The organism is Mesorhizobium sp. WSM4816 (assembly GCF_055811535.1).
Window position 1 is genome coordinate 1 of sequence record NZ_JBVVQR010000014.1, and the last position, 113,163, is coordinate 113,163.

Consider the following 113,163-nt stretch of genomic DNA (forward strand, 5'->3'; position numbering starts at 1 on the left):
GTGGGCATCATCGGTCGGATGAACTCAAGCCGGCCGACGCCGGTACTTACAATTTTACGCACCGATTCGATTCTAGGCTCATCCGATTTGATGGCTAGGAGAACGGACCATGACCATTTTACTAAATTAGCGATGACGCATGCAGCGGCATATAGTTCGCGTGGCCGGCGACCCAAACGCCCCCGCTGGCCCGGCGGCCCGATCGTCGCCCCCCAGGTGGCTGTCGGGCCGTCCCTTACTCGGGCGAGAGATACATCTCCGCCTCCTTAGCGGCAGCCACGAAAGCCTTTCGGATCACGTGAGGGTCAATCGGATTGCCCTCCAGTGCTGACAGGCAGAGGGTCCACGCCTTGTGCCAGCGAGGTCCTCTCCGGGTCCACGTCTTGAGCTGCTCAAGGGCTGCCCTCGCATTATTGCAGCCATGCCTGGCACCTGCCGTTTCAGTCTTCACGAACACCGGAGGGACGAACCAAAGGGTCGCCATGATATCTCCTACTCAGGCGAGAGATATACGCTCGCCTCCTTGGCCGCCGCCTCAAAGGCTTCACGGCCCTCTTGGGGCGACACTACGTCAACGCTTGATTGGACCGCTTTCGTCCATCTTGGCCCCTTTGTGTCCCACGCCACAGTTCCTCGGGCGGCTCGCTCGACGGCTGACCCCATGGCGAATGACCGGACGGTCGCCTTCACTTAGACAGGGGGAGAAAACCAGAGAAGATGAGGGGCAAATTAGGGGGTGCTCAGATGTTGGTAGAGGGCGAGGATAACTGGCGCCGTAGATTGGACGGCGACTACTCGCCTGCATCGGAAGTCCCGCCGCACCTTTCGGCACGGGCCTATCAGGTGCGGCCCCAAGGAGTCGGTAAACCGCAATTTAGTATGCGCTTAATTAGTTCCGATTTTAACGAATCGTTGACCGCGCTGTCCCAAAATAGGACGGCGCGGTCACCCCAAGGGCTGCGCAGGCGGCTCCGGCAATTCGCCACCCCGCGCTACTGTCGGAGCCGCTATCAGACTCGCCAAAATACCAGCAATGGTTGAATCAACTGTTACCGCACGTGCTTTCCAGTGCGTGTTCCCAGTCGTTAGACTTTGATGGAACGGGGCCTCGCCTCGTCCGGCCCTCCTGCCTTCATGGAAACTCGAGGCGCTATAGAAAATACCTGCCAGCGAGGGCGTACCATGCCAAGCCCAACATTGAGAGCACATACAGAACCAGGAACGGCACCACGGACGGAACCACAGACGGATGGCTGTCGAGGGCGGCGTCAGCTTCTTCCCATTCCTCAACCAGATTGCGATCCCGCCTGGCCTTCTTGACCGCCAAACCGTCCGGCCCAATTTTACCGTCGGTCTCTCTCGAAATTCTTTTCTTGATATCGGCTAGGATCACTGGATCCTCGGGCAGGTTGCCCGGAAACCACTCAGGAAGTTTGTCGCCATCGTTCTTGTCATGGCGCCAACAATGTTCTCTGCCTCACTTATGTTCCAAGCTTCTAATGTAAATTTTGACCAAGACCCGACCCCAACGGCGCGGGAAGGGAAAGGGCGGCTGTCGGGGAGCGACACAATCAACCGTCAACCAGCCACCCAGACAAGCAGTGCGACGCCGATGGCGTAAGGAACCAGAACAACTGCCACCGCGACCCAAAAAGCCTGGATCTGCCAAAACGGCCATTTCGCTGAGAAGTTGCTTCATGCCCGCGAAACGCGCACTTGCGCCCCTGGTGTTCCGTGCGAGTAATAAAGTCCGCGCCTCTGGCGGAGAGCGCGGGCCCCGATCGGTGCATCTCCGATCTGCAGCAATCTTGAGAGGGAACCAAGACCATACTGCACGTCCCGAACTTCCGGCCATATGTTCCCCTTGCAGGCTCACCAGTTCGCCAATTCCGGATTTCACTTCGCTGAGAGGCGCGGCTTGAGCCGCAAGAGCTGCGGTCGCTGATCTCAGCTCGGGTCATGCGGCCTTCCGCTTCTGCGCTTCCCGCGGCCAGTGCTTGGCAGCCGCTGGCGTAATTAGGCGCCACGGACTCCCTCGTGCTTAGCTTCTTGATCAGCCGCCGCTGCTTCCAATTCAAGCCGCGCCAAATGGGCTTTGATCTCCTCAGGCTCGGCGTGCTCCAGCCCGACGACATTGTTCCTCGTTTCCTTCAATGCAACGATGATCTCGTCGAGCTTCGCATGGATGGCAGCGGTGTCGCGGGAACCCTGGATCAGTACGACCCCGGTAATCACTATCGCAGCTACAGAAAGCGCATAGGTGATTACGTTTGTGAGCCCGAAAGGAACCATCGCAGTGCAGGCTATCATCGCGGCGAGCAGCACATAGAAGCCGGGCGGACGGGACAGAAAGTCGGCGATCACAAAGAGAAATCGGTTCATGCGAATCCCCAATAAGCCACATAATCCCGATTGGGGCGGCATTTCGGGTGCCGTCAAGGCGCCCTGCTGATGGCCATGTTCGTCGTCACGCCATCCTGATCTGCGGCGGGCCAGATTCTGCCTGTTGCCTGCAGAGCTTGGAACCACGGCAGACGCGCGGCGTTTGGCGTTCTCACAGGAGAGAAGCCATGCCCGACAACGATGAGGAATTCAAAAGCAAGTTTTGGGATTCGATCCGTTCCGACATGACGGCAATGATCGGCGTCCCGGGCGTCCACCCTCGACCGATGACAGCGCAGTTCGATGGTGACCGCAACGTTATATACTGCTTCACAGCGAAGGACACCGACTTGGCCGAGGCCGTTGCATCTGCAAAGGAAGCAACACTGGTCTACACCGCCAAAGGACACGACCTGTTCGCCACCGTCGAAGGCACACTGAGGATCGACGATGATCGGGCAGTCATCGACCGATTGTGGAATCGCTTCGTCGCCGCTTGGTTCGAAGGAGGCAAGGAAGATCCAAAACTCTGCTTACTCAGGTTCGATCCTGCGGACGCCGAAATCTGGAAAGATGCATCCAGCATCGTCGCCGGGGTGAAACTTTTCCTTGGGATGGGCGACCCGAAAGCGGACTACAGGGACAGCGTGGCACAGGTTCGCATGAAGTAACCGGGCCTCTAGAACGGGACCTAGGCGAGGAGTGCGCGGCGTTCCTTTTCACTGCCGACCGTGAGCAGCCATTCATGCAGCGCACCATTCGGCAACAGCTTTCACGTGTCTGCGGACAGGGAGTGGTCCGAGGGAGGAGTGAGGATAGTGGTCGAAGTGCCAAACGTCGCTTCCGCACGGTAGCGAGTGGCTGCACCTACACGTTTTAAACCGTCGGGCTCCAACAGGATGATCTTTCTCGGGTAGCTTAGGCGCCCTGTCCGGAGAAAGGCTTGTCGCTCATCCTCGCAGGATGGCAAGGAGCGCCGGGCCACTCGCTGGCAACGATGCCTATCACGACTGACTTAGACGTATCCTGTTTTCAGTGTGGGTAGATAGACTCCCAGTGAGCGGCGCAATCTCTTCCTCTCCCCAGTTGTTGGCTTTAGTGGCTATGATGGGCAGCATCGGCAGATTCGATTCCTCTGCGGATGACCGTCCCTCTTTGAGCGCCGTAATCTCGTCATCGCGTCATTCGATGCGGCTTTCCAGATTGGCGATGCGCTCGGTCAAAAAGTAGCGCCCGACAAGGAGCCTCCTCCTGCAAAAAGGACGGCGAACGTAGCAAAAGCTATTGGGTTGGCCAGCACCAGCGCCGAGTTGATTTGTAGAAAATCGAATAGGTCCTGCATCCTTCACATCCTTTCAGTTCCTCGGCAGCTTATGAATCTCCAGCCGAACCGGCCCTCCCCGCTCGCAACTCGTGCAGAAAAGTGCCCTTTCGACCGTGCTGAAGAGCGCGTCCCTGCCGTAGCGCCTGATGAGGGCCGGCGCCTTGACCTCCGCATGGTGCGAGCAGTTTCTGCACCAGGCGCGTAATGTGTGCCATCCGCGGAGATCACCCAGCGATACGTCCAGCCCGGCATGTATACTGCCCTCAACGATGGTCTGCGGCAACACTGTCGGCTCGCCGGGGGTGATGATCTTTTCCACCACATGCCGGCTGTTGTAGTGGATCAGGAGCATGCCGGGTCGACGCCGGATGGCGGTTTGCCAGGCCGCTTGGCTGACAAATGAGTCCGGCGATCGACAGATGGTCTCGACAAGCGCTTTCTCCTCGCGGTCCCAAACCTCGATCCGGAAATTGTCCTCCGCTGTTGTTGCCATGGCTAGGGTCGCGCCTTATGCCAGCCACGAGAAAAGCCACTCGAGACCGCTGCCCGCGACAAGGCAAGCTCGCGCTCGAGTTCAGCATTCCGGACAAGCACGTTCAGCAGGGCAATCACGGAATCGCCTCCTGCCGCAGCTATGGCCTGCTGGGCAACCAGTTCCAATTCAGAAATAGCTTTCCCGGCTGGCGCGTTTTGGCGCTTTCCCATAGCCCATCCTGCTCTGATGCATCTGAATAAGGAACATATTCCTCGTCAGTCAAGGCGGTCAAGCGTGGCATAATGCTGCGAGAGCTGTGGGGCGATGTTTAACGCCAGGATCGAAAGAAGCAGCAAAACAGCTGCTCGATCTCAACCTGGATGGCCAACTGCAGTTCTATCGGGTGAGTCGGGACGTAAACGCGACCGTCAAAGACCAGAAATCGAACCACAGCCAGCACATGATCGATCCGATAGCACTGCTATGAGCGAAGAACTGATCCGCGTCCCCGTTGCCCGTCACGCGCCCTGGCATTCAACACCATCGGTGCGAGCATACCGGCTGCGGCAAGAATGCAGGATGGGGATTTGCCAGGCCGAGGCAGACGCCGCACTGGTTCTGTTTCGAACACCGCGGCGAAGGGAGCGGTATCTTTGACGAGGAAAGCAACCGCGATGTATCCTGTGAGATGACTTCAAATCCACTCGTTTCCAAACTTGAGTACGGTACCACGCTGAGCGATGAGGACCGCGCGCGGCTGGAAAAGCTTTGCGAGCACACGGTAGAGGTTTCGGCGCGCAAATCTATCATCGAAGAGGGAGATAAGCCCGACAATGTGCATCTCGTTATGGAAGGTCTGGGCTGCCGCTACACGCTGCTGGAGAACGGCAATCGTTCTATAACGGCGTTGCTGCTTCCGGGAGACTTCTGCAACCTGCATGTCGCTATCCTTGGTCAGATGGATCACGGCATCGCAACGTTGGCGTCGTCTCGCATTGTGAAAATTCCCCGGGCAACGATCGAAGACTTGATCAACAACCCGCGGATCGTGCGAGCTCTATGGTGGTCGACTCTGGTTGACGAGGGAACGATGCGCGCATGGCTGGTCGGCTCGGGCCGCAGGCAGGCCAATCGCCAGATGGCGCATCTTTTTTGCGAATTGCTGGCACGCCTGGAGGCGGTCGGCCTTGCCGACGAAGGAAAATTCGACTTTCCCGTCACGCAGGAGGATCGCGGGGATATACTTGGAGCTTCAACTGTGCACGTGAACAAAACGCTCAAGGCACTGCGGGAGAATGGGCTTGTCCTTTTCGATGGCAAGCGTGTGACGATACCCGATCCGACCAGACTGGCCGAGTTTGCCGAATTCGACCCCTTATATCTACATCTGAGAAAACGCCACACCCAAGAGACCGTCGCGCCTTCGGCGTACTTAGCGGATCGTGCGTGAATCCCACGACTTGAGATGCCCGCGGTCATAGCACCTAGCAAGGTCGAGACGCAGCTCGCGATCGCGCGCGCAATGATCCAGGCCGGCCGGCCGTTTTAGGTGCGTGATAGTCGACTGCAGGGAAAGCCTAGATCACGGCGCAAGAGACGCGCTTCTCTCAGGATCGAGGCACGATCAAGCCCGATCAGCGATGCAATGTCTACGTGCGGCGGATCAGCCTTCTTCGCCGAGCTCCTGAAAGCCCTTTTGAATGGCTTCGATCAGCATCGCTGTCGAGTAGGGTTTCTGAACCCACCCGAGTGGTCTTGCCGCTTCGGCCCGAAGCTTTACGTCGCGGTCAGCGTGCGCGGTCGCAAAGACGCATCGTATACCGTAATCCCGGTATAGTTCCAACGCCGTATCTATTCCGTCCAGCTTGCCAAGCAAGCGGATATCCATCAGGGCAATCGCAGGCCGAGCCGAACGCGCAATTGTGATGGCCTCCTCGGCTGTGCTGGCTATCCCAGCCAGCACGAACCCGGCGTCGCTGAGGCCTGCCTCGACGTCAAGCGCAATCAGGTAGTCGTCTTCGACGATCATTATAGATGGCTTGCCGGAAAATCTCGCTTCTGAACCGATCTCATCTTCTCTGGAGAAGACCAACCGAGGTCTGAAAGTCCCGCTGGAATCCCCCGTTCGGCTCGTCTCAAATATTGCCGTTCTTGACTTCAATGCCGTTCTCCCCCGGGGCCTGAGAAAAAATCACCACGCAACGAGACGGATCTCGTGCCACTTCCAACGTTCCACGAATCTGTCGCGCCAAACCCTGAACGAGCCGCAAGCCCGACGAGGAATGACGCACGGCACCCAGATCGAAACCTGGACCTTCATCCTCGACCGTCAACACCTGCTTTCGACCATTCTGCCTAATGCCAACCCGAATGGTCGCGCTTGCCTTGGCCGTTGATCCATGTTTGACCGCGTTGATCAAAAGCTCATTGACGATAAGGGCAAGCGGCATCGCGATATCGTTCGGCAATTGGATGGGATCGGCGTTGCAAACTAATTGAATGTTCGCTGGAAACATGAGCTTCGCGGTTTCGCAGATCGCCTTGAGGAACAGCGGTGCGCTGAAATTGGAGGCGTCTGGCGTGTCATACAGTACGCGTTGGGCCGCAGCCATGGTTGCGACCCGTTTGCTTGCCTCCTCCAGCGTCTTGCGGGCTTCGGAATTTTGGCTCTCTCTCGCCGCCACCGAAAGCAAGGACCTCAACATCATCATGTTGTTTTTAACGCGATGGTTGAGTTCGTTGAGCAGGACTCGCTGTTGTGTTTCGGCTTGCTTGCGCTCGCTTACGTCGACAAGCATGTTAATGCCGCCAATGATTTTGCCAGCGGCATCACGCATCGGCGTCGGATAAGGAATGAACGGAATCCGGGTGCCGTCCGGCCGCTCGGCGATCGCCTCAACTCCCCGAACCGGTCGCCCTTCGCGAAGGGAAACAGCCATTGGGCACTGGTCGTGAGGAAGCGGCGTTCCATCAGGCCAATAAAGCTTCCAAGTGACGCACCATTGATCACTGCCGATCACCGGTGTGCGGCCCGCGAGGTGCACCGCGGCTTCATTGAAATATGTGATCTTGCCGTGCTGATCGGTTGTATAGATTGCAGCGGGGATGGCGGCGAGCAAATCCTGAAGGTGGCGTTGACTGTCGCGCACCTTTGCTTCGGCGATTTTTTGCTCAGTTATATCCCGAGCAATTTTGGAAGCACCCACGATACTGCCCGTTGCATCTCGCACCGGCGATATTGTGAGAGAAATATCCACCAGGGACCCGTCCTTGCGGCGCCGGATCGTTTCAAAATGATCGACAAGCTCACCGTTGCGTATGCGACCCAGAATTAAGGGTTCCTCCGCCCGTCGGTCCTGGGGGATGATTATTGTAATGGGCTTGCCTACTACCTCGGAGGCTGAATAGCCGAACAGGCGCTCAGCACCCTGATTCCACGTTAATATGATTCCATTTAAATCCTTGCTGACGATCGCGTCATGGGAAGACTCCACGATCGCCGCCAGCCTTTGAGCGGCATTTTCGCCCTTTATGCGCTCAATGCCGAAACCGAGCTGACGAGCGATGGTTCGGGCCACTTCAATCTGCTCTTCCGAATAATTCTGCGGCTGATCGAAGTAGGCCATGAACTTGCCGAGGAGTCTTCCACCTTCCATAATCGGAACGAAGCAGACCGCGCCTATACCTTCAGCCCGGATTGCCTGTTTTAACTGTTCCGGAAAATCCGCTTTCTCTGCATCGCCGACACAGATGGGCTGCGGATTTTGGCTCTCCGTTGACCAAGGCGAGTGTCCTTCTACCGCTACGCGATAAGTATCCGATAGGCCGCGCCAGGCCTCAAACCTCATGTGTCCGTTGCTATCTAACAGCAGTATCGAAGCACGCTGGCATTGAAGCGCGCGTTGGATTGCATCGAGCGCCGGCTCATACATGTCCTCTCGCGTGCGTGCATGCTGCAGCATTTCGGTGAATTGATGTATCGCGGCCTGTTGCTCGGCCCGTTTGGCAAGCGCTGCCTCAATCCGCTTGCGCTCGCTGATATCGTGCTGCACCCGTACGGCATAGCGAAACTGCCCGTTGCCGTCGTGAACGCTTGAGGAATTCACAACAGCCCAAACAATTGACCCATTCTTGCAGACAAACCGCTTTTCCATCGTGTAGCTGTCAATTTCGCCAGCCACTTGCCGTCGATACTTCTCGCGATCTGCTTCAACGTCGGCGGGAAAGGTGCGATCGAAAATGGATCGTCCAATCAGCTCTTCCGGTGTGTAGCCCAATAGTTTGCATAGATGGGAATTTACCCGCAACAACTGGCCTTCGGCGTCTGCTTCCACCATTCCTGTGCCAGCGTTCTCATAAGTGATGGCAAGTCGCTGCTCCTGTTCGCGCATCAGCTCTTGCGCCTTGACCTTTTCGGTCACATCGATGGTGATACAACGCGTATTGAGGAAGCGGTCGCCTGCTGCGCGAACGTTGGATGTTATTTCTACCCAGCGGATCGAACCATTTTTGGCGCGCAGCCGTGCGCGGTAGTGTTGAATTTGCTCCCGCCGGGCAAAGCGGTTCAATATGTCTTCGATCGCTTCCGAATCTGCATGAAATTCGCGAATGTTGCGGCCTACATATTCCTCGGCCCTATATCCTAAAGTTTCCAGCTCTGCACGATTGGCGCGCAGAATGGTCCCGTCTTTCCCCACCAAGTGGAGTGCGAGTGCGGCATTCTCGAAGAAATCTTCGAACTCATTGGTGAGGAAGGGATCATCCGAAGCCTGGAATTCGCAGCCCCTCTCGTCCAAGAGCGATCCTGCTTCACCAAGATCATCAGGAAAAAACCCCTGTTTCATGTATTGCCTTACTCCCAAGCGATCAGGAATGTTCGGAGCCAAGAAAAGTTCCCAGAAACTCGGCCTTCGAGTAGTCCCAGGCTGTTGCGAAATGTACAGCTTATCTAGACTCGGGAGCACGACGCCCGAGCAACTCCGGAGAGATTGCGCCTGCGGCAATCGGCCTCCTTATGTTGAGGTGTCCGTCGGCATTGAGGAGCGTGTTTCTTTCGCCGCCGCCCCTCGCGGTCTGCAGGCCGGCGCGCTGGCAAGCAGCTGGCCTCCACCATCGAAGATGACACCGTGGAGGCCATCGCCTGCCGCCTCAATTCCGGAGAGGCAAGCAGGCACCGGATGATCGAGGTCGGCACTGGATTATCGACGGGCTGGCGGAATGCGCCGCGTATCGGCAGACTCTCAGGGGAAATCGTGCGTGGAAGTGATACCACTTAATAACGAACTCAGCCCCGCCAACGACAGTTGGCGGGGCTTCTCGATTAAATTCGGTTGTTGTTCAGGGCGCGGTCACGCTCGATTTCATCGGCAGTATAGTCCTGGGCGGCGGCGTCAAACCCGGTCCAACCGGCCGCCTCATAGTCCCTGCGGCGTTCGGCTAAGTCGACCGATCTGGATTGATTGAGGATTTGCTCGGCGCTCGGCACAAGCTCGTCCGCAACTTTGGCCGTAACCAAAGTCCCGCCACGGCGGACGCCCTCTGCGTAAACATGGGCATCGCTTTCGGGCACGCCGGAATCCGTGAGTGCTCCGATGATCCCTCCGGCAGCACCGCCGACCGCAGCGCCAGCAAGTGCCCCCGCGGCTGTGGCAGCAAGCCATCCCGCCGCGACCACCGGTCCGACGCCTGGAATGGCCATGATGCCCAGCCCTGTCAACAATCCGCCGGTGCCACCTACCACTGCTCCGACTCCCGCGCCACTGGCGGCATCCTCACCGGCCTCGGAGCGATCGTCATCGTACCAATCGTTAGAATTGCTTGCCACGATGCTGATATCGGCAGCCGGGACTCCCGTTGCTTCCAATTCACCGACGGCTTTGGAGGCGTCGTCGTAGTTGTCGAACAGTCCAGTTACTGTTTTCATCTCGGTCTCTCCCTTGAAATGTTCAGTTGCTGCCGGCAATGACGTTGCCTTGGAAGTCGAGCGCCACTGCGGTGTTTTTCCCATCCTTGCTCGCCTGACCGCGCCAGATGCCATGGTCATCCTTGGTGAGCTTGGATACGTTCGAATAACCTGCATCCTGGATGCGACTCTTGGCCTGGTCCTCGGTAAAGCTATTGGCGCCGGGAATAGGAGCGGCGGCATTGGGCGTGTCCGTCGGTTTGACAGCCGGCGTTGTTGAACTCGTTGCCGAGGAAGGGTCGGTGCCGATTGTTGTGGCGATCTTTTCGATCATTTCCTTGTGCATTTTGAGCGTCGGCAGTGTCTCCTGGGCGAACGCTTTAAGCGGAGCGTTGTCGCCGTCTTTCGCATATTCCTCGAACAAGGAAACCGCGTCGGCATGAGCGCTACGCTGCATCTCGACGTAAGACTGATCGAGCGGTGCGTTGCCGTCCTGAAGTTTCTGCAAATCGGTCCGATGGGGGGCGTCCAGATCGGCGGGGATCTGCAGCTTCTGCTCGCCTGCAATCGACTCTAGCTTGGCGTTAGCCGCACCGTGGTCGTCGATCATCTTTTGTGCGAAGTCCTTGACGTTTTGAGCACTTACCTTGTCTTGGGCGACCTTGCTTGAATCAACCTCGAACATCCCGCCGACAGCGGCCTTGGTGACGAAATCCTGCGCTTTTTCCGCCGTGAAGGCGGGCGTTGCGAATGCGATAGCAGTAGCGGTGGCCAAGCAGGCCAAGTAACTCGTTTTCATGAAATCTGTCCTTTTAAGCACGGCTGTGCGATCGCGGACTAACTACGGCACACGGGCTTTGTTCCGACGAAAAAGCGATATAGCGGGAAAGATTGGATCAAGGTGATCGGCATGCCTGCCTGAAAAGCTAGCGCATCTGCAGCGCCTGCTAGGTTTTCTCGCCGTTCCGGGTTGTCTTCGCTTTTGATGCCGGCGCCGCAGGAAGAGCAGCCTTCAGTCGCTGCTCCCGGAGCCGAGCTGTCTTTGCGTCTCGTGCCGTGCGCTCGACCTCGATCAATTCCCGCGCAGCATCTGACGTGCGCTCCTTTCTGTCTTGTTTTTCTTTATCGGTGAAGGTTTGCCTTTCCCGCATTGTTGTCCTCTTCTGACGGAACGGCGCGGTGTTGCCGCCCCGAACGATTGTCGCCCTTATCGTGTTCCATCCGGACGACAAAAAAGCCGCCGCACTTTTCAGCACGGCGGGCTGTGCTCCCAGTCGCTTAGATCATTCGATGACTTTGACGATCTTGCGTGTGCCCGGGTCAACGACAACTGTCCGGCTGTCGACGACAACGGTGCGTTGGTGTTGGGGACTTCATGAAGTTCGACAGTCTCGGGCAGGGTTGAGCCGAGATTGAGCTCCACTCCAGGGATTTTGACTGATGCGAGCGGCTGCTGTTTCACGTATTCCCTAATGACCGTCTCCTGTTCAGGCGCGATGACAACGTCCTGAGCGATAGCGGTGCCGATACCTGCCAGCAGCAGAAATCCCGCGGCGAAAGTGGAAAGATGCATTCTCATAAGTGCCTCCCTGCCGGCAGTTCATTGCGATGGCCAAAACTGCTTTCCACCAGCCGATAACCCTGTCGAGGAATGCAAGGGCAAGATTGCACGCCGGCTCCGCCGGTCGACCAGGTCCGGCGACTGAAGCATCAGCCGAACACCCCAACTACGAAGGTGATCGCAGATTCGTGGAGAAGGTTGGATTTCAGGTCCTCTCCCTCCGCCATTTGCCGTTGATTTATCTAAGTGGGGTAGCTTACGCGATCAGGCTTGACGCTCTGCCCTGCCGCGCGATGCTGAGTACGGCTTGGGGGATCATTTGCTTACCCGCGGTGGGGGGAACATGACTCCTGAGTTCTTTGGGAGCTGGCTGCTCCAAGTAGCCGTGATGCTTTGCGTCGTTGCGGGATTGGCAATGACCATCGTTGCGGTTCGCACTGGATGAAGCTCCATTGGTTTCGTGATGATCGGCTTTGCCAAGGCGAGGCCGATACGAGTACATGCTGTCATCGATGGTCGAGAAGATCCTGACCACGTATCTGCGGGAAAAGGGCTACCTGCCGAAAGGCGCAGCAGAATAGCTATGCTCGTCACCGTCAGCCGGGAGGAGTGTAGAGCGGCTCTCTGCATCGATGAACCAAGCACTGGCCATCGAGCGTCGGCACGAACCCTACCGCTGGGATTTCCGACCAGTCGCACGCATTGCTGTACCGGCGGACGTAGAGGGCATAGGTGTTCGGGCCGGTGGTCAGCACCGCCGAGCCATGGCTCTGGATTAGCGCCTGCGTCTGTTGGCAGGTCATGGCGCGGGTGTCCGGCCTGGCCTGGGCGAGGGTTGTGAAGGCAAGCGTGACCGCTGCCGAGGTCAACGCAATCCGGCGAATGGACATGACGAGACTCCCATGATGAGCCATTTGGTAGACAAACTCGCATGTCGCAGGGCAGCTGTGCAATGGCGGCCTCCAAATCGGAATTTCCGGACTGGAGCAAACCGCCCGCCCCGTGCGAATTGACGGCGTGCCGCTGGAACTCGCAACCAAGGTTTCGATTGCATCAGCTTTAATTCTCAGCCAAGTGGAGCACGCCCCCGAAGGCTCGCCAGGCCCAGCGACCTCCTCCGCAACCAAAGCCGCAGGGCCGCCCCGCTCCGCCAGTCCGGCTAGAGCTTCCCTTTGAACCGATCTCCATTCAAGGGGCTGGGCAGCCACATCACAGGCGAACGAATCCTATAAGCGGCAGATGATCGGAGGCGACCCGCGAAAGCGGCGTGTCATGGGCTTCGACGGATGAGATCATTCCGTGTCGATTTGCCATGATCCGGTCGAGCGACAGCAGCGGCAGACTCGATGGAAAGGTGGGGACCGCCGGTGGCGCGGGACCGAAAGTCGTGTGCAGCGTATTCAGCGCGGAACGGTTTCCGAGTCGCCATTCGTTCAAATCGCCGAGCAGCAGTGTTGGTTTTTCGTCCGGTCTGTTCATGATTTCGAGCACGACACGGGCCTGTTCGGAGCGCGATCGGCGCAGCAAGCCGAGATGGGCTGCAATAATGCGCAGAGTTCGTTTCTCGTCCAGATCGATTTCGGCAACCAGGGCTCCGCGCGGCTCCAACCCCGGGAGCTTTATCTGATGGACATTGCGAACTATGCCCCGTTTGAAAAGCAGAACGTTGCCGTGCCAGCCGTGTCCTTTGCCGTTTCCGGACACCGGCACCGGCACCAGGCCTGTTTCCAATTCGAGACGCAGCAGATCCAGAAGGCCGGCACGATCTCCAAAGCGATTGTCCGCTTCCTGCAACGCAATGACATCCGGGCCGATTTCCCGGATGACGCGAACGATTCGTTCGGGATCGAACTTTCTGTCGACGCCCACGCATTTGTGAACGTTGTAAGATGCGACCAGAGTCCCCGCAGGGCGTGTCCCTTCGGACGGCGCAGCCTTCGCCTTCTGCTTCTTTCTGTCGCGAATGGATTTGAGCACACTTGCAGGAAAGCTCTGTCCAGTTCTTTGCATGAGTCTGCTGCTCGTCCTCACTACCTTCAAGACTTAGCTTTGTCTCACTCAAACAGGATCTGCAATCGCTGCTTCCTGCCCTGACGAGATGCGGCGCTCGAAAGGAGCGATGGCTGCGTCGCCCGAATTGCCGCGGGCAGAACGAGAAAGCCTCTAAAGGTAGGGCGATCCCAGCCACAACACTCGGTCGAACAGGCGAACGATGAATGGCCGGGCTCTCAAGGTTTCGATCGTTACAGACGTGGCGGAGGCGATTGCCGATCCGATCCGCGCTTCAATCTCCGCGGCAAAGCCTGCATCAAGAACCTCTACATCAATCTCAAAATTCAGCCGCAGGGACCGGGCGTCAAGATTGGAGGATCCTATAAAAGCCCAAACTCCATCGACCGACAGCAGCTTCGAATGATCGAACGAGCCCTGCGTGCGCCATACGCGGCAATAGTGCTTCAGGACCTGATCGAATTGCGCCGTCATCGCCCGGTCGATAAGGAAAAGATTGTTCATCGCCGGTACCACGATGTCGATCTCGACGCCTCGCCTGGCTGCGGTCGTCAGCGCGCTGATCAGTTCCCGATCCGGCAGGAAGTAGGGCGACATGATGCGGATCGATTTGCGGGCGACGGAAAATGCCCCGATCAGCAAGTTGTGGTTCGTTTCGATGCTGGCATCCGGCCCGGATGCAACCGCCCGCGCCAGCATCGGTTGACCGGGAGCCGCGGGAAGCGTGGCCACTTGCCAGGTGTCGCCTTTCAGGAACTCGCCGCTCACGAAGCGCCAATCTTCGGCGGCAACCGAAAAAAGGTCGGCCACGACCGGCCCGGTGACCTGAAAATGCGTGTCCCTCGCGCTGGAGGAGCCGGCGAACTCGGCTGAGAATCCCTTTCGGATGTTCATCCCTCCGGTGAACGCAATCGTGCCGTCGACGACCAGGATCTTCCGGTGCGTTCTGAGGTTGGCGTAGGGAAGACGCAGGCCCATGACAATGTTGCCGTTGAAGAGGTCTGCTGTGATTCCTGCCTCTCGCAGGCGCCCAAGAATGCTGGGGACGGAGTAACGCGCCCCGACGGCATCGATCAGCACGCGAACGCTGACACCCCGCTGGACGGCTCCGGCGAGAGATTCCACGAAAAGTCGCCCGACATCGTCATTGTCGAAGATGTAGGTCTCGAGCAGGATAGCGCGTTGAGCACCATCAATCGCTCGGCACATTGCGGCATAGGCCTCGTCACCTGTCTCCAATATCGCAATCGCGTTTCCCGAGGTCAGGGCACGCCGGGCCACCCTGTCGCCCAATGTCTTCAGGCCGGTGAAGCGTTGGCCGTACCGCTCGGCAATCAATTCCTCGGCAGCAAAGTTGCGCTCATGTTTTGCGGAAGCCGCCTCGCTGGAAGGGGGCCGCATGGCGCTGATCGTGGCACGACGGATGCGGTTTATGCCGGCAACGGCGTAGATGATCGCGCCGAGGAATGGCGACAGGAACATCACGCCGACCCAACCTGTGGCGGCGCGGACGTCTTCCTTCGTCATTATGGCGTGGACGATGCCGATGGCCGCCATCAGCACCGAAATGATCGCGAGGATCTGGGGCCAATGAGTCATCAAGGTCTGCAACATCGCCAAGACTATCCAGCGAGCTGTTGCAGAACGCAATGCAGCTCATTGCCGGCGTTGATACTCGACAGATCCAAAAGCGAAGAGCGCTGTCTCCTATGGTGGTAATCTTGCACGATCCTCAAATCGGTGAGGACACCCCATGAGCCTGGCTCGTAAACGCCCCCAACTCGGGAGTCGGCTTCTTCGAATTATTTGGTCTTCAGCCATGTGTTCGACAGTCCGCTCCTGTAGCGGCTGTCGGCACGCTTCGAGATGATTCCCTTGAGCCCGATCTTCTCGACGGTGCGGAAGAGCGCCAGCGCACTGCCCTCGAAGTGTTCACTGTATTGGATCTTGCCGAGGCCAGGCTCAACCAGTTGCCATAGCGCCTGCTTGCGCTGCAGCAGCGGCAAGGAGACTAGATCGCGGCCGTCGAGATGGAGCATATTGAAAGTGACGAACACCAGCCGGCTCGGCTCGTTCCAGATCGCGGCTTCCAGCGCAGGGCAATCGGAAGCGCCCTGCTTGCCGGGAACAATGACTTCGCCGTCGAGAATGGCAGTCCGGCATGGCAGATCGACGGCTAGTGCGATGGGCCAGTAGTGCGTGGTCCAGTCGCGGCCGTTCTTGCTGTATAGACGCACACCGGCATTATCGATGATGATCTGGGTTCGATAGCCGTCGAGATTGGCCTCGTGGACCCAGCCCTCATCTTCAGGCGGCCGCTCGATCCGAGTCGGGATCTGCGGCGGAAGAAACCTCAGCCGGCCGCCAACGACCTTGGCACGCTTACTCAATGACGCCACCTTTGACCGCGCAGCGGCGGCTATCGGCACAGGCAGCACGACATCTCCCCAACATGATGCCTGCCACCTGTGCCGAGCCCCCGCCAAGCCGCCGAGCCCCCGCCAAGCATTGCAAGCATCTACGCACGAGCCCGATCTGTCGTTGGCTTTGCATCCTAATACTTATCCCGGCGTACATATCTTGCTCGGCGCGGCGCTCTTGCACCGTTCCCGACCGGCTAATTGCTGTCCGGGATCGCCGCCAGCCTACGCAGCCCTTTGCTGGTGAGATAATCCGGGCTAGAGCGGTTCGTCATTTCAAGGAACCGCAGAACCGCTCTATCTCTTTGTTTCTTGACTTGGCAAGCATACGACTCGCGGTCTCAACAAGTGTCTTATGCTGCGTAGTTGCAATGTATGCTCCGCTGTGATGCGCGGCGACATCGATGAACAGTCGGTTGATAAATCGGGGATCGGCTATAATTGATGGCGCGGTGAACGCGACACGAAAATATTCTGGTACATGAGGCGGCTGATCTTCCCCGCCCTGTTTTAAGCCCGCCCCACTTCAACCATCCCCGATCTTGTACTCAGCTTCCGAGCGCTTTGAGCCAATGTTCAAAGGAAGAGGCCCCCTCGTGTCCGGCATGCGAAACAGAGTGGGCGGGGCGCGGTAACACCACGGAGCTTCGGACTTCGCGGGGGCTGTAGCCGAATTCCTTGCTAAAAGCTCGGCTGAAATTAGCCGCTGAACTAAACCCGACGGCTTCGGCAATATTAACAATGCGCCGGCTGTCCGCCGGATCGCTAAGCGCAACATGGGCTGCCAGAAGTCGGCGGTTTTGTATGTAGTGGAGAACACCACCGCTCGGTTCGAACAACTGATAAAGACGAGTACGCGAGACGCCGAGCGCCCGGCACACTGAATCCGGCGTCAGATGAGCCGCATCCAGATTGTTGTGGACGTATCGACGGGCTCGCTCCATCAGCGCGACACTCACCAATTGTTCGGTGGCCGCGGCATGTTCCGCCGGGGGCGACAGGCAGGCAATGATCATGCTGCGTGTTGCGTGCACGATGCGGGGCAGATCGTCAGCCGTGAGACTGCGCAGTCTTGCTTCGATGTTCTTGAGGTAGTCGAGCAAAAGGTTGGCAAAGTTGCCGGACAGAATTGAATTATTCGTTGCGTCCAGGGTTGCCGCCGCATCGGCGAACAAATCACGCGGCAAATAGAGAAAGAGACTTTCGGATTCCGTTGCCCTCCCCCGAAACGGGTAGCCAAGCGATCTAATCTCCAGTTTGCCCGGCTGGTTTTCCGCAACGCGGCGATCGACCTCCGTCCACGACCGGCCAGTATGCGGCAAAGCGATATACCAGTGATCGATTGAGCTGGACCGAAGCTTCGCAGCAGAACGCATATAACTATGTGCCGGTGCGCGCTGTTGAACGATCAGCATGCCGCCGAGGTTCCAGGCCGTGTGGTCGGCGGGAAAGCCATCGTCGAGCGATTTGTCATCCGGCAACTTGATCTCGACAAGCGGAGCCATATGCGTCTGCCAGGCGACGAATTGATCTTCTGGCGCCAGTTCGAGCGTCGAAAAGGGCAAAGGTTCGAGCGCCGGCGCAAGTGACGGGGCAGCCTCATTGTCAGGTTGAGCTTCGCGCGGCCAACGACGTCGATCGCGCTCAATCGCCTGTCTCGCAAGCGCCTTGTCCTGCCTCTTAGCGTCCATCGCGTAGTGCTGTATCCGATTCCGGTATGCCCATCGCAACCGCAATCATGTGGTGTATCACAGGCATCTGGCAATAGCAGCGGAACGCGAGTCCACAGAGAGCCATCACGCTTGGTTACAGCAAGAAAATGCATTCCGAGATAAGTTTCTGGATGCGACGATAACGACACTCTTCAACGTGGTGCGTATAGAGTCTGGCACGGTGAAAGCGTAGTTGAGGAGGCAACGAAATGAACGCAAACCTCAAAACAGAAGCTCGTCGCAAGAGAATTCTTGATGGATATTTTAATAACGAACCTTTGAAAGTTATTGCAGCCAAGGTCGAATGCTCACTGGCGAGTTTGAAAATCACCGCCAGTAAACTCAGTTGCGCACGAACTCCGAAAGAGGCGGCGGAATTTCGGCGAGGATTTCATGTCCCAGAACAAAAACTGCGAGACTACCGCCAATTTATGATTGCTGGACACTATAGAGCGCGCGAGTGCGCGCTGATTTTGGGACTATTGAAAGATCAATTATCGGTCAGCGAGTAAACTTATTCCAATCACGCCTCAGCGGTTCATCGGCAAAAAAAGTCCGCCGCAAAGGCAACAGGCCCTGAAAGGTTCGCACGGATGCTGCGTCGGCGTTTCAATCGCACCTGCCTCAGCCCTCATGATCTGGCTATTTGCGAACGCGTGTTCGATCAGGTTTGCGCAGATGAACACATGGACTCTTCAAGCCGGGATGCCGAGGCCTTAGCGGTGGCGATTGTCGCAATCTTCCGAAACATTACTACCAAGGAGCGCGAACTGCTGGATGAATTGAGGTCTCTTCGTCTCTCAAAGGGCGCAGAGAAGGCGCACTAGCTTGGCGGCTTTCCCTGACGAATTGTTCGCGTTAGCACAGCCGGATTCGCATCTGCATTGCCCCATTGAGTCCCGCCAGAGTGTAGCCACAGCGCTTGCGAAGGAGATGGAAATGGGTTTAGCCCAAGACTTGTCTGATGTTGCGCTCACATTCGATTGTCCGGATTGCTGGCATCCGGCGGTAAGGAAGGGCTCTGCGCTAAGAACGATCGCGCACTTCAGATGCGACGGGTGCAACGCCAAGGTACGGATCACCTATCCGCAGAAGCTGACGATCTTCGAAAAGTACAGGTCATTAGCCGCCCAAGGGGCATTGCGATAAGACGATCCGGAAACGCGTCGCCAATGGCGGTGACGCGGACCAGATGCAAAAGGTCGATGCCCTGGTGGGTCTCGCTAAAGAAATGGCCCACCGGCAACTGGCCGGGTTAGAAAGCCCGGCAGATAAAGCGTGGTTGTGGTCGTGGAGGTCTCGCCCGAAGTTCCGCTCGTCGTCTGGGCAAAGGAAAGGCCGGCGGAAGGCGCCAACACGGCCGAGGTCAGAACGTTCGTTTCGTATTCCTTTCTCCTGTCTTAAGCGCACGACGCGCTCACAAACCAGCATGCAGACTGAAGGAATGTTCCACTGATGGGGCTCACCCTCGGAATCGTTCCGCGTGCCAGTGGATCTTGCCGTCAGGCCGGCGTGATCGTGAGATCCTCGCTTACTCGAACATGATCCGAGAGGTTCCTCTTTCTGCGATCGACATTCTCCGAGCTTCTTGGATCCGCTCGGCTTGTTGTTTGGTATAGCGACCCATCGGCCAGGTCTTTTCATGGCCGCGGCGAACCCGACAGTACCAGTGGCCGCTGTCAGAGAAGATCTCAACCGAGGTCGGTGCATCGTTGGCCGCCGCCTTGGCGACTTCGCTGATGAATTTCACGACCTTTGAATGGTGCCGGGCGGGTGCAACCGTGCGCAAACCACTGGTGACGCTAAGTTCCTGCTGCACTGGGGACATGGTCGAAGTCCTGTCGGTCATTTGCTTGCGCTCCCTCCCACCGGCGCTGCGCAGCATTCAGCGCAGAGCTGGGTGGATAATCTCGAAGCCTATTGCTCTGACTAGCTATCTAGCAAACGAAATTGATTGACATTTAAACGCAATCTTTATGCTATATGTTTTATGGACATTGAACTCGCCCGGACTTTCATCGAGATCGTTTCGACAGGGAGTTTCATTCGGGCATCGGAGCGCTTGAATGTCGCCCAGACGACCGTAAGCGCACGGATTCGCAACCTCGAGCAGCAATTGGGCCGCGCGCTTTTTGTTCGCCACAAAGGCGGAGCTTCTCTCACCCCGGCCGGTGAGCAATTTCTGCGCCACGCCCCGATGTTCGTCCAACTATGGCAACGCACCCTTCACCAGGTTGCCGTGCCCCCGGGACGTCGAGCTGTTCTGACGGTCGGCAGCGAAGTCAGCCTAGCGCAACCTCTTCTGCTCGATTGGGTCCGATGGATGCGCGGGTCGCTTCAGGACATTGCACTTCGAGTACACGTCGATGTGCCGAAGGATTTGATCAATCAGGTCGCGTCAGGAATGGTCGACTTGGCTATCATGTACGCGCCCCCCCACAGACCGGGTTTGAAGATCGATCTGCTTCTGGAGGAAAAACTCGTCCTCGTGACGACCAATTCCGAAGCGCGCCTCCTGGACGAATCCGATTATGTTTATATGGATTGGGGGCCGGATTTTGAACTTCACCACGGGATGAATTTCCCGAGTGCTGCGCCGGATCTTTCTTTCGATCTCGGTCCGCTCGCACTGAGCTATGTTCTTGCGACTGGCGGCTCCGGATATTTCAGGATGAGTTCTGTGCGGCCTCACATGGAGGCCGGCCGGCTGCACCTTGTGCCTGAAATGCCGCAGTTCTCCTATCCGGTTTACGCGGTGCAATCCGCAAGTGCGGACGAGAGCGTGGTAGGTCCTGCCCTGGCAGGATTGCATTCCGTCGCGAGCGCCGACATCAAATTGTAGGAGTTGTTGGGCGTCTAAAGGTCCGCTTGGATTGACGGGAACAGAAGGTCGACCGTTGTTCCAATCCCTCGCTCACTCTTTATCCGGATCCGACCACCAACCATTTGCGCCAATGCCTGCACTTGCAACATCCCTATCCCGGTGCCCTTCTCACCCTTCGTCGTGAAGAAAGGATCGAACACCTTTCGCAAGACTTCCGGAGCCATGCCGCAACCACCGTCCTTGACGCGAACGCATGCGTAGGTTTCGGGCCCGGGCAGGTCAGGCGTCGGGGCCGTCTGCACCAATCGCTCAGTGGTGACGCGGATCTCCCCGCCACTTGGCATCGCATCTCGTGCGTTCATTACGAGATTAAGCACTGCAGAGTCGAACAGCGCCGGGTCGATCAAGCAGTTCGGGATATCGGAACCAAGCTCCAGCTTGACGCGGACATCGGGGCCTGCGCCATATCTCAGGAAAGGCTCAAAAGACCTGAGGAATTCATTCAAATTGCCAGCGTGGATTTCGAGTTCCTGATGTTTTGCGAAGGCCAGTACCAGTGACGTCAGTTCGATACCTCGATCGATTCCCTGCCGCGCTGCAGCAATGTAGGTCCTCACGCTTTCGGGCTCCTCGGCTCTTATTTCGGCAAGCCTCAGGCCGGATCCGATGACTGCCAGGAGGTTTCTGAAATCATGGGCAATACCGCCAGTCATCTCGCCTAAGGCGGCAAGCCGATGTGTGGCACGCTCACGTTGTTGGGCTGCGGCCCGAGCACCGAGAGGCATATCTACCTGACGCTCGTCGCGCTTCGCTCGTGTTTCATTATCGTATGGAAACGCGCTGCCGGTCATGATGGTCGCCCCTATCAATCATTGACGACAAACAGGAAACTCGGGCTCCCATTCGCATCGTCGTTTGGGTTCTCCTGTTGCTGGTGTCATGCATCCTGCACGCATGCCTAGGCGCGCCGCACTATCCCTTTCGTCATGATGTCTTCGACCATCGGAAAGGCCTTGACGGCCTCTTCCGGTAGGTCTCCCTTCGCTCCGGTTAGCTCCGTCCAGTCATGCGCCTCGGGCTTGCCGACGACGATACGACCGACCATTCCAGCATGCTCATGCGGAATGCAGTAATAGTCATAGACCCCCTGCTCGGTGAAAGTAACCGAAAAGCTTTCGTTGGGCAGTAGATAGTCAGAATCCCAAGATTTTGCCGCTTTGGGCATGCGGAGCGGCCGCTCGAAGTTTGTGGGATTGTATGCCGTCGTCGTGTGCGAATTGCCGGGATTGAGATTGGTCCAGCGGATCGTCTGTCCTGGTTTGATCAGAATGCCTATCGGGTCGAACCAGACGTGTGAACCGTCGTCGCGCCCTTGCATCTTGACTTCGATCATCTCGCCACCCAACACGGCCAGAGAAGAGAGGGAAAGGGCGGCGGCGAGCCCGCCGCCAGCGCCCAGTATCTCACGACGCGTCAGTGTCATTTGGCGACCTGTGCCTCGTCAGCCGCCGAAACATGCCACAGCACGACATGGACATGCGGCTCTTCTACCCCCGGATGGCCGGCATTGTAGTAGACGTCCACATGGTCGACATTGCCGCCGGGTGAAGCGAGGTCGTCAAAACGCTTGTCCGGATTGAGGTCTTTGATCGGCAGCATGTAAATCGTGCTGACAAGCTCGCCATCGTGGTCATAGGCAAGGAATGGTCCGGCAGGCAATGTCGTCGGATCGACGAAAAGTTGGCCCATGCCCGGCAGGAAGTCGGGCAGTTTCACAAGCTTGCTGACCTGTTCGTAAGGAGCGGCTGGCGGAGCTTTGGTGACCTCATTCGCCGCCATGGCGCAAAGCGAACTGCCCACTGTCAAGGCAACTGCGAGGACGAGTTTTTTCATCACGGCATCTCCTGGTTGAAATAAAAATTGCGACGGCTGAAGATCTGGAAGTCCGTCTAAAAATTCGATTTTCACTTTCTGACACAACATGTTCGCGCCCAGCTAGCAAGCAGGAGACTGTTCTGTTCGTCAAACGAAAATAACTGGCATTTAAAAGCATTATTTCTGCTAGTCAGGCCCGTACCTGTTTTGCTTGATTTCAAAAAATCTTCCACTACCTCTGAATTGCTATGAATATTTTCAGCCTCAATTTCCGGCGGGAGCCTAAACGCCTCAAAACGGGCCATCAGCCCGGACGCGAGAGAGTTCGCGTCCGGGACAGCCAGCCTCATCTCCACTCCTCAGTCCACTGAGAATTCTGTCCTGCTTGACCAGTGCGGCTGAACGCTCATTTGCGATCGCGTCTGGATCGACACGGAGGTTGACCCTGATGATCTCCCCCATCCTGTCAGAAGAAGACATTTCGCTTGATCTTGTGACGAAGGGAAAGCAATCAGCCTTGTCAAAAATTGCGATCAGGATTGCTCGGAGAAATGGGCTTGACGAGCAGATGGTTATCCGTGGTCTTTTCGACCGTGAGTGTCTCGGCTCGACGGGCACCGGTCGTGGCGTCGCCATCCCCCACGCTCTGCTCGGTATGATCTCTTCGCCTGCCGCGTCTTTGACACGTTTGGCTCAGCCTATCGATTTCGACGGCCCGGACGACGATCCCGTCGACCTCATTTACACTATACTTTGGCCGGCCTCTGCCACGTCCGCCTTCCCCCCTGCCCTTTCCCAAATATGCCGGCTGCTTCGGGCATCTCAGGTTCGGGCGCGACTCCGACAGGCACGGACATCCGATGAGGCGTTGGCGATTCTCGAAGCTAAGCCGGTTCCGGCAATTTCCACCAATTTGCATACTTGCTGCTTCGAGCCTGGCGTTCTGGTGTCCAGGCACCTGAGCAATGCCTAGTCAGATGGCCCTGCTCGACCAGCGCCTTCAGTTGGTCCTTGATCGTGTTGCGGCTCGCGCCGCTGACCCTCGCGGTCTCGACCACCGTAGCCCGGCCATGTTCACTCGCCAGTTCGAGGATCGGGACCGATGACTCCGGCAGCGCAGCGAGCATGACCTGCTCGCGCTCCATCTTCTTCTCGAGGTGCTGTTTTTGGCGCTGCAAGGCCCGCAGGTAGAACTCCAGCCATGGGTTCCAGTCCGGCGCATCCACCGCGCGCAGCAGCAGCAGCGTCGTCAGGTGATGCCGCCATGGCCGTTTGTCCACCTGTTTCCATCCAATTGTCGTTCTGCGCAACGCCCCTAACAGAGGATGGCCGGAAGGGCCGTAGCGTAATCCAAGCGCACCTCCGCGCACATCGCTGGCAAGCATCGCAGAGCGCGGAATCGCCAGATATACAGTAAGCGTTTGTTAGCCTTGCGCTTTGTGAGTTGTGGCCTTTCTGTTCCAAACTCCGTTTCTAACCTCCACAAACGATGAAGCTCGGCCATCGTGCCGCGCTGCTCAGTCTCCTTTGACACGCGCGGTGAACGGCGAGCGACCGCACCCCTAAAGTTTGGAAAGACTGCTCCAGAACAAAGACTGCTCCAGATTGGTATCGAGTTCGTGGCGTCGCCCGCGCATGCGGGTTGCGCCGACGTATCTTGCACGGCAAGCTGCCTCGAAGCACTCCAGCGATCGCACGTGGCCGCTCCAATGAGGCTATTCTGGATCTTCAGGTTCTGGCGTTCCTTCTCAGCCGCTGGCCTGCTGATCGGAACACTCTTCTTTGCGGCCTCGCTCACCCCTTCCCTGCTTCCACGCACCTTTGTAACGCAAGGCGTTCTATCCGGATGCTCTTTCGCGGCCGGATATGGGCTTGGCGTGTTCGGGCGCTGGCTGGCCGACTACCTGGAGTTGCCCAAGCCCACCGGTCGCATCTTGCGGGCCATCAAACTCGTCGCTGCGGCCACCTGCATCCTGGTTGCCGTGGCGTTTCTCTGGCAGGCTTCGGAATGGCAAAATTCGATCCGGCAGCTCATGAGGCTCGAGCCGGTAGACACTGCGCACCCCCTGAAGGTCGGTCTGATCGCGTTGCTGACCTTCGTGCTCTTGATCCTCTTGGCGCGATTGTTTCAGGCACGTTCCTGTTCATCTCGCGAATGCTTGGCCGGATCGTGCCGAAACGCGTGTCATACGTGATCGGCATTGCCGCTGCGGCTGCGTTATTCTGGACGGTGGTCAACGGCGTTTTCTTCAGGTTTGCGCTCCATGCCGCGGATTCGTCCTTCCAGGCATTCGATGAGCTGATCGAGCCCGAGACCCAACAGCCGGCCGACCCCAGCAAGACCGGAAGCGATACCTCGCTGATCGAGTGGGATGAGCTAGAAAGGGCGGGACGGGAGTTCATCGCGACCGGACCGACGAGCAAGGGTTTAGGCTCGTTCCTGGGGATGGACGCGCGTGAGCCGATCTGCGTCTATGTCGGATTGCGGTCTGCGGAGACAGCCGAGGATCGCGCAAAGCTCGCCCTCGAGGAGCTCAAGCGCGTCGGCGGATTCGATCGCTCGGTGCTGATCGTGGTGATGCCGACAGGCACCGGTTGGATAGACCCTGCTGCAATGGACACCGTCGAATATCTCCACGGCGGCGACGTCGCGAGCGTCGCCATGCAGTATTCGTATCTCACAAGCTGGCTGTCCCTCCTGGTCGAGCCCGGCTATGGCGCCGAGGCAGCTCGCGCCCTGTTTGCGGAAGTCTATGCGCATTGGACCACGCTTCCCAAGGAAAGGCGCCCCAGGCTCTATTTGCATGGGCTGAGCCTTGGCGCCTTGAGCTCCGAGCAATCCGCCGAGTTGTTCGAAGTGATCGGCGACCCGTATCAGGGGGCACTTTGGAGCGGTTCGCCATTTCCGAGCAGGATCTGGCGTTCCGTCACCGACGACCGCGAGCGAGGATCGCCAGCCTGGCTGCCACGCTTCAGGGACGGGTCGTATGTGCGGTTCACGAGCCAGGAGAACGGCCTGGCGATCCCGGACGCACATTGGGGACCGATGCGGATCGTCTATCTTCAATATGCGAGCGACCCGGTGACGTTCTTCGACTACCGGTCCCTGTACCGACAGCCGGAATGGATGGCGGGGCCGCGCGGTTCCGACGTGTCTCCCGAGCTCAAATGGTATCCGGTCGTGACGCTTCTCCAACTCACCGTCGACATGGCGATGGCCACAACGGCCCCGATGGGGCACGGGCATGTGTATGCGCCGGAGCATTACATCGATGCCTGGATCGAAGTAACTGACGTTGGGGGATGGACCGCGGAGCAGATCGACCGGCTGAAGCTGGAATTTTCGCGACGGCGGTGAAGGGGCGCGGCTGGCGAAGGCCAGGCGCCTGGGCGTATGCCGTTCACGACCATCCCAGGCGTTCGAAGGCGGTGAAGCCTCACGGCACGGCAGCGAAAAACAAGAACACTGCGAAGATGACCAGGTGTACGATGCCCTGAAGCACCGTGGTCCGGCCGGTACCCAACGTGATCACGCTGACGATCAGCGTCAGCGTCAGCAGGACCTGGTCCTTCTCGTGCAGACCGAGCTCTAGCGGCTGGCCAAGCACTATCGAAACGAGCGCAACTGCGGGAATGGTCGGCCGATTGCCGCCAGTATCGACCCCAACGCCAGGTTCAGACTGGTCTGCAGTCGGTTGGCCCGGGCCGCTCTAAGCGCTGCCAGTAGTTCCGGAAGCAGCACCACCGCCGCAATTACGATCCCCACCACGGCTTTTGGCACCCCGAGCCGGGCGATTCCCGCCTCCACCGTTGGCGTCAGGGCTTTCGCAAGCGCCACGACCGCAACGAGGCAGACGAGCAGCAATCCTGCGCTGTGGCTGCCGTCCGGTTGGAGGGCGGCGACGCGTGCGCCTCCTCATCGCCCGCCTCAGCCGGCAGAAAGTAGTCGCGGTGCCGCACGGTCTGGACGAAGACGAATGAACCATAGAGAACCAGCGAGACCATGCCCACGAAGACAAGCTGCGACGTGCTGAACATCGGACCGACTGAGGTCGCGACGACGTTTGGCACAACCAGCGTCAGTGTGGTGAGCGCGGCCAGGACGGCCAAGGCGGCGCTCGCTCCCTGGAGCTGAAATCCCTGTTCGTGATGGCGCACGCCGCCCCACAGCAGGCACAGGCCGACGATGCCGTTCATCACGATCATGACAGCGGCGAACACCGTGTCGCGCGCCAGCCCCGCTTTTTCGACCGGAGCAGAGATCATCACCGAGACGATTAGTGCCACTTCGATAACCGTGACGGCAACGGCCAGCACAAGCGTGCCGAAGGGCTCGCCGGTGCGGTGCGCGACGATCTCAGCGTGGTATACGGCTGCAAAAACGGTGGCGATCAGGACCGCTCCCGCCACGGCAGCAATGAAGCCCCCGGTGCCTGCAAAGAATGTCGTCAACAGGATAGCCCAGGCCACTGCTGGCCAAGTCCATGCCCACCAGGGAGTTTGTGCTGCAGCCATGCCGACAAGACCTCATCGTTCTGCAGGTGAGGCTAGCACACTCCAGGGTCTCTGGAGACAAACTTCCGACCGCTTGCAGCTTCTGAGCCCAGACGGCTCGCTTACGTTGGGCCAGCTGTTGTAATCTGTTCGTCATCAGTGGCGTGCCCCATGTAAATGAGCGCGCCCCGGGGGATCAGATGATCGATTTCGATGCTCAGCAGGTGCTGCACGTGCGCCCGTTTCTATCGGTCACCGCAGGCGTCGTTGTGCTCTTCGCCGGCAAGGCGCTCAACCAGCGTTCCGCGGTCCTGCGCAAGTACAACATCCCGGAACCGGTGGCCGGAGGCCTTCTTTTCTCCGTTGCGATCGGGCTGGTCTATCTCTTCTCCGGCATCAAGGTCGATTTCGACTTGACGGCGCGCGATATCCTGCTCGTCTACTTCTTCACCGTGATCGGCCTCAACGCCAATGTCGGCGATCTCGCAAGGGGCGGCAGGCCGCTGGCGATGCTGCTGGCGGTCACCGTGGCTTTCATGCTGGTGGCGAACGTGGTCGGCATTGGCGCAGCCGGCATCCTTGGGCTGGACCCGTCTGTCGGGCTGCTTGCCGCCAGCATTTCGATGACCGGAGGGCACGGCACCGCGATCGCCTGGGCGCCTGTCATCGCCGAGACGCGCGGCGTCGCCAACGCCATGGAAATCGGCATCGTCTGCGCGACGATGGGGCTCGTCCTGGCGAGCCTCGCCGGCGGGCCCGTCGCCCGCTACCTTATCCAGCGCAATCGGCTCGAGGCGCAGCCGGAACCGTCGTATGACGTGGGCGTGAGCGCGGACGCCGAGCTTCCTGAGATCGACTACTTCTCTTTCCTGCACGCGATCCTGGCCATCCATGTCGCCGGCATCATCGGCATCATCGGCCACTCGTGGCTCGAGAGCGTCGGGGTGAAGCTGCCACTCTTCCTGCCCTGCCTTGCCGCCGGGATCGTGCTCTCGAACCTCGTGCCCCGCGTGCTGCCGGACGGCGTCTGGCCGAGCCGGACAGCGGCGCTGGCGCTGATCGCCGAGGTGTCGCTCGGCGTGTTCCTCGCGATGTCGCTGATGAGCATGAAGCTGTGGACGCTGACCGACCTTGCCGGTCCGCTCTCGGTGCTGCTCGCGCTGCAGCTGGTCCTGGCGGTGCTGTTTGCGGTCTATATCTGCTTCCCAGCGCTCGGGCGGAATTACGACGCGGCGGTGGCGACGGCCGGCTTCATCGGCTTCGGCCTCGGCGCGACGCCGACCGCAATGGCCAATATGACCGCCGTGACCCAGCGTCACGGGCCTTCGCACGTGGCGTTCCTCGTCGTGCCGCTGGTCGGCGCGTTCTTCATCGACATCGCCAACGCCATTGTGATCAAGCTGTTCCTCGCGGCGCTTTGATAGCCCGCGAGGCAGCGATACCGATGATCCAGGCCAGCAGGGTGACCTGTCCGCTGGCAATGTCGTAGCCGGCCGGCACGACCTTCAGCTTGCCCTCCTTGACCGCCTCGGCGATGATGAGAGGCTTGGCTGAGCCGGGCGCCCGGGTTGCTGCTCAGCCTTTCTCAGTGCCCGGAGAGGACAAGCGTCTGTACCGGAAGGAGCAGCGCCTGAATTCGAAGGATGACGGCGTGCACGACCCCGACCGTGTCTATGACGTGGAAAAACAGCCATTTCGAGGTGCTCAGTCCTTCTTCGGACAGCCGGTCGTGATTGTTGGTATACGCATTGGCAATACAGCTGCTTCCCGGCGGAACGCCTTCGAACCCACCCTGGAAAAGCGGTTCCAGAAAGACGGTGATCGTCCCGGGCCTGATCACTTGCTGAGCGTCGATCAGTTGATCCGACGCGCGCACTTGGCCGGTTGCGATAAGACCCTGCACCTCGGTCACAACCATCGGGATGATGGTCATCGGCATGGAGATGCAGGTGGCCTCGGCAACCATGCCTACCTTCATGACCTGCGCCTCCAACTGGCCGAAGCCCGCCACAAGCGCCCGCCTGCCTGCCTCCGCGGGAACCAGCACTCCCGCGGGCCGCAAGATAGGATTGACTATATCTCCCTTGCGCAGCGTGAACTGCTCAAGCGTTCCGTCCACTCCCGCATAGACGACCGTCTTGTCCAGTTCGACCTGCGCCTGGGCAAGTGCAGCCTCGGCGCTGGCCTTCTGCGCCGGCAGTACCGAAGCGATCTGGGCTTCGACGGACTGCTTGCTAGCCAGGACGGCAGACACCGCGGCTAGGCGACCATCGACGATATTCTGAAGTTTCTCGATCTCCCGTTGCGCAACCGTACCGGAGTTTCGCCTCTGAAGTTCGGTTCTGGTCGCGAGTTCGTCCACGGCCTGCTGATAGGCGCTCCGCGCTTCCTGGATCCGGGCATCGGCCGTCACCAACTCGGTCTTCGCCAACACCAGCGCCGCATCTATCTCCGACACACGCAGCCGCGCAGTTTCAAGCGCGGCTTTCTGGGTCGAACTGTCGAGCTTAAAGAGCCGCTGTCCTGATTTCACCTTTTCCCCGAGACCCACATAGACCTCTTCAACGCGGCCGGAGCCTTCGGGAAGAATGGGCACCGTGCGAAAGAAAGAAACGGCGCTGGATGTCGATGGATGGTAATAAAGGATCAGCGTCAGGAGTACGATGGTGAGTCCCAGGCAGGCGGTTATGCCATAACGGAGTTCATACCACACCGAATAGAGCGTGATCTCACGTCCGATCCTCTTTCCCTGGACAAAACGCCGGACGAGAAAATCGGGCAGGATCGTCACGACTGAGCATAGCAGTAACTCGATCATGGCCGGCGCTCCTCGTTTGCTGGAACAGGGTGTTGGTCATCGGGCGGCGTGGATGGAGCCTCGAACTCCACAACCCGCACCTGGGATAATGGCGCGTCGTTCACCGACAGCGGCGATCCCGCAGCAATTGCTTCCGGCGCAGATGCTGCAGGTGCGGGCGCCTGGCGCCTGTCGGCGGCCATCCTGGCAAGCGATTCAGCCATGGTGGACAACGGCGTCCAGAAGTCGGGAATGGGAACGATCGCAAGCAGCAATGCCGCAACCCAGAACACATTGATGTGAGTGAACAGCGCGAGCAACGCCAGAACCGCCACCAACTGAAACTGGACCTGGCTGGCCCCATGCGCGATGCGCTCAGGCAGCGAATGGAGCCAGAAATACAGGCTGCCAAGCATCATGAGCAGCACGATGATGAATATTACCGTTCCGGTGAAGAGAACATCGGTCTCTCCCGGAGCCACAATAAACCCCGGCAGATGATGGGGTGCTAGGGGATGCATCGCTTCGGACATTGCCATCACTCCAAAATATCAGGCGCTGCCTGATGATCGCCGCTTCCTGTTCGCCACCCTGTGCGGTCTGGGCGGCTTTCTGCTGGGCGCCGCCCGACGACGGACTGGTGGCCGGGCTTGGCCATGAATGAGAAGCTCAGTTCCATACGACCTCTTCTGCCACAGCGCAGGGTTTTGCCGATCGACTCGAAAATAACCCGGCTTTTGATCCATTTCTCTCAGTCGGCCACGACTTGCCACGTATCGTTCGGATTGAAGCGTTCGATGTATGTCACGATGGCGTCCGTTGCTGGCCCGAGATCGGTCTCGTAGACGACGCCGTGCTGGTTGACGGCGAAGGTTTTTGCGCCTGTCTCGCCATATTTGGCCGGCCAGGCGATAAGGCCAAAGCCGGCGATCATGTTGCCGTTTATGACGTAGTCGTAGGCGCCGCCGGCGATCTGGTCGCCCTGGCCGGTCAGGATCTTGTATTTGTAGCCGAAATAGCCTTCGCCCTTGGCCGCGTCCTCGAGCTCGGCCTGATCGATATTGCCGCCAGCCGGGCTCTCGCCGTTGATGTCGTCTGTCGGCCAGTAGAGTCCGTCGGTCGCGCCTTCCGAGCTGATCAGCTTCTGCGCGAACTCCTCCACGCCATCCTCGTCGCGGTCCCGCGACGCATAGTCCTCTTGCGCATCGACATAGGCGCGCATCGTCTCGATCGCGGTGAGCTCGTTTTCGCCGACATACCGGTTCACGATCTCTTCGAGCCCGGCATAGGTGTCGAAAGCCCACTTGCCGTCCTCGCCCTTGACGAGCGGAAACGGCAGCGGCCACAGCTTGTCGCCGATCTGCAGCGTGCGGCGGTCACCCTCGCCATCGAGGACAAGCTGCTTGGCCACACCCTCCTTGATCGCCGCCAGCGTCTCCTCCGCGTTCTCGTCAGCTTTCAGCTTTTCCGCATCGAGGCCGAGAAGGGTCGCAACCGAACCGTTGCCGGCGTCTTTCAGGGCCTGCTTGAATGCATCGACCGCTGCCTCGGGCGTATCGAAGACGGGCGGGTCGGCGGCGGCCGCAAAGGCGGTGATCTCCGGCGCGTCCGGCGCATCCTGTGCAGATGCTGGCTGCGAGACAGCGAAGCCCACTGCAAGCGCCACGGAGCAGACAGAGCCGAGAAGGATCGTATGCAAAAGTCCCGTGTGACGGGTGGTGCTGAACATCTGTATCATGATCCGGTCCTCCCGTTCCGTTAACGCCGGCGTCCGCCGCCGCCGCGCTTGATCTGCTTGTGGCCGCCACCACGGCTGCCGCCACCCATCGATTGGTGGCCGCGGTTGGAGCTGACCTTGGTCACCTTTCCGCGATCGACGTTGCCAAGCCCCGAAGGCTTCTTCGGCCGATTGTCGACCCTTGCCGCCGGTTTCGGCTTGCCGGCCGGGCGGTTGACCTTTGCCGGTTTGGCGGTTGGGCGGTTGGCGGTCGGGCGGTCGGCGACGGCGGGCCTGGCTTCTGGGCGTTTGACGTTCGGCCTGTTGCCCGGCCTGTTTGCCGCCTGACCGCCCTGGCCCTTCAGCCCGTCGAGCGTGCTCTTGCGGATGTCTCTCGTTGCAGCCGTCTTGCCCGGCGCCCTATTGGCGAGCTTGTCGTTCTTCTTGATGTCGCGGGCGCGGTCGCGGATTGCGTTGTCGCCGTTCTTTTCGATCCGGTTCTTGATATTGTTCCGGTCGAACTTGGTGAACTGGTCGCGGTCGATCTTGATCTTGTTGCGGTCGATGTTCTTCCAGTCGACGTCGTTCAAGTTGATCTTGCCGCTGAAGTCGCGGTTGTTGAAGCAATTGTTGCAATCGATGTTGATGTCGTTGCCGTTCCAGCGGCCGCCCCATACGCCCCAGTCGTTCCAGTCGACGGCGGCGGCCCAGATGGCGCCGGTCACCGCCCCGGCGAAAAAGGTCGCTCCCGGATACCAGTAATAGGGGTAAGGGTCGGGATAATAGCGGATCGGTTCCCACACGTAACCCGGCTCATAAAACATCTGCGGCGGATATTGCGGGACGTAGATCACTTCGGAGCTCGCCGACTTGATGACAAAATTGTCGTTCTCCTTGACCACCTGGATCTTGTCGTCGGTCTTGATCACGCCCTTGGCGACTGCCTCGTCGCGCAGCTGCTGGATGGCAACCAGCACGTCCTTCTGCTGGTAGGCAATGGCGTCGCCGAGCGTCTGCGTCCATTCGAGGTCGTCGCTCATCATCTTGACGATGCCCGGGTAATTGAGCAGCGAAACCACGGAGCCGTCCCAACTCTCCTTCGGCTTCAGGCCCTTGTCCTTCTCGTACCGCTCGAGAAAGCGCGCCGCCTCGACGATCTCCAGCGGATAAAGCGCTGCCGCGGTGATCACCGCGATCAGTTCGTCCGGATAGAGCGCAATCCGCGCAACCAGGACCTCCATCTCGTCGGCGCTCAGCGGCTCCGGCGAAGTCGTCGCATCACCCGAAGCGGCAGCCGCCGCGACCTGTTCTTGTGCAAGGACAGGATGCGCCGAGCCAAGCCCGGCAAGCAGCAGCGCCAGCGCCGCAGCGCCGACCTTCAACATGTCATTGCCCGTCATGCTTCGATCCTCCCTGCTTGTCGTCGTCCCGGCAGGCCTTTGCGCCGGGCGGCTTTTTTTGGAAATGGGAACGTCACCACGCCGCGGAATCCCAGATGACAGGCAGGATGGTGCGCGAAATCATGTTCCAGTCGTCGTTAAGCGAGACGGGGATAACCGGCTGGATGTTGAGCACGGCCTTCTCGCCGTCATTCGGTCCGAAGCCTTCGTCGTAGTTGAACTGGAGAGGAACACTGATCAGCGAGGCGATCGGATTGGAAAGCTTCTTGGCAAGATCCTGGCTGTCGTCCTGGGCCAGAGCGTCCGCGAAAGGCAACCCCAAGAGAGCAACGACAGTGGCAAGAAAGGCCTTCAACTCATCTCCTCCTGGCCGGCAGAAAGGCTTTGAGGGCCGGCGCCAACGAGGACGCCTGTCCGCAGGCTGAAACGATGCGCCAATAGGCCCTGCTGCACCAGCGACTCTATGTAATTTACGTCGAACGCGAGCAGCCAAATGCGGGCGCCCGCACAATTGGCGATGAGCGGAAAACTGCACCTCGCCGGTGCCTACTCTGGATCCAATGGTCGACATATCGCGCCGAGACTGCGTGCAATGCAGCGGAAACCCAAATGGCACGTCGACGTATCGATCGGCTGCGCCATTCGGGCGGCCGGGCGGTAGCGCCGGCAATAGTTGGGCGCGCAAAGATGCGAGCCGCCTTTCATCACCTTGCGCGGGATTCTGATCTGCGGCTGCCGTGGATCGAGGCTGTCGTCCCGTTTGGCACCGCGGGGGTTGTCAACCGTGCAGCACGGGCTGTCGATCTTGCCGTGTTCCTGGTACCAGTCCGTGGTCCACTGCCAGACATTGCCAGCCATGTCGTAGAGGCCGTAGCCGTTGGCGGCAAAGGAGGCGACGGGTGACGTCCCCTCGTAGCCGTCCTCGCAGAGATTCTGCCATGGGAACTCGCCTTGCCAGGTATTGGCCATGTGTCGGCCATCGGGCGCCATTTCATCGCCCCAGACAAATTCGGCCGCGTCGAGCCCGCCCCGCGCCGCGAATTCCCACTCAGCCTCGGTGGGCAATTCCTTGCCCGCCCACGATGCGTAGGCTTCGGCGTCCTCAAAGTTCACATGCACGACCGGATGGTCGGCCAGCCGCTTGATCGAACTCGCCGGCCCGCGCGGATGGCGCCAATTGGCGCCGCGCACGTAGACCCACCAATTGTAGTGGTCGCGAAGGTCGACACGCTGTTTGGCCTTGCTGAACACCACGGACGATGGCGCCAGCATGTCCGGCTTCGCTCCGGGATAATCATCGGGATTTACGGGACGTTCGGCCGAGGTGACGTAACCAGTTGCGTCGACGAAGCGAGCGAACTCGCGGTTGGTGACGGTGCAGACGTCCATCCAGAAGCCGCCCACTGCCACCCTATGCGCCGGCGCCTCTTCGGGATAGTGCTTGTCCGATCCCATGAGGAATGTACCGCCGGGAATCCACACCATGTTCAGGATTGGCTCTTCGACCTGTGTAGATTGAGCCTGGCGTTCCACAACTTGGCGCATCGTCTTGCTCCGAATCCTTACTTCTCGAAGGCGAACACCCGATTCCAATCCTTCTTCATATCGACAACCGTCCAACCAGAATCGGCTGCGGCGTCGAGACCCTTGTCGAGATGGCCGATGTGCGACTCGCGGTCGTAGGCCCATTCCCGCTCACCGTCGGTGTGGTGCACATAAAGGCAAAAGTGCGGGCCAGGTCCCGAGCATGTCCATTGCAGCATCTGCAGGTCGCCGTCCGAATTGCCGAACGCCGCGATGGGCCGGCGACCGATGTGCTGGTGGATGCCGACAGGCTTGCCCGCCTTGTCGTCAATGAAGTTGATTTCCGGCAACTTCATGAGCAGTGGCACCCCGTCGCGCATCTCAAAACTGGTCTTGCCACTGCTGCCAACGATCTGCTCGGGTGGAATGCCGTAAACGTTTTCGCTGAAGACCCGCATGAAATCGATCCCGCCGCCTGATACGATGAAAGTCTTGAAGCCGTTGGCCCGCAGATAGCTCAACACCTCCAGCATCGGCTGGTAGGCCATCTCCGTGTAAAGCCGGCCGGTCTTCGGATGCTTGGCGCTGGCAACCCAATCGCGGACGATCTGATCGAATTCCTCCGTCGTCATGCCGGAATGCGTGGCCATGACGATCTGCATGATGGCTGGCTCACCGCCAGCAAGTGCTGCTTTCAGGTCGCCCCTCAGCAAAGAGGCAAACGGCTCCTTCTCCTTCCACTCCGGATGTTGCGGGGCGAGCGCTTTGATCCGATCGAGCGCGAATAGGAGTTGGAAGTAGAGCGGCTGTTCGCCCCACAGCGTCCCGTCATTGTCGAAAACAGCGACGCGCTCTGCTTCGGGCACGAAGTCCGCCGCGCCTTCAGCGGTCACGCGGTCGACGAACGCCACGATGGCCTGCTTGGACTGGACGTCATTCCAGGATGGTAGCTGATCGGTGCCTTGCGCAGTGGCAGAGGCAGTGGCCCCCACCAACAGGAGGATTGACACCAGGTAGCGCTTCGCTGCGCAAGCAAGATTGGTCATGGCTTGATGTCTCCTGTAGGTCAGCGCCCATCAGGAGCGCCATCATCAAAAAGCGATCACCGGTAAGGGTGATCGCTCGGGTTGGTTGGGCCTGACTCTCTGGCGGTAGCTGCCAGACCGGCTGACTGAGGTCCGTCGCGGTGTTCGAACAGCAGCGTCCAAAGCCTGCTTTCCCCAAGCGCAACGTTGAGTTCCCTGGACGCCAAATAGGGGATCAATATCAGCAGCATGATCAGGCTTGTCGCCAGCGTCTGAGGCAGCTTGGCGCCTCCGAACTCAGCGAGCGAGGCGGCGACCGATCGCCCATGAATCAAACCGACGACGATTTCCTCGAGGACCGAGAGGACAAGAAGCAGGATCAGGTATAACAGGGCCTTGAAGGCTATGACGTAGACCATCCTGCTTCGACGCCGGTCGCCCAATCGGATCATCTGCCCGAGCATTATGAACTTCGCCAGGATCAGTGCCTTGATGGCCGCCAGGCCTGATGGCAGATAGCTGATGCCCTCCTCGCCAAGGATCGCTGCCTTGTAGAGAATGAGCGCACCAAAGCAGACGAATAGATACAAGGACAGGAGCGCGTACTCGCGCAATTCGTTCTTTGCCCGCTGAGCAATGGTCTCGGTCGAGGGATTGTTGTTCGCGACTGCCATTGACCTGCTTCCGAGTTGGCTTGGAGGCCGCGCCTGCCGATAGTGCGAGCGCGGCCTGTTCAGAGCGAAGACTCAGTGTCTGCCACCCTCCTGCAGTTTCGCCAGGACCTGGTCGAGCGCGAAGCTGCCGGGGCTCTGCCGCGGCGGGAACTCGACATAGGTCTGCAGGTGTTTGGCGACATAAGCCTGCGCCGGCACGAGCGCGAAGGCGTGCTCGACACGCCATCTGTCATATTCCCCGGCGTCCGTCTGCGCCCGTTCGAACGGGTCACCCTTGATGTCGAAGAGCTTCGGGAACCGCAGCGGAATCAGCGGATTCTCCCAGACGGCAAGCCCCTCCTCACGCTGCTCGAGGAAGACCATCTTCCAGCGTTCGTAACGCAAGGCGGCGAGATTGCCGTCATCGGTCCAGTAGAAGTATTCGTGGCGCTTGCCTTCGCCTTCGCCAGCCAGCACATCGCGTTGGTTGTAGCCATCCAGATAGACCTTGAAGCTCTTGCCAGCGGCTTCGTATCCGCTCAACAGCTTGGCCGTCACGTCTGGCTCGCCTGCGGCGGCGACGAGCGTTGGCACGAAGTCTTCATGTGACGTTATGTGATTGATTTCGGTTCCGGGCTTGATGACGCCGGGCCAGCGCATCATGCACGGCACGCGGTAGCCACCTTCCCAGTTTGTGTTCTTCTCGCCTTTGAAAGGCGTGGTGCCGCCGTCCGGCCACGAGAAAACCTCCGCACCGTTGTCGGTCGTCCAAAGGACGATGGTGTTGTCGGCGATGCCGAGGTCATCGAGCTTGCCCAGAAGCTGGCCAACCATGCCGTCCATCTCCACCATGGCGTCCGCATAGATGCCCAAGCCGGTTTTGCCCTTCGAGGCCTCCTTGAGAAACGTATAGATGTGGGTCCGGGTCGAATTGAACCAGCAGAAGAACGGCTTCCCGTCGGCGTTCGAGCGGTCGATGAAGTTGAGCGCGCTGCCGAGGAACTCTTCGTCTACGGTTTCCATGCGCTTCTTCGTCAGCGGACCGGTGTCCTCGATCTCCTGTTTACCCACCCGCCCGAACCGCGGATCCTCGGTAGGATCGTCGGTTGCACTGGCCTTGCATTTCATCACGCCGCGTGGACCGAACTTGGCCTTGAACTCGGGGTTCTTCGGGTAGTCGGGATGCTCAGGCTCGTCCTCGGCATTGAGGTGATAGAGATTGCCGAAAAACTCATCGAAGCCGTGAACGGTGGGCAGATGCTCGTTGCGGTCGCCGAGATGGTTCTTGCCGAATTGCCCGGTAACATAGCCCTGCGGCTTGAGCAGTTCCGCAAGTGTCGGGTCCTTCTCCGACAGCCCTTCCTTGGCACCTGGCAGGCCTACCTTCAGCAGGCCGGTGCGGAAGCAGGATTGGCCGGTAATGAATGCGGCGCGCCCGGCTGTGCAGGACTGCTGGGCGTAGTGGTCGGTGAAGATCGCGCCCTCTTTGGCGATCCGATCGATGTTCGGCGTGCGATAGCCCATCATGCCCCGGTTGTAGGCGCTGAGGTTCCAATAACCGACGTCATCGCCGAAAATGACGAGGATGTTGGGTTTTGCGCCGGCTGCTTGAGCTTTCGCGCTCGTGGCTATTCCGGATGCGACAGCCGAAATGGCGAGCACAGATCCTCCGGTCAGCAAAATGTCGCGCCGGTTCGGTTGTCGGTCTGGATTCGCCTGCTTGTCACTCATCTGACGTCCTCCTTTGACTGTACCGCTTTTTCCAGGATGACCCGAGTTTTCGGTTCCCTGGCATGCTCCGCGTTCTGTCGACGAGACGAAACTGGTGGCAGGACGCTTCAGACATGCCCCCGACAAAATCGCCCTTCGTGAGGTTCGCCTATTGCCGCTCGGGGCGGAAGGTAATTAACGGTAACCTACGGACGGAATCCGCTCGGTTGCATCGAAAGCGGGCTATCCAGGATACGGTCTAGCTCGACGGGACAAATGACAGTAGGGAGATCCAATTCCCGGCGCCGATATACCGCGCAATGGCCTTGGGTCGGATCGGGAAGACATTGCGGGTTCTTTGAGGACCGCTGCCACAAGCGTGTCAATCCTCGGCCATCGGCGGATACAGCTTCACCAAGCAACAGTCCGACTGCGTAACTTACATACTGATACTGGCACCATCAAAAAGACTATGCGCATTCTAGCGCATAAGGGATGGCGCTATGGCAGCAAACGGCAACACACCTGGCAGGGAGCAGTGATATTCGGCGGCAAGCGACGCCTACGGTATGCCGAATTTGCGATCCGCAAATGAGGCATTCCGCGACAGTAGGGTGTGGACGGTCGACACCGACTTCTCCTTCAGTGAAGCGACGGGCGCAGCCTGGGTGGATGCCATGGCCGGTCTTCGTGGAAACTATTCGGTCAGGCCCGAGGTCGACCGGTGGGACTCGTCGGCGCCGGCGAAGCCGACATCGACTGGGATGTCGCCGGGGCGGTCGGCTATCGTTTCAACGATCGCATCTCATCGGTCATCGGGTACCGGGCACTGGGCGGCGACTACAGCAACGACGGCGGTTTCCTCGATGTCGTGCAGCAAGGTCCGATTCTGGGACTCGTGGTCCGGTTTTAGCGGCACAAAGAGTTCGATGGATTTTGATTGCGCCCTTAGCTTGCAGCCACTCTGCCCGGAGACGTAGCATGCAGCCAGAGCAGTTGCCCATAAAAGGGCGAGGAGCCAATATGTGCAGCGGCGGCATTCAAAACTCGAGGCGCTCATGAATTACAAGCTACGGCTCGGGTTCTTGCCAGTTGTCGTGGTGCTCTTGCTAGCGCTCTTGCAAGGAACTTCGCTAGCTCAACAGCCCTCCCCCGACCTTCCGCCCGAAAAGGCAAAGCAGTTCCTCGAGCTTTTGTCCGATCCGCAACTAAAGGCATGGCTCGAGGGAAAGATTCCAGCGGCCACGGACGAGCCCGGCCTGTCCATTTCCGAGGACATCTTGAGCGTGGAGACGGGTATTCGTGCCCGTATCGGTGCGCTCGGCGCCGCGATCCCGCGCCTGCCGGAAGAATTTTCGCGAGCCGCCGAAATTGTCTCGCATGACGTGAACTCCGGCAGGCCAGGGCTGGTCATGGGCATCCTGGCGGTCCTGATCGCGGTCGGTTTCGGAGCCGAGTGGGCAGTCCGACGAGCGCTCGCCAGGACGATGAGCGCGGTTGCTCAGGAAGACGCCGGACAAGCGGTCCTCTTCGAGACTGTCGCCCTGCTGACTTTTGCTCTCGCCAGCGCCGGTTCGTTCTTGGCACTCGGATGGCCACCCTTGCTCCGCAGGATCATTCTGACCCTGCTTCTTGCGTTCATCGCGTTCCGTATCGTTCGGGCGGCAGCCCGATTGCTGTTTGCGTTCGGCGGTGCGACAAGCGCCCCCTCGGACAAGCCGACTCGGCTTTTCGAAAGTGAGGCTTCGACCCATTTCTGGCGGTGGCGTGTCAGCCTTGTGGCCGGGTTCCTGTTGTTCGGCTGGGCGATCGCCAGCCTCATGCCTGGCTTGGGCTTCTCTCAAGAGTCTGCGGAGCTCGCCGCCTTCCTGTTCGGGCTTGGCGTTCTGGCGACCGCAATCAAGGTCGTCTGGCAACGGCCCGACGGGCGAGGCTCTCTGGTCAAGCAATGGTTTCTCACCTTGTCCCTGATCGTGCTCTGGATGGCTTGGGTCGCCGGCCTGCTCGGCGTCCTGTGGCTTGGGATTTTCGCCCTGGTGCTGCCGACAGCCTTGCGCGGCGTCGGCGCCGCGGCACAGGCCTTCGCCGGCAGGTCGAAGCGCAGCGGCGCGATGGGCGTCGCACTCAACGTGCTCATTGTCAGGGGCGCCAGGGCGGTGGTCATTGCCGCGGCAGTCGCATGGCTTGCCTATATCTGGCGGATCAGGGCCGCGAGCCTCGCCGGCAGCGAAAGCGCCGGCTTCCTGATAACCGGGCTGCTCCACGGCATCATCATTCTGCTGATCGCCGACCTGCTCTGGCAACTGTTGAAGGCCTTGATCGAATATCGCATGAACCTCGCGCAGGCGGATGGGAGCAGCGCCGACCAGCTGGCCCGCAGCGGCCGGCTGCGCACGCTGTTGCCGATATTCCGCAACGCCCTTGCCGTGTTCATAGCCGCGGTCACCGTGCTAACGATCCTCGCTGGGCTCGGCGTGAAGATACTCCCGCTGATTGCCGGCGCCGGCATCTTCGGCATCGCCATCGGCTTCGGCTCGCAGACCCTGGTCAAGGACGTGCTGAGCGGCGTGTTCTACATGATGGACGACGCCTTCCGGGTCGGTGAATACATCCAGAGCGGCAGCTACAAAGGCACGGTCGAATCCTTCAGCCTGCGGTCGGTGCGTCTGCGGCATCATCGCGGCCCCATCTATACCGTCCCGTTCGGTGAACTCGGGGCGGTCCAGAACATGAGCAGGGATTGGGTGATGGACAAGATCACGATCGGCGTGACCTATGATTCCGACGTGGACCTGGCGCGCAAGCTGATCAAGAAGATAGGCCAGGAGCTGGCGGCAGACCCGGAATTTGCGGCTGACACGATCGAGCCGCTCAAGATGCAAGGCATCGACAATTTCGGGGACTACGCGATCGTTCTCAGGATGAAGCTGATGACAAAGCCCGGGACCCAATTCGGCATCAAGCGGCGCGCCTTCATGATGATCAAGAAGGCGTTCGAGGAGAACGGTATCAAGATCGCGGTTCCCACCGTTCACGTCGAGGGTGGCGGGGAGACTGCGGCCGCTGCTCATCAGGCAAACCAGATCCTGAAAAAGAGCAAGGCCCCCTTGGAGGCGGTGAGCGACACGCCATAGAGCTGCGCGGTCCTGTCCACGTCATCCGAACTCGGCCTGACCTTTCTGAGAAAGGCATGAAGCGGGGCGAGCATCCACCCACGGGTCAGAGCCTTCCTGCGGATCGGATCGCTGCTCGGATTTCATTGTACCCGTGTGGTCGCTCCACGCCCGCTATATGAACATTGAATCAAAGCGCTCAATGCTCCAGAACGCTGCGATCGTCCCGATGACATAGGCTGAGGCGACAACCGCCTGCCGCGGCAATTCATAAACGCGCTGGACTAGATGAATGGCGACCAGCACGACGGCAATAAATATCAGCTGGCCAAGTTCGACGCCGACGTTGAATGAGAAGAGCGCCAGCGGGACCATGGGATCCGCGCCTCATGGCCAACCGTATCCACTTGTCACGGGACGAGTTCGATCTCGCCCGGCTTCCAGGTCTTGTCGAACCACGGCTGCAGCGGACCATAGAGGCGAAGAAGAACGTTCCAGCCCTTGCCGGGGACTGTCTGGATCCAGTTGGCCTCATTGCCTTCCGGCGCCGTCGGGCCGAACCAGACATCGACCGAGGAGTCCGCGTTGATCACAATGTCTTTCTTGTCGCTGCCGATGCTAGGGAATTGCTGGTCCGTCTGCAGCATCGAACGGGTCTGATTGTCATACAAGACGAACGACCAGAAATTCTTTGCCGGAATGTTTGGCGGCAGATGCACCTTATAGGTCCTGCCGCCATCGAACGGCCTGCCGTCCTTGTCGGTCGTGGCGCCTGCGTACTGCGAACCGATGCCGACGCGCTTTATCGCCATGGCCGGCGTGATGCCCGTCGCATAGTAGTGGAACAGGACACGGGCATCCAGATAGCGAACGCCGGGCTGCAGAAGGAACTCGTAGCTGCCGCCGACAAAGCCGGTGAACCAGGCACTGTCCGGATAGTAGTAGGCATCCTTCATACGAGTCTTGAAGGTAATGGTGCGCGCCGTCGCGTTGCCGACGGCTACGGCTTCGGTGAGGATCTTTTTCATCCGCTCGTCTGGCGCGAAGGGTTTGCCTTTTACGATGCCGATGGCGGCGAGCTGTCCCAGCACTTCCGGGTGATAGGTCTCATTCGGCTCGTACTGGACGATGTTGTTCACTTCCTCGTAGAAATGGAAATCATTGGCATGGATGGTGTTGTACTCCTTGCCAGACGTATTGATGATTTTCATTGGCAGCGGATTGCCGACGTCCGAAAGAGGATACACCTTGGCGAATTTCCTGGTGTTTTCGACCGCAGTTGCGGTGCTGCCATTTTCGAGGAAGCCACGCCAGAAGAACAGGTTTCCGTAGGTCGACGTCCGCAATACGAAATAACCTTCGGGGACCTCGCCCTCATAGCCTGGCGGCAAGAGCAGGTATTTTCCACCCTTGCCCTTGTCCGGACCGGCATTGCCGACATCGCCAACATATTGGAACCAGTGATTGTCGATCATGCCCAGGATATTGGGCGGCGTCTCGATGACCAGTGGACCGGCCTTGGTGTCCAGCCACATCAGATTGTAGATGCTTTCGGTGTTGCCGGTCAGGTACAACGAATGCGAGTCCATGAGGTTTTCGAAGATCAGAATGGTCTGATTGTTGTCGGCGCCCTGCTTTGCTAGCCCGACTCGCAGGGCTTCAACCGATGCGCCGGGCATGGCGTTGAGGAAGGCGTCGACGCCGCGCATGAAGTCGAGGTTGTCGTAAAGCTTCTCCGAAGTGGCGTCATCCGGGAAGCCGTCGAAAAAGTTCAGCTCGCCAAGCCTGGTGTCCAAACTCTCCGGCGTGATGATCGAATCCGGTATCGGCGTCGTCATCTTCATCTGGGCGCTTCGGCGGAAGCGGTGCTCATGCCGATCAGTACCGCCGCGGCGGTGGCGCAAAGCAGTCTCGTCGTGCGTGCAGCGGTCGCAGCAGAGCCGGCCAATTTCAGGTAGTGTTTCATGGCTTTTCATCCTTCACAGTGGTTCAGGCCGCGGGGCGGCCGGTCTTCTCATTTTTTTCGGGAACAGAAGCGTCCGGTCCATCAACCGACGGATCGGGAACCGACGCGCTGCGCTGAAAATGCTTTTCTTGCCTTTTGGCCGATACTCGCTGGCATTGCGCCACGTTATTCAAAGCAACTTAGGCTCGGCATTCGTGCCGTGCCAGCCGCAGTATGTAAATTACGTGGACCAACCCGTAATTGACGAAAAACGAGGCGGCGGCGGGTCGAAAACCTCAACACGCGAGGGTACGGTGATCCGGGCGGATGCCTCCGCAGAAGGAAGTTCAATCCCCTGCGCGGAAAGACTGTCGTGCCCAAGTCCACCGGATCGCGGACGGCATACCGGTGGGCCTCGTTCCCAAGGCCAGCGCTGGAGCACGCGTTTGCTTTGGATGGTCGGGCGATTTCCTAACTATGCGACTGCCTGGGGCTTGCGGCTCGATCGCGGACTTGATCCGACTCGGCGCGAATGAAATGAGCGCCAGAACAATGAGCCAGACCGGCAACACAACAATCAGGCAGGTCGTTTTGAGGAAGGAGCTTGTCGCATGTTTGAGCCTTCCTGTCTTGGCAGGCGGCGCACGATCCGCCTGCCCCAACACCAGCCAAGCAAATCCGGCGTTTCCTTTAGCCGGCCGGATTGTACCAGATCGGCGAGGTGTACGCGCGCTCCTGCATCTCCATCGTCGCTTCCGGCGGCATTTTTACGCCGAAATATTTGGCGTCGTAAGCCGTCCAGCGCGGCGTCGGGATTTCCAGCACGCGGCCGTAATAGAACGCCCGCTGTGCCGGATCGAACTCGGGATCAACCCAGACGGCGACCAGTTCCGGCGCACCTATCGTGTTGGTCCAGGTGGCATTGGCGACATCGACAGTGTTCCCGACCGAAGGCACCTTGCCGTCAGCGCCCGGCTTGCGATCGCCCGACCACGCAACGTCGTAGACCTTCTCCTGCACTTCGCCGGCCGCATCGAGCCATCCCTTGACGATTTGGTAGCGATCGAGGTTTGCGCCGATCGGATCCTTCAGAGCGGCAACCAGGAAGGTCGGTGCCTTGCCTTCCGGCGCGGCTGTGAGATCGCCGCCCATCGGCACGCCCTTGGTATAGCCGGCCAGCGCCGGGCTACGGGTATCGGCATCCGCGGCGACGAAATCGAAACCGGCAAAGAAGCGGACTGCCATGCGCGGACCCGTTGTTGCATAGGTCTCTCTGCGTTCCATCGCGTCGAAAATGGCATGACGCGTATTCTCGGTCGCCCACACCGCGGCATAGCCGGACGATGTCTGCTCCCAGCCCATTATCGTAGCCTTCTCGGTCTTGATGAACGGGTGCATGGCCCGCTCGGCGCTCGGCTCGCTGCTCGAGGTCTTGCCGAAGAAATTGTCCTCCTCGACCGCGGCTAGCCCAGTATGCGCATCGGTCGAGCCGATCATGCCGAACTTGTATGGATTGATGCCGAGTTCTTTCTCCAGCTTGAGCCCATTCTTAAGCGCTGAGCGTGCATATTCGAACTCCAGCATGTCGGGCGTCTTGACAACCGTCAGGTCGAGGTTGCCTTTGTCCCACCGCTCGAAGTTGGCGAATTCGTCATTTGGCGACAGGAAGGGGTGCGTTTCGCCGTCGCCTTTGATCTGGGTGGCTTCGTAAAGCCGCTCCCATCTGGCGCGGGTCTCGGCATATTCGCGGTCGATGGCCTTGTTAACGCCCGGTTCCACCATCGGGAACATGATGCCGTTCGAGAGGTTGCCGTTGTGCGCGATCGCCAGCACGTCACCGCCGGTCTTTTCCTCATAGGCCGACATCCATTTCCACAGGTCGCGCGGATTGTCGCTACCGGGAGGAAGAACCGTATATGGGACGACTTGTCCGGCGCGGTCGCCATTGTCGCGGAACAGGACGTTGCGATGCAGATTGTTGCCGCCCGTGTTTGATGTCCACTCGTAGCCAATGACCGCCGTGAAGCGTCCCGGCTCGTTCGCTTCCTCTGCCGCGTCGATGGTTTCCTGCCATGCCGAGCGATAGGGGGCAGAGTCGGGGGAATAGAGGATCGGGCCCTTGAACTTGCCGGCGCCAAAGGAGGTGATGATATCGATCGCAGCTTCGGCGCCTTTGCCCGACTGGACCATATCGTACCATTTGCGGCCGAGCGGATCGGCTAGAAGCGCTGGCTTGCCTGCAAGCAGATCCGGGAAAAAGCCCATATTATCGGAATGGTCGGTCACGACGAGAAAATCGAGCGGCCGCGACAGTTTCACCAATTGCCCAGACGAAGCCATCACCTCCTGGCCCTTGCCGAGCCGATAGGCCTCGCGTGGTCCCAGGCGCGCGCCGAAAGCGCCGGCATCCATCGAGAACGAGGTGTGAGTATGCGTGTCGCCAAACAGCGGCCGCGTCGGGAAATTTCGGCCGGCCGCCGGCGAATAGGGCTTTTTGGCGGGAAAGACCTTCTCTGCCGCTTCCTTGTCCAGGGTGCCGGAATCCTGCGCTGCAGCGGGGAGCGCGCCTGTCATGCTTGCAACTCCAAGAGCGGCGACTGAAACAAAGTGCAAAAGTCCGAGTGTTCTCATCATAGTCCTCCTCCACCTGTTTGGTGCATGCCCAAGCCAATTATTCCCTGGAAAACTGGTCATCGGAGACCACCGGACCGCGTGAACACGGCCTTGGAACTCCCGCCTTCACCAGCGCTTGAAAGGTACACAGCGATCGCGAAACGCGATGCTCCGTCCAGGCCAACGCCCGCATTCAGAATTTCACGCAGCCGGGGGGCGAAGCGAACCACTTTCCAATCGGACAGGTCATTTGCGACATTCCCGGCAAGCTCGGGGTGATGCGCGAGCAGGCGACCGTAAGCTTCGACGATCGCGGATCGCAGTTCGACTGCCCCGCCCGTCCCCTGTACCGACAATGCTCTCACGATTTCGAGCAGCTCAGCATGACTTCGGCCCGGCTCGACAAAGTATTCTTCCGCGAGCCGCGTCACCCCGTCCGCGCCGGTCATCTCGATGAGCGCAGTGGCATAGGCACCGAGGTTGATCGTCAGCCCGTACTCCGCCGCGGTCTTCAGTTTTCCGCGAACGAAGGCGATGTCGTCCGGGCGGTCCGACATGCCGAGCATGAGGATGTAGAGCCCATGCCATTCGACATGAAACAAGTCGTTGACAATTCGATAGATGTCGTCACGCGCAACACTTGTTTTGAGATCGCGCAGCGTTGCGTAGGGCGCGCGCGCGACCTCGAGGAAGGCCAGTTCGGCGAGCCTGCGATCTTCGTGCCGGAGGTAAGTGGCGAAGAACACCGCGCGTTCGGCCGGCGTCTTCGAGCTCTTGTCCCATTGCGCCACCTGGCGCATTACACTTTGATACTCGCGCCCCGCCAGGCCAAGCGCCCTCCAGGCCCCGCCGGGACCGTTCTGGACAAGAATGACCTGGAGAGCCGGATACAGCTGGAGGGCGCGGGCCGTCGTCGAATCGAGGAACAGAGGGATGGCGCTGCCGTCGTAGCGTCCCTTGAAGGTTTCCAGCACTACGTAGGAGAAAGGTCTTGCCGGATTCTCGCGCGCGAAGACCGCCGTGCCGCTCGCGACAACCTGGTCGGCATTCGTCACCTTGGGATAGGGCATACAGAGCACACAAGCATGCGCCGGCGTGGTGGTCAGCAGGAACGCCCACATCAGCGATGCCAGTGCTGCGCTAGTCAGCCCGGTTCGCCAATCCCTGCGCGAGGTGTTCATATGCCGCCCTTCCCGACAATCTCAAAAGGTCGCCACACGTTCGATCACCCAGAACATTGCAATCGTGCCGATAGCGTATGGCGGTACGAGACCCACCCAGGCCGGCAGCGATCGCCTGCGGACCCGGATCAGTGCGACCAGCGCAAGTACGGCTCCGACAAAAAGAAGCTGTCCGACTTCCACTCCGAGGTTGAAGAACAGTAGCGCAACGGGAATCTGTCCCGCCGGCAGTCCAATCTCGCTAAGGGCGCCGGCAAAACCGAAGCCATGGAGAAGCCCGAAAGCAAATGCTACCAGCCAGGGTGCTCGAGCGGCTAGACTTCTGCGCCCCTGCCGTACGTGGACGATCTCGACCGCGACGAACGCGATCGACAACGCAATCACCGCCTCGACCGGCGGCGAGGGTACGTTAACAAAGCCGAGCGTCGCCAGCGCGAGCGTGATGCTGTGCGCAACGGTAAAGGCGGTGACCGTCTTGACGAGCCGCCACGAGCCCTCGGTTATGATGAGCAGGGCAAGCACGAAAAGCAGATGATCGAAGCCTGACAGAATGTGCTCGACGCCAAGTTTGAAATAAGTGGCTGCCGTAAACCAGCGGCTTGGCGTTGCAGGAATCGTCGCTTCCGGGGCGCCGGGCGTCAGCCGCTCGATCCACACGTCGCCGCTGGCGAACTCGACGCGCACCAGCGCATCGGTCATCGTGTTTTGCAGGCCGTCAATCGATACCACCTGGCCTTCCAACGGCTCGACCGCGTGCATCTGCCAGGTCTGCACCATTGCGTCGCCGGTCGGGCGCGAGACGACCGGCGTGAGGTTCTCGACCTTGCCCGAGAACGCTGCCGACAGTGCCAGACGCGCGTCACCCTGCATCGGTGTCTTGAACAGCACGCTGAACTCGTTCGGCGCCTCTTCCTGAACGCTGAGGTAGGCTGGGCGAACCTCATGCGCCGAGGCAACCTCCGGAAACAGCATGGCGATGGCCGCTGCCAGCACGACCAGCCGAACGCACTCCGTCGCGGCGCGGGCACCTCGGACGAGTGCAGGCCATTTGGTCGGCGGGTTCATTGCGTGGCCACTTTAGGTGCGGGCTCGGGCCCCAATACCGCTTTCGTGGTGTCGTCCAGCTCGATGCCATACTTGTTGCGCAGCGCGATCAGATAATCACGGCTGACCTCGGTCTGCTTCGCAGAGCGCCACTCAGAAAGGACCGCATTCCTGACCGTCTCGAAGGGCTTCAGCGCGGTCGCTGTATGCTGCGTGACGAGCACCAGATGAAAGCCATAGCCGGATTTCATCGGCCCCTGCCATCCGCCGGCTTCGAGTGCAAACACCGCGCGCGCAAAATCGGCACCGAACATCCCGGACAGCGCCAACTCGTCGATATCGGCAAAGCTGTCGCCGAACAGCAGCCGGTCACCCGCGGTCGAACCGTCCTCTGTATTCGCTGACAGCGCACCCAGCGCGGCGGTCGCGTCCGCAGCGGCATCCTTGCGATGCTCCGGGTTGAAGTAGACCTGCCTGAACGAGCGTTTTCCGGGCGTCTCGAATTGTGCAGAGTTGGCGGCATGGAACTGCCGCAGTTCCGCTTCGGTCGGCTCGGCAAGCTGGGCCGTGTCCTCGACAAGGAATTTCAGCTTTTGCGCCAGGCGGCGGCGGATTATGGTGTCGTCCTGCTCAAGGCCCATCTCCTGCGCTTCGCGCGCCATCACTTTCTCATTCAGCAGATCGTCGACAAGACCCTTGAGCTCATCGGCGGTTGGCTCACGCAGCCATTGGCTCGACCAGGTCTGCTTGAGCCAGCGCACGTCGCCTTCACCGATCCGGATCGGCTCGGCGGCTGTGGCTTCGATACGCCTGTCGTTGAGCCAGGAATAGCCGCCAAACAGGATCGCACCGATGACAGCAAAATGCAGCAGAGGCTCCCTGAGCAATATCATACGCTTTCCTGCGCGCCCTGCTGTCGCATACATGGTTCGGTCCAAGACGACAGCATCTCGCATCAGAGCCATTCGAGTGTGATACTTCGAAGACTACTTCTTTCGCTCCTGCATGGATGGTAGGCCCCCAAGATCCGGGGCGGAATGTAATTTACGTGGGCAAGCACGTAACAGGGCAACAACAAAGCCGCTGCTGAGCGTGTGAGGAGTCGTGCCAAAATTACGGTGAGCATCGATTGCGAGCCGATCACGTCGCACGACGATGCTCTCGCTCGGCGAATTCATCAAAACATCCGGCACCAAAGGGACCGTGGAGAAGATTTCGATACGATCAGTGACACTGTGCAATTCGAGCGGTTCGTAGCACAGTTTTGCCGAGCCACTTTGGGCCGGAGACGAACCTCGAAATTACTCCGCGCAGGCCAACCGAGGGGCTACCTCTTGCAATCTTTTGTGGCGGAGCCAACGCATTTCTTGCCAGCACCCGATTTCTGGCTGGCCTGGGAACCCGTCAAGGCGCCGATGTGATTGCCCAAATTTTCTCTGCTGTTTTGATCGACCGCTGCAACGGGTGCGGCAATCACCAACCCTGCCGCGCTGCCCGCCGCTGCCGCCACACCGGTCGTTGCGTGAATGATCGTGTCGCCGAGGCCTATCCTGTTGTCGGTCAACGTCTGGCCGCCGGCCATACGCGCCCCAATCAGTTGCACGACCTGCGGTGACGAGGCGAACTTGCCGTGATGCAAAGGATCTCCGGATTTGACCTTCGTCAGATCGATGACGGTTATGTTGTTGCTGGCGAGATCTTCCTTGTATGGGGTTTGTTCCGGATCAATCGATCCTAGCCGGGGGATATCGCCCCAGACCCGTCGCGAAACTTTGAGCGCGCGATCGTCCTGCGAGACAAAGAGGGTGAACTGCGGGTGCTGTTTGCCCATGTCGGCAATCTGAGTGCGAAACACATCGACATCGACGTCTGGCGCGGCCAGCATGACGTTCTTGAACTTTTTCGGAAGGCCGCCATTGCGGATGGCCATCTGGCGCAAGCCTTCCAGCGCAAGCCAGTTGCCCATCGAATGGGCGAGGATCGAAACTTCCTTTATCTGGGGATCGCGTGCAAGGTATTGGAACAGCAGTTCAAGCGCATTTCGCGTGTAGTTGGTGCTTTCACGATCGTAGCCATACGCCAGCGCACTGCCTCGGGAGGGCCAGGTGACCAGGATCGGGACGCTCTGCGTGTCGGTGTCCTTCGCGATCTGCGCAAAGCGATAGACCGCGTCTTCAAAGCGATTGTTGAATCCGTGAATAAAGACGAGGACACTGTGATCCGGGCTCTTCCTGACCGAGGCGCTAAGCCACCCCTTCGCTGTCTCGAGCGTCAATTCCTGGGCCTGCACGACGGCGAAATCAGTCGCCGGGTTTGACGGCAGCTTCTTGGGCCATGCAACCTCTCCAACCTTGCGGACGGATGGCGGAGGGATCGACACCGTAATTTCGGCGAACGAGGGGGCCAGTCCGCGCTCGCCCGTATACATTTGTGCCGGATTGGAGGACCGACTGCGTGTCGTTGCGACCAGCATCTCCACCTTGCTGGAGGACGGCGAGGTATCGGCCACGGGCAGCAGCACATTCGTCGGACGGGACGCGCACCCCCACAGCAGGCCAACCAACGCCGATGCCAACAAGACGTTGCTGATACGCCTGACTTTGGACGGGCTCACGAAACAGTTCCCCAAACTCTTCTCCCGTTCGAAGCCGTCCCAGGCTCAGATATAATCAGAACCGGAACCTGGCGCCGATGATTGGTCCCTGCATTGCTATGTCAAACACAAATCGGTCGTCGTCGTAGTCTACGGCAAGGTAGCGATAGCCCGCTTCCAGCGTGACCCAATCACTGTACCGGTATTGAAGCGTGCCCTGCACTTGCCAATCGAGGTCGGCGCCAAGGCCGAAGCCACCGACATCCGCCTCGCCATGGAGTCCGAATCCGTTGCCGAGAGCAACATCGCCGGCCACGCCAATAATGGGGTCGACCCAGGTCTTGCTGCCGCTGGCCTCCCTTACGGCGAGAGGGCCAGTAACGGTCAGATCAGCATCGAGGTGCCAGAGCCGCCCGCCGGCCAGAACGTCCAAGGTCGCGGTGCCATTGTCGAAGACCCGATAGGAGCCGCCGAAGGTCCACACCACGGTGTCCATGTTCGCTTCGGCCGAGAAAAGAGCCAACGGGCCGGGCGACGTGCCATCGGCCTCGAGTCCCAGGTAGATGAAGTCGGTGAACAGTGCGTAGCGGCCATTGCGCGCCTCACCGGCAAGCATGACCGGCGGGGGAGACCAATCGATGTGGTCAAAGATCTGGCCGAAATCGACGTCGATATCTACCGGCGACAGGCCCCTGACGCCGATTCTACCCTTCATGCCTGCCATCCAGAAATAGGGTTTTGCGGCGAAGGTCCAGGCCGGCACGGCTTCAGCAGGCACGGGGGCGGCTTCAGGAAGTTGCGTCGCAGCGTCCGCAGCGATCGCCGGCACCGCAAACAGCGCTGCCGCTGTTCCCGCCGAAGCCAACACGAGAGCTCGGATGATTCCCATATCGAAGTCCCCTCCAGTTCCATCCTTTACTTCATGTCCGACGCGATCGTCTTGCACCCGCAGTGACAACATATCTCTATTCGCGCCGCTCAGCTAATGGATATCGGTTTCCGATCGTCTTTCATGTCGACAGGGGTTCATTTATTGCTGTCACGGACGGACAGTGCCGGGCCTACTTCGGGAACAGCAGTCCCGTGCGCAATCGAGCCCGTCGGGTCCGCTATCGGGGCTTACCGTGACGACAAGCAGGGCCGGGAGCACGGCTGCTATAATTTGTGGAGGTCGATTGCCAGACAGAAATTCCAAGCCAGCCTCCGCTTAATTCTGGCGTGGCGGCCAAGGAATGACGTGCGGTTTCCGGGCGGAATCCGCGCGCAGCACAGCTCCGACCTCCCCAACCAACCGATCCACCAGTTCCTGCCATTCGGCTCGTCTGGACTCGCGCAATGCCGGCGGCACCTTGTCGATCCTCAAGAGTGCCAGCTCCGCTTCTGCAAGTTCCTCGCACATATCCTGAAAGCCCTCACTTCGGCCCATTAGCCGATGGATCGCCAATTCAAATTGCGGGAACCGACGCACCGCCGCCGAGACCGCTCTTTGTCTATCAGCCGGTTCGTCGTCCATCCTCATGGCGCAAATTCGTGTTTTCCTTGGACCACCGTAACCTATCGCATGGAGGCGGCCGCGGAATGTAAGTTACGTGGGCGACCGGGTAATTTCTGAACATCCATAGCGGTCGGCACCAAGCTTAAAATCGCAAATTCAAATTGCGCTGCCGGCGAGGCCGCCTAACTCTTTGATCCGTTGTCATCCGCCGGTGCATTGCGCGAACCGTCGCCGTCGTCCCAGCGTTATCCGTTCAGACTACTGGGAGTATTGCAAGAACAGGCTCGCGGTTATAAATTATGCAGCGAGGGTAACCGCAGAAAAATGAAATATAACTGGGAGTGGTCACCCCCAAGAGCGTCAGGTGAGGGAACCAAGGTGATCCGGGCGGAACCAGCCATAGGGAGGGAGCATGGGCTCGCCCCAGAGGATTGTCGTGCCCAGCTTGCCCTGATCCTCAACAGCGCGGACTTCGATGCAACCGGTCGCGAGCGCCGCTTCCTCAGCCATGTGGTGGAGGAGACGCTGGCGGGTCGCGGTGATCGTATCAAGGCCTATTCGATCGCAGTCGAAGTGTTCGGCCGTGACATGTCCTTCGACCCGCAGACGGATCCGATTGTCCGGATCGAGGCTGGCCACCTCCGGCGCGGGCTCGAACGATACTACCTGACTGCCGGACACGACGATCCTGTTCTCATCACGATCCCGAAAGGCGGTTACGTTCCAACGTTCTCGGTGCGATTGCCCCTCGAGACCATTGAGCCGGACTTGCCTGTCGACCGAGCAGAGAAAGTCTCGCCCCCTGCTCGATGGATGAAGGCATCATGGCTGACGGTGGCTCTTGCGGCAATCGTCGCGGCATTGGCTGTTCTGGCATTGGGATTGGCGAGGAGCGACGTTCGCCCGACTTCGCCTGAGATCCCGCGACTGCTGGTCGAGACGTTTGACGACCTTTCAGGAACGGAAGCCTCCAGGGCGATTGCGAGCGGATTGAGGCAGGAAGTCGTCAGCCAGCTTTCCAAGTTCAAGGATATCGTGGTCGTGGAGTCGGCCACAAAGGGGGAAGATCCATCGGTCTCGCCGGCACGATTTGTCCTGGCCGGAAGCGTGAACCTGTCGACCGATGCCTTCCGGCTTCGGGTCCGGCTGCTCAACCGGGCGGACAACTCGGTTCTGTGGGCAGAAAGCTATGATGGCGGGCTGAAGGTGGCGCAGCTTGTGGAAGTCCAGACGGACATCGCGCGTAATGTGTCATCGAGCCTGGCCCAGGCATATGGCGTCATCTTTCAGGCAGACGCCAATCTCCACGTCGTCAATCCGCCCGACGATTGGGCCGCCTACTCTTGCACGCTTTCTTTCTACGCATATCGGGTCGGTGTCGATGCAGAAAGCCGGTCATCGGTACGCGGGTGCCTTGAGAAGGCAGTGGATCGCTTTCCGACCTACGCCACCGCCTGGGGTCTTCTCTCGCTAATCTACATAGATGACTACCGATTCGAGTTTTCAGCCGACCCCGAAGAGTCCGCCGCTGCGCTCGATCGCGCCTTGGCGGCGGCAAGGCGATCTGTGGGGCTTGATCCTGTCAACATCCGGGGACGCCAGGCCGAAATGGTTGCGCTTTATTTCCACAAGGAGATCAATGCCGCATTGAAAGTGGGCAAGCAGACTTTAACCATCAACCCGAACGACACCGAGTTTATGGGTGAATATGGAGAGCGCCTGGCGGTTTCTGGAAATTGGCATGACGGTTGCCAGTTGATAGCGGAGGCGCGTCAGAAGAACCCGGGATCAGGCTACTATGACGTGGATCTGGCTCTTTGCTCGTATTTCAGCGGGGATTATACGCAGGCAGCCATGTGGATCAACAAATCGCCATTTCCGTCGAATCCGATCTATCATCTGCTTGCCGCTGCCGTTTTCGGCGAGGGAGGATACAAAATCGCGGCTGATCGCGAGGTCGCGTGGCTGAACAAAAATCAACCTGATTTGGTGAAGAACATGCGCCAGGTGGTTTCGGCGCGGTTGGCCCGTTCGCAAGATGTCGAGTTTTTCCTCGGCTCGCTAAGGAAAGCGGGCCTTGGCATCGCAGACGACTAAGAAGTCAGCGGCGCCCGCCCCTCACCTGCCCGGCGGCGAAGCCGGCATCAAAAACATCGAGATCTGGATGGACGAAAGGGTTCGTTCGAATGATGCTATTGCGTTGTCTTGGGCGCAGGTTTTGCTCAGCCAGCACAGCGCCTCCTCTTAAGCACGCTGGCGGTCTTGGCCCGGCGGCCTGCTGACAGTCCCCCAATAGAGCTGCCGGGCCACTCGAACTTGCTCAATGGAAGGCGCGGACTTCCAGGATTAGAACCAACAAGCACATCAGAGGCATCATCTTTGGCGAGATCGTGCAGCACCTGCGGCTGAAGGGTGTTGGCCGAAAACGCAAAAAAGCCCCGCCGCTCAAGCGGCGGGGCCCCCATTCGCCCCCCATCGATGCCCATGCAATTGCGGTGCCAGACGTGTTGACCCATTGCGGCGCACCTTTTGATGCCGGGACAGCCTGTTCGCAGTTGAGAGGGGCTGTATCGAGCGGGTCGATGGCGTATCGACTTTTTTTGCCGCAAACGGTTTCGCGCCGGAACGCTTGCTCTTCTGGATGGTTGGTTGGGACAGGAGATGCAGGTGTGGCCAAGAAGCTGTCAATCGCCGAAACGTTGCGACGAACCTCTGACCAACTGAAGAGGATCCGGAAACACGTCGCCAATGGCGGTCATGTGGACCGGATGCAAGAGGTCGACGCCCTGGTGGGCCTCGCCAAAGAAGTGGCCGACCGGCAGCTGGCCGGGTATGAAAGCCCGGCGGATGAAAACGATGGCTCTGTGCAAGACAATGACGATGCAAAAGACTGAGCGTTGTCGACCAGCTCCTGACATTCCGCGATAACGGAATTACTTGATTTGCCAAGATCGATACTATCCAGCGGTGGCGGACCCCCCAATCCGCCTGGCCGGCGCCGTCAAGCGTTCTTACCCCACGCCCCCCAAGCGGCGCCGGCCGCTCGGCTGCGCACCCTCGTGTCAGGCCCAGTGTCAGGCCCGAGGGCATGCTTTCGCGCAACATGCATTGGACCAGCAGACGCGCGGGTTTGACGGGTTTTTTCTGCAACTTGCGGCGATCTGTACACGCGCCACGCAATCGGGAGATTCCCATCGCTCTCGGCGGCCTTTAATACTCGATCTGCGATATCGCAGCGGATAATGGGATCGTCCGCTATATGATCCATTGGATTCTGTGGATTCTGTTTGAAAAACATCTCCGGCCCCGCGCTTGGCGCTGAGAATGCTCAACGGATACCGCTTTGAACAGTCGTCAAATGACGACCACAGACGAATTTATACGTCATACCACGAAGGCCACTTTGGCGTAATCGCAAGGAGCCGAGACGCGGATCCTGCCGTTGGTCTGTGCAACAGAAGCTTGCAGCCGGGAACAACCACTCGACGGTTCGCGTTTGTGCAAAGGCCCGCTTCTTTTGCACGGGCAGCGAGCCTTGAAGGTTCGCAATGCCGCACCGGCGTTTCAATCGCACCCGCCTCAGCCCTCACGATCTGGCTATTTGTGAACGCGTGTACGATCAGGTTTGCGCAGATGAACACATCGACCCTTTGAGCCGGGATGCCGAAGCCTTGGCGGTGATGATTGTCGCAATCTTCCGAAACATTACGACCAGTGAGCGCGAACTGCTGGAGGAGGTCAGGTCGCTTCGTCGTCCAAAGGGCGCAGAACAGGCGCGCTAGCTTGGCGGCTTTCCCTGACGAATCGTTCTTGTCCCGCTTTGGCACAGCCGGATTGGCATCGTAATTGCCTTTTGAGTCTCGCCAGAGTGTAGCCACAGCGCTTGCGAAGGAGATGGAAATGGGTTTGGCCGAAGACCTGTCTGATGTTGCCCTCACATTCGCTTGTCCGGATTGCTCGCATCCGGCGGTAAGGAAGGGCTCTGCGCTGAAAACGATCGCCCACTTCAAATGCGGCGGGTGCAACGCCAAGGTGCGGATCACTTATCCGCAGAAACTGGCGATCTTCGAAAAGCACAAGCTATTGACTGCGCATGGGGCATGGCAATAACTCAACGCTGCTTATGCGGTTAAGAGCCAGGTTCGACTTCCCTGTGATTCCAAAGGGTTTTGGCGAATTGATGAATTGATTTGGAAGATGATAGGATCCCCGATCGCCCGGAAACAACTTGGCCGAGCATGGCTGCGCCATGAACTTATTTGACGGAGGCCGAACGCCATGGTTGAACCGCAGCTCCCATCGCCTGCAAGGGCCTCCGATCGTATTCAACTCCAGGTGGTTTGAATTTGACCACGGCAATTGAGGACATTTTTCGGCCGCTTGCATTAACCGCGCGGTTGCTTGTCCAGTGCTGGCCGCAGCTATTGCTTGTCGGCTGCCTGGGCATGATCGCTCGTGGTCTGCTGCTTCAGGGCGCCGTGACGATCGGCCTGCAATTCCCGCTGGGCGGAATGGTCATGCTGTCGCTGGTGGTCCTCGCCAAGCTGACGGTGCTGGTCATGATGTTCGTGGTGCTCCGGCCGCATATGCCGGCGGTGGCGGCACTGAGGCAAAAAGCCAAAAAGACAGTGGACGAAATGAAACGGGAGCCGGTCCTGGCGATTACCGCCGCTGCGATCCTGCCTTTCTTCGCCTATTACGCCGCCTGGGGTTTTCTTGGCGATACGGTTCGCGAATATTCGCGCATGGCGCTCGCCCAGGCCGAGTTCGGCAAGAGCGTCGACATCTTCGCCATTCTTCAGTCAAGCGGCGTGGCGCTGTCGATCGTCATATGCTGGCTGGTGCGTTTTGCCGCCAAGCGACTGGATGCGGGCGCGTCTCACCCCTACTGGCGGCTGCTGATCGTGGCGACGGACGCAACCTGGGTCTTCATCGGCCTTTATGCGCTCGGCGTATGGAAGGACCAGTTCATCCGCTGGCTTGGCGCAGGCGCCGCTTTGCAACAACTCAGCCTCGATTTGCTTGCGCCGATAACTCAGGCGGCCGCGGCCGGCCAGTTCGTTCCCGTGGAGTTCCGGCCGCTTCCCTTCGGCGAGCAGCTTCAGAATCTGTTCTTTTTCGCGTTGCTGCCGATTGTCTGGCTGGTGATGGCAGCGATCATCAACGGCTATGAGCTTTCCGCGCCGGCCGCTTCCGGTCCTGCGCCATCCCAAGCGACCTCCTGGCAGAAGTGGCTGAAGGATTTCGCGTCTCACTTCGTTGGCGGTTACCGCAGCCGCTATTCGCCGGTCTGGACCTGCGTCAAGCTGACGCTCAGTGCCGGCCTGGCCACGCTTGTCACCTTCGTCATTGCCTATCAGGCCATCTCCTGGGCCGGCGCCTGGACATGGTATGGACTGACGAGGCTGATCGGAGCGCACGATCTCGCGACCTGGCAGATCTTCGCCGATGCCATCAGCCTGTTCATCGGCAGCCCAAGCGAACTCGACGGCGGAATCCTGCTCGACGCGGTCCGGGTCGCGCTGCTTGCAGCCGTGCTCGAGACCGCGGTCGCCATGGCTGGCGCAGACAAGGGCGTCAGGTCCGCGGCTCGCCGACGCTGAGATAACTCGGCAGCGCCGAGTAGAGGGCGATCGACAGCCTGAGGCCGCTCGCCGCAGGTGGGATCGAAAAACTGGCAGCCATCCGTGCCGGTTTGCCGGGCTCCGTCGCCGCGAATGCCATGCCGCCGCACTGGGACCGTTGCTCGGCCTCCGGATACTGCTTCCTGACCACCGGATCGGCAAACAGGGTTGGCCGCCATTCGCGACCGCTCCCATCGGAAAGCCGCACCTCGCAAGGTATCGAGCCGAGCGCTTTCGGGTCGGCAGCGAGAGCTTCGAATTCGGCAAGCACGACGGCGCTTCCCGCGCTGCCTGCCAGTCTGGTGAAGCGTGTCACGGTCCAGCTGGCGCCGGCATAGTCGATCGGCTGTCCCAGGCTCGCAGATAGCGGCTGGCGCAGATGTTGAGAACGCCAGTCCTTGATGCTTCCCCACGTCTGCACGGCCAACGCGGCAGGCAGTGCGACCACCAGCGCCATCGTGCTCAGCCAGTAGCCTCGCCGCGTTGACCTCACCTTTGCGGGAGAACTGTCCATGGCGGCCTTTCTTCGTTGCGGCGTAAGGTGATCGCCGGCTCGATGTCCTTGCCGGAAATAGTCGTGGCGATGCGGATCTCGTCGTCGAGCGGCAGCAATTTTGTAGGTGCGACCACGACGGTCCCGCCGGCGACAGCATCCTCCGGCACTTCGAACACCAGAAGGACCCGGCGTGGCAGCCCGGGCTGGTAGACATCGCCCGGCATCATTTCGATCGTCGCCCACAAGCGGTCGGTCAGGACATAACGGATGCCGCTGCGGCTCAGCCACTCGCCCGACGTGAGACCCAGGGACTTGAATTTCGCTTCGGCCTCGCATTAGACCACAACCCATACGCCGGAACTCGTGTAGGTCTTTGACTTGCCGTAGGTCTCGACGTTGAGAACACGCGCCACCCTGGCGCTGTCCAGCGAAAGCGCGAAGGCGCGGGCCTCCACACGCTTGTTCATGCCGCCCGAAGCGACTATCGGCGATGTAATGTCGCTGTACAGCGGACGCGTATGCTGCATGCCGTAGAGCACGGCGGCAGCCAACAGCAGCGCCAGCGCCGAACGCAACATGCGTATCATGGCGCCTTCTCTACCGGCAGATCGACCGTCGCAACGGGATCACGTTCGAACCACCCGCTTGCACCGTAGACATTGTCGCGCAACTTGTAGATCTGGCCGGTGACGGTGATCGTCACCTTGTCGGGCACGGGCACACCGGCCGGCCACTCCCAGGCCATGGTCAGGCGTTCCGGCATGTTGGGATTGAAATATCCCGCCAGGTACTTGTCACGCTTGAGATAAACCGTTGGCATCGGCAGCTTTTGCGCCGGCGCGCTGAGCGTGACGACGCGATGGAGCACGTTGTTGGGAGTGGCGGAACGGTTCACCACATCCATATCCACCATCACAAGCTGCACGGGCCGCGATGGCGGAACGGCTGTCGGCGGAACGGTTCCGACACGTGCCGTTCGCAAGGTCACAAACCAGCGACCGGCATCGATTTGCTGGCCCGCCTGCACAACCGGCGTCCTTGGTGGGTGGGCAGCTTCGTAGAGCGTCATTGAAAACGAGATTGCCGATGCGGCCAGCCCGCCCAGGCCTGCAATCAGAAAAGCATACAGCCGTTGCCGTATTGTCGTTCGTGTCGGTTCCGTCATGCGCCGTGCGGTATGCGATGGTCCTCGGGCCAGCCTTATACGATGCGAAAATGATTTGTTACAACAGCAGTGGCAGGCATCTTCAAAGGGGTTCAGCGCAGGCCACCAGCCGCGCAATCGGATCGTGGCCCGCCCGGCCAGTGTTCAATCTCCGCGGCTGACGCCAAGAGCGGCATTAAGTCCGATGGGCTCGCCTAAACCATTCGGCCCCACACCATTCGAAAGAGGCGCCGGGCTCGGCTCGGCGCCTCACCTTCTTCACTTGTCCGACCACACGGCCAGCTCATAACCGTCCAGATCGGAGAAGTGGAAGCGGCGGCCGCCCGGGAAGGAATAGGCGGGCTTGACGACCTTTCCGCCGGCTTCCTCGACATGGCGCTGGGTCTCGTCGAGCTTGTCGGCATAAAGGATCACCAGCGGCCCGCCTGCCGCCCTGCTCTGGCCACCGAGAGCGAAGCCGCCGGTCAGCCGCCCGTCGTTGAACTCACAATAGCTCGGCCCATAATCCTTGAAGGACCAGCCGAAGGCCTTGCCGTAGAAGCCACGCGAACGCGCGATGTCGCCGACGGAAAACTCGACATAATCGATGCGCTTGTCGTTGCTGGATCTGGCCATGGTCTTCTCCTTTCGTGCATTTGGATGCTCAGCGTTCGAGCATTGCCTTCAGTGTGTTGAGGTCGCGCTGCACGGCCTCGGCGTCGGCAGCGAATATCTCCTGCGTCATGTCCGGCGTCCTCAACAGCACGAACATGACCTCCGCGCCGGTCCCGTTAGGAACCACGCGCACCGCATTGCGGGTTTCCCTGTCTTCGCCAAAGGCGATGTCTTCGCCAAAGACGATGTCCTCGGCAAAGACGATGTGATCGAGGACGCCGAATTCGTTCGGCCGGGAGAAGCGGATGCGGATGGGCCGGCCGTCGGGGGTCTCCGCGGTCCATTCCTCGCCCGATTTTTCGAAGCGCCTGCCGAGGCCCGCCGCCCAGCGCTGGAAATTCTCAGGGATGGAGGCGAAGTCATAGACTTCGCGCCAGTCCCGGTCGATGGACACGGTAATGTTGCGAGATTGGTAGATCGTCATGTCTGCCTCCTTTCAACGAAGGCAGATTAGGCGGCGTTGGCTGTGGCGTATTGAACGAAACGGCCAGCTCAGCCAGCGAGCTGTCGCAGAACCGTCGCCGGCGAGAACCCCGACAGGCGCCGCACCTCGCGCGTCAGATGCGCCTGGTCGCAATAACCCGCCTCGAACGCAAGATCGGCCAGGCGCGGCTCGGTGGACTGCCGCGCCAGGTTCAGGAACCGCTGGAAGCGGAGAATGCGGTCGAGCGTCTTCGGACCATAGCCGAAAGCTTCCTGGCAGCGGCGGCGAAGCGTTCGCGGGCTGACATCGAGCCGGTCGAGGATCACCGCCATGCCCGGACCGGCGGATTCGGTTTTCAGTGCGTTGAAGGTAAATCCCATGTCCGCGGGCGGCGGCTCGACATTTTGCGCAAGCCTGCAGAGTGCCGCCTGCATCGCCCGCATCCGCTCGACCGTCGAGGACGCATCGCCAATTTTTTGGGCGATTTCGCGCGCCAGCGCTCCCCAGAAATGGCTGAGCGCCACCCGGCCGCCGACGATTTCCGACATCGGCAGGCCGAGCCAGCGGCTTGCCGCACCCGGTCGGAAGCGGGCGCCGATCACCGTGGAGCCTGAAGTCAGCCTAGAGAGGGCAACCGCCACGTCGGGGCCGGCCACGACCAGTTCGCCGTCGATCCAGGTGATGTCGACGCAGCCGTCGGGGACCACGGCCGACAGGCTCCCCGCGTTCGGTCGCAATGCCGCGTCCGGTCGCAATGTATTTGACCAGGCACACTGGAAATGCCCTGCGAGCGCGGCGGCAGGATCGAACTCGCGGTATTCCCCGATTGCCCCGGAAAGGATTGGCGCTCCGGAAAGGAAGGGTGTGTTGTCGTCAGACGTCACGAGCCTCTCCTGTTGAGGAACATTTTCAAGGCACCGTACTCTTCGGTACCCGAAATCTATTGCGGTGGCGGCGCGCTTCAACCCTGCCCTCTGCGCGTCAACCCTGGATTGTGTCCTACGCTGTGGGCGCGGGCTCTGCTGCGTCCAGACGAGCGGGGCGTCGTTCGATTGGCGGATTTTCCCGGCTGCTGGCGATTTCGACCGCGACTGGCAGTTTGCCGTCCATCGAGCCTTGACGCGCGGGAACCATACAAGTTAGGCGTTCGGCGGACGATTGGCGACCAAGCAAGGAAATTCCTGCCGATGGAAATTTTTACCGCCGCCGGCCTCGCGGCCCTGCTCCAGGTCATTGCCATCGACCTTGTGCTTGCCGGCGACAATGCCATCGTCATCGGCCTTGCTGCGGCAGGCCTGCCGACGGATCAGCGCAAGAAGGCGATTCTCGTCGGCATTCTGGCGGCCACCCTGCTTCGCATCTTCTTTGCCCTGATCACCCAGTGGCTTCTCACCATCGGCCCCATTCTCCTCATCGCCGGCGGCCTGCTGCTGCTTTGGGTGTGCTGGAAGATGTGGCGCGAATTGCGTGTCAGCCACGAGCAGGAGCATGACGCAACGGAAGCGTTGTCGAATGTCGATTACGACAAAAGCGGGACGATTAGCGGCAAGGGACCGCGCAAGACTTTTGCTCAGGCAGCCTGGCAGATCGTCATTGCCGACGTTTCGATGTCTCTCGACAACGTCCTTGCCGTCGCCGGCGCGGCGATGGACCACCCCACGGTCCTGATCATCGGTTTGGCGCTGTCGATCGCACTGATGGGCTTCGCCGCTTCGTTCGTCGCACGCCTCCTGCATAAGTACCGCTGGATCGCCTATATCGGCCTGGTGATCATTTTCTACGTTGCGGTTAAGATGTTTCTGGATGGTGCTGTGCAGCAGTGGCCCGAACAGTTTGCGTTCCTGGCGCCCTGGTTCGGGCCGGGCGGTCATTGAAATCTTGGCACTGCGGGTCCGCCCGAGGCGCCAAGCCGTTCCCGGTTTGCCCATTCCTCGGTTTGCCTGATTGAGGAACTATGCTATTGCGCCGTGCAAATTGAGCTTCTGCGAAAGTTCAAAAGATCAACACGCATCGAGACTTCCGGGCCGGGCCTAAGGGTTTCCGGCCCGCGTCCATTGGAAACCGCAAATGTCCGCCCCTCGCGTCAGTTTCGTCAGCCTTGGATGCCCGAAAGCCCTCGTGGACTCGGAGCGCATCATCACCCGCCTGCGCGCGGAGGGCTATGAGATCGCGCGCAAGCATGACGGCGCCGATCTGGTCGTCGTCAACACCTGCGGCTTTCTCGATTCGGCTCGCGATGAATCGCTCAACGCCATCGGCTCCGCCCTTTCGGAGAACGGCAGGGTCATCGTCACCGGCTGTCTCGGCGCCGAACCGGACGTCATCCGCGAAAAACATCCCAACGTTCTCGCCATCACCGGTCCGCAGGCCTACGAGAGCGTGATGGCTGCGGTGCATGAAGCCGCGCCCCCGAGCCACGATCCCTATGTCGACCTTTTGCCGCCGCAAGGCGTCAAGCTCACGCCGCGCCACTATGCCTATCTCAAGATTTCGGAGGGCTGCAACAACCGCTGCACCTTCTGCATCATCCCGGCGCTGCGCGGCGATCTCGTCTCGCGGCCGGCGGCCGACGTGCTGCGCGAGGCCGAGAAACTGGCCAAGGCCGGCGTCAAGGAAATCCTGGTCATCTCGCAGGACACCAGCGCCTACGGCATCGACATCAAATACCAGACCAGCATGTTCGGCGATCGCGAAGTGCGGGCCAAATTCCTCGATCTGTCGGAGGAACTCGGCAAGCTCGGCGTCTGGGTACGCATGCACTATGTCTACCCCTACCCGCATGTCGCCGATGTTATCCCGCTGATGGCCGAAGGAAAGATCCTTCCCTATCTGGACATCCCGTTCCAGCACGCCTCGCCGCGAGTGCTGAAGAACATGCGCCGGCCCGCCCATGGCGAAAAGACGCTCGACCGTATTCGCGGCTGGCGCGAAATCTGTCCGGATCTGGCGATCCGCTCCACCTTCATCGTCGGCTTCCCCGGCGAGACGGACGACGATTTCGAGATGCTGCTCGACTGGCTGGACGAAGCCAGGATCGACCGCGCCGGCTGCTTCAAATACGAGCCGGTCAGGGGCGCCCGCTCCAACGACCTCGGCCTCGAACAGGTTCCGCAGGAAATCAAGGAGGCGCGCTGGCACCGTTTCATGCAGTGTCAGCAGAAGATCTCGGCGACGCAGCTCGCCAGGAAGGTCGGCAAGCGTCTGCCAGTGCTGATCGACGAGGCGCATGGCACCTCGGCGAAGGGCCGCACTAAATACGACGCACCCGAAATCGACGGCTCGGTGCATATCCAGTCGCGGCGTCCGTTGCGCGCCGGCGATGTCGTCACCGTCAAGATCGACCGTGCCGACGCTTACGATCTTTACGGCTCAGCGGTCTGACCGCATCTCGCACTACGGCGCCGCGTCCTTTCGGGCGGCAAAGGACGACGCCGCATAACACCTGATTTTGCGCATGGCCCTTCCGGAAATCGATCCCGATTTCGGGCTCTTGCTAAACGAAAGGGCGCCGCGCGGCGCCCTTCCTGTCAAGATTTTGGCCCAGCTTGCGCTTACTGCGGCAGCTTGTCGTCGACGCCCTTGACGTAGAAGTTCATGCCGAGCAGCGTCGGGTCGTCGGCGACTTCGCCTTCCTTCAGCCACGGCGTGCCATCCTGCTTGGCAATCGGCCCGGTGAACGGGTTCCATCCTTCGACGATCTTCTTCTCGGTGGCTTCCGCCATCGCCTTCACGTCGTCGGGCATGTTGGTGTAAGGGGCCATTTTAACGGCGCCGTCCTTGATGCCCAGCCAGACATTGCCGGGTTTCCAGGTGCCGTCGAGCGCGGCCTTCACCCGGCCGATATAATACGGCCCCCAATCGTCGACGATCGAGGTCAACTGCGCCTTGGGGGCGAACTTGATCATGTCCGAAGACTGGCCGAAGCCCTGCAGTCCGCGCTCTTCGGCGACTTGCAGGGCAGCGGTCGAGTCGGTGTGCTGGACGATGATGTCGGCGCCCTGGTCGAACAGAGCCTTGGCGGCATCGGCTTCCTTGCCCGGATCGAACCATGAATTGATCCAGACGATCTTCGCCTTGAAATCCGGCTTGATCGACTGGGCGCCGAGCATGAAGGAATTGATACCCATCACCACCTCGGGAATCGGGAACGAAACGATGTAGCCGGCGACGCCCGACTTCGATTGCTTGGCGGCGATCTGGCCGAGGATGTAGCGGCCTTCGTAGAAACGTGCGTTGTAGATGCCGAGGTTTTCTGATGTCTTGTAGCCGGTCGCGTGTTCGAACATCACGTCGGGGAATTTTTTGGCGACCTTTACTTCGGGGTCCATGAAGCCGAAGGACGTGCCGAAAATGATCTTGCATCCTTCGCGCGCCAGGCGCTCGAAGGCACGATCGGCATCGGGACCCTCGGAGACGTTCTCCAGATAAGCGGTTTCGATCTTGTCGCCGAGCGCCTTCTCCACGTCCAGGCGGCCCTGGTCATGCTGGTACGAATAGCCGAAATCGCCAATAGGTCCGGTATAGACCCAACAGGCTTTCAGCTTTTCCTGCGCTTCGGCGGTCGCCGCCAGCGACAATGCCGCCGCCGCGGTCATCAGCGCAATAAGTAGTTTTTTCATCGTGTTACCTCTCTGAGTTAAGCCTTGGAGCTTCCCGTTTGTCTTTTTATCGTCAGCGATCCGGAACGAATGGCTGCCCCAAGGAAGCCGGTGTGTTCGTCATCGTCAAACGCTTGTTGCGCGAGATTAGAACGAGAACCACGATGGTTGCCAGATAGGGCAACGAAGAAAGCAGTTGCGAGGGAACCGGAATGCCAAAAGCCTGTGCATGAAGCTGGCCGATCCAGACCGCGCCGAAGATATAGGCGCCCGCCAGCACCCGCCATGGCCGCCATGATGCGAACACGACCAGCGCCAGCGCGATCCAGCCGCGTCCGGCGGTCATGTTCTCCACCCATTGCGGCGTATAGACCAGCGACAGGTGCCCTCCGGCAAGGCCCGCACAGGCGCCGCCGAAGACCACCGCCAGATAGCGGTAGCGGATGACCTCGATGCCAAGCGCATGGGCCGATGTGTGGCTGTCGCCGATCGAGCGCAGCGTCAGCCCGGTGCGGGTCTTGAACAGGAACCACATGACGGCGGCGGTCAATGCAATCGAGATGTAGAAGATCGGGTCCTGGCCGAACAACAACCTGCCGATGACGGGCATCGCCGTCAGGCCGGGAATGTCGAGGTTTGGCAGCCTCGCGCCGGGCTGGCCGACAAAGCTGGTGCCCATCATGCCGGAAAGCCCCAGGCCGAGCAGTGTCAGCGACAGGCCGGTCGCCACCTGGTTGGTGGCCAGCGACAAGGTCATGACGGCGAACAGCAGTGAAAACACCGCACCCAGGGCGATCGCCGCCAACAACCCGATCCATGGCGATCCGGTGAGATAGCCGGCGCCGAAACCGCCGACCGCCCCCATGATCATCATGCCTTCGACGCCGAGATTGAGCACGCCGGAACGTTCGACCACCAGCTCGCCAATCGCCGCGATCAGCAAAGGCGTCGCCGCGGTTGCGATGGTCAAAAGAATGTTGACGGTGATGTCCATCAGCGGGCCTCCTCCAGCTTCGGCGTGGCTTCAAGCGTCGGCGCAGCCAGGCCGATCAGACGAATGCGGTAGTGAATGAGCGTGTCGCAGCCGAGCACGAAGAACAGGAGCATGCCCTGGAACACGCGCGCCACCTTGTCGGAGATGCCGAGCGCGCTTTGCACCGCCTCGCCGCCAAGATAGGTCAGCGCCAGCACCAGGCCCGCCGCGACAATGCCTAATGGATTGAGCCGGCCGAGGAACGCCACGATGATGGCGGCAAAGCCGTAGCCGGGCGAAATCACCGGCTGCAGCTGGCCGATGGCGCCGGAGACTTCGGAGATGCCGGCAAGTCCAGCCAGTGCCCCCGACAGCATGAAGGCGAAGAACACCATCCGGTTGATGCCGAAGCCGGCGAAGCGCCCTGCCCTGGGGCTTGAGCCGAGCACGCGGACCTCAAAGCCTTTCAGCATGCGGCTCATCAGGATCCAGACCAGCACCGCCGCGACCAGCGCGAACACGAAACCCCAATTGGCACGGCCGGAGGCCGGCATCAGTTCCGGCAATATCGCCGAGTCGTTGAACTGTATCGTCTGCGGGAAATTGAAACCCTTCGGATCGCGCCACGGCCCGCGCACCAGCCAGTCGAGGAACAGCTGCGCGACATAGACCAGCATCAGGCTGGTCAGGATCTCGTTGGTGTTGAAGCGCGCCTTGAGCAGGGCGGGAATGGCGGCGTAGGCGGCACCGCCGACCATGCCGAACAGCAGCATCAGCGGCAGCACCAGAGGCCCTTCAAACTGTGGAAACAGCACCGGAACGCTCGAGCCGACGATGCCGCCCAGGATGAACTGGCCTTCCGCGCCGATGTTCCAGATGTTGGCTCTGTAGCAAACCGACAGGCCTACCCCGATCAGGATGAGCGGTGCCGCCTTGATCGCCAGCTCATGCAGCTGCCAGACCTGACTGACAGGCTCGAGGAAGTAGATCTGGAACGCCTTCAAGGGATTGACGCCAAGCAGCGCGAACAGGATGGCGCCGGCAATGATCGTCAGCACGAATGCAATGAAGGGCGACAGCGCCGAGAACAGCATCGAGCGCTGCGGCCGTTTGACGAGTTCGAGGCGCATCATGACGTCTCCAGAGCGTGTTCGGCGTGGCCCGGCTCGGCCCCGCCCATCAGCAGTCCGATCTTTTCGAATGTGGCCTCGGCGATCGGCAATGGCTTCGACAATTCACCATTGTGCATCACCGCGATCGCGTCGGATATCTCGAACAATTCGTCGAGATCCTGGCTGATGACCAGCACTGCCGAGCCGCTGCGCGCCAATTCGATCAGCGTCTGCCTGATATGGGCGGCCGCACCGGCGTCGACGCCCCAGGTCGGCTGATTGACGACCATGACGCTTGGTCTGCGGTCGAGTTCGCGGCCGACGATGAATTTCTGCAGATTGCCGCCTGAAAGCGCTGCCGCCTCCGGGTCCGCAGCGCTCTTGCGCACATCCATCGCCTTGATGATGCGTTGGGCAGCGGCATAGATCGCATCGCTTTTGACCATTCCGCCGGCGCCGACAAACACCTTGCCGTCCGTGGCATGGCGCGACAGCAGCAGGTTTTCCGAAAGCTTCATACGCGGTGCTGCACCGTGGCCGAGCCGCTCTTCCGGCACGAAGGCAGCGCCCATCAGCCGCCTGCCGGTGATGCTGAGGCCGCCGGCGTCCTTGCCGCGGATGCGTACCGAGGCGGCATCCTGCTGCGGCACCTCGCCGGAAACGGATTCGAAGAACTCGCCCTGGCCGTTGCCGGCGACGCCTGCAATGCCGATCACTTCGCCGGCGCGTACGGTCAGGTTGATGTTTCTGAGCGGGATCGAGAACGGCGTTGCCGGCTTGCGGCTGAGCGCGCGGATTTCAAGCAGCGGCTGCGCGGTCTCGATACCCTGGGCCGGCGCGCGCACCACGGCCTGCACGTCGTTGCCGACCATCATGCGGGCCAGCGATGCCGCGGTCTCCTTGCGCGGATTGCAATGGCCAACCACCTTGCCGTGGCGCAGCACGGTGGCGCGGTCGCAGATACGCTTGACCTCTTCCAGCCGGTGCGAAATGTAGAGGATGGACTTTCCTTCCGAGCGCAGCCGTTCGAGCGTCTCGAACAGCTTGTCGGCTTCCTGCGGCGTCAGCACCGAGGTCGGCTCGTCGAGGATGATGAGTTGTGGCGTCTGCAGCAGACAGCGGATGATCTCGATACGCTGGCGCTCACCGACCGAGAGGTCGCCGACCAGCGATTGCGGATCGAGCGGCAGGCCGTAGCTATAGGAAAGCGCCCTCGCCTTCGCGGCAATCGTGCTGATCGGCGAACCGTCGTCCAGCGACAGCGCGATGTTCTCGGCCGCCGTCAGTGCCTCGAACAGCGAAAAATGCTGGAACACCATGCCGATGCCAAGCTTCTTCGCAAAGCCGGGATTGGTGATCTTGACCGCCTGGCAGTTCCAGAAAATCTCGCCCGAATTGGGCTCCAGCGTTCCGAACAGCATTTTGACGAGCGTCGACTTGCCGGCGCCGTTCTCGCCGAGCAACGCATGGATTTCGCCTTTTGCGACGGTGAGATCGATATCGTCGCACGCTGTCAGTGTGCCGAACGTCTTGGTAAGGCCACGAACCTCAAGCAGGTTGGCGTCGTCCTGATTTGCACTCACGGTGCCTCCCATCTGGTTTGCCAGATATGTTCTGTGTTCCCGCAGGCATGGTATGCGCGGCCTGCTGTCGTCGCAAAGCGGCACCCGTCTTGAAAGAGCTTCAAGAATTTCAGCGGAAACCTAACGCATCGGCCCGAAAATCGAAATCGATTTTCGGAAAGCACGATGCGTGGGTTCAAAATGTCAGAGCGTGCTTTTGTGCGTCCAAGTGGACGCACGTCGCTCAAAGCGATGGCAAGGCTCAGGGGACAAGAATGGTTGTCCCGGTCGTCCTGCGGCCTTCGAGGTCGGAATGCGCCCTGCCGGCATCCTGGAGCGCGTAACGCTGATTGATCTTGATCTTGACCGCGCCGCTGAGCACGATTTCGAACAGCGCGGCGGCGGACGCCTCCAGGTCTTCGCGCCTGGCGTTGTAGACGAACAGCGTCGGACGGGTTGCGAACAGCGAACCTTTCTGCGCCAGCAATGACATGCTGAACGGCGGGACCGGTCCCGACGATTGACCGAAGCTGGCGAACATGCCGAGCGGCCTCAGGCAGTCGAGCGAGGCCGGAAAGGTGTCGTTGCCGACCGAATCATAGACGACGTCGCACTTCTTGCCGCCGGTGATGGCGAGGACGCCGGCGACGAAGTCCTGCTCGCGGTAGTTGATGACGTGGTCGAAGCCATGCGCCCTGGCGAGCTCGATCTTGTCGGCGGAGCTGGCGGTGCCGATCACGGTTGCGCCAAGATGCTTGGCCCATTGGCCGAGGATCAGCCCGACACCGCCGGCCGCCGCGTGAAACAGGATCGTGTCGCCCGCCTTCACCTTGAAGGTACGGCGCAGCAGATATTCCGCCGTCATCCCTTTCAGCATCATGGCGGCCGCCTGTTCGTCGCTGATACCGTCCGGCACCTTGACGACGCGATCGGCCGCGATCACGCGCTGCTCGGCATAGGCGCCAGTCGTCACGGCGTAGGCGACGCGATCGCCCGGCTTCAGCCAGTCGATATCCGCGCCCACTTCCACGACCACCCCGGCCGCCTCGCTGCCGGGTATCAGCGGGAAACCGCCTGGCGGCGGGTAAAGGCCGGAGCGATGATAGACGTCGATGAAATTGAGGCCGATCGCCGTGTGCCTGACCAGTATTTGCCCCGAGCCGGGTTGGCCCGGATCGGCGTCCTCATAGGTCAGGACCTCCGGACCGCCATGGGCGTGGATGCGTATTGCTTTGGACATTGATGAGGCTCTCTTGGGACCAGACTCTATGGGATCAGGTTTTCTTGGCGCCGAGCGTTGGAAAGAGCTGCATGATACCGCCGATGCATGCGAGGTAAAGTCCGGTGACCGTGATGCCGATCTTGGTGAAGACACTCACCTGCTCGCCCAGGACGCCGATCTGGTCGTAGAAGGCGGCAAGAGCTGCCTGCGCCAGCGCCAGCGCTCCGAAAGCGCACCATAGCAGCGTCATGCCAAGGTTGATCGGCCGCAGCCGCGCCACCCGCACCGGGTGGATGAAATTGATCGGCACAAAGGTCAGGATGCCGGCCACCACGACCACGGCGAAGGAAACCCATTGTCCCGGCTCGATGACGAACAGCGTGAACACCACCATGTTCCAGACCACGGGAAAACCCTTGAAGAAATTTTCCTTGGTCTTCATCCCGGTGTCGGCATAATAGATCGCGCTCGACACGACGATGATCGCCGCCGACAGGAACGACAGGCCCTCACCCATGAAGCCGCGCTGGTAAAGCGCGAAGGCCGGTATCAGCACATAGGTGACGTAATCGATGATGTTGTCGAGGAGTTCGCCCGACCACGTCGGCAGGATTTCCTTGACCTCGAGCTTCCTGGCGATCGGCCCGTCGATGCCGTCGACGAACAGCGCCAGCCCCAGCCACCAGAACATCGCCGTCCAGCGCTGCTCGCTCGCCGCAACCAGCGACAGGAACGCCAGGAACGAGCCCGATGCGGTCAGCAGATGAACCGAAAATGCGCGCGCCTGCGGCCATGTGACTTTCTTCTTCGGCCTCGGAATCTTGTCGGCGATTTTCCTGGCCGTGATTTTTCCGGCCGTGATTTTTCTGGCCGTTGTTTTTTTGCTCACGGGCCCCGCCAGTCCAGCTTGCAGATTTCGGCCGAGCGGCCGGCAAAATTCCAGTTGCGACCGAAGGCCCGCATCTTGCTCTTGTCGGACCTGGCGACGATGATTTCCGGTGCGATCCAGTACTCCGAATTGCTGATCACCGTATCCTTGTCGCGGTCCTTGCCGGAAATCGGCGTCACCGCTCCATCGATGATCTTCGGGATCTGGAAGATCCGCGTCCTGTCGCGCGTCTCATAAGTGATCGGCGCCTGCTCGACGCCGAGGAACTTTCCGACCAGGATGGAGAGCAGCGAGGTGGTCCCGCCAGCCTTGCCGGTAAAAATCCTGGTCAGCGCCTTTACCGCGTAGACTGAGGCGCGCTTGTCGATGAACAGTCCGGCGGTCCAGTTGCCGCGGCTCATGTAGCCGGGGATTTCCATGACCAGCCCAAGATTGAGGCCGGACAGCTCGACCTCGCCGAAATGGCCGGCATCGATGCGGAACCCCGCCCAGGTCTGGCAATAGCCCTCGGTCGGCGGATGACTGCCGAGAGACAGCACGCAAGGACAAAAAACCGTGCAATTGCAGGAGAGCACCAACTCTCCTTTCATTGCCCAGCCTTGATCCGCCATAGAATTCTCTCCCTATGCCGAGACTACTAGCAGGGCGGTTGCCCAGACAAGCAGTATCGCACCGGCGATCCGGGTTGGCAGCCTGCCCGCCGTCTGTTTTTCGATCAAGGTGAACAGGCCGATCAACGCCAACCAGAACACGTTCATGACACCGACGGCGAACATCACCAGCATCAGCGCCCAGCAGCAGCCGAGGCACCAGACACCCTGCTCGATGCCGAGCCGAAAAATGCGGCCGGGCCTCGCGCTCCAGTTCGAAAACAGGATCGAGAACGGGCTTTTGCATTTTGTCAGGCAGGCTTCCTTCAGGCCGCTGAACTGATAGAGGCCAGCAACCAGAAGCGCAGCCGCTCCTGTCGCTCCGACCACCGGATCGAGCATCTGCACAGATGAAGCGAGGGCGTGAACGATGAGCGTCAGTGCCGCAAACATTGCCGACGCAGCCAACCACACGCTGAGGTAACCGGCGACCAGGATCAGCGGATGGACGACCGCTTCGCCTTTGATCCGCGCGGTATCGGCAATCTCGCAATAGGTGCGGATCATCGGCGCCGCCGAAGGCAGCATGGTGGCGACCGCCATCAGGAACCACATGACGATGAGCACTCCGGCCTGCGCGCCGACGCCCCTGTCGAGCGGCGCAGGTGCAAGACAAAGGCTGAAGAAGCGCTCGAGAAAATCCGGCAGCGGCAGCCCCGGCAGGTACCTGAGCATCGTGTCGCCGGGTGCATCGATGCCCGGAACCCGGCTTTCGGCGCCACGTATGGCCATGGCGCCAAGCAGCAGCCATGCCAGGACGACGGCTGCGCCCAAAACGATGTTCACCGCCAGTCGAGGATTGCGCGAGACGCTCGCCGCGGCGCGGCCGAAACGGTCGAGATGACTGAAACCATGGTCTTCGGCGGTCATGGCAATCGAATGGGCTGAATCGCCGCGTTGATCAAGCCGCATGATCTGATCTATATGCTCATCAGGTCTGACCGACCGCCTCGCATCGCAACCGGGAAGCCGAATTGGACCGTCGGGAAACAGCACGGATACTGGTTGCCGGCAGTGGCCCGGCAGGGCTGATTGCAGCGCTTGGTTTCGCAGACGCCGGCTTTCCCGTGACGCTCGTCGGTCCCGAGACAAATGGCCAGGACGGCCGCACGACGGCCTTGATGAACCCGGCCCTGAAGATCCTCGAACGGTTGGGCGTGCTCGATGCGGTGAGGTCCCAGGCCGCACCGCTGAAGGTGATGCGCATCGTCGATGCAACCAGCCGGCTGATCCGCAGCCCGGTGGTCATTTTCCGCGCCAGCGAAATCGGCGAGGAGCAGTTCGGACTGAATTTACCCAACAGTGCGCTCAACCCCGCACTTGCCCGTGTTGTTGCCGCCCATTCCGGCATCGAATGGCGAAAAGCGATGGTAGAGACCTGGCGCCTCGAGGGCGACCATGCGCATGCGATGCTGTCTGACGGCAGCGAGATCACGGCATCGCTGGCCGTCGCTGCCGATGGCCGTTTGTCGCCGGCCCGCGAGGCTGCCGGCATCTCGACGTCGGCGCGGTCCTATCCGCAGGCGGCATTGGTTCTCAATTTCGGCCACCGCAGCGACCACGCGTTCACTTCGACCGAGTTCCACACCGAGACCGGCCCGTTCACCCAGGTTCCCCTGCCCGGCAATCGGTCGAGCCTTGTCTGGGTGGTAGAGCCGGAAACGGCGAAGGAACTCGCCGCACTGGACGACGCGGCGCTTTCGATGCGGGTCGAACAGCGGATGCAATCGATGCTGGGCCGGGTTTCCGTCGAACCCGGGCGGCAGGTCTACCAGCTTTCCGGCGTGACGCCGCGGTGCTTCGCGCGCAACCGGGTGGCACTTGTCAGCGAAGCCGCCCATGTGTTTCCGCCGATCGGCGCGCAAGGTCTCAACCTTGGTATCAGGGATATCGATGATCTGGTTGGAATTGCTTGCAAAAACAGGGATGATCCGGGCGCCGTCAAGGCCCTCGCAGCCTATGATTTCAAGCGCCGGCCCGACATCCTGGCGCGCAGCAATGCGGTCAACCTGCTCAACAAATCGCTGCTCTCGCAGATGCTGCCGGCACAGATGGCGCGCAGTGCTGGCCTTGGCGTGCTCGGCGGATTCGCGCCGCTCCGCGCCTTTTTCATGCGCGAGGGGCTGCGGCCCGGCAGTGGTTTTGCAGCGCTCGCCGGCGGCTTAAGGAAACAGATCCGGCGCTAGCACAGGGCGGGCTGGCCCGTAGCTTGGCGGGGCGTCAAGCGTTCGGCATTGAAATCATGCGGCGTCTGCGTCAAATAGGTCAGGTATCAGCCATAAGTCGGGCTCGATTTTTTGAAGCGTAACGCGTAAATTCAAGGTCTTAGGGAGTCTTTGCGCATTCCAGGGACGCGGCACTCTAGGACTTAGTGGTGAGTACCATGATGAAAACAGCCAAATTTTCGATCGGACAGGTGGTCCGCCACCGGCTGTTTCCGTTCCGCGGCATCATTTTCGATGTCGACCCGCAATTCGCCAACACCGACGAATGGTACGAGGCGATCCCGGTGGATGTGCGGCCGCGCAAGGACCAGCCCTTCTACCACTTGCTCGCCGAGAATTCGGAAACGGAATACATCGCCTATGTGTCTGAGCAGAACCTGCTCGAGGACCGGTCTGGCGAACCGGTGCGGCATCCGGAGATCGGCGAGATGTTCGACAAGAGGCCGGACGGACGCTACGAGCCGAGACGCCAGTCAAGACATTGACCTGACGAAAATCGCGGGGACTTGACGAAAATCGCGGGGACCTGACGCGATTGCGGGCCTCGTGGGATCAAGAAATGGCCGGACGGAACAAAAAGGCGGGGCATGACCCCGCTTTTTGTTGGCTTGAGAAATTGTCTTGTTTGCTCAGGAATCAGTTGGCGGTCTTCGCCTTGTCCTGTTCTTCCTTGAGCTTCTTGGCGAAGTCCTGGTTGTTCTTGGCAACGAAATCCTGAAGCTTCTTCTGCCGATCCTCGATGTCCGACTGCTGCAGCGGCGGCCCGTCGAAGGCGCCGCTGAAGCCGGTCAGAGCGACCTTGATCGGGTTCGGCTGGTTCTGGAAATTGACTGAGGTCAGCGTCAGGTTCGAACCCTTCTTGAAGGAACTGATGAGCTGATCGGTCAGCGGCACTTCCGCCACGCAGCGGTCGGGGAAGCAGATCACATAGTCGAGCTTCTGCGCCTTCGCGGTGTCGATCTGGAGGCCAATGCCGGGAGGAATCAGGCGACCGCTCGGAACCGTCACCTGGAACACCTTGCGGTTTACCTTGCCCTTCAATTCGATCAGGCTGACGCCGGTGACGAGCTGGCCGTTGCCGGCAGTGGTGATGTTCTGGACATTGCAGATGTCGACGTCTTCCTGCTTGGTGCAGGCTTTGAACCAGCCCTGCGGAATCTGCTGTTGCTGCTGCGCGAGAGCAGCGGGAAGCTGTGCGCCCAAAAAGCCGACCACGCCAGCGGCCATGACCGACAGGCGGTACGCGTTGCTGTTCAGGCTCGTCATATCGTGCACTTCCTCTCAAATGATCCCGGGACCGGCTTCTTCGCGCCGTGTGGTCCAGCTAACTGTTGCCGAAATGAGGCAACAGAATGACTTCGAACGGCGTGTTACACTGCAAGCGGTGCCGAATCCAGCCTGATGTCAGCAATTCTTGAGCTCGCGATTGACCGGGAGGCGGTCGGCTCATGTTAGGGTGCGCTCCGAATCATCAAGCCGACCCGGTAAGGAGACGGTCATGGGCCGCGTTCTTGTTTGGCTGATCGCCGCGATTATCACCCTTTCGCCCCAGCCGGCCTTGTCGGAGCCGAAACACGCGATCGCCATGCAGGGCGAGCCGGCGCTGCCGGCCGACTATGCGCATTTCAACTACGTCAATCCCGATGCGCCGAAGGGCGACAGCATCACCTATTGCGTCGTTGGCAGCTTCGACAATCTCAACCCTTTCATCCTGAAAAGCCTGCGCACGACGGCACGCGGCATGATCGACAGGATTTTCGGCAATCTCGTCTTCGAGCCGTTGATGCAGCGCAATGACGATGAGGCCTTCAGTCTTTACGGCCTGCTTGCCGACACTGCCGACATGGATCCGGAGCGCAAGAGCATCGAATTCCACCTCGATCCGAGGGCCAAATGGTCTGATGGCCAACCGGTGACTGCGGAAGACGTGCTGTTCACCTACGACGTCTTTACCGAGAAAGGCCGGCCACCCTACAGCGCCCGCATGAGCATGGTCGCCAAACTGGAAAAGACCGGCGACCGCAGCGTGCGCTTTACATTCAACGACAAGGCTAATCGCGAGACTCCGTTGGTTATCGCGATGACGCCGATCGTGCCGAAGCACGCTTTCGACAAGGCGACCTTCGACAGGACCACCCTGAAACCGGTGATCGGCAGCGGCCCTTACACCGTGGCGCACGTGGCGCCTGGCCAGCGCATCGTGTTCAAGCGCAACCCGAATTATTGGGGCAAGGACATCCCCGCCAAGCGCGGTTTCGACAATTACGACCAGATCACCATCGAATATTTTCTCAACGCCAACGCCAAGCTGGAAGCTTTCAAGAAAGGCATCTGCGCTATCGCTGACGACAGCGATCCGGTCAAGCGCGAGCGCGATCTCGACTTCCCGGCCTTCCACAAGGGCGACGTGATCGCCGAAAATTTCGACACCGGCATCCCGCCAGTGGTGACTGGGTTCCTGTTCAACACGCGGCTGCAGAAGTTCTCCAATCCGGTGGTTCGACGCGCACTCGGCATGCTCTACGACTTCGAATGGGCCAACAAGAACCTGTTTGGCGGCAAGTACATGCGCACCATGAGCTATTGGCAGAATTCCGAGCTGTCGGCACTCGGCCATCCGGCCGACGACAGGGAAAAGGCGCTCCTGGCACCCTACCCGGGTCGTGTGCCGGCCGATGTCATGGACGGCACCTGGCGGCCACCTGTCACCGACGGCTCGGGCCAGGACCGCAGGGTGCTGAAAGCTGCCTTCGACATATTCAAGGGCGCGGGCTATGCCCTGCAGGATGGAGTGATGCTCGATCCCGAGGGGAAACCCTTCGGCTTCGAGATCCTGACCGCCTCCCAGAACGAAGAGCGCCTTGCCGCCATCTACCAGCGCACGCTTGCGAAGATCGGCATCGATGTCACCATCCGCAGCCTTGACGGCGACCAGATCCAGTCACGCAAGCAACGTTTCAATTTCGAGGTGCTGATCGGCGCCAGCGGCTTCGAGAACTCGCTGTCGCCGGGCATCGAGCAGTTCGGGCGCTGGGGATCAGCTGCCGCCAATGCCGAAGGGTCGTTCAACCTTGCCGGCGTCGCCGATCCGGCGATAGATGCAGCACTCGAGGCGATGGTCGACGCCCGCAGCCGCGAAGATTATGTTGCCGCCGTCCGGGTCCTCGACAGGTTGTTGATCTCCGGCCACTACATGGTTCCGATGCAGCACAACACGCAGCAATGGCTCGCCTACTGGAGCTATCTGGAACATCCGCGAAAGACCCCCATATCCGGTTATCGACTGCCAACATGGTGGCGCAAGCCGAAGTGACCTCTTCGGAACAGGAGATCAAGATGAGCGACGAGAAGTCGATTACCGTCGATGTGGTCTCCGACGTCGTCTGCCCCTGGTGCTTCATCGGCCAGAAGCGGCTCGACAAGGCGATCGCCGCGGCAAACGAGGTCGAGGTGCATACTCGCTGGCGGCCGTTCCAGCTCGACCCAACCATCCCGCCCGAAGGCAAGGATCGCCGCGAATACATGATGGCCAAATTCGGCAGTGACGAACGCGTCAGCGAGATCCACGCCCGCATCGAGCCATTGGGGGAGGCCGAGGGCATCAACTTCGCCTTCGCCGCCATCAAGGTTGCGCCCAACACGCTGGACGCGCACCGCCTCATCCGTTGGGCTGGTGCCGCCGGCGAGGTCATGCAGAACCGGCTGGTTCGACGTCTGTTCCAGTTGAATTTCGAGGAAGGCGCCAATCTCGGCGATCATGTCGTGCTGATCAACGCCGCCCGCGAGGCCGACATGGATGCGTCCGTCGTCGAGACGCTTTTGCCGACGGACGCCGATGTCGAGGCGGTGCGCACCGAAATCGCCACTGCTTCGCGCATGGGTATCACGGGAGTGCCGTGCTTTCTGCTTGAGGGCAAGTATGCGGTGATGGGCGCTCAAGACGTTGACACGCTCACCGACGCCATTCGCCAGGTTGCGGCGGCGAAGGCGCGGGGCGAGTTGGAGAAAGCGAACTGATGGACGTCCTTCCATAGGCGCCTTTGGGGACATCGCCAAAGCAGCCAACGCCCTCCGGGCCAACGCCCCTCCGGTCACTTTCCGGCTGCCGCCCGGTCGATAAGGCAACAAAGATGACAGCGTATCTTTGCGTCGATTCGTCTTCCGCAGCTTAAAAATCGGCTGATCGACCACGCTCTTGCCTCACAAAACTGTGCAAAAAGCTTTCCCTTGGGGAAGATGCTGACGCTTGCCTACGTGAACCAGCAACTCATTGAAATTATCGTGATAATTTGAGTCGAGAGCGTGATCGCATCGCGTTGCCGCTGTTGCTTAATGGCAACGGCCAGGGGTTCAATCCTCCAAAGCCGAGAAAAGATAATTGAAAATGATCAATTGGTGTTACTGTCTGTAACAAAACTAAGAGAGGTTTGGGCGGGATTGTGATTCGGGTCGGTAGACCAGAGCGACATTCAATATCGGAAAAATGGCTCCGCGGCGCCGCAAGGTCGCCGCTCCTGACACCGGTTTCCTCGATGCGCAGCTTCTGGGGACTGATGCGGGCCTACTGGTTCTCGGACCGCTGGGTGGAGGCCTGGACGCTGACGCTGGTCATCGCCCTGTTTACCGCGCTCTCCAGCAAGGCTGGCGTCTGGTTCGCCGAAGCATCCGGAGAACTGGTCAACTCGATTGCCTTCTACCATGACGCCGCGAACACCACGCCGCTCGCATCGCTGCTCACCAACGCCGGCGTGCTCATCCTTCTGGTCGTGCTCAAGGACGCGGGCTTTACCGGCATCCGCACTTTTGTTTCCGCGACGCTGCATCGCAAATGGCGCGCTTGGCTGGACAGCCGTTTCAACGCAGCGCTTCTCGACACCAATCACACGCATTTCCATGCTCAGCACGGTTCCTCCGGCGCTGCTGCCCCCGACAACATCGACCAGCGCGTCCAGGAATCGATCAAGGACATGACCGGCGGAGCCATCGGGCTCGCCATCGGGGTGATGGCTGTCGCCACATCGCTTTATTTCGTCGGCCGGAAACTGCTTGAAACCTCGGCAGAGGTGAAAGGGCTGGAGTTCCTCGGCAGCTATGGCAGCGCGGTCTTGGCTTTCCTGGCGGTCGCCATTTACGTGCCGCTGAACACCTGGATCGCGGTGAAGCTCGGCAGGTTGCTGGAACGGATCAACATCCGGATGCAGCAATCCGAAGGCAGTTATCGCGGCGAGCTGACCACGTTCCTGCGCCGCAGTTTCCATGTCGCAGCCTCCCAGGGCGAGAATGTGCAAAAGACGATGCACGAACGGCTTTATGTCGACATCGACCGCACCTGGGCAAGGCTGAACATCGTCAACACCAGCTATCGTTCTTTCGAGCTGGTCTACACTTTCATCGGCGCCCGCATTGTCGCCTATGCGCCGGGCCTGGTGCCCTATATCCACAACCGTTTCGACCTCAAGGGCTACATAACCGGCTCCGAGATGGTCAACTCACTCATCAATCAATGTTCGTGGTTCATCCATGTCATGCCTTCCATTGCGGCGCTGCGCGCCAACAGCCAACGCGTGACCGAACTCGCCACCGCGATCGAAAACGTCCAACACCCGCAGGAATTCTATAGTCTCACCGGCTGTTCCGATTTCCGCTACGACCGTCAGAACCCGGTTTTCGGCCTGACCATCCAGAAACTCGAGCTGACCCATCAGGGCGAGGACGCCACGCCCTTCCTGAGTGCCGCGAATTTGCGCTTCCGGCGTGGCGAGTGGACGTTCCTGAAGGGCGAATCCGGCTGCGGCAAGACATCGCTGATCAAGGCGATCAACGGCCTGTGGCCCTATGGCCGCGGCTCCATCGTCTTTCCGGAAGGGGTCGAAAGTTTCTATGCCGCCCAGGAGGTCAAGCTGCAGCAGGTCTCGCTGAAGCAACTGGTCTGCCTGCCCGGTTCAGAGCGCGATCACACCGACACGCAGGTTGCATTGGCCCTGCATAAAGCCGGCCTTGGCGATTTCATCGAACACATGGGCGATGAGAGCCGCGACGGAATGAGCTGGGACCAGGTGCTTTCGGGCGGCCAGAAACAGAAGCTGGTTGTCGCTCGTATCGTGCTGCAGCAGCCGGGGCTGCTGTTCCTCGATGAAGCGACCGGAGCGCTCGATCCGGAAGGGAAGATCGCTTTCCATCAAGCGATCAAGGACAATTGTCCAGATGTCACGGTGATCTCGATCATGCACGAGGCGGTGCCGCCAAGGTCGCTTTCAGGCGCCGAATTCTACCACAGCATCGTTGCCATCGCGGACGGCGTCGCGACCAAAAAGCCGCTGGCGCCGAGCCTGCCGGTCGAGCTCACCACCATCCTCGCGCACCCCAGGCCAGTCGAGGAAACAAGGCCGGTCGAGGAAAGATGGCTGCGCTTCCCTCGCCGCATCAGGCAGAAATAGCGGCGAACAGAATATCGTTGCACAGTGTCGCATCGGATTGGTGATCTGTGGTCGGGTGGTGCGGCGCCATTGCTTGCGAGCATCGAGTGCTCCGTTGGCGAGGGTATGGGAAAAACGTCAGGCGCGCTCGCCGTCCCTCACCCGGTAGGTCGGCTTGTACATGGTGACGAGTTCTTCCGCCGCGGTCGGGTGCACGGCCATCGTGCGATCGAAGTCATCCTTGGTCAGCCCGGCCTTCAGCGGAATGCCGAGAAGCTGCGCCATCTCGCCGGCATCAGGCCCGAGGATATGGGCGCCGAGCACCTTTTTCGAGGCGCCGTCGACCACCAGCTTCATCAGCATCTTTTCGTCGCGGCCCGACAGCGTGTTGCGCATCGGCCGGAAGGTGGCGCGGTAGACCTCGACGTCGGAAAAACGCTTTATGGCCTCGTCTTCCGACAGGCCGACCGTGCCGATCTCGGGCTGCGAGAACACCGCGGTGGCGATCGTGTCATGGTCGGGCGCGGTCGGGTTGCCCTTGAAGGCGGTCTCGACGAAACACATCGCCTCATGGATCGCCACCGGCGTCAGTTGCACGCGGTTGGTGACGTCGCCGATCGCCCAGATGTTGTCGATGCTGGTGCGCGAATATTGGTCGACATGGATAGCGCCGGTCCTGGTCATCTCGATGCCGACGCCCTCAATCCCCATGTTTTCGGTATTGGGCAGACGGCCGATGGCGAGCATGACCTGATCGACCGTCAGCACCTTGCCACCGGTAACGACAGCGTCGAGGCGCCCGTCGGGACGTTTCCTGACCCATTCGGACACGGCATGGCAGAGGATTTTTATCCCCTTCTTTTCCATCGTCTCGTGCAGCATGCGCCTGAGATCCATGTCGAAGCGAGAGAGGATCTCCTTGCCGCGATAGACCAGCGTGGTGTCGACGCCGAGACCGTGAAAGATGTTGGCGAATTCGACGGCAATATAACCGCCGCCCTCGATCATGATCGCGTCAGGCAATTCCTTGAGATCGAAGGCCTCGTTGGAAAAGATACAATGCTCATGGCCGGGCAGAGCCGGGTGCGGTGCCGGACGGCCGCCGGTGGCGATGAGAATCTGGTCGGCGGTGACGGTACGGTCCTCGCCGAGAAGATGCACCGCATGCGGATCGACCAGCATGGCGCGTGACTGAAACGTCTCGCCGCCGGCGCCTTGGACATTTTTCCTGTAGATGGCTTCCAGCCGGCTGATCTCGCGATCCTTGTTGGCAACCAGTGTCTGCCAGTCGAAGCTCGCCTGCGGCACGGTCCAGCCGTAACCGGCGGCGTCGGCAAAGTGCTCGGGAAATTGCGAGGCATAGACATAGAGCTTCTTCGGCACGCAGCCGCGGATGACGCAGGTGCCGCCATAGCGGTATTCCTCGGCAATGCCGACGCGCTTGCCGAGTGCCGCCGCCACGCGCGCCGCCCTCACCCCGCCGGAGCCGCCGCCGATGACGAAAAGATCGTAGTCATAGACGGCCATGGCGCGGCTCCTTGCCCTTCAAAAATGTCTGAGACAGGTAGGCTGCAAACCAGCAAAAGAAAAGCCCGGACGCAGCCCATCCTGTCGGACGCGCAACGGAGGCGGGCTTTCCGGTCCAGCAGCGATGACGCCGCCGGAAACAGGCTCAGTTCTTCGGTGCTTCCGGCTGCGTGCCATCAGCAGGAGCCGCGGCATTTGCCGGTGCTGCGGCCTTTGCCGCCGCGGCCAGCGTTTCGCCGACCTGCTGGGCGAGATCGCGAGCGAGGCCGTTCTGCCATATCTCGGCGGCCTTGAGCAGCTCACGCGTCACGGCCTGGCCGCTGTCGAGCAGTTTCTTGCCGGTATCGGAATTGTAGAAAGCGGCGATTTCGGTAAGCTCTTTTTCAGAAAATACCTTGGCATAGGCCAGGGCCGCTTCCTTCTCGAGATCGGCGCGGCGCGAGGCCAGCGCCAGAGCCTTTTCGCTAACCGTTCTGCCGATCAACTCCTGCATGTCCGGGTTCTTTTGGATAAGCTGCTGCTGAAGCGCGGCGGCGGCCTGCGGCAGGATGTTGTCGAACGGGTCCGTCGCGTCGATCGCCGCGACTGCGGCGCGGGCTGCCTTAAGATGCCCTTCGCTGACGTCCTGCGAGAACGCCGGTGATGAAAACGCAAAGACGGCTGAAGCTGCCAGAATTGCAGAAAAACGGCGAACCCGGTTATGCAACGTCATGATCGGTAGAACTCCCTGGTTTTCGGGCGGCATGGACGGTTTGGACGCCGTCGCCGGCTATGATGGCCGCTGATGCCAGCCCGATGAAAAGACCATGCTCGACCACGCCCGGAATGGCATGGAGAGCATTCGAAAGCGCTCTTGTATCCGGAATGCGGCCAAAAGATGCATCGAGGATAAAATGGCCGCCGTCTGTAACAAAAGGCTGGCTTCCCGTCATCCTCAATGTGACGGGGCCGGAAAGGCCGAGCCTTCCGGCTGCCGCGGCGACGGCGATTTCCGTGGCACGCAGGCCGAACGGGTTGACCTCGATCGGCAGTGGAAAACGGCCAAGCGTCTCGACCATCTTCGAACGGTCGGCAATGACGATCATGCGGGCGGAAGCCGCCGCCACGATCTTTTCGCGCAGCAGCGCACCGCCGCCGCCCTTGATCAATGTCAGCTCCGGATCGATCTCGTCGGCGCCGTCGATGGTAAGGTCGAGCTCGGGCGTTTCTTCCAGCGTCGAAAGCGGCACGCCAAGCTCGCTGCAGAGGGTGGCGGTGCGCTCCGAGGTCGGCACGCCGATAATGGTAAGGCCGGTGGCGACCTTTTCGGCGAGCAGCCGAACGAACTCTTCGGCCGTCGAGCCGGTGCCGATGCCAAGCCGCATGCCATCGCTGACATGGGCAAGTGCCGCCCGCGCGGCCTCGACCTTCAGTTGCCTCGCATCCATGCTTTGCCCCGGATTTCGCTTGTTTCGGCGCTCCTAGCATCTTTGCCCGTCCGGTCAAAGACTTTGCCCTGTGGATTGACGCCCTGTGGATTGAGCCGGCACGGCTTGCCTGGATGGGCTGCAGCGGCTATCGCCTGCAGGCAGCGCAATCGTCACAGGACATGCCATGACCCGACCGATCATCGTGTTCGACCTCGACGGGACGCTGGTCGACACAGCGCCGGACCTGCTCGACAGCCTCAACCACAGCCTTGCCGCCAGCGAACTCGCAGCCGTCGACGAGGCCGGCTTCAAGCGCTTCGTCGGCCATGGCGGCCGGGTGATGATCGAGCGCGCGCACGCCGCGCAGCAGAGATCGCTGGTGGTAGAGGAACACGACCGATTGCTAAAACTGTTCCTCGATCATTACACCGACAACATCCCGGGCAAATCGCGCCCCTACCCCGGCGTCGTCGAGGCGATCGCCCGATTCGAGGCAGCCGGCTATCTCCTGGCCGTCTGCACGAACAAATACGAAGCCAACTCGGTGGCGCTGATCGAGGCGCTCGACCTGGCGAAGCATTTCGCGGCGATTTGCGGTCAGGACACGTTTGCGTTCCGCAAGCCCGACCCGCGCCATCTGACCGAAACCATCGTGCTCGCCGGCGGCGATCCGCACCGCGCGCTGATGGTCGGTGATTCGCAGACCGACATCGATACGGCCAAGGCGGCCGGCATTCCCGTGGTGGCAGTGGATTTCGGCTACACCGACCGCCATGTGCGCGAATTCGAACCCTCGGCGGTGATCTCGCATTTCGATGCGCTGACGCTTGGTCTGGCCGAACGCCTGATTGCAGCTGCCGGGCACTGAGCGCGACGGCGACCGGACCGCTCCCGGCGGGCCTGCATTCGGTCCTCGTCGGAACGCCAGCACATCGCCTTGACATCCCCGGCCGGCCTCCCTTATATCGCGGCGCGCTTGGCCTTCGGGCAACGAGCGGGCGATTAGCTCAGCGGGAGAGCACACCCTTCACACGGGTGGGGTCGCAGGTTCAATCCCTGCATCGCCCACCAATACCCGCTTCCCGTACAAAGTTACCATCCGCTTCGGAGCCGCCTACGCTTCGAACTTCCGCCTCATCGCAAGGTTTGCCATGACCCGGTTCATGCGATTCGCCAGGCAGCCGGGGACACATCACAAGGCGCTGTCTACCCTTGGAATCGCTCAAGCTGCACATTGAACGCGGCCGGGAGAAAGTTGACGCAGGATAAAATCGTTCTAGGTGAACTGCTATCTCAGTGGCCCGCGAACTGACGAGGGGAAATCGCCGTCGACCTCCTGCTCCGATTAGTAAAACTGCGCAATTGCAAATGCGTCCGGCTTCCGCGAACATTGCTGGACCCCATCAAGGGCCCGTAGCGGCCGACCCGATACTGAGCGCTGGCTTCCCGGCCCGCTGTCCGGCGGCCTCGCCTTGGATCCAGCCAGCGTCCTTAAGTCAAAAGGGAGGAATATCAGATGAAACTGACAAAACACCTCACCGGTCTGGTGATCGCGTCGACCTGTCTGTGTGCGCCCGCGCTGGCGCAGACCAGGTTGACCATGTGGTATCACGGCGCCGGCAATGAGGTGGAGTCGCGAATCCTCAACCAGATCATTTCCGACTTCAACACCAGCCAGTCCGACTGGTCGGTGACCATCGAGAGCTTCCCCGAGAAGAGCTATAACGATTCCGTCGCGGCGGCGGCCCTGGCGGGCAACCTGCCCGACATCCTGGATGTGGACGGGCCCGTCATGCCCAATTGGGCCTGGGCCGGCTATCTGCAGCCGCTGCCGATCGACGAGAGCGAGTTCGCCGACTTCCTGCCCGGCACCAAAGGTGTGTGGGACGGCAAGCTCTATTCGGTCGGTCTGTGGGACGCGGCGGTGGCGCTTTTTGCACGCCAATCGACGCTGGACGAGTTGGGCCTGCGCACCCCGACCCTCGACAAGCCCTGGTCGCGCGAGGAATTCATGGCCGCGCTCGATGCCGCCAAGGCCTCCGGCAAGTATGAATTCGCCCTTGATCTCGGCATGAACGACCAGGCCGAGTGGTACTCCTACGCCTTCTCGCCGTTCCTGCAGAGCTTCGGCGGCGACATTGTCGACCGTTCGACCTACAAGACCGCGGAAGGCGCGCTGAACGGCGAGGCTGCGCAGGCGTTCGGCAAGTGGTGGCAAGCGCTGTTTACCGGAGGCTATGCGCCTGGCACCAGCGAGGACCCGGCCGATCAGCAGACCGGTTTCATCGGCGGCAAGTTCGCCTTCCAGTGGAACGGCAACTGGCGCGCGGTGGCAACGATGGAAGCCGTGGATGACGTTGTCTTCCTTCCAGCCCCCGATTTCGGCGCCGGCAACAAGATCGGCGCGGGATCTTGGCAATTCGGCGTGTCGGCCAAGTCAAAACATCCGGAAGGCGCTGCCGAGTTCATCAAGTTCGCCGCGCAGGACAAGTACCTGGCCGCCTTCTCCGACGGCATCGGCCTGATCCCGCCGACGCCCTCGGCGGCGCAGATGACGAAGAACTACAAGGATGGCGGCCCGCTCGCGGTGTTCTTCGACCTCTCCAAGGCACAAGCCCTGGTGCGCCCGGTCACCCCGGGCTACGTGGTCCAGGCCAAGGTCTTCACCAAGGCACTGGCCGATATCGCCAATGGCGCCGACGTGGCCGACACGCTTGACGCGGCGGTCGACGAGATCGACGCCGACATCGAAAACAATGGTGGCTACGGTCACCGCTAGTTCTGTCGCGCCGGGGTCCTCGCCAGCCGCGGACTCCACCCTCTGTGGCTTGCTGGGCGGATACCGCAAATGGCGTCGAAGCTAACCCTGTCGAACCGGGCGGGCTGGACATTCGTCCTGCCGGGCTTCGCACTTATCTTCACTTTCATCGTGCTGCCGTTTTTCTTCGCGATCGGTCTGTCATTGACAAATCAGCGGCTGCTGTCACCGAACCCGACCCAGTTCGTCGGGTTGGAAAACTATCAGCAGCTCCTGGGCCTTGCTGTGGTGACCCTCAAGCCAGAGCGCGACGATGCTGGCGAAGTGGTCCGAAACGAGGCCGGCGAAATCCAGTATCCCCGCCTGCGCGAGATCACCCGCAGCGACGACTATCCTCAGTATCGCGGCATGCGCGAGTGGTTCCGCTGGCAGTCCGGCGAAAACGTCATGATCGTCATCGCCAGCGACGTTGTGTTCATGAAGGCGCTGGTAAACACCTTCCTGTTCGTCCTGGTCGTGGCGCCGGTCCAGGGCAGCCTCGCGCTGATGCTTGCTTTGCTGATCAACCACAAGGTCAGGGGCATCAACCTGTTCCGGACCATCTACTTCATGCCGGTGGTGGTCTCCATCGTCGTGGTCTCGCTCCTCTGGCGGTTCATCTATGACGGCCAGAACGGGCTGTTGAACAGCATCCTCCAGGCCCTCACCTTCGGCCTCTTCCAGCCCGTCGACTGGCTTGGCAATCCCTCGACGGCGCTGCCCGCAGTCATGGCCATGTCGATCTGGCAGGCCGTCGGCTTCCACATGGTCATCTGGCTGGCGGGGTTGCAGACGATCAGCCCCACGCTCTACGAGGCCGCCGCCATCGAGGGGGCTTCGAGATGGCAGACCTTCCGCTATGTCACCTGGCCCGGCCTGCGCAACACCGCCGTGCTTGTCCTTGTCGTGATCACCATGCAGGGCTTCGCGCTTTTCGCCCAGATCGACGTGATGACCAGTGGCGGTCCGCTCGACAGCACCCAGACCCTCGTCTTCCAGGCGGTCGAGCGCGGCTACGGCAAGCAGGACATCTCCGGCGGCTCGACCATCTCGGTCATCCTGTTCGCGATCGTGCTGGCGATCTCACTCATCCAGCGCTGGCTGACACGGGAGCGTTAGGATGGCCTTCGATCCCGACAATTACGGCCTCAGACTGTTCGCCCGCTATCTGGTACTGTGCCTGATCGCGCTGATCTTCGTCTTTCCGCTCGTGTTCATGATCAACTCGAGCTTCAAGCCGGACAGTCAGCTTCTCGCGGACACTTCCAGCCTGCGTGCATTCCTGCCCGTCGGCGACATCAGCCTCAACAACTATTTCGGTGCGTTCCGGCGGGCGCCTGTCGGCCTGTTCGTCCTAAACTCGGTTCTGGTCACCGGGGTGACTGTCCTCCTCTCGCTGCTGATCTGTTCGCTGGCCGCGTTCTCCTTTGCTTTCCTGCGGTGGAAGGGGCGCGATGTCCTGCTCTCGATCGTCATCGCGACGCTGATCATCCCTTTCGAGACCATCGCTATCCCGCTCCTGCTCCTGGTCTCGAAACTGCCCTGGATCGGGCTTGATGGGCTGCATTGGGGCTGGCTCAATACCTACCGGGTGCAGATCATCCCGTGGATTGCCGACGGACTGACGATCTTCCTGTTCGTGCAGTATTTCAAAGGGCTGCCGGGCGAACTGATTGAGGCAAGCCGGGTGGAGGGCGCGAATTGGTGGCAGGTCTACTATCGCGTCGTCATGCCGCTTTCAGGGCCGGTACTGGCGACTGCCGCCATCCTGAAATTCCTCGTCATGTACAACCAATATCTCTGGCCGCTGATCGTGGTGCAGCAGGAAGGCTATCGCCCGGTCATGGTCGGCCTCGGCTACTTCTTTCAACTCAACGTCGCCTGGGGCGAAGTCATGGCTTATCTCACCCTTATCACCGTCCCGGTGCTGGTCTTCTACCTGTTGCTGCAGCGCGCCTTCATCGCGTCGATCGCCTCGACCGGCGTGAAGGGCTGACTGCATGGCTCTCGCGCTCAAACGCCAGTGGATCCGGGACGGCCGGTCAGCCCCATTCCTCAAGGCCAACCAATCGATCGGAGACCCCGAATTGCCGCACATGAATCAGGAAACGGGAGCCATCGCTCATGGCTGAGGTCTCACTCAAGGGCGTCAAGAAATCCTTCGGTCGCGTCGAAATCATCAAAGGCGTCGATATCCACATCAACGACGGCGAGTTCGTCGTCTTTGTTGGACCGTCGGGCTGCGGGAAGTCCACGTTGCTGCGCATGATCGCCGGACTCGAGGACATAACCGAAGGCACCCTCGAGATCGGCGGCCGGGTGGTCAACCAGCTGCAGCCCAAGCAACGCGGTGTTGCGATGGTGTTCCAGAGCTATGCCATCTTTCCGCACATGACCGTGCGCGAGAACATCGCGTTCGGCCTTACGATCGCGGGCGCTTCCAGGCAGGAAAAGCAGCAGAAGGTGGCCGAGGCCGCACGCATCCTGCAAATGGAACATTTGCTCGACCGCCGGCCAGGTCAGCTTTCGGGCGGCCAGCGCCAGCGCGTCGCCATCGGGCGCGCAATCACCCGGAAACCGGCCGTATTCCTGTTTGACGAGCCGCTCTCCAACCTCGACGCCGCACTGCGCATGGACATGCGCATGGAAATCGGCCGGCTGCGCAGGCAACTGGGCACAACGATGATCTATGTCACCCACGACCAGGTCGAGGCGATGACGCTGGCTGACAGGATCGTCGTGCTGAAGGACGGTCAAGTCATGCAGATCGGAGCGCCGATGGAGCTCTATCACGAACCGGCCAACAGGTTCGTAGCCGGCTTTCTCGGAGCCCCGTCGATGAATTTCCTGAACGTCGACGTCCTCGCCCTCGATGGCGAAGCGGCAATGGTTGGCAACCAATCCCTGGAGCCGATCAGGGTAGCGACCAGAAGGCGCGCCTTCCGGAAAGACGGCAAGGCCATCCTGGGTGTCCGTCCGCAGCACCTCCGGCCGGTGCAATCTGGAAAAGGCTTGCTGCATGGCATCGTGGCACATGCCGAGCGATTGGGCAGCGAGACGGTCGTCGACCTGACCCTTCGCGATAACAGCGAACTCATTGCCGCCTTCAATGAAGACAAGGTCTTTGAACCGGGTGACGCCCTGGAACTCACGTTCGACACGGCCTTGGCCCACCTCTTCCCCGACGAAGGTGAGTTGCAGACGCATTAGCATGAGCAACGACAACAAGATGCGTCTGCCAATTTCGCTTGTGTCCATTCCGGAACCCGGAACAAACCTGCCCGGAACAAACCTGCATGGCCGCGAGTTTCTACTTTCGCGAGAAGCGAGGGAAAGCCATGTTCAGACTTGTTTTGGCGACAGGCGTCGTAGTTCTCTTTTTCGGTGAACCGGCCCTTGCCGCAGACGGAAGCCCGTTGCCGCCGCAGAATGCCAAAAAACTGTCGGAAATAATCGCCAAGGTCGAGCAGCGCGACGACTTCCGCTATGTCGACGAGGTCGCCTGGGACAGCGGCGCCTACACCGTTACTTATTACACGACCGACAAGGCGAAGGTCGAAATCACCTACGATCCGGTGACGGCCGAGCCCAAATAGATCGCGGCCATCTTCCCCCAGCCGATATGTGCGGCCGGCTTTCTCTTGAAGGACCCGGAACAATTCCGGCAGGTTACAGCGCAGCCTGGGGGACGATCCCTCGGAAGCGGGCGGCGGCGTGGCTTCACCAAGAGCGGGGCCCGCACCCTTTTCGGCATCCCCTTGCGCCGATGCGCCTTTGATGGCTGACTGCGGCGTGATCATTGAGCCGCACGGGGGTGGGCATGGCGACGGCAAAGCATGTGGCGAAACGCGTTCTGATGATGCTCGCCGGCTATTTCGTTGCGGTGCTGGTCGGGCTGATTGCCGTGGCCACGATCTATGGTGCATTGAAGTTCGCTGCCTGATGCACCGGCGTATTTCGATCTCATGGGGGTCTCCCCCATCGCGGCGCTGGTCGTGCCGTCGCTCGGCATGTTGATCTATTTCCTGACGATCATACTGACCGGTCTGCAGACACTGATCTTCGCTCTGATCGCCGAATTGTTTTCGCTGCGCAGTGTTTGGGCTGCATATGGGGTCGGTTCCGGTAGGGGGCGAAATGACACCCTAAGCGTTCTGCTCCTTCGGCCACAGATACTCGCCAGTCAGTAAAATGTGCGCCCAGCCCAGCGGCGATATGTGCACCAGAAGCTCGGGCGGCACATTGAACCGCGCCGGGTCTTGCTCTGTTTGGTCGATCGGACTCAAAGCCCTGAAAAGGTTATTGGATACCTATGGTACAAGCAGGATCCGACGATGCGCGCGGCGTTCATCAGCGATTTTCACATCTTCCCTGCATATCAGGGTCAAGGCCTCGGCAAACAGGCCTTAGAGGTTCTCGAAAACGAGCTAAAACGCAAAGGTTTTCAACAAATAAAGCTCCGAGTGGCTGACGATAACAAACGCGCTAGGGATGTTTATGAAGTCACAGGCTTTCGGGTAACCGGGATCAACATGAGCAAACCGCTCGCGTCGAGGTGAACCGAGGGTGTCATTTCGCCCCTACCGGAACCGACTCCGGAGTGACCTCGCGCAGCCTCTACCCGCTGCACACTTGCCGCATGGTCTGGGCTGCAGTCGCCGAGCCGCGCAGGCCGAACGTGACTACCTCCTTGCCCTTGCCGTTGCGGATCGTGAGGGTTTCGCCCCTCCCGAAGGCTTCGAGGAAGGCGACAGGCAATCCGTCGGACATCACCCACGCCGTTTCAGGCGCGTAATAAACCATCATCACCGGAAATGACGCCGGGCCGTCTCTGCCCGCCACGGCGAAGGTGACTGGTTCTTCCTGATCGTCGATCCGTTTCAGCGCGTTACCCGAATAGCCATACAGCGATCCCATAAAGCGCGGTCCGTCCGACTTACTGCACCCACCAGAGAGTGTAGCCTTTCCGTCCGTGGCGGTGCCGTTGAGGTTCGCCCCGACGGGTTGAGTCTTGGCCTTTGCGATCCAGTTGCCCTCGCCTTGCGGCGGAGCAGCGGGCTTGGCCTGCGACGTGCTGTCCACTGCCGCCTCCCCCGTCTTGATCGCCGCATAGCGCCTGGAGCCCGTAGGACAGCAGCGCGGATCTCCCGGACGAAACGTCGTTGTCGTGATTTCAACGAGCCCGCTCGAGAATTTGGCCCGTCGTGGCTGATCGCCAAAGATATTCGGGGCGTATCGCATGAATTCGAACTTCCCGCCCTCTCCCTTGAACAGAGCGACCTTCAAATTCGTGTTGCCAGCGGCGCCCTCAATTTCCGAGTAGATAAATACAATCGCATCCTCCCGAGCGTCGGCGTTGAAGTCGCCATAAAATGCGATTGGCCAGGGCAGATCCAGCATGCCGCGCTGGGTCTGCACGAACCTCTTGAGCTCCGCCCTGCCTGCACCCTGCCACTGCGGTTCCTGCGCCGCCGCCGGCGCGGCAAGCCACAACATCACTCCGACAAGGGCACACAGATTGAGACCTGGTGCCGCTCGCGCCCAAGTCGCGAGAAGATCAAGACGTGTCATGCGGCGCCCTCCCGATGGGAACAGCAGAATCGGTCATCACCTCCGAAACGCAGCAGCCTCATTGCCTCAGATCCCACGCGTTGTCAGTCAGCGAGACAGCGACGCGTAGCGCCACTATCCCGGAATGCGCGTCTTCGTCCTCGATCGAGCAACGCGCCGCCGAGCGCATCTCGCCAATTGTGTGGATGTAGGAGTATCCGCGCAGACCCCATTGCACGCATCGACCGTCGGGGCGGTTAAAATCGGGGTGCACGTCGCTCCTCAACCACGGGGAGCCGTCGACCGGCGCCCCTTCGTAGCCATCGACATAGCAGTCCTCGATGAATTCGAACGTGTTGCCAGCGAGATCGTAAAGCCCCCATTTGTTGGGTTTGAAACTGCCAACGGCCGAAGTAAATGGATTCGGCGGACTTTCCGCGCATTTTGCCTTGATCGCCGGATGAAAGGGAGAATCCTTGTCCGCAAAGTTGGCGTGTTCGCACGCCTTGCCCTGATCGGAGCCCCAGAAGAACGGAAGCTGCTCGCCTGCCCTGATCGCGTACTCCCATTCGGCTTCCGTGGGAAAGCGGTATTTCCTGCCCGTCTTCTGCGACAGCCAGGAGAGATACGCCTGCGCTTCAATCCGCGAAATGCAAGTCGCGGGATGTCGTTGAGTTGTCTCTCGCCCCTGATGACGATAGCTCGCATTGGCGATCATCGCATTGCCGAGCTTGATCCACGCTTCTTTAAAACCCGAACTCAGTTGGCCCTGAAACTTTCCCTTCAACGATCCGTGAGTGGCAACCACGATGAGACAATCGCCCCCTGCCTTGTGGCCGGTTTCGTCAATAAAGCGGCTGAACTCGTCGACGGTCACAACGTACCTGCCGATTGCAAACGAATAATCGATCGTCACCTGATGGCGGGGCAGTTCGACTGGGATCGCGTACTGCGTTCCCGGGACTTTTCGATCCTCGTCGCTGGCACCCATCGTGAACTTTCCTGGCGACAGCGCCACCATCTCCGGGCAGCGTTCACAATCCTGAAAGACAATACCAGGTGATGGCACGGTCTGCGCCAATACCGGGCCGAACGATAAAGTCAGTGCAATGCACGCAAGTCCCAAAAGCTCATCCAGCAAACGTAGCTTGGCCAATTCGATTCCCCCTTATTGCGAGTTAGTCCATTTGCCGTGACGGGTAGTGACAATGAATTTTGTTTCCAGTTGGAAAGGCATTGATCCGCTTTGTCTCACCGCGCGCAGGTTGCGGTGCCCAATAGCCCTAGGTCAGTAGCCCGGATAGGTGGGTATGGCCTCGTGAAGTCTCGGGTCGAGATCGACATAGCATTGGCCGTTGAAAAAATGCCGAGAGTGTCCCGGCGGGCATTCATTCTCGGGTGTCGCCGTCGGCATATCGGCGGAATCTGCCTCTGCCGCAGCCAGCACGGCGATGCCTAGTCCGATCAAGACTGCAGCGGTAGCGACTTTGCTGTCGGGCGACCACCCTCCCGTTCCCTCCAGCACCCGCTGGGCCTCCGTGTTACCGGATGCGGCCGCTCGCCTGAACCACTTATCCGCCTCGGCAGCGTCGGCGGGAATGCCATTGCCGTTGCGGTGGTATACGGCCAGATCGAACTGGGCGTCCTCGTCCCCGCCGTTCGCAGCAAGGACCAACCACTTGAAGTGTTCTTCGAATTTGCCTGGAATCTGCAGCGGATGGCCAGGGAGCATCATTCTACCATATTCATACTGGGCAGGGGGATATCCGGTTTCCGCCGAAATCCGGAACCATTTGATCGCCTCGGCGGGATCGTAGGAGGATATGCCAGGCCAGTTGCTGCCGCTTCTGCTTCCGAGAATCGCGGCCAGCCGGAATGTCGACCAGCCGTCCTTCTTTTCGGCGGCCAGCTTCAGGAGCCGCACTCCTTCGGCAGGATTCTTCTCGACTCCATATCCCTGCATCGTCGCGTTGGCGAGCTTACCTATTCCAAGAGGAAGACCCTGATCTGCGGAAAGCCTGAAAAGCCGGACGGCCTCGACCTGATTCTGCTCAACTCCCCATCCGCTGAGATACATGGACCCCAAGTTGGCCTGGGCAGCGGCATGTCCCTGCGCGGCGGCCGCCTTAAACCATTTTACCGCTACGGCAGCATCGGGTGCTACGACGGCACCGGCGACGTATACGGTGCCCAAAGCGTTCTGCGCATCGGCGTTCCCGCTTTCGGCCTTTTCAGTCATTGCCCGAAGGACGGCCTCATGTCCCGCATATTCCGCCTGCTGTGCCAACCCCGGCAAGGTGATCCAAACATGAGCGGCAACGGCCGCAGCCATAATGAAAGCGATGCGGAACATCTCTACAATCCTCCAAGAACGGCAACTTGCCGACGCTTAGGTCCTTGTGTGTTAAGAAGTGGCCAGGTCTGTTTCGAGGCTAACCGGCTTGACCCACCTTTTCCCGCTCCCGACAACGTCAAGCGCTGATTGGCATCAGTCGTCCTCCCGCTGCCACGCGGCTATCCCGCCACGAATTTGATCCAGCGGCCGTGAGCCCAGCCGGAGCGGCAAGGCCCGGTGTATGGGCGCTCTGGTCCCGCACCTTCTACGTTGCACCCGTTGCCGCCGTATTCCCCACCGCCGCCGTAGACGATCCCGACCCAGTCGCCGCGCTGGTAGCAGAGTTGCACTCCTTCCCCGTTGTGGAGACGGTCCAGCATGCGGTAGCTTGTTCCGGGTCCGGACCTCGCTGCGAGAAACCCGTCCCCAGTGGGATCGAGACCTGCGACGACGCCACCGCCGCAGTTTGCCATCTGTCCGTCGCCTGCCGGGATGGTCACCGGCACATCTGGCTGCATAAGCCGCTGCTGCGCCGAGGCCGGAAGACCGTGCGGACCGCAGCGACGGAATTGTGCTCCAAATATGGACCTGATCCCGACGGATTCCTCGGGCACTCCCTCCTCGAGCACCATAGCGCCCTCAGCTCCAAAGGGGGGCGGGGCAGCTACGAAGGCGAATTTCCGTCCGGGCCGCTTGCTCGTCGGGAGCCAGACGCGGTTGCCGTCGGCCTTTACGCCGCCATACCAAGTGCGGCTAGCGTTAATCCCGGTATATCGGTAGGTCTTGCCGCCGACGGTGATTGCAATGCTGTTCGCGGCCATCTCGATCTTCGGCGCATTTGTGTCGCTGCATCGTGTGCTCCACCTGCCCAGGAACTCTCCCGGCACCTCGTCCGCCAGAGCTAGACCAGGTGCGCCTACGAATAGGCCGACGACGACAATCCCGAAAGTCCGGAGCAGGGCTGTCGCTAAGCGCGCTTCCCATCGCCCCTTTAGAGCGTCATTGGCTGAGGCAGTCGGACTCGAGTCTAGCGTCAGGCCGGAGCTCCATCTACGCATCACCGTCCCCTGCTGAAGCTGGAATTTGGAAATAACCGAGGCTCGGGGCAAACGCCCCCCGCTTGCGGGGTGTCGTCTACTCCAAATTCGGTAGCAACCGTTGCTGGTGGCCATCGCGGCACGCCTCGGTCATTCCCAAGCTATTCAGCTATTCTCACATGCCTCCGGTTCGGGGCACAGCTGCTCAATGGGTTTAGCGTGCCGATGGCAAACGCTACCATTCGGAGTAAATCGATCGACTCAGACCGCCTCCAGGAAATGGGCATCGCTACCCTTACGCTGCCGCGAAAGTGCCGCTGATTTCCGTGATCTCAGCATCGGGCGGCATCGAGAACCGCGCTGTATGCCTATTTGGCGTAGAACCACAGGGCCGCTGCGGCCACCGAAATGGCTGCGACCGCTTTCCACGCCCGCACAATGACGACTGCCGGAACTATCGCCGCGCCAATCAGCCACCAGCCGGTGAGGCTGACATAATTGTGAAGCCCCCATGCGCTGACGCCAAATGCTGGAACGAGAGCAAGAATTTCGTTTCTTGTCCAAGGCTTCGCCGGGCGCGCGGGCTTCGCACGCGAGACGCGCTCTGCACGAGCGCCTTTGCGCGATACCGTTCCGGTCGATGTAGCCCACGATGGGCTTTCCGAGCCAGCTATGTTGCCACTGCCACCGCAGCCGATGCACACCAACTGCTCTCTGTTCGAGCCGCGGCCCGATCCACCGCATGCTGCGCAGGGGATATTGGTAAAGCCTCCTTGCCCGCTGCCGCTACATGAGTAGCAGGGCGGATAGTTTCCGTACGTCCAGCCATACCCGGAGCAAACGTTGCAGGTGGCCATCGCGGCACGCCTCGGTCAATTATTCAGCTATTCTCACATGCCTCCGGTTCAGGGCAAAGCTGCTCAATAGGTGTAGCGGCGATGGCAAACGACGCTGCCCGTTGCGATGTTCCCGCACATAGAGCACAGGCGCGCCCGCAAAGAGCCCCAGAAACGCCCGAGAGAAACGTCACGCGCTAGCCAGGCGTGCTCCTGCTGCCCAGAGCGGACCGTTTAATTCGCGTCTATGGTCCGAACAAACTGTTGGGTGCCGATCTGCGCATGATGACCTTGGTCGGAATTTCGTTTCCGGGCCGGTCGCTCCACGATGACAACTACGACGAGCGCGTCGCCTTCAGCTCGTAGCCGATCTCGTGCATGGCGAAAAGATCGAATATGGCTTGGACGGTGCGTTCTTGGCGCATTGTCGGCTCCGGCGACGGCAGGGCCTTGGACTCAGTGGAATGATCCAAAATACCTGAACCCGCCGTGCCTTGCTTGCGCGAACAAAATCAACGGTTTGCCGTTTATGGACAGAAACTAGCAGTTCGGATCAAGGGCTCCGTTGGCGTCACACCAACTCTTGGGCTCGAAGGGTTCGTCTTCGGGTTCGAAGTCTTCCCCAGGTTCGACGCCCAGGTTCATGATCGCGATCCCGAGGCCAAGGTTGGCAGTCAAGTCCGCGAGGCCTCTGTTGAATAGGTAGAGGTTGAACACTTGCAAATGGTAGCCAGCAGGGCAGGTTTCATGCGCCTCCAATGACATCTCGGCCCTACGGAATCCAACGTCCGAGACGCAAAAAAGCCGCTCGGCACCCGATAGCAAACCGGGGCCGTCGAAATCGGCAGGTATTTTTTTCATTTGGTATCGGTTGAGCCTGACGCTGCCGTCTTTCTTTATCGTGCGAACAGACAGGAACGCCTCTTTTCGTCCATCCCCTAGCGCCGCCGGATGGCACTCGCCGGGCTTCATTGTATACCAACCGTGAGCTGTCCATTCGGGATTGCCAAAGTTGATCAAGCTCGTGGTCGATACCAGAGCATATGAAAAGACCTCGTCACCATTATTACAAACCTCTATTTGTGCCGCGTCAGCAGGCTTCGCCGCAACAGCCGCAACAGCGAGAATTACTGAAGCCATCCCCGCTATGGCCCGACTCATTGCGGCCACTCCGACTCCGGAGCCACGGCACCGTCCGGATAATACCAGCCTTGCCGGTGCTCAAGCCGTAACACACTCTTTCCGCTCCGGTTGACCACGCAGCGGTCGCCAAGCTCGAGACAGAACTTCTGTGCACGAAGCGCCTTGATTTTTGACTCCCCTTCTTCTCTCTTCTGTTCGAAAAATTCCTCTATCGTTTTGTCTATGAACTCGTCGTCTTGCCGCGAAGCCGTTTCCAACTGCCTGGCAGCCTCCTGCGATCCGTTTTCCGCGGCTTTCTTGAGCCATTCCAGTCCCCGGGCTCGGTCTGCCGGCATTCCGCGACCATTCAAGATCCGATCGCCCAACTGCCATTGCGCCCATGAGTTGCCTAGCCTGGCGGCTTCCCGATATTGGGCAACCGCTCTGGGGTCGTTTCCCTTTTCATACATCCATCCCAGTTCGGCGACGGCATCGGGATGTTTCAGCTTCGCGGCGGTGAAAATCAGGTCGAAGGCTTTGGAGGTTGATTGTTCAACGCCTGTCCCGTCCCGATACCTCAGGGCTAACTGGAAGATTGCGTTCGGCTCTCCGGCAAATGCTGCGCGCTCCTGCCACATATAGCCGCTTTTCAGGTCATGCCTGGTCTCGCTTGGGTCGAGATAAATCGTCGAAAGGTTCGTCATCGCCGCGGGATCGCCTGCCGTCGCCGCTTCCGTCAGCAGTTTGAAACTTTGAACCCGGCTGTCCTCGCTCGGATTCTCCGCCGTCTTGAGCAAGAAACCCAGGACGCCCTTCGCACGCTCGAACCCACGCGCGACCGCCTGCTCGGCATAGGCTTTCGCCTTTTCTCGGTCCTGGTTTACCCCCAGACCGTTGGCGTAGAATCGCGCAAGATAGTGTGTTCCCCAAGGCTCGCCTGACTCAGCCACTTTTTCCATGAAACGTAGCATTGTGCGTTGCGCCGTCGGAGACATGGCCCGCAAACGATGCACGAAGGAGCCGCTCAAGGCGCTATAGGCCATTTCTCGGCCTTTTTTGCCGATATCCTCGGGCAATTGCGGCACGATCACAAGTTGCATCCGGATCGCCGGCTTTGGATTTTGCCCAAGGTCGATATGCTTGGCAAAGTCGGCGAACATCGATTTCAACGAGGCGGGGGTAAGAGTCCCACTTAGTATGCTGCCCTCGCCGGCAGACTGACCCGCCGCAGCAACGATCCCATGTCTGGAAGCAATGCTTGCCATCGTCTCGAGGCTCAACGGTGAATAGATGAAGAAGCCTGCATTCGTCTTCTTTGCCAATACATAGGCTCTCTCATTCGTTCCCACGTCATTGAAGTCGAGAACCATCCATCCATCGGCCAGTTCTACTAGTCGGCCGAGGAATAGCTCAGCGCTCAGCGCCCCATCCGCCTTCCCCTCCCGCCCGTACTTTTCGATGACGAAGTCCTTGCCATCGCCCGCAATGAATCTGAACCATGGGCCGGCGCCGCTGTTCGCATTGTTCGGCGCACTGTCTGTCATCTCCGCTTTACTGTCTGTCATCTCCGCTTTGACGAGATAGCTGACGTCGCTGTTCCAAGGCATTGCGTCTGCGCTGGAAAATACCGGTTGCTCGGTTCGGGGGAAACAGCCGCACACTAACAGCGAGCCGACGAGCGCAAGAATAGCCAGCAGCCTTTTGCCGGCATTGCGCATACGCCCTTCCAGAAGAGGGGGCATCCCATGCCTCGCTACGGCCCGAGAAAGACCAGAATATTGGGCCAATATTCTTGGGGCTTCCGTTAAGGGTCAAGTCCATCAAAAGGTGAAATACTGCACCACTTTTGGTTATGCCATGTCCATGTGGTCTTCGGCGCCGCAGCAGCGGCTGCCGGCTTCTTCCTGATCTGGCCGAGCGTGCCGGAGGACCTGAGCCCCGAGCGCTGGGCCGATATCGGCATCATCGCCGGCTTCCGGCGCCCGCTCTCCCTGCGTTAGCGTCCTCAGATCGCCGGCGAGCGCACTGCTTGCGTGCTGTCGAGCGCCTGCTGCAGCCGCGTGTCGCGGTCGTAGACGTCGCTGAAATATTCGACTTTGCCGGACATATCAGGCCAGGCGGTGAAATAGGCGACATAGACCGGGATCCTGCGCGCTACCTTTTCGGTCGCATGTCCGTGCTTCAGCTTCTCCGCGATGTCATCGACCGATGTGCCGAGCACCGCCGCTGCCATGCCGCGCGGATCCTGCAGGCGAACGCAGCCATGGCTGAGCGCGCGCATGTCACGCTCGAAAAACGTCTTTTGCGGCGTGTCGTGCATGTAGATGGCGTGCTTGTTGGGGAACAGGATCTTCAGTTCGCCCAGCGCATTGGCCTCGCTCGGCAGCTGGCGCACGCCATAAGGTATCTTCGCGCCATAGGCGCCCCAATTGACCGAGGAGGAGGGAATGCGCTTGCCGCGCGCGTTGACCACTTCGTAGCCGGCGCGATCGAGATAGCCGGGATCCCTGCGCAGCCGGGGCAGCATCTCGTTGACGAGGATCGACTGCGGCACGCCCCAATAGGGGTGGAAGTCGACCTGCTCGAGCTGGTCGTAGAAGAAGGAAGTCTGGTTGGTGGTCTTGCCGATGACGACGCGGGTCTTCAGCTTCTCCTCGCCATTCTCGATGTAGCTCGCCGTAAATGCCGGCTGGTTGATGAAGACACGCGGGCTGCCGAGATCGGATGGCAGCCAGCGCAACTCTTCCAGCGCGACATGCACCTTTTGAATCTTGTCGGCCTTGGACGTCCCGACCAGCGCCGCGACGGTGCGCGGACCGATGACGCCGTCGCCCTTCATGCCAGCCTTTGTCTGCACCGCCTTGATGACCGGCACCAGTTCCGGATCATAGACCTCGCTGGTGGCGAGCCTGGCCAATATCTCGCCATAGGCGCCGCCCGTCTCGTCGTCGAGATTGCGCGCTATCTTCGCCAGAAGCTTCGGCAGTTCGGGGCTGGTCTCCCCCGGTTTCAGCAACAGCTTGGGATCGACGACGATCTCGTCGTCGGCGCTGGCCTGGAGTGATTCCAGTTCGACGCGCAGCGCCTGGTATTCGGCGTTCTGCGGATGCCGCGATTCGAGATAGGTGCGCACTTGCTGGGTGCGCGTCAGCGTTTTCAGCACGCCTTCCATGTCGAGCGGCTTGGCCGGGAAATCATAGTAGCCGGTGATGCGATTGGGATCGACGCGGCCACTGTGCGCGTCGCGGACATAGCGCAAGACGCGCGCTGACAGCGCCATCTCGAAGCGGACGAGTTGCTTGAGCCGCGCATCGGCGCTGCCGGTCGATGCGCCGGCGGCAGGCACTTCAACCGTATAGTCGGCCGGCATGAGGCCATAGCTGGTCGCCTCGCCAAGCACCCGCACCGCATCTTGCGCGCGACTGTTGGCATTGGCTCCCGTCACCCAGACGAAATCCGGATTGGCCGCGTAATAGGCGACGAGTGCCTTGGCGATGTCCTTCTCGGCGTAGAGCTCGTAATCGTGGAGTCCGGCAATCGCGTCGCGGAAGGCCGTGCCGGTGGCGGAAGATGGCTGGAATGCGGCGTCCTGCGGCATTGCCGGCTCCGGCGCTGCCGTCAGCGTCGAGAAGTCGACGCGCACGAGCGGGTCGCTCTTGTAGGTGTAATAGGACGGGCTGCGGATCCGAGAGGCAGCGGGCGCCGTGGCATATGGCTTGTATTTCAGCCTCTGCCTCGACGGCGGCAGGGGGAAATCGCCTCGCGGCGAATGCCTGACACCACCGCCGAAGAGTCTCTCGAAAAACCCTTGCGCGTCTGCCTGCGGCACGCCGAAGGCCAGCATTGCCGCGACCGCCGCAAGCGGCATCACGGTTGCCTTGTTTCCGAGGAATTTCATGGAATCACCCGCTCCGGCTGCAGCCGGCTCCCGTTCCGCATCGCTTGACGGTCTCGCCCACCGCATCATGGATGTAGGGCGCGACTACACCGATTCATACTGATTTCGTTAAGCTTTCATAAATTTCAGAACGTCTCTGTTGCAGAACGGTTTCACAACGGTGGCAGCCGAAGCGGATCGGCTCCGCTCCGGCTCCAGCGAATAGCACTGAGCCGGGCGATGACGCCGCCGGCGATGGGAATCAACTCGACCAGCCGCATTCGGTTGCAAGGAAGCGCTCTTCCTCGAATCGCTCTTCCTTGAAGCGGTCGACTTTTGACACGCAGGTCGAAGCCGCCGCTGGTTAATGCAGCGATACCGGCTGCCGGTGTTCGGCAACGAAGCCGACCGCACGCTCGACCACGCTCTTGTCGGCGAGGATGCGGCGGTGGCCGAGCCCGTCGGCCCAGTACAGCCGCACATGGTCGCCGGCGCCGGCATAGAGCCTTGCATGGTCGGCGGACACTTCGCGGTCGTCCGGCGCATGGATGACCAGCGTTGGCACCGGCGTGCCGGCAAGCTGACGGTCGCCGGTGAATTCGTGCAGCGGTCGCCCGGCGATGCGTTCGACCCGGTCGGCCATGGCGGCCTGCGAGCGTGGGCCGACACTGAGCATGCGGCTGAAATCGTTGAAGATCGCAGGCAGTGAGCTCGGCGCCGCGATCAGCACCAGCCGCCCGGCCGGCAGCGGCGGAATGGCCTTGACCGAACCGGCGACGGCATTGGCGGCCACGGCACCGCCGAAGGAATGGCCGACGACCGCCACGAACGGGCCGAACCACTCGCCGGTCAGCCGAGCGGCCTCGACAGCGCTGACCAATGTGAGCCGGCGTCCCTGCGATTGGCCGTGGCCCGGCAGGTCGAGCGAGACAACCTTGTAGCCGGCGCCTCGATAGGCTTCGATCAGCGTGCGCATATATTCGCTGCGCGAACGCCAGCCATGGATGACGAGCACCGTGCCGGCGGCCCGCCTGCCCGGCTCTGGCCTGAATTCATGCACCATGACGCAGCCGTTTTTGGTCTTCAGCCGATGATGGCGCGCCTCGGCCATGAAGCCGGCGGCGCGGTCGACGGCGCGTCGCTCGCCGTCGCTGAGAATTTTGGCGTTCGGCGTGCGGCAGAACAGTTCGAATGCCGCGAGCCCGGTAAGGCGGGGAGCCACATGTTCGGCGGCGGCAAACACGCCCCGGATGACCTTCAATCCAAATGATGCCATAGTGGCGATCCATCCATTCGTTCAAGCATGAACACAATAGTTCAAACATGAACATTAAACAAGAGCTGCCCTGGGACAACCCGCGTTTTCGCAACTGGGTCGCGGTGGCGCGCGCCTGCCATGTCCTGGAGCGCACGCTGGCAGTGAAACTTGCGCCGCTGGACCTGAAGCCGGCGCAGCTCGACGTGCTGATGAACCTTTACCGCCATCCCGGCATGTCGCAGCACGATCTCGCCCGCCGGCTGCTGGTCGGCCGTTCCAACATCACCATGCTGCTGCCGCAACTCGAGACACGCGGCCTGCTGCGCCGCGAAGGCGATCAGAAGGACAAGCGCGTGCTGCGCCTGACCCTGACCGAAGCCGGCACGGAACTGCTGATGCAGGCGCTGAAGGTTCATATGGCGCTGATCGAGAAAGCGATGAGCCAGTCGACGCCGGAGCAATGCGACATGATCGGCGAGCAGATGCGCAAAATTGCCGACGTGCTCAAGGAAGCGTGACCCGCTCACCACATCGACTTTTTCGCGCGCTCCGGCCATTCCCTGTCGTAAGCCTCGCCGTCGATGCCTTTGCGGCTGGTGATTTCCAGGATTTTTCCGGGTGTCGGCAGCGACTTCGGGTGGACATGCCTTGCCGGGTTCCACAGTTCCGATCGGACAATGGCCCGGGCGCACTGGAAATAGACCGAATCGACATCGATGACCGTGACCGAACGCGCCGGTCGGCCGTCGACGCTGAACGAGGCACACAGCGCGGCATCCGTGGTGATGTGGGCGCGGCCGTTGACGCGCAGCGTGGTGCCGCAGCCTGGGACCAGGAACAACAGGCCGACGCGCGGATCGCGAATGATGTTTTTTAGCGAATCGGCACGGTTGTTGCCGCGCCGGTCCGGCATCATCAGGGTTTTCGGATCATGGATGCGGACGAAGCCGGCGAGATCGCCGCGCGGCGAGCAATCCAGCCCTTCCGGCCCGCTGGTCGCAAGCGCGGCAAAAGGCGAGGCCTCGATGAAGGCGGCGTATTCGGGAATGACATGGTCGAGTTCCTTGACCAGCGACGTCTCGCCGGGCAGCCCATAGAGCGCTTCGAGCTGTTCGACCGTGGTGATGACGGACATGTTTTCGCCTCCGAGCATCCGCAGCCGCTACTCCAATTCCGTGACGTCTTGACGACACGTGCTGCACCTCATTTCGACCGTCTGGAAACGGGTGTCGAACCCCCAATATTAAGGGGTAAGCCACGTTGATAGCACGATCCTGAAACGGAGACGGAAAATGGATAAACCCTTCGATCGGCGACGTACCGCCTTGGAACTTCTCGAAAATATGTTCGAGGCTGAGATGCGCTTCCTGCAATCAGGGTCGGAGAGCCTCGATATCCTTGCCAGCGCGTTTCACGCGGAAGTTGTCGTACATGAGCCGCAGTCCCTGCCCTATGCCGGCGACTGGAATGGCCTCGACGGCGTTGGCGCCCTTTTTCGCAAGATGCGGGAAATCTGGAGCGACGTGACCGTGGAAAGCCTTCAGGCCGCCCAAAACGATGACATGGTATTCATGAGCTGCACACTTGCGCTGACATCGCGGGCCAATGGTGCAACCATCAAACAGCCATTTGCCGAAGTCTTGCGCTTCAAGGATGACCGGCTGATCGAAGGCACGCCGTTTTATTACGACACCAGCGAAATACTGGCGATCCTGCGTTGACCGGAGCGTCCCGCCCGAACCATTCAACGATCGCGGCTTAGCCCCTTCTCTTCCAGCTCGGCGAGATAGGCGGCCCAGCGTGCGTCCTTCTCATGACCCAGCGTATGCAGGTAGTTCCAGGTGAAGATGCCGGTATCGTGGAAATCGTCGAAGGTGATGCGGACGGCATAGTTGCCGACCGGTTCGATCTTCAGGATCGCAACGTTGCGCTTGCCGGGAACGGTCACGCGCTGTTCGGGCGAATGGCCCTGCACTTCGGCGGATGGCGAGGCCACCCGCAAAAGCTCCGCCGGCAGCTCGAACGGCTGATGGCCAGGGAACGTCACGGTCAGCAGCCTGCGGTCCTTCGAGACCCTGAGTTCCTTCGGCGCCGTCATGGTGATAGGTTCCGCATCATCTGTCCTCTCCCTACGCCGCTTCGCGCAGCGGGAAAAGGCCGCTTCGAAACTTCCGACACGATCTGTCGGCGCGATGTTCCCCAGGTTCGAAACTTCTTGTCTTGAATGGCAGGTTGGATCGTATCACATAGCCATATATAACGATGCCGTTCGCAACCACGGGAAACGCACCAGCATGGACATGATCGATCCTTTTGGTCGCACGATCAGCTATCTGCGCGTTTCGGTCACCGACCGCTGCGACTTCCGCTGCACCTATTGCATGGCCGAGGACATGGCGTTCCTTCCCAAGAAGGATTTGCTGTCGCTGGAAGAACTCGACCGGCTATGCACGGTTTTCATCGAAAAGGGCGTCAGGAAACTGCGTCTTACCGGCGGCGAGCCGCTGGTGCGCAAGAACATCATGCATCTTGTGCGTCAGATTTCGCGTCATCTCGAAAGCGGCGCTCTGGAAGAATTGACGCTGACCACCAATGGCTCGCAGCTTTCGCGCTTTGCCGCTGAACTCGCCGATTGCGGGGTCAAGCGCATCAACGTCTCGCTGGACACGCTGGACCCGGAAAAATTCCGTCAGATTACCCGCTGGGGCAATCTCGACAAGGTCATGGATGGCATCGACGCCGCGCAGGCAGCGGGACTGAAGGTGAAGCTCAATGCGGTGGCGCTAAAGGATTTCAATGACGCCGAACTGCCCGAGATGCTGCGCTGGGCGCACGGCCGCGGGATGGAGTTGACTGTCATCGAAACCATGCCGATGGGCGAGATCGACGCCGACCGCACCGACCAGTATCTGCCGCTGTCGCTGCTGCGCGCAGCACTCGAGCGGCAGTTCACGCTGACCGACATCCCCTACAAGACCGGTGGCCCGGCCCGCTACGTCCACGTCGCCGAGACCGGTGGCAGGCTCGGCTTCATCACGCCGATGACGCATAATTTTTGCGAAAGCTGCAACCGCGTCCGGCTGACCTGCACCGGCACGCTCTATATGTGCCTCGGCCAGGAAGATGCCGCCGACCTGCGCGCACCGTTGCGTGCATCCGAAGGCAACGAACTGGTCGCCGACGCCATCGACGAAGCCATTGGCCGCAAGCCGAAGGGCCATGATTTCATCATCGACCGCCGCACCAACCGTCCGTCGGTATCGCGGCACATGAGCGTCACCGGCGGCTGATCTTCCTGGTCGCACCGCCGAAATAAATCCTGCCGCTGTTGCGAGGAGGTTGTAACGAGCCGCCGAAGGCCGTGGACCAGCCCTTTGACGTTGCTGTCTTGCCGCCGGCTGGTAGAGGCTTGATGCAGGACCACAGTGGTAACGCCTTTGCTTTTTTCCCCAAATCTTCGCGGTGCACTTTTCATGGTGGTGGCGATGAGTGGTTTCACCCTCAACGACGCGATCACCAAAGTCGCGTCGGAATCCATGAACATGGCGCAGGTCATGCTGATCCGCGGCGCCTTCGCTTCGCTTTTCGTAGGCCTGCTTGCCTGGCAACGCGGTGCGCTTGCCGTGCCCGGCTCGATGCTGCAGCCGATGGTGGCGATACGCGTGATCGGCGAAGCCGGCGCTACCGCGTCGTTTCTCATCGCCCTTGCCCATCTGCCGATTGCCAATGTCTCGGCCGTGCTGCAGGCGCTGCCGCTGGCGGTGACGATGGGCGCAGCACTTGTGTTCAAGGAAGGCGTCGGCTGGCGGCGCTGGCTGGCCATCGCCATCGGCTTTGCCGGCGTGCTGATCATCGTGCGGCCCGGCTTCGAGGGGTTCAGCATCTATTCGCTGCTGGCACTGGCCTGTGTCGCCTGTTGTGCCGTGCGTGACCTCGCCACCAAGCGGATACCGCAAGCCATTCCGACATTGCTGGTGTCGACCACCACGGCAGTCGCCATGACCGTCCTCGGCGCGGCGCTGCTTTTGCCGATGGGCGGATGGACACCGATGACGGGGGAAAGCACGGCGTTCCTGGCATTGGCGGCAGTGCTCGTGGTCATCGGCTACCAGTTCATCATCATGGCGATGCGGGTGGGCGACATCTCGTTCATCGCGCCGTTCCGCTACACCGCCCTGCTCTGGTCGATCCTGCTTGGCCTGTTCATCTTCGGCGACGTTCCTGACCTGCCGATGATCCTCGGCGCCAGCATCATCGTCTGCTCCGGCCTCTACGCACTTTACCGCGAACGGATCGTCGGCCGGCGCAAGACAGCCGCCGAAAGCGCTGGACCTGATATGGCGCCGGACGGCATATAGGCTTGCCATTCGCCACGAGTGACCTTGTCCGTGTCGAGGGTCTGTTGCAGAGCATGAAGCCATGATGAGACGCGTCTTCGGTATCACCGGCTGGAAGAATTCCGGCAAGACGACACTGACCGAAAAGCTGGTCGCCGAACTCGTCCGGCGTGGCTGGAAAGTCTCGACGGTAAAACACGCCCATCATGCCTTCGACATCGACAAACCGGGGGCGGACAGTTTTCGCCATAGGCAGGCCGGGGCCACTGAAGTCGCCATCGTGTCGGACAGGCGCTGGGCGCTGATGCACGAATTGCGCGGCGAGGACGAGCCGACGCTGGATGCGATCCTGTCTCGGCTCGGCACCGCCGACATCGTGCTGGTCGAAGGCTACAAGCGCGAGGCGCACAGCAAGATCGAGACGCGGCGGATGGAGGCCAAGGACTGGGCACCGCTTTCGGCAAATGATCCGCACATCGTCGCCATCGCCGCCGACTTCGCCATAGCCGACGAAAGCCTGCCTGTCTTCGATCTCGACGACACCAGATCGATAGCCGACTTCATCGAGCGCGCGACAGGTTTGACGCGCTGAGGGTACTGCCGAAGAAGCATCGGCCGCCCCCTGTTTCCTCGTTGCCCCCCTGTTTTCCTCGGTTGTTTGCCTGCCGCAACGTCAGCATTGTCCGGCAATGCGAAACCCGCAAGCAACGGTTTTACAGTTGCTTTTTCTTGGGAAAGAATGGGAGTATCGCGCCAGCGGGCGGTCGACAGAACCGCCCAAAGAGCCGTTTGGAACGACGGCCGGGAACATACAGAGAGGACTCTCATGCGTACTGCACTGCGTATAGCGCTCGCCGCCTCGGCGGCGCTGCTGACCTTGGGCGTTGCCCAGGCTCAGGAAAAAACCTTGAAGATCGGCACGGAGGGAGCCTATCCGCCGTTCAACAACCTGACCGCTGATGGCCAGCTCGAGGGCTTCGACATCGATATCGCCAAGGCGCTTTGCGACAAGATGAAGGTGACGTGCACTTTCGTCGCGCAGGATTGGGATGGCATCATCCCGGCACTTCAGGCCGGCAAGTTCGACGCCATCGTCGCCTCGATGTCGATCACGCCGGAGCGTGCCGAGAAGGTCGACTTCACCAACAAATACTACAACACGCCGCCGGCGATCGCCGCGCCCAAGGACAGCGATATCAAAGGCGTGACCAAGGAGGACCTGGCCGGCAAGACGATCGGCGTGCAGGCGGCCACCACCCACTTCAATTATTCAACCAAGACTTATGCCGACAGCACAATCAAGCCGTACCCGACCGCGCAGGAATACCAGCTCGATCTCGCCAACGGCCGCGTTGATGCGGTCAACGACGACATCACCGTCATCGAAGGCTGGCTTGCCACGCCGGACGGCGCCTGCTGCAAGCTGATCGGCGCGATCACACCCGACATCGAGATCCATGGTCCGGGCGCTGGCATCGCGGTACGCAAGGGCGACACCGCGTTGGTCAATCAGTTCAATAAGGCGATCGACGCCATCCGCGCCAACGGAAAGTACAAGGAAATCAACGACAAGTACTTCAAGTACGACGTCTATGGCGGCGAGTCCTGATCCTTCCGGGTTGACGGCGAACGGCGGGACATCCCCGCCGTTTGCGCAAGGCGCGGCGCGCCAGGGCTGACGCCGCGCTCTCAAAAAAAGCATAGAGGAGAACAGGCAGGCGGATGCAAAGCGTTTGGACGCTGCTCAGTTGGGGAGCCGAAGGCTGGCTCGACGACATCGCCTATGGTGTTTTCATCACCGTTTTGCTTGCAGCCGCGACCCTGCCTCTCGGTCTGGTGATCGGCTTTCTGGTTGCGCTGGCCAAGCAATCCAACGAGCCGTCGCTGCGGCTGGCCGGCAATATCTACACCACGATCTTTCGTGGATTGCCTGAACTGCTGACCCTGTTCATGATCTTTTACGGCGCACAAATCGGCATCCAGCAATTGATGCGCCTGGTTGACCCGACCGCCGCGGTCGAAGTGAATGCTTTTGTTTCCGGCATGATCGCGCTCGGCGTCGTCTTCTCGTCCTACGCCAGCGAGGTCTTCCTCTCGGCATTCCGCGCCATCCCGAAGGGACAGTATGAGGGCGGCTATTCGGTTGGCCTGTCTGGCTGGCACACGATGCGCCTTGTGGTGCTGCCGCAGCTTATCCGTATCGCACTGCCGGGTCTTGCCAATCTGTGGCTCATCCTTCTCAAGGATACCGCCCTGGTTTCCGCCATCGGTCTTACCGACATATTGCGGCAAGCGGGCGTCGCCGCCCGCGTCACCAAGCACGCCTTCCTGTTTTTCGGTGTTGCCGCGCTTATTTATCTGCTCCTCGCCATCATATCGTCTTTCGGCATCAATGCGATCGAACGTGCGGTCGGCCGCCAGCAGGTGCAGCGATGAGTGCGGCAGCAGCCGACGTGGCGAGGAAGGTCGAAAAACCGCCAGCAATCCCGCACGGCTGGCCGCGCCAACGTATTCTCGGCTACGCGCTGGTCTGTATGTGGATAGCTTTTCTCGCCGGGATTGCTGCGTACCTCATCGTCGCCTGGAACGGCGAGCTTTTCGCGAAATATGCGCCATCCTATGTGACAGGGCTAGGTGTGACGCTTTTGCTGGTCGCCATCTCGATCGTGCTTGGCGCGGTCCTGTCGGTGCCGATCGCCTATGCCCGCATGTCGAAAAACCGGTTTCTTTCAGGTCTTGCCTACGCCTATGTCTATTTCTTCCGCGGCACGCCGCTGCTGGCCCAGACCTTCCTTGTCTATTACGGCGTAGGCTCGTTCCGGCCGCAGCTCGATATGATTGGCCTCTGGGTTTTTTTCCGGGAGGCGTTCAACTGCGCAATCTTCGCCTTCTCGCTCAATACTGCCGCCTATCAGGCTGAAATCCTGCGCGGCGCGATCGAGAGCGTGCCCAGAGGCCAGTGGGAGGGCGCCGCCTCGCTCGGCCTGCACAAATTGCAGACGATGTGGAAGATCATCCTGCCGCAGGCACTGATCGTGGCGCTGCGTCCCTACGGCAACGAGATCATCCTGATGATCAAGGGCTCGGCGATCGTAGCCATCATCACCGTCTATGATCTGATGGGCATCACCAAGCTCACCTATTCGCGCACTTTCGACTTCCAGTCCTATGTCTGGGCGGCGATCATCTATCTGATCATTGTCGAGATACTCCGCCACGCGGTCGAATGGATCGAACGACGCATCACCATCCATCTGCAACGCTGACTCCCATCGCCTTGCCTGATCCGCTAAGAAGGCCGGAAAACAGGATTGAAGGGATTCGAAAAAATGGCATCGGTGGCATTTCTCGGTCTTGGCGTCATGGGCTATCCAGTGGCCGGACATCTCAGGAACAAGGGCGGCCACGACATCACCGTCTACAACCGCACCAAGGCAAAGGCCGAGCAATGGGTTGCCCAGCATGGCGGCAGTGTTGCCGACACGCCGGCTGAGGCCGCCGACAGCAAGGACTTTGTCTTTTGCTGCGTTGGCAATGACGATGATTTGCGCGCGGTGACGATCGGAGCCGAGGGTGCGTTCCAGTCGATGAAGAAGGGAGCCATCTTCATCGACAACACCACGGCCTCGGCTGAAGTCGCGCGCGAACTGGCGGAGAAGGCGCAAGTTCGCGGTTTTTCGTTCCTCGACGCACCGGTCTCCGGCGGTCAGGCCGGCGCCGAAAACGGCATCCTGACCGTCATGGTCGGCGGCGAGCAGAAAGCCTTCGAGCAGGCGAAGCCTGTCATCGATGCCTATGCCCGCATGGTCGGGCTGATGGGCCCGGCCGGCTCCGGCCAACTCACCAAGATGATCAACCAGATCTGCATCGCCGGCCTTGTCCAAGGGCTGGCCGAAGGCATTCATTTCGGCAAGAAGGCCGGGCTCGACATCGAAAAGGTCATCGAGGTGATCTCCAAGGGCGCGGCCGGCTCATGGCAGATGGAGAACCGCCACAAGACGATGAATGCCGGCAAATATGATTTCGGCTTCGCCGTCGACTGGATGCGCAAGGATCTCGGCATCTGCCTGGCGGAGGCCGACCGCAACAGCGCCAAGCTGCCGGTGACGGCACTTGTCGACCAGTTCTACAAGGATGTGCAGGGCATGGGCGGCAAACGCTGGGACACGTCTTCGCTGCTGGCGCGATTGGAGAAGTAGGTTTTGTCGTGGCCGAGCTTTCGCCTCACTCCAGCGCCGAGGAGATTGTCGCCCATCTGCGCTCGATCGGCTCGCAGGAGAACCGCCTTGGCATGCTGCGCTACGGCATCAAGATCGAACGTGCGCTCGGAATCTCGCATGGCGTGCAGAGGCAGATTGCCAAGAAAATCAAGCGCAACCATGAGCGTGCCTTCGAACTATGGCAGTCGGGCATAATGGAAGCGCAGTTCATCGCTTCCGTCACAGCCGATCCGAAGCGGTTTTCTGCTGCGGATGCAAGACGATGGGCGGCGACTTTCGACTCGTGGGATATCGTCGACGGCGTCTCCGATCTCTTTGTCGATACGGATTGCTGGAAGGAGCTGATAGAAGAGTTCGCGGCCGACGAACGCGAGTTCGTTCGACGCACGGCCTTTGCCATGATGGCCTGGTCGGTCGTCCACCGGAAGAAGGAGCCAGAGACGACCTTCCTCGACTTCCTGCCGATCATCGAAGCGCACGCCGCCGATGCCCGTAATTTTGTGAAGAAGGCAGTGAACTGGGCGCTTCGCTCTATCGGCAAGCGGTCGATGAATTTGCACGGCGCTGCCCTTGCCCTGGCACAGAAGCTTGCCGGATCGACCGACAAGACGGCGCGCTGGATCGGCAAGGACGCTGCACGGGAGCTTTCCGATGCCAAGACGCTCGAGCGGCTCGCCAGGAAAGGCTGACCGGAGCCAGATCCGCTTCACCGAGGTGACGCGATCCACGCGCGCCGATTTCGAAAACCTGTTCGAGCAGGCGGGCGGCCCGAAATATTGCTGGTGCATGGCCTGGCGCCACCTCGAAAACCGCGAGCACGCGTCCAACGATGAGCGGAGACGGGCCATGATGGCGCTCATCGAAGCCGGCACGCCGGTCGGTATCGTTGCCCATGCCCAAGGCAACACCGTCGGCTGGTGCTCCGTGGCGCCACGCGAGACCTATCGCAAGCTGTCGCAGGCGCAGGACGACAGCGAGGCGGGCGTCTGGTCGATCGTTTGCTTCTATGTGCTGAGGGCGTCGCGCGGCCGTGGACTGGCAAGCGCCCTGCTCGACGCGGCCATCGATCACGCCTTCGCCAAAGGCGCCAGGACCATCGAGGCCTATCCGGTCGACCAGGCATCGCCGAGCTACCGTTTCATGGGCTTTCGAGAGATGTTCGTGGCCCGCGGATTCCATGAGATCGGCATGGCCGGCTCGCGCCGGCATGTGATGCGGCTCGAACGTTGACGCTGTCGGCGACGGCAGCTTTACTCCTGTCAAATGGAGAGCACACGGTGAGCAATCGTTTCAAATCGACAGCGGCGCTGGCGGCCGTGCTGATTTCCATAGTGGCGGGCAGCGCTTCCGCCGAAACCGCGCGCATATTCTGGAAGGACCTGCGCCCGGCGACCCAGCCCGCTGCCGAAAGTGTCGGATTGCCGATGGTCGCGGCAAAAATGCCTGACCGTGGCGAGACGCTGTCTGTCAATTTGCGAGACAAGGCCATCCAACTGGCGGGCTACGCGCTGCCGCTCGATCGCGACGGCGATCTCGTCTATCAGTTCCTGCTGGTGCCGTGGACAGGGGCGTGCAGCCACATGCCGACGCCGCCGCCCAATCAGATCGTCCTCGTCACGCCCGCCCGCCCCTACAGAATGTCGCAAGCCTATCAGCCGGTTGCCGTGACCGGCGCGCTGGAGCCGGGCATGGAGAAAAGTCAGCTCTTCATCCTCGACGGTGTCAGCGTGATCCAGTCGGGTTACACCGTACGCAAGGCGGAGGTGACGGATGTCGATCTCGTGCCGGACACGATCACGCTACCGGCAAACTCGCCATGGAGTTTCCTCAACAAAAAGAAGAACTAAGCGAAAACTCCTCAGGCCGCGTTGGCGCCCGATTCCTTGTCCAGAACCATGTAGTCGAGCGGCATTTCTGTCGTGTATTTGATCTGTTCCATGGCAAACGACGACGAGACGTCGCGGATCTCGATCTTGGCGATCAGCCGCTTGTAGAAGGCGTCGTAAGCAGCGATGTCGGGCACCACCACGCGCAGGAGATAGTCGACGTCGCCGCTCATCCGGTAGAACTCGACCACTTCCGGAAATTCCTGGATGACCTCCGAAAAGCGCCGCAGCCACTCATGGCTGTGCGAATTGGTGCGGATCGACACGAACACGGTGACACGCACATTGACCTTTTCATGATCGAGGATGGCGACGCGCCGCTTGATGACGCCTTCCTCCTCGAGCTTCTGGATGCGCCGCCAGCAGGGCGTGGTCGACAGTCCGACTTTCTTGGCGACATCGGCGACCGCGAGCGTCGCGTCCTCCTGCAAGAGGCGGAGGATTTTTCTGTCAAGGCGGTCCATTTGGGTGCTCCCACGGGATAGATCAGGAATAGATTGGCTATAGTCCTTCTTATTTGGGCCGATCACAAGAAAGAAATTCTGTCAGATGGCGCAAAAGCGAGTGATTTCTTGCTTACGCGTCAGCCGAGGCGATAGCGGATTTCCGATCTCAGAAACGGCAGCAAATCCATTTCAAACCACGGATTGCGCTTCAGCCAGCCGGTGTTGCGCCACGACGGATGCGGTAGCGGCAGCACTTTCGGGATGGTGGGCGCATCCCAGATGGTGCGCCAATCCATCACCGTCTCGGTCAGCGAGGGCCGGCGCGCGGCGCCCATGTGCCAGGATTGCGCATAGATGCCGATCGTCAGCACCAGATCGATATGCGGCATCAGCGCCATCAGCGGCGCACGCCAGGCCGCTGCACATTCGCGGCGCGGCGGCAGGTCGCCGCCCTTGGCATCCTGGCCGGGAAAGCAAAAGCCCATCGGCACGATGGCGAATTTTGTCGTGTCGTAGAATTCTTCGCTGCTGACGCCCAGCCAGTCCCGCAACCGATCGCCGGAGGCGTCGGTGAACGGCATGCCTGACATATGCACCTTGGTGCCCGGTGCCTGGCTGGCAATCAGGATACGGGCGCTCGACGACGGCCTGAGCACCGGGCGCGGCTCATGCGGCAGCGGCCGGCCGACCGGGTTTTCGACGCAGATTCGGCAGGCGCGCACCCTCG

At 60.3% G+C, this 113,163-nt stretch carries 106 protein-coding genes, 1 tRNA gene and 7 pseudogenes (1 of these 114 only partly in view); 45 read left to right on the top strand and 69 right to left on the bottom strand.

Annotated elements, in window-relative coordinates:
- Positions 1-235 precede the first annotated feature (235 nt).
- Both AC0L3H_RS16590 and AC0L3H_RS16595 read right to left on the bottom strand, forming a co-directional pair.
- Positions 236-484, bottom strand: coding sequence for a DUF982 domain-containing protein (locus tag AC0L3H_RS16590; RefSeq protein WP_473586183.1), 249 nt, complete (start codon positions 482-484; stop codon positions 236-238).
- Positions 485-2,016: 1,532 nt separating this feature from the next.
- The gene (locus AC0L3H_RS16595) at positions 2,017-2,382 is read right to left on the bottom strand and encodes a low affinity iron permease family protein (RefSeq protein WP_473586184.1); all 366 of its coding nucleotides are present in this window, start codon (positions 2,380-2,382) and stop codon (positions 2,017-2,019) included.
- A 188-nt stretch (positions 2,383-2,570) separates the two neighbouring features.
- Here AC0L3H_RS16595 and AC0L3H_RS16600 point away from each other — a divergent pair, with 188 nt between their 5' ends.
- Positions 2,571-3,053 (top strand): pyridoxamine 5'-phosphate oxidase family protein, encoded by a 483-nt coding sequence (locus tag AC0L3H_RS16600; RefSeq protein WP_473586185.1) that lies wholly within the window; start codon positions 2,571-2,573, stop codon positions 3,051-3,053.
- 684 nt (positions 3,054-3,737) lie between these two features.
- Here the strand turns inward: AC0L3H_RS16600 and AC0L3H_RS16605 are convergent.
- The gene (locus AC0L3H_RS16605) at positions 3,738-4,199 is read right to left on the bottom strand and encodes a hypothetical protein (protein ID WP_473586186.1); all 462 of its coding nucleotides are present in this window, start codon (positions 4,197-4,199) and stop codon (positions 3,738-3,740) included.
- Positions 4,200-4,692: 493 nt separating this feature from the next.
- On the opposite strand from AC0L3H_RS16605, the gene AC0L3H_RS16610 reads away from it, so the two are divergent.
- The gene (locus tag AC0L3H_RS16610) at positions 4,693-5,631 is read left to right on the top strand and encodes a Crp/Fnr family transcriptional regulator (protein ID WP_473586187.1); all 939 of its coding nucleotides are present in this window, start codon (positions 4,693-4,695) and stop codon (positions 5,629-5,631) included.
- 213 nt (positions 5,632-5,844) lie between these two features.
- Here AC0L3H_RS16610 and AC0L3H_RS16615 read toward each other — a convergent pair whose 3' ends face one another.
- From AC0L3H_RS16615 to AC0L3H_RS16665, 11 genes and pseudogenes are all read right to left on the bottom strand, one after another.
- A complete protein-coding gene (locus AC0L3H_RS16615; RefSeq protein WP_473493167.1) occupies positions 5,845-6,210 on the bottom strand; it encodes a response regulator in 366 nt (121 codons plus the stop codon).
- A gap of 106 nt (positions 6,211-6,316) precedes the next feature.
- Positions 6,317-9,067, bottom strand: a complete 2,751-nt coding sequence (locus AC0L3H_RS16620; RefSeq protein ID WP_473586188.1) for a PAS domain S-box protein — start codon at positions 9,065-9,067, stop codon at positions 6,317-6,319.
- Between the two features lie 434 nt (positions 9,068-9,501).
- On the bottom strand, positions 9,502-10,104 hold the full coding sequence (locus AC0L3H_RS16625; RefSeq protein WP_473586189.1) for a hypothetical protein: 603 nt from the start codon (positions 10,102-10,104) through the stop codon (positions 9,502-9,504).
- 22 nt (positions 10,105-10,126) lie between these two features.
- Positions 10,127-10,882, bottom strand: a complete 756-nt coding sequence (locus tag AC0L3H_RS16630; protein WP_473586190.1) for a DUF4142 domain-containing protein — start codon at positions 10,880-10,882, stop codon at positions 10,127-10,129.
- Between the two features lie 148 nt (positions 10,883-11,030).
- Positions 11,031-11,339, bottom strand: coding sequence for a hypothetical protein (locus AC0L3H_RS16635; protein ID WP_473586191.1), 309 nt, complete (start codon positions 11,337-11,339; stop codon positions 11,031-11,033).
- Between the two features lie 27 nt (positions 11,340-11,366).
- Positions 11,367-11,662, bottom strand: a pseudogene (locus AC0L3H_RS16640) (DUF1236 domain-containing protein).
- A gap of 578 nt (positions 11,663-12,240) precedes the next feature.
- The gene (locus tag AC0L3H_RS16645) at positions 12,241-12,534 is read right to left on the bottom strand and encodes a hypothetical protein (protein ID WP_091591761.1); all 294 of its coding nucleotides are present in this window, start codon (positions 12,532-12,534) and stop codon (positions 12,241-12,243) included.
- A gap of 319 nt (positions 12,535-12,853) precedes the next feature.
- Positions 12,854-13,654 (bottom strand): endonuclease/exonuclease/phosphatase family protein, encoded by an 801-nt coding sequence (locus AC0L3H_RS16650; protein ID WP_473493268.1) that lies wholly within the window; start codon positions 13,652-13,654, stop codon positions 12,854-12,856.
- Positions 13,655-13,807: 153 nt separating this feature from the next.
- Positions 13,808-15,268 (bottom strand): phospholipase D-like domain-containing protein, encoded by a 1,461-nt coding sequence (locus AC0L3H_RS16655; protein WP_473586192.1) that lies wholly within the window; start codon positions 15,266-15,268, stop codon positions 13,808-13,810.
- Positions 15,269-15,456: 188 nt separating this feature from the next.
- Entirely contained in the window at positions 15,457-16,053 is a 597-nt protein-coding gene (locus tag AC0L3H_RS16660; protein WP_473586286.1) for an ATP-dependent DNA ligase, read from the bottom strand.
- 569 nt (positions 16,054-16,622) lie between these two features.
- Positions 16,623-17,765, bottom strand: a complete 1,143-nt coding sequence (locus AC0L3H_RS16665; RefSeq protein WP_473586193.1) for a helix-turn-helix domain-containing protein — start codon at positions 17,763-17,765, stop codon at positions 16,623-16,625.
- A 230-nt stretch (positions 17,766-17,995) separates the two neighbouring features.
- Between AC0L3H_RS16665 and AC0L3H_RS16670 the strand changes: the two genes are divergently transcribed.
- Positions 17,996-18,298 (top strand): hypothetical protein, encoded by a 303-nt coding sequence (locus tag AC0L3H_RS16670; protein ID WP_473586194.1) that lies wholly within the window; start codon positions 17,996-17,998, stop codon positions 18,296-18,298.
- A 1,019-nt stretch (positions 18,299-19,317) separates the two neighbouring features.
- Here AC0L3H_RS16670 and AC0L3H_RS16675 read toward each other — a convergent pair.
- A complete protein-coding gene (locus AC0L3H_RS16675; protein WP_473586195.1) occupies positions 19,318-19,635 on the bottom strand; it encodes a hypothetical protein in 318 nt (105 codons plus the stop codon).
- Between the two features lie 141 nt (positions 19,636-19,776).
- Between AC0L3H_RS16675 and AC0L3H_RS16680 the strand changes: the two genes are divergently transcribed.
- Positions 19,777-20,628 carry a LysR family transcriptional regulator gene (locus AC0L3H_RS16680; protein ID WP_027153958.1) on the top strand — a complete coding sequence of 284 codons (852 nt, stop codon included), beginning with the start codon at positions 19,777-19,779 and terminating at the stop codon, positions 20,626-20,628.
- A gap of 14 nt (positions 20,629-20,642) precedes the next feature.
- On the opposite strand, the gene AC0L3H_RS16685 is transcribed toward AC0L3H_RS16680, so the two are convergent.
- The 3 genes from AC0L3H_RS16685 to AC0L3H_RS16695 all read right to left on the bottom strand — a co-directional run bounded on the left by AC0L3H_RS16685 (position 20,643) and on the right by AC0L3H_RS16695 (position 22,503).
- A complete protein-coding gene (locus AC0L3H_RS16685) occupies positions 20,643-21,461 on the bottom strand; it encodes an ATP-binding protein (RefSeq protein WP_473586196.1) in 819 nt (272 codons plus the stop codon).
- Positions 21,462-21,568: 107 nt separating this feature from the next.
- Positions 21,569-22,093, bottom strand: coding sequence for a plastocyanin/azurin family copper-binding protein (locus tag AC0L3H_RS16690; RefSeq protein WP_473493176.1), 525 nt, complete (start codon positions 22,091-22,093; stop codon positions 21,569-21,571).
- Positions 22,090-22,503, bottom strand: coding sequence for a DUF5602 domain-containing protein (locus tag AC0L3H_RS16695; protein ID WP_027153955.1), 414 nt, complete (start codon positions 22,501-22,503; stop codon positions 22,090-22,092). Before AC0L3H_RS16695 ends, AC0L3H_RS16690 begins: the two co-directional genes overlap by 4 nt.
- A 430-nt stretch (positions 22,504-22,933) precedes the next feature.
- Here AC0L3H_RS16695 and AC0L3H_RS16700 point away from each other — a divergent pair, with 430 nt between their 5' ends.
- A complete protein-coding gene (locus tag AC0L3H_RS16700; RefSeq protein WP_473586197.1) occupies positions 22,934-23,458 on the top strand; it encodes a PTS sugar transporter subunit IIA in 525 nt (174 codons plus the stop codon).
- On the opposite strand, the gene AC0L3H_RS16705 is transcribed toward AC0L3H_RS16700, so the two are convergent.
- Positions 23,370-23,765, bottom strand: a complete 396-nt coding sequence (locus tag AC0L3H_RS16705) for a winged helix-turn-helix transcriptional regulator (RefSeq protein WP_473586287.1) — start codon at positions 23,763-23,765, stop codon at positions 23,370-23,372. The genes AC0L3H_RS16700 and AC0L3H_RS16705 overlap by 89 nt on opposite strands.
- A 429-nt stretch (positions 23,766-24,194) precedes the next feature.
- On the opposite strand from AC0L3H_RS16705, the pseudogene AC0L3H_RS16710 reads away from it, so the two are divergent.
- Positions 24,195-25,843, top strand: a pseudogene (locus AC0L3H_RS16710) (alpha/beta hydrolase).
- A gap of 79 nt (positions 25,844-25,922) precedes the next feature.
- Here AC0L3H_RS16710 and AC0L3H_RS16715 read toward each other — a convergent pair.
- Positions 25,923-27,000, bottom strand: a pseudogene (locus AC0L3H_RS16715) (calcium:cation antiporter).
- A gap of 179 nt (positions 27,001-27,179) precedes the next feature.
- Here AC0L3H_RS16715 and gltS point away from each other — a divergent pair.
- On the top strand, positions 27,180-28,400 hold the full coding sequence (gltS, locus tag AC0L3H_RS16720; RefSeq protein ID WP_473493179.1) for a sodium/glutamate symporter: 1,221 nt from the start codon (positions 27,180-27,182) through the stop codon (positions 28,398-28,400).
- A 164-nt stretch (positions 28,401-28,564) separates the two neighbouring features.
- On the opposite strand, the gene AC0L3H_RS16725 is transcribed toward gltS, so the two are convergent.
- The 9 genes and pseudogenes from AC0L3H_RS16725 to AC0L3H_RS16765 form a co-directional block, all read right to left on the bottom strand.
- A complete protein-coding gene (locus AC0L3H_RS16725) occupies positions 28,565-29,797 on the bottom strand; it encodes an HlyD family secretion protein (protein ID WP_473586198.1) in 1,233 nt (410 codons plus the stop codon).
- A complete protein-coding gene (locus AC0L3H_RS16730; protein ID WP_473586199.1) occupies positions 29,794-30,309 on the bottom strand; it encodes a hypothetical protein in 516 nt (171 codons plus the stop codon). The genes AC0L3H_RS16725 and AC0L3H_RS16730 overlap by 4 nt, the downstream gene beginning before the upstream one ends.
- A gap of 218 nt (positions 30,310-30,527) precedes the next feature.
- Positions 30,528-31,514 carry a DUF2950 domain-containing protein gene (locus tag AC0L3H_RS16735; protein ID WP_473586200.1) on the bottom strand — a complete coding sequence of 329 codons (987 nt, stop codon included), beginning with the start codon at positions 31,512-31,514 and terminating at the stop codon, positions 30,528-30,530.
- 20 nt (positions 31,515-31,534) lie between these two features.
- Positions 31,535-32,893, bottom strand: a complete 1,359-nt coding sequence (locus AC0L3H_RS16740) for a DUF3300 domain-containing protein (protein ID WP_473493183.1) — start codon at positions 32,891-32,893, stop codon at positions 31,535-31,537.
- A gap of 85 nt (positions 32,894-32,978) precedes the next feature.
- Positions 32,979-33,215, bottom strand: a pseudogene (locus AC0L3H_RS16745) (transporter); the annotation flags it as partial.
- A gap of 224 nt (positions 33,216-33,439) precedes the next feature.
- Positions 33,440-34,438 (bottom strand): formylglycine-generating enzyme family protein, encoded by a 999-nt coding sequence (locus AC0L3H_RS16750; protein WP_473586201.1) that lies wholly within the window; start codon positions 34,436-34,438, stop codon positions 33,440-33,442.
- Positions 34,439-34,455: 17 nt separating this feature from the next.
- Complete coding sequence (locus AC0L3H_RS16755; protein ID WP_473586202.1) at positions 34,456-35,463, bottom strand: HAD family hydrolase; 1,008 nt, start codon at positions 35,461-35,463, stop codon at positions 34,456-34,458.
- A 56-nt stretch (positions 35,464-35,519) separates the two neighbouring features.
- Positions 35,520-36,116 (bottom strand): hypothetical protein, encoded by a 597-nt coding sequence (locus AC0L3H_RS16760; RefSeq protein ID WP_473586203.1) that lies wholly within the window; start codon positions 36,114-36,116, stop codon positions 35,520-35,522.
- A gap of 72 nt (positions 36,117-36,188) precedes the next feature.
- Entirely contained in the window at positions 36,189-37,826 is a 1,638-nt protein-coding gene (locus tag AC0L3H_RS16765; RefSeq protein ID WP_473586204.1) for an arylsulfatase, read from the bottom strand.
- 590 nt (positions 37,827-38,416) lie between these two features.
- Here AC0L3H_RS16765 and AC0L3H_RS16770 point away from each other — a divergent pair.
- Both AC0L3H_RS16770 and AC0L3H_RS16775 read left to right on the top strand, forming a co-directional pair.
- Positions 38,417-38,718 (top strand): annotated as a pseudogene (locus AC0L3H_RS16770) (hypothetical protein); the annotation flags it as partial.
- Between the two features lie 145 nt (positions 38,719-38,863).
- The gene (locus tag AC0L3H_RS16775) at positions 38,864-40,939 is read left to right on the top strand and encodes a mechanosensitive ion channel domain-containing protein (RefSeq protein ID WP_473586205.1); all 2,076 of its coding nucleotides are present in this window, start codon (positions 38,864-38,866) and stop codon (positions 40,937-40,939) included.
- Between the two features lie 153 nt (positions 40,940-41,092).
- Here AC0L3H_RS16775 and AC0L3H_RS16780 read toward each other — a convergent pair whose 3' ends face one another.
- The 6 genes and pseudogenes from AC0L3H_RS16780 to AC0L3H_RS16805 all read right to left on the bottom strand — a co-directional run bounded on the left by AC0L3H_RS16780 (position 41,093) and on the right by AC0L3H_RS16805 (position 48,462).
- Complete coding sequence (locus tag AC0L3H_RS16780; protein ID WP_473586206.1) at positions 41,093-41,293, bottom strand: HupE/UreJ family protein; 201 nt, start codon at positions 41,291-41,293, stop codon at positions 41,093-41,095.
- A gap of 35 nt (positions 41,294-41,328) precedes the next feature.
- Positions 41,329-42,884: pseudogene (locus AC0L3H_RS16785) on the bottom strand (DUF1254 domain-containing protein).
- Positions 42,885-43,553: 669 nt separating this feature from the next.
- Positions 43,554-45,437, bottom strand: coding sequence for a DUF3604 domain-containing protein (locus AC0L3H_RS16790; protein WP_473586207.1), 1,884 nt, complete (start codon positions 45,435-45,437; stop codon positions 43,554-43,556).
- A 116-nt stretch (positions 45,438-45,553) separates the two neighbouring features.
- On the bottom strand, positions 45,554-46,657 hold the full coding sequence (locus AC0L3H_RS16795; RefSeq protein ID WP_473586208.1) for a hypothetical protein: 1,104 nt from the start codon (positions 46,655-46,657) through the stop codon (positions 45,554-45,556).
- A 21-nt stretch (positions 46,658-46,678) separates the two neighbouring features.
- Positions 46,679-47,629, bottom strand: a complete 951-nt coding sequence (locus AC0L3H_RS16800) for a HupE/UreJ family protein (protein ID WP_473586288.1) — start codon at positions 47,627-47,629, stop codon at positions 46,679-46,681.
- 89 nt (positions 47,630-47,718) lie between these two features.
- Complete coding sequence (locus tag AC0L3H_RS16805) at positions 47,719-48,462, bottom strand: peptidyl-prolyl cis-trans isomerase (protein ID WP_473586209.1); 744 nt, start codon at positions 48,460-48,462, stop codon at positions 47,719-47,721.
- Positions 48,463-48,856: 394 nt separating this feature from the next.
- On the opposite strand from AC0L3H_RS16805, the gene AC0L3H_RS16810 reads away from it, so the two are divergent.
- Positions 48,857-48,958, top strand: a complete 102-nt coding sequence (locus AC0L3H_RS16810) for a mechanosensitive ion channel domain-containing protein (protein WP_473586210.1) — start codon at positions 48,857-48,859, stop codon at positions 48,956-48,958.
- A 70-nt stretch (positions 48,959-49,028) separates the two neighbouring features.
- On the opposite strand, the gene AC0L3H_RS16815 is transcribed toward AC0L3H_RS16810, so the two are convergent.
- The 3 genes from AC0L3H_RS16815 to AC0L3H_RS16825 all read right to left on the bottom strand — a co-directional run bounded on the left by AC0L3H_RS16815 (position 49,029) and on the right by AC0L3H_RS16825 (position 51,813).
- Complete coding sequence (locus AC0L3H_RS16815) at positions 49,029-50,291, bottom strand: alpha/beta hydrolase (protein WP_473586289.1); 1,263 nt, start codon at positions 50,289-50,291, stop codon at positions 49,029-49,031.
- A 79-nt stretch (positions 50,292-50,370) separates the two neighbouring features.
- Complete coding sequence (locus tag AC0L3H_RS16820; protein ID WP_473586211.1) at positions 50,371-51,183, bottom strand: porin family protein; 813 nt, start codon at positions 51,181-51,183, stop codon at positions 50,371-50,373.
- A 318-nt stretch (positions 51,184-51,501) separates the two neighbouring features.
- Positions 51,502-51,813: a hypothetical protein gene (locus AC0L3H_RS16825; protein ID WP_473586212.1), complete on the bottom strand. Its 312-nt coding sequence runs from the start codon at positions 51,811-51,813 to the stop codon at positions 51,502-51,504.
- Positions 51,814-52,167: 354 nt separating this feature from the next.
- Between AC0L3H_RS16825 and AC0L3H_RS16830 the strand changes: the two genes are divergently transcribed.
- The 6 genes from AC0L3H_RS16830 to AC0L3H_RS16855 all read left to right on the top strand — a co-directional run bounded on the left by AC0L3H_RS16830 (position 52,168) and on the right by AC0L3H_RS16855 (position 57,392).
- A complete protein-coding gene (locus AC0L3H_RS16830) occupies positions 52,168-53,886 on the top strand; it encodes a hypothetical protein (RefSeq protein ID WP_473586213.1) in 1,719 nt (572 codons plus the stop codon).
- Positions 53,867-54,037: a hypothetical protein gene (locus AC0L3H_RS16835; RefSeq protein ID WP_473586214.1), complete on the top strand. Its 171-nt coding sequence runs from the start codon at positions 53,867-53,869 to the stop codon at positions 54,035-54,037. Before AC0L3H_RS16830 ends, AC0L3H_RS16835 begins: the two co-directional genes overlap by 20 nt.
- Before the next feature lie 421 nt (positions 54,038-54,458).
- On the top strand, positions 54,459-54,683 hold the full coding sequence (locus AC0L3H_RS16840) for a hypothetical protein (protein WP_473586215.1): 225 nt from the start codon (positions 54,459-54,461) through the stop codon (positions 54,681-54,683).
- Between the two features lie 654 nt (positions 54,684-55,337).
- A complete protein-coding gene (locus tag AC0L3H_RS16845; protein WP_027151722.1) occupies positions 55,338-55,571 on the top strand; it encodes a hypothetical protein in 234 nt (77 codons plus the stop codon).
- A 118-nt stretch (positions 55,572-55,689) separates the two neighbouring features.
- Positions 55,690-55,899, top strand: a complete 210-nt coding sequence (locus AC0L3H_RS16850; protein WP_473586216.1) for a hypothetical protein — start codon at positions 55,690-55,692, stop codon at positions 55,897-55,899.
- 335 nt (positions 55,900-56,234) lie between these two features.
- Positions 56,235-57,392 carry a hypothetical protein gene (locus tag AC0L3H_RS16855; RefSeq protein WP_473586217.1) on the top strand — a complete coding sequence of 386 codons (1,158 nt, stop codon included), beginning with the start codon at positions 56,235-56,237 and terminating at the stop codon, positions 57,390-57,392.
- On the opposite strand, the gene AC0L3H_RS16860 is transcribed toward AC0L3H_RS16855, so the two are convergent.
- The 7 genes from AC0L3H_RS16860 to AC0L3H_RS16890 all read right to left on the bottom strand — a co-directional run bounded on the left by AC0L3H_RS16860 (position 57,367) and on the right by AC0L3H_RS16890 (position 61,036).
- Entirely contained in the window at positions 57,367-57,927 is a 561-nt protein-coding gene (locus tag AC0L3H_RS16860; protein ID WP_473586218.1) for a hypothetical protein, read from the bottom strand. The two genes, AC0L3H_RS16855 and AC0L3H_RS16860, sit on opposite strands and share 26 nt — an antisense overlap.
- Positions 57,903-58,136 carry a hypothetical protein gene (locus tag AC0L3H_RS16865; protein WP_473586219.1) on the bottom strand — a complete coding sequence of 78 codons (234 nt, stop codon included), beginning with the start codon at positions 58,134-58,136 and terminating at the stop codon, positions 57,903-57,905. Before AC0L3H_RS16865 ends, AC0L3H_RS16860 begins: the two co-directional genes overlap by 25 nt.
- A gap of 108 nt (positions 58,137-58,244) precedes the next feature.
- On the bottom strand, positions 58,245-58,496 hold the full coding sequence (locus AC0L3H_RS16870; RefSeq protein WP_473586220.1) for a hypothetical protein: 252 nt from the start codon (positions 58,494-58,496) through the stop codon (positions 58,245-58,247).
- Positions 58,493-59,074 carry a hypothetical protein gene (locus tag AC0L3H_RS16875; protein ID WP_473586221.1) on the bottom strand — a complete coding sequence of 194 codons (582 nt, stop codon included), beginning with the start codon at positions 59,072-59,074 and terminating at the stop codon, positions 58,493-58,495. The genes AC0L3H_RS16870 and AC0L3H_RS16875 overlap by 4 nt, the downstream gene beginning before the upstream one ends.
- A gap of 258 nt (positions 59,075-59,332) precedes the next feature.
- Positions 59,333-59,689 carry a VOC family protein gene (locus AC0L3H_RS16880; RefSeq protein ID WP_473586222.1) on the bottom strand — a complete coding sequence of 119 codons (357 nt, stop codon included), beginning with the start codon at positions 59,687-59,689 and terminating at the stop codon, positions 59,333-59,335.
- A gap of 28 nt (positions 59,690-59,717) precedes the next feature.
- Positions 59,718-60,152: an SRPBCC family protein gene (locus AC0L3H_RS16885; protein ID WP_473586223.1), complete on the bottom strand. Its 435-nt coding sequence runs from the start codon at positions 60,150-60,152 to the stop codon at positions 59,718-59,720.
- A 68-nt stretch (positions 60,153-60,220) separates the two neighbouring features.
- On the bottom strand, positions 60,221-61,036 hold the full coding sequence (locus tag AC0L3H_RS16890; RefSeq protein ID WP_473586224.1) for a helix-turn-helix domain-containing protein: 816 nt from the start codon (positions 61,034-61,036) through the stop codon (positions 60,221-60,223).
- A gap of 303 nt (positions 61,037-61,339) precedes the next feature.
- Here AC0L3H_RS16890 and AC0L3H_RS16895 point away from each other — a divergent pair, with 303 nt between their 5' ends.
- Positions 61,340-62,026, top strand: a complete 687-nt coding sequence (locus AC0L3H_RS16895; protein WP_473586225.1) for a TerC family protein — start codon at positions 61,340-61,342, stop codon at positions 62,024-62,026.
- A 193-nt stretch (positions 62,027-62,219) separates the two neighbouring features.
- On the top strand, positions 62,220-63,533 hold the full coding sequence (gene rimO / locus AC0L3H_RS16900) for a 30S ribosomal protein S12 methylthiotransferase RimO (protein ID WP_473586226.1): 1,314 nt from the start codon (positions 62,220-62,222) through the stop codon (positions 63,531-63,533).
- Positions 63,534-63,703: 170 nt separating this feature from the next.
- Here the strand turns inward: rimO and AC0L3H_RS16905 are convergent, their stop codons facing one another.
- From AC0L3H_RS16905 to AC0L3H_RS16940, 8 genes are all read right to left on the bottom strand, one after another.
- Positions 63,704-64,771, bottom strand: coding sequence for a BMP family ABC transporter substrate-binding protein (locus tag AC0L3H_RS16905; protein WP_473586227.1), 1,068 nt, complete (start codon positions 64,769-64,771; stop codon positions 63,704-63,706).
- A 52-nt stretch (positions 64,772-64,823) separates the two neighbouring features.
- The gene (locus AC0L3H_RS16910) at positions 64,824-65,744 is read right to left on the bottom strand and encodes an ABC transporter permease (protein ID WP_473586228.1); all 921 of its coding nucleotides are present in this window, start codon (positions 65,742-65,744) and stop codon (positions 64,824-64,826) included.
- Positions 65,744-66,856 (bottom strand): ABC transporter permease, encoded by a 1,113-nt coding sequence (locus AC0L3H_RS16915; protein ID WP_473586229.1) that lies wholly within the window; start codon positions 66,854-66,856, stop codon positions 65,744-65,746. The genes AC0L3H_RS16910 and AC0L3H_RS16915 overlap by 1 nt, the downstream gene beginning before the upstream one ends.
- Positions 66,853-68,430 carry an ABC transporter ATP-binding protein gene (locus AC0L3H_RS16920; RefSeq protein ID WP_473586230.1) on the bottom strand — a complete coding sequence of 526 codons (1,578 nt, stop codon included), beginning with the start codon at positions 68,428-68,430 and terminating at the stop codon, positions 66,853-66,855. The genes AC0L3H_RS16915 and AC0L3H_RS16920 overlap by 4 nt, the downstream gene beginning before the upstream one ends.
- A gap of 229 nt (positions 68,431-68,659) precedes the next feature.
- The gene (locus AC0L3H_RS16925; RefSeq protein ID WP_473586231.1) at positions 68,660-69,637 is read right to left on the bottom strand and encodes a quinone oxidoreductase family protein; all 978 of its coding nucleotides are present in this window, start codon (positions 69,635-69,637) and stop codon (positions 68,660-68,662) included.
- A gap of 34 nt (positions 69,638-69,671) precedes the next feature.
- A complete protein-coding gene (pcsA, locus tag AC0L3H_RS16930; protein ID WP_023801839.1) occupies positions 69,672-70,508 on the bottom strand; it encodes a phosphatidylcholine synthase in 837 nt (278 codons plus the stop codon).
- Positions 70,505-71,119 (bottom strand): DUF1326 domain-containing protein, encoded by a 615-nt coding sequence (locus tag AC0L3H_RS16935; protein ID WP_023801840.1) that lies wholly within the window; start codon positions 71,117-71,119, stop codon positions 70,505-70,507. The genes pcsA and AC0L3H_RS16935 overlap by 4 nt, the downstream gene beginning before the upstream one ends.
- Before the next feature lie 12 nt (positions 71,120-71,131).
- Entirely contained in the window at positions 71,132-72,070 is a 939-nt protein-coding gene (locus AC0L3H_RS16940; protein ID WP_473586232.1) for a DUF2182 domain-containing protein, read from the bottom strand.
- Positions 72,071-72,132: 62 nt separating this feature from the next.
- On the opposite strand from AC0L3H_RS16940, the gene AC0L3H_RS16945 reads away from it, so the two are divergent.
- Together AC0L3H_RS16945 and hspQ are read left to right on the top strand one after the other, a co-directional pair.
- Positions 72,133-73,344: a UbiH/UbiF family hydroxylase gene (locus tag AC0L3H_RS16945; RefSeq protein WP_473586233.1), complete on the top strand. Its 1,212-nt coding sequence runs from the start codon at positions 72,133-72,135 to the stop codon at positions 73,342-73,344.
- Between the two features lie 200 nt (positions 73,345-73,544).
- A complete protein-coding gene (gene hspQ, locus AC0L3H_RS16950; RefSeq protein WP_473586290.1) occupies positions 73,545-73,868 on the top strand; it encodes a heat shock protein HspQ in 324 nt (107 codons plus the stop codon).
- A 151-nt stretch (positions 73,869-74,019) separates the two neighbouring features.
- Here hspQ and AC0L3H_RS16955 read toward each other — a convergent pair whose 3' ends face one another.
- Positions 74,020-74,649, bottom strand: a complete 630-nt coding sequence (locus tag AC0L3H_RS16955) for an invasion associated locus B family protein (RefSeq protein WP_023801844.1) — start codon at positions 74,647-74,649, stop codon at positions 74,020-74,022.
- Positions 74,650-74,881: 232 nt separating this feature from the next.
- Between AC0L3H_RS16955 and AC0L3H_RS16960 the strand changes: the two genes are divergently transcribed.
- The 3 genes from AC0L3H_RS16960 (at position 74,882) to AC0L3H_RS16970 (ending at position 79,820) form a co-directional block, all read left to right on the top strand.
- Positions 74,882-76,696, top strand: a complete 1,815-nt coding sequence (locus AC0L3H_RS16960; protein ID WP_473586234.1) for an extracellular solute-binding protein — start codon at positions 74,882-74,884, stop codon at positions 76,694-76,696.
- A 23-nt stretch (positions 76,697-76,719) separates the two neighbouring features.
- Positions 76,720-77,400, top strand: a complete 681-nt coding sequence (locus AC0L3H_RS16965) for a DsbA family oxidoreductase (RefSeq protein WP_473586235.1) — start codon at positions 76,720-76,722, stop codon at positions 77,398-77,400.
- A 515-nt stretch (positions 77,401-77,915) separates the two neighbouring features.
- The gene (locus AC0L3H_RS16970; RefSeq protein ID WP_473586236.1) at positions 77,916-79,820 is read left to right on the top strand and encodes an ABC transporter ATP-binding protein/permease; all 1,905 of its coding nucleotides are present in this window, start codon (positions 77,916-77,918) and stop codon (positions 79,818-79,820) included.
- Positions 79,821-79,937: 117 nt separating this feature from the next.
- On the opposite strand, the gene gor is transcribed toward AC0L3H_RS16970, so the two are convergent.
- From gor to rpiA, 3 genes are all read right to left on the bottom strand, one after another.
- On the bottom strand, positions 79,938-81,326 hold the full coding sequence (gor, locus tag AC0L3H_RS16975; RefSeq protein WP_473586237.1) for a glutathione-disulfide reductase: 1,389 nt from the start codon (positions 81,324-81,326) through the stop codon (positions 79,938-79,940).
- A gap of 145 nt (positions 81,327-81,471) precedes the next feature.
- Positions 81,472-82,038 (bottom strand): DUF2059 domain-containing protein, encoded by a 567-nt coding sequence (locus tag AC0L3H_RS16980; RefSeq protein ID WP_473586238.1) that lies wholly within the window; start codon positions 82,036-82,038, stop codon positions 81,472-81,474.
- Positions 82,025-82,753 (bottom strand): ribose-5-phosphate isomerase RpiA, encoded by a 729-nt coding sequence (gene rpiA, locus AC0L3H_RS16985; RefSeq protein WP_473586239.1) that lies wholly within the window; start codon positions 82,751-82,753, stop codon positions 82,025-82,027. The genes AC0L3H_RS16980 and rpiA overlap by 14 nt, the downstream gene beginning before the upstream one ends.
- Before the next feature lie 166 nt (positions 82,754-82,919).
- Here rpiA and AC0L3H_RS16990 point away from each other — a divergent pair, with 166 nt between their 5' ends.
- From AC0L3H_RS16990 to AC0L3H_RS17030, 9 genes and pseudogenes are all read left to right on the top strand, one after another.
- Positions 82,920-83,603, top strand: coding sequence for a phosphoglycolate phosphatase (locus AC0L3H_RS16990; protein ID WP_091590970.1), 684 nt, complete (start codon positions 82,920-82,922; stop codon positions 83,601-83,603).
- A 128-nt stretch (positions 83,604-83,731) separates the two neighbouring features.
- A tRNA-Val gene (locus tag AC0L3H_RS16995) sits at positions 83,732-83,806 on the top strand.
- A gap of 445 nt (positions 83,807-84,251) precedes the next feature.
- Complete coding sequence (locus tag AC0L3H_RS17000; protein WP_473586240.1) at positions 84,252-85,514, top strand: ABC transporter substrate-binding protein; 1,263 nt, start codon at positions 84,252-84,254, stop codon at positions 85,512-85,514.
- Positions 85,515-85,583: 69 nt separating this feature from the next.
- Positions 85,584-86,651: a carbohydrate ABC transporter permease gene (locus AC0L3H_RS17005; RefSeq protein WP_473586241.1), complete on the top strand. Its 1,068-nt coding sequence runs from the start codon at positions 85,584-85,586 to the stop codon at positions 86,649-86,651.
- Position 86,652: 1 nt separating this feature from the next.
- Positions 86,653-87,528, top strand: coding sequence for a carbohydrate ABC transporter permease (locus AC0L3H_RS17010; protein ID WP_473493221.1), 876 nt, complete (start codon positions 86,653-86,655; stop codon positions 87,526-87,528).
- A gap of 128 nt (positions 87,529-87,656) precedes the next feature.
- On the top strand, positions 87,657-88,742 hold the full coding sequence (locus AC0L3H_RS17015; protein WP_473586242.1) for an ABC transporter ATP-binding protein: 1,086 nt from the start codon (positions 87,657-87,659) through the stop codon (positions 88,740-88,742).
- 128 nt (positions 88,743-88,870) lie between these two features.
- Positions 88,871-89,128 (top strand): PepSY domain-containing protein, encoded by a 258-nt coding sequence (locus AC0L3H_RS17020; protein ID WP_473586243.1) that lies wholly within the window; start codon positions 88,871-88,873, stop codon positions 89,126-89,128.
- Between the two features lie 224 nt (positions 89,129-89,352).
- Positions 89,353-89,629: pseudogene (locus tag AC0L3H_RS17025) on the top strand (hypothetical protein); the annotation flags it as partial.
- 120 nt (positions 89,630-89,749) lie between these two features.
- Positions 89,750-90,091, top strand: a complete 342-nt coding sequence (locus tag AC0L3H_RS17030; RefSeq protein ID WP_473586244.1) for a GNAT family N-acetyltransferase — start codon at positions 89,750-89,752, stop codon at positions 90,089-90,091.
- 58 nt (positions 90,092-90,149) lie between these two features.
- Here AC0L3H_RS17030 and AC0L3H_RS17035 read toward each other — a convergent pair whose 3' ends face one another.
- The 6 genes from AC0L3H_RS17035 to AC0L3H_RS17060 form a co-directional block, all read right to left on the bottom strand.
- A complete protein-coding gene (locus tag AC0L3H_RS17035) occupies positions 90,150-91,103 on the bottom strand; it encodes a hypothetical protein (protein WP_473586245.1) in 954 nt (317 codons plus the stop codon).
- A 58-nt stretch (positions 91,104-91,161) separates the two neighbouring features.
- On the bottom strand, positions 91,162-92,238 hold the full coding sequence (locus AC0L3H_RS17040) for a formylglycine-generating enzyme family protein (protein WP_473586246.1): 1,077 nt from the start codon (positions 92,236-92,238) through the stop codon (positions 91,162-91,164).
- Between the two features lie 132 nt (positions 92,239-92,370).
- Positions 92,371-93,435 carry a tetratricopeptide repeat protein gene (locus AC0L3H_RS17045; RefSeq protein WP_473586247.1) on the bottom strand — a complete coding sequence of 355 codons (1,065 nt, stop codon included), beginning with the start codon at positions 93,433-93,435 and terminating at the stop codon, positions 92,371-92,373.
- 161 nt (positions 93,436-93,596) lie between these two features.
- Complete coding sequence (locus AC0L3H_RS17050) at positions 93,597-94,238, bottom strand: hypothetical protein (protein ID WP_473586248.1); 642 nt, start codon at positions 94,236-94,238, stop codon at positions 93,597-93,599.
- A gap of 1,592 nt (positions 94,239-95,830) precedes the next feature.
- On the bottom strand, positions 95,831-96,451 hold the full coding sequence (locus AC0L3H_RS17055; protein WP_473586249.1) for a hypothetical protein: 621 nt from the start codon (positions 96,449-96,451) through the stop codon (positions 95,831-95,833).
- A complete protein-coding gene (locus AC0L3H_RS17060) occupies positions 96,448-98,130 on the bottom strand; it encodes an SEL1-like repeat protein (protein ID WP_473586250.1) in 1,683 nt (560 codons plus the stop codon). The genes AC0L3H_RS17055 and AC0L3H_RS17060 overlap by 4 nt, the downstream gene beginning before the upstream one ends.
- A gap of 147 nt (positions 98,131-98,277) precedes the next feature.
- Between AC0L3H_RS17060 and AC0L3H_RS17065 the strand changes: the two genes are divergently transcribed.
- A complete protein-coding gene (locus tag AC0L3H_RS17065; protein ID WP_473586251.1) occupies positions 98,278-98,412 on the top strand; it encodes a hypothetical protein in 135 nt (44 codons plus the stop codon).
- A 5-nt stretch (positions 98,413-98,417) separates the two neighbouring features.
- On the opposite strand, the gene AC0L3H_RS17070 is transcribed toward AC0L3H_RS17065, so the two are convergent.
- Entirely contained in the window at positions 98,418-100,310 is a 1,893-nt protein-coding gene (locus AC0L3H_RS17070) for a L,D-transpeptidase family protein (protein ID WP_473586252.1), read from the bottom strand.
- 343 nt (positions 100,311-100,653) lie between these two features.
- Positions 100,654-101,565, bottom strand: coding sequence for an alpha/beta hydrolase (locus AC0L3H_RS17075; protein ID WP_473586253.1), 912 nt, complete (start codon positions 101,563-101,565; stop codon positions 100,654-100,656).
- A gap of 47 nt (positions 101,566-101,612) precedes the next feature.
- Between AC0L3H_RS17075 and AC0L3H_RS17080 the strand changes: the two genes are divergently transcribed.
- Positions 101,613-102,065 carry a MarR family winged helix-turn-helix transcriptional regulator gene (locus tag AC0L3H_RS17080; RefSeq protein ID WP_091590958.1) on the top strand — a complete coding sequence of 151 codons (453 nt, stop codon included), beginning with the start codon at positions 101,613-101,615 and terminating at the stop codon, positions 102,063-102,065.
- Positions 102,066-102,070: 5 nt separating this feature from the next.
- Here the strand turns inward: AC0L3H_RS17080 and AC0L3H_RS17085 are convergent, their stop codons facing one another.
- A complete protein-coding gene (locus tag AC0L3H_RS17085) occupies positions 102,071-102,682 on the bottom strand; it encodes a pyridoxamine 5'-phosphate oxidase family protein (protein WP_473586254.1) in 612 nt (203 codons plus the stop codon).
- Between the two features lie 157 nt (positions 102,683-102,839).
- Here AC0L3H_RS17085 and AC0L3H_RS17090 point away from each other — a divergent pair, with 157 nt between their 5' ends.
- Positions 102,840-103,268: a nuclear transport factor 2 family protein gene (locus AC0L3H_RS17090; RefSeq protein ID WP_128169524.1), complete on the top strand. Its 429-nt coding sequence runs from the start codon at positions 102,840-102,842 to the stop codon at positions 103,266-103,268.
- Positions 103,269-103,291: 23 nt separating this feature from the next.
- Here the strand turns inward: AC0L3H_RS17090 and AC0L3H_RS17095 are convergent, their stop codons facing one another.
- The gene (locus tag AC0L3H_RS17095; RefSeq protein ID WP_023801862.1) at positions 103,292-103,645 is read right to left on the bottom strand and encodes a gamma-butyrobetaine hydroxylase family protein; all 354 of its coding nucleotides are present in this window, start codon (positions 103,643-103,645) and stop codon (positions 103,292-103,294) included.
- 196 nt (positions 103,646-103,841) lie between these two features.
- On the opposite strand from AC0L3H_RS17095, the gene moaA reads away from it, so the two are divergent.
- The 10 genes from moaA to AC0L3H_RS17145 all read left to right on the top strand — a co-directional run bounded on the left by moaA (position 103,842) and on the right by AC0L3H_RS17145 (position 111,951).
- A complete protein-coding gene (moaA, locus tag AC0L3H_RS17100) occupies positions 103,842-104,837 on the top strand; it encodes a GTP 3',8-cyclase MoaA (protein ID WP_027151755.1) in 996 nt (331 codons plus the stop codon).
- A gap of 147 nt (positions 104,838-104,984) precedes the next feature.
- A complete protein-coding gene (locus tag AC0L3H_RS17105) occupies positions 104,985-105,905 on the top strand; it encodes a DMT family transporter (RefSeq protein ID WP_473513577.1) in 921 nt (306 codons plus the stop codon).
- A 61-nt stretch (positions 105,906-105,966) separates the two neighbouring features.
- Positions 105,967-106,476 carry a molybdopterin-guanine dinucleotide biosynthesis protein B gene (mobB, locus tag AC0L3H_RS17110; RefSeq protein ID WP_473493228.1) on the top strand — a complete coding sequence of 170 codons (510 nt, stop codon included), beginning with the start codon at positions 105,967-105,969 and terminating at the stop codon, positions 106,474-106,476.
- 234 nt (positions 106,477-106,710) lie between these two features.
- Positions 106,711-107,493, top strand: a complete 783-nt coding sequence (locus tag AC0L3H_RS17115) for an ABC transporter substrate-binding protein (RefSeq protein ID WP_473586255.1) — start codon at positions 106,711-106,713, stop codon at positions 107,491-107,493.
- 113 nt (positions 107,494-107,606) lie between these two features.
- Positions 107,607-108,320: an ABC transporter permease gene (locus AC0L3H_RS17120; RefSeq protein ID WP_473586256.1), complete on the top strand. Its 714-nt coding sequence runs from the start codon at positions 107,607-107,609 to the stop codon at positions 108,318-108,320.
- Positions 108,317-109,150, top strand: a complete 834-nt coding sequence (locus AC0L3H_RS17125) for an ABC transporter permease (RefSeq protein ID WP_473586257.1) — start codon at positions 108,317-108,319, stop codon at positions 109,148-109,150. Before AC0L3H_RS17120 ends, AC0L3H_RS17125 begins: the two co-directional genes overlap by 4 nt.
- Before the next feature lie 63 nt (positions 109,151-109,213).
- The gene (locus tag AC0L3H_RS17130) at positions 109,214-110,083 is read left to right on the top strand and encodes an NAD(P)-dependent oxidoreductase (RefSeq protein ID WP_473586258.1); all 870 of its coding nucleotides are present in this window, start codon (positions 109,214-109,216) and stop codon (positions 110,081-110,083) included.
- An 8-nt stretch (positions 110,084-110,091) separates the two neighbouring features.
- Positions 110,092-110,793 (top strand): DNA alkylation repair protein, encoded by a 702-nt coding sequence (locus AC0L3H_RS17135; RefSeq protein ID WP_473586259.1) that lies wholly within the window; start codon positions 110,092-110,094, stop codon positions 110,791-110,793.
- Entirely contained in the window at positions 110,756-111,334 is a 579-nt protein-coding gene (locus tag AC0L3H_RS17140; RefSeq protein WP_473586260.1) for a GNAT family N-acetyltransferase, read from the top strand. The genes AC0L3H_RS17135 and AC0L3H_RS17140 overlap by 38 nt, the downstream gene beginning before the upstream one ends.
- A gap of 47 nt (positions 111,335-111,381) precedes the next feature.
- Positions 111,382-111,951, top strand: coding sequence for a DUF3299 domain-containing protein (locus AC0L3H_RS17145; RefSeq protein ID WP_473586291.1), 570 nt, complete (start codon positions 111,382-111,384; stop codon positions 111,949-111,951).
- 11 nt (positions 111,952-111,962) lie between these two features.
- Here the strand turns inward: AC0L3H_RS17145 and AC0L3H_RS17150 are convergent, their stop codons facing one another.
- Both AC0L3H_RS17150 and AC0L3H_RS17155 read right to left on the bottom strand, forming a co-directional pair.
- Positions 111,963-112,454 carry an Lrp/AsnC family transcriptional regulator gene (locus AC0L3H_RS17150; protein ID WP_006333679.1) on the bottom strand — a complete coding sequence of 164 codons (492 nt, stop codon included), beginning with the start codon at positions 112,452-112,454 and terminating at the stop codon, positions 111,963-111,965.
- Positions 112,455-112,573: 119 nt separating this feature from the next.
- On the bottom strand, positions 112,574-113,163 hold the 3' portion of the coding sequence (locus AC0L3H_RS17155) for a uracil-DNA glycosylase family protein (protein WP_473493233.1). It continues 28 nt past the right edge of the window; the window shows 590 of its 618 coding nt (coding positions 29-618); its start codon lies beyond the right edge, outside the window; its stop codon occupies positions 112,574-112,576.

Coding starts and splice junctions, on each gene's coding strand:
- AC0L3H_RS16590 (WP_473586183.1), bottom strand. CDS start 484: ATGGCGACCCTTTGGTTCGTCCCTCCGGTGTTCGTGAAGACTGAAACG.
- AC0L3H_RS16595 (WP_473586184.1), bottom strand. CDS start 2,382: ATGAACCGATTTCTCTTTGTGATCGCCGACTTTCTGTCCCGTCCGCCC.
- AC0L3H_RS16600 (WP_473586185.1), top strand. CDS start 2,571: ATGCCCGACAACGATGAGGAATTCAAAAGCAAGTTTTGGGATTCGATC.
- AC0L3H_RS16605 (WP_473586186.1), bottom strand. CDS start 4,199: ATGGCAACAACAGCGGAGGACAATTTCCGGATCGAGGTTTGGGACCGC.
- AC0L3H_RS16615 (WP_473493167.1), bottom strand. CDS start 6,210: ATGATCGTCGAAGACGACTACCTGATTGCGCTTGACGTCGAGGCAGGC.
- AC0L3H_RS16625 (WP_473586189.1), bottom strand. CDS start 10,104: ATGAAAACAGTAACTGGACTGTTCGACAACTACGACGACGCCTCCAAA.
- AC0L3H_RS16630 (WP_473586190.1), bottom strand. CDS start 10,882: ATGAAAACGAGTTACTTGGCCTGCTTGGCCACCGCTACTGCTATCGCA.
- AC0L3H_RS16645 (WP_091591761.1), bottom strand. CDS start 12,534: ATGTCCATTCGCCGGATTGCGTTGACCTCGGCAGCGGTCACGCTTGCC.
- AC0L3H_RS16650 (WP_473493268.1), bottom strand. CDS start 13,654: ATGCAAAGAACTGGACAGAGCTTTCCTGCAAGTGTGCTCAAATCCATT.
- AC0L3H_RS16655 (WP_473586192.1), bottom strand. CDS start 15,268: ATGTTGCAGACCTTGATGACTCATTGGCCCCAGATCCTCGCGATCATT.
- AC0L3H_RS16665 (WP_473586193.1), bottom strand. CDS start 17,765: ATGGACGCTAAGAGGCAGGACAAGGCGCTTGCGAGACAGGCGATTGAG.
- AC0L3H_RS16670 (WP_473586194.1), top strand. CDS start 17,996: ATGAACGCAAACCTCAAAACAGAAGCTCGTCGCAAGAGAATTCTTGAT.
- AC0L3H_RS16675 (WP_473586195.1), bottom strand. CDS start 19,635: ATGACCGACAGGACTTCGACCATGTCCCCAGTGCAGCAGGAACTTAGC.
- AC0L3H_RS16680 (WP_027153958.1), top strand. CDS start 19,777: ATGGACATTGAACTCGCCCGGACTTTCATCGAGATCGTTTCGACAGGG.
- AC0L3H_RS16685 (WP_473586196.1), bottom strand. CDS start 21,461: ATGACCGGCAGCGCGTTTCCATACGATAATGAAACACGAGCGAAGCGC.
- AC0L3H_RS16690 (WP_473493176.1), bottom strand. CDS start 22,093: ATGACACTGACGCGTCGTGAGATACTGGGCGCTGGCGGCGGGCTCGCC.
- AC0L3H_RS16695 (WP_027153955.1), bottom strand. CDS start 22,503: ATGAAAAAACTCGTCCTCGCAGTTGCCTTGACAGTGGGCAGTTCGCTT.
- AC0L3H_RS16700 (WP_473586197.1), top strand. CDS start 22,934: ATGATCTCCCCCATCCTGTCAGAAGAAGACATTTCGCTTGATCTTGTG.
- gltS (WP_473493179.1), top strand. CDS start 27,180: ATGATCGATTTCGATGCTCAGCAGGTGCTGCACGTGCGCCCGTTTCTA.
- AC0L3H_RS16725 (WP_473586198.1), bottom strand. CDS start 29,797: ATGATCGAGTTACTGCTATGCTCAGTCGTGACGATCCTGCCCGATTTT.
- AC0L3H_RS16730 (WP_473586199.1), bottom strand. CDS start 30,309: ATGTCCGAAGCGATGCATCCCCTAGCACCCCATCATCTGCCGGGGTTT.
- AC0L3H_RS16735 (WP_473586200.1), bottom strand. CDS start 31,514: ATGATACAGATGTTCAGCACCACCCGTCACACGGGACTTTTGCATACG.
- AC0L3H_RS16740 (WP_473493183.1), bottom strand. CDS start 32,893: ATGACGGGCAATGACATGTTGAAGGTCGGCGCTGCGGCGCTGGCGCTG.
- AC0L3H_RS16750 (WP_473586201.1), bottom strand. CDS start 34,438: ATGCGCCAAGTTGTGGAACGCCAGGCTCAATCTACACAGGTCGAAGAG.
- AC0L3H_RS16755 (WP_473586202.1), bottom strand. CDS start 35,463: ATGACCAATCTTGCTTGCGCAGCGAAGCGCTACCTGGTGTCAATCCTC.
- AC0L3H_RS16760 (WP_473586203.1), bottom strand. CDS start 36,116: ATGGCAGTCGCGAACAACAATCCCTCGACCGAGACCATTGCTCAGCGG.
- AC0L3H_RS16765 (WP_473586204.1), bottom strand. CDS start 37,826: ATGAGTGACAAGCAGGCGAATCCAGACCGACAACCGAACCGGCGCGAC.
- AC0L3H_RS16775 (WP_473586205.1), top strand. CDS start 38,864: ATGAATTACAAGCTACGGCTCGGGTTCTTGCCAGTTGTCGTGGTGCTC.
- AC0L3H_RS16780 (WP_473586206.1), bottom strand. CDS start 41,293: ATGGTCCCGCTGGCGCTCTTCTCATTCAACGTCGGCGTCGAACTTGGC.
- AC0L3H_RS16790 (WP_473586207.1), bottom strand. CDS start 45,437: ATGACAGGCGCGCTCCCCGCTGCAGCGCAGGATTCCGGCACCCTGGAC.
- AC0L3H_RS16795 (WP_473586208.1), bottom strand. CDS start 46,657: ATGAACACCTCGCGCAGGGATTGGCGAACCGGGCTGACTAGCGCAGCA.
- AC0L3H_RS16800 (WP_473586288.1), bottom strand. CDS start 47,629: ATGCTGTTTCCGGAGGTTGCCTCGGCGCATGAGGTTCGCCCAGCCTAC.
- AC0L3H_RS16810 (WP_473586210.1), top strand. CDS start 48,857: ATGCTCTCGCTCGGCGAATTCATCAAAACATCCGGCACCAAAGGGACC.
- AC0L3H_RS16820 (WP_473586211.1), bottom strand. CDS start 51,183: ATGGGAATCATCCGAGCTCTCGTGTTGGCTTCGGCGGGAACAGCGGCA.
- AC0L3H_RS16825 (WP_473586212.1), bottom strand. CDS start 51,813: ATGAGGATGGACGACGAACCGGCTGATAGACAAAGAGCGGTCTCGGCG.
- AC0L3H_RS16845 (WP_027151722.1), top strand. CDS start 55,338: ATGCCGCACCGGCGTTTCAATCGCACCCGCCTCAGCCCTCACGATCTG.
- AC0L3H_RS16850 (WP_473586216.1), top strand. CDS start 55,690: ATGGGTTTGGCCGAAGACCTGTCTGATGTTGCCCTCACATTCGCTTGT.
- AC0L3H_RS16855 (WP_473586217.1), top strand. CDS start 56,235: ATGATCGCTCGTGGTCTGCTGCTTCAGGGCGCCGTGACGATCGGCCTG.
- AC0L3H_RS16860 (WP_473586218.1), bottom strand. CDS start 57,927: ATGGACAGTTCTCCCGCAAAGGTGAGGTCAACGCGGCGAGGCTACTGG.
- AC0L3H_RS16865 (WP_473586219.1), bottom strand. CDS start 58,136: ATGATGCCGGGCGATGTCTACCAGCCCGGGCTGCCACGCCGGGTCCTT.
- AC0L3H_RS16870 (WP_473586220.1), bottom strand. CDS start 58,496: ATGATACGCATGTTGCGTTCGGCGCTGGCGCTGCTGTTGGCTGCCGCC.
- AC0L3H_RS16875 (WP_473586221.1), bottom strand. CDS start 59,074: ATGACGGAACCGACACGAACGACAATACGGCAACGGCTGTATGCTTTT.
- AC0L3H_RS16880 (WP_473586222.1), bottom strand. CDS start 59,689: ATGGCCAGATCCAGCAACGACAAGCGCATCGATTATGTCGAGTTTTCC.
- AC0L3H_RS16885 (WP_473586223.1), bottom strand. CDS start 60,152: ATGACGATCTACCAATCTCGCAACATTACCGTGTCCATCGACCGGGAC.
- AC0L3H_RS16895 (WP_473586225.1), top strand. CDS start 61,340: ATGGAAATTTTTACCGCCGCCGGCCTCGCGGCCCTGCTCCAGGTCATT.
- rimO (WP_473586226.1), top strand. CDS start 62,220: ATGTCCGCCCCTCGCGTCAGTTTCGTCAGCCTTGGATGCCCGAAAGCC.
- AC0L3H_RS16905 (WP_473586227.1), bottom strand. CDS start 64,771: ATGAAAAAACTACTTATTGCGCTGATGACCGCGGCGGCGGCATTGTCG.
- AC0L3H_RS16910 (WP_473586228.1), bottom strand. CDS start 65,744: ATGGACATCACCGTCAACATTCTTTTGACCATCGCAACCGCGGCGACG.
- AC0L3H_RS16915 (WP_473586229.1), bottom strand. CDS start 66,856: ATGATGCGCCTCGAACTCGTCAAACGGCCGCAGCGCTCGATGCTGTTC.
- AC0L3H_RS16920 (WP_473586230.1), bottom strand. CDS start 68,430: ATGGGAGGCACCGTGAGTGCAAATCAGGACGACGCCAACCTGCTTGAG.
- AC0L3H_RS16925 (WP_473586231.1), bottom strand. CDS start 69,637: ATGTCCAAAGCAATACGCATCCACGCCCATGGCGGTCCGGAGGTCCTG.
- AC0L3H_RS16935 (WP_023801840.1), bottom strand. CDS start 71,119: ATGGCGGATCAAGGCTGGGCAATGAAAGGAGAGTTGGTGCTCTCCTGC.
- AC0L3H_RS16940 (WP_473586232.1), bottom strand. CDS start 72,070: ATGCGGCTTGATCAACGCGGCGATTCAGCCCATTCGATTGCCATGACC.
- hspQ (WP_473586290.1), top strand. CDS start 73,545: ATGAAAACAGCCAAATTTTCGATCGGACAGGTGGTCCGCCACCGGCTG.
- AC0L3H_RS16955 (WP_023801844.1), bottom strand. CDS start 74,649: ATGACGAGCCTGAACAGCAACGCGTACCGCCTGTCGGTCATGGCCGCT.
- AC0L3H_RS16960 (WP_473586234.1), top strand. CDS start 74,882: ATGGGCCGCGTTCTTGTTTGGCTGATCGCCGCGATTATCACCCTTTCG.
- AC0L3H_RS16965 (WP_473586235.1), top strand. CDS start 76,720: ATGAGCGACGAGAAGTCGATTACCGTCGATGTGGTCTCCGACGTCGTC.
- AC0L3H_RS16970 (WP_473586236.1), top strand. CDS start 77,916: ATGCGCAGCTTCTGGGGACTGATGCGGGCCTACTGGTTCTCGGACCGC.
- gor (WP_473586237.1), bottom strand. CDS start 81,326: ATGGCCGTCTATGACTACGATCTTTTCGTCATCGGCGGCGGCTCCGGC.
- AC0L3H_RS16980 (WP_473586238.1), bottom strand. CDS start 82,038: ATGACGTTGCATAACCGGGTTCGCCGTTTTTCTGCAATTCTGGCAGCT.
- rpiA (WP_473586239.1), bottom strand. CDS start 82,753: ATGGATGCGAGGCAACTGAAGGTCGAGGCCGCGCGGGCGGCACTTGCC.
- AC0L3H_RS16990 (WP_091590970.1), top strand. CDS start 82,920: ATGACCCGACCGATCATCGTGTTCGACCTCGACGGGACGCTGGTCGAC.
- AC0L3H_RS17000 (WP_473586240.1), top strand. CDS start 84,252: ATGAAACTGACAAAACACCTCACCGGTCTGGTGATCGCGTCGACCTGT.
- AC0L3H_RS17005 (WP_473586241.1), top strand. CDS start 85,584: ATGGCGTCGAAGCTAACCCTGTCGAACCGGGCGGGCTGGACATTCGTC.
- AC0L3H_RS17010 (WP_473493221.1), top strand. CDS start 86,653: ATGGCCTTCGATCCCGACAATTACGGCCTCAGACTGTTCGCCCGCTAT.
- AC0L3H_RS17015 (WP_473586242.1), top strand. CDS start 87,657: ATGGCTGAGGTCTCACTCAAGGGCGTCAAGAAATCCTTCGGTCGCGTC.
- AC0L3H_RS17020 (WP_473586243.1), top strand. CDS start 88,871: ATGTTCAGACTTGTTTTGGCGACAGGCGTCGTAGTTCTCTTTTTCGGT.
- AC0L3H_RS17035 (WP_473586245.1), bottom strand. CDS start 91,103: ATGACACGTCTTGATCTTCTCGCGACTTGGGCGCGAGCGGCACCAGGT.
- AC0L3H_RS17045 (WP_473586247.1), bottom strand. CDS start 93,435: ATGTTCCGCATCGCTTTCATTATGGCTGCGGCCGTTGCCGCTCATGTT.
- AC0L3H_RS17050 (WP_473586248.1), bottom strand. CDS start 94,238: ATGGCCGCGAACAGCATTGCAATCACCGTCGGCGGCAAGACCTACCGA.
- AC0L3H_RS17055 (WP_473586249.1), bottom strand. CDS start 96,451: ATGAGTCGGGCCATAGCGGGGATGGCTTCAGTAATTCTCGCTGTTGCG.
- AC0L3H_RS17060 (WP_473586250.1), bottom strand. CDS start 98,130: ATGCGCAATGCCGGCAAAAGGCTGCTGGCTATTCTTGCGCTCGTCGGC.
- AC0L3H_RS17070 (WP_473586252.1), bottom strand. CDS start 100,310: ATGAAATTCCTCGGAAACAAGGCAACCGTGATGCCGCTTGCGGCGGTC.
- AC0L3H_RS17075 (WP_473586253.1), bottom strand. CDS start 101,565: ATGGCATCATTTGGATTGAAGGTCATCCGGGGCGTGTTTGCCGCCGCC.
- AC0L3H_RS17080 (WP_091590958.1), top strand. CDS start 101,613: ATGAACATTAAACAAGAGCTGCCCTGGGACAACCCGCGTTTTCGCAAC.
- AC0L3H_RS17085 (WP_473586254.1), bottom strand. CDS start 102,682: ATGTCCGTCATCACCACGGTCGAACAGCTCGAAGCGCTCTATGGGCTG.
- AC0L3H_RS17090 (WP_128169524.1), top strand. CDS start 102,840: ATGGATAAACCCTTCGATCGGCGACGTACCGCCTTGGAACTTCTCGAA.
- AC0L3H_RS17095 (WP_023801862.1), bottom strand. CDS start 103,645: ATGACGGCGCCGAAGGAACTCAGGGTCTCGAAGGACCGCAGGCTGCTG.
- moaA (WP_027151755.1), top strand. CDS start 103,842: ATGGACATGATCGATCCTTTTGGTCGCACGATCAGCTATCTGCGCGTT.
- mobB (WP_473493228.1), top strand. CDS start 105,967: ATGATGAGACGCGTCTTCGGTATCACCGGCTGGAAGAATTCCGGCAAG.
- AC0L3H_RS17115 (WP_473586255.1), top strand. CDS start 106,711: ATGCGTACTGCACTGCGTATAGCGCTCGCCGCCTCGGCGGCGCTGCTG.
- AC0L3H_RS17120 (WP_473586256.1), top strand. CDS start 107,607: ATGCAAAGCGTTTGGACGCTGCTCAGTTGGGGAGCCGAAGGCTGGCTC.
- AC0L3H_RS17125 (WP_473586257.1), top strand. CDS start 108,317: ATGAGTGCGGCAGCAGCCGACGTGGCGAGGAAGGTCGAAAAACCGCCA.
- AC0L3H_RS17130 (WP_473586258.1), top strand. CDS start 109,214: ATGGCATCGGTGGCATTTCTCGGTCTTGGCGTCATGGGCTATCCAGTG.
- AC0L3H_RS17140 (WP_473586260.1), top strand. CDS start 110,756: ATGCCAAGACGCTCGAGCGGCTCGCCAGGAAAGGCTGACCGGAGCCAG.
- AC0L3H_RS17150 (WP_006333679.1), bottom strand. CDS start 112,454: ATGGACCGCCTTGACAGAAAAATCCTCCGCCTCTTGCAGGAGGACGCG.